Source organism: Bacillus paramycoides, from assembly GCF_038971285.1.
GTDB lineage: Bacteria > Bacillota > Bacilli > Bacillales > Bacillaceae_G > Bacillus_A.
Genome location: NZ_CP152427.1, coordinates 742,501 through 857,843, shown reverse-complemented (window position 1 = coordinate 857,843; position 115,343 = coordinate 742,501). Strand labels below are relative to the sequence as shown.

At 36.1% G+C, this 115,343-nt stretch carries 121 protein-coding genes, 20 tRNA genes, 2 rRNA genes, 3 pseudogenes and 5 riboswitches (2 of these 151 only partly in view); of the genes and pseudogenes, 42 read left to right on the top strand and 104 right to left on the bottom strand.

The features are described from left to right. On the bottom strand, positions 1 to 924 hold the beginning of the coding sequence (locus AAG068_RS04435) for an ABC transporter ATP-binding protein (RefSeq protein WP_342718302.1). 1,077 nt of this gene lie to the left of the window's left edge; only the first 924 of its 2,001 coding nucleotides appear in the window; its start codon is at positions 922 to 924; the stop codon falls past the left edge of the window. Continuing rightward, a complete protein-coding gene (locus tag AAG068_RS04430) occupies positions 921 to 2,681 on the bottom strand; it encodes an ABC transporter ATP-binding protein (RefSeq protein ID WP_342718301.1) in 1,761 nt (586 codons plus the stop codon). Before AAG068_RS04430 ends, AAG068_RS04435 begins: the two co-directional genes overlap by 4 nt. Before the next feature lie 592 nt (positions 2,682 to 3,273). Between AAG068_RS04430 and gapN the strand changes: the two genes are divergently transcribed. Next, positions 3,274 to 4,713: an NADP-dependent glyceraldehyde-3-phosphate dehydrogenase gene (gene gapN, locus AAG068_RS04425; protein WP_000213627.1), complete on the top strand. Its 1,440-nt coding sequence runs from the start codon at positions 3,274 to 3,276 to the stop codon at positions 4,711 to 4,713. A 226-nt stretch (positions 4,714 to 4,939) separates the two neighbouring features. On the opposite strand, the gene AAG068_RS04420 is transcribed toward gapN, so the two are convergent. Then, positions 4,940 to 6,031, bottom strand: coding sequence for a DUF3626 domain-containing protein (locus tag AAG068_RS04420; protein ID WP_342718300.1), 1,092 nt, complete (start codon positions 6,029 to 6,031; stop codon positions 4,940 to 4,942). Between the two features lie 265 nt (positions 6,032 to 6,296). Then, positions 6,297 to 6,484: riboswitch (Lysine riboswitch) on the top strand. Between the two features lie 147 nt (positions 6,485 to 6,631). Here AAG068_RS04420 and AAG068_RS04415 point away from each other — a divergent pair. The 5 genes from AAG068_RS04415 (at position 6,632) to AAG068_RS04395 (ending at position 12,488) form a co-directional block, all read left to right on the top strand. Beyond that, a complete protein-coding gene (locus AAG068_RS04415; RefSeq protein WP_342718299.1) occupies positions 6,632 to 8,056 on the top strand; it encodes an amino acid permease in 1,425 nt (474 codons plus the stop codon). Between the two features lie 60 nt (positions 8,057 to 8,116). Next, a complete protein-coding gene (locus AAG068_RS04410; protein ID WP_342718298.1) occupies positions 8,117 to 9,316 on the top strand; it encodes an ABC transporter permease in 1,200 nt (399 codons plus the stop codon). Between the two features lie 192 nt (positions 9,317 to 9,508). Next, positions 9,509 to 11,506 (top strand): catalase, encoded by a 1,998-nt coding sequence (locus AAG068_RS04405; RefSeq protein ID WP_342718297.1) that lies wholly within the window; start codon positions 9,509 to 9,511, stop codon positions 11,504 to 11,506. A gap of 23 nt (positions 11,507 to 11,529) precedes the next feature. Further along, positions 11,530 to 12,045: a type 1 glutamine amidotransferase domain-containing protein gene (locus tag AAG068_RS04400; RefSeq protein WP_342718296.1), complete on the top strand. Its 516-nt coding sequence runs from the start codon at positions 11,530 to 11,532 to the stop codon at positions 12,043 to 12,045. Between the two features lie 239 nt (positions 12,046 to 12,284). Beyond that, a complete protein-coding gene (locus AAG068_RS04395; RefSeq protein WP_342718295.1) occupies positions 12,285 to 12,488 on the top strand; it encodes a hypothetical protein in 204 nt (67 codons plus the stop codon). Between the two features lie 46 nt (positions 12,489 to 12,534). Here the strand turns inward: AAG068_RS04395 and AAG068_RS04390 are convergent, their stop codons facing one another. Then, positions 12,535 to 13,797, bottom strand: coding sequence for an MDR family MFS transporter (locus tag AAG068_RS04390; protein ID WP_342718294.1), 1,263 nt, complete (start codon positions 13,795 to 13,797; stop codon positions 12,535 to 12,537). Between the two features lie 105 nt (positions 13,798 to 13,902). Between AAG068_RS04390 and AAG068_RS04385 the strand changes: the two genes are divergently transcribed. Both AAG068_RS04385 and AAG068_RS04380 read left to right on the top strand, forming a co-directional pair. Continuing rightward, the gene (locus AAG068_RS04385) at positions 13,903 to 15,642 is read left to right on the top strand and encodes an SgrR family transcriptional regulator (protein WP_342718293.1); all 1,740 of its coding nucleotides are present in this window, start codon (positions 13,903 to 13,905) and stop codon (positions 15,640 to 15,642) included. A 31-nt stretch (positions 15,643 to 15,673) separates the two neighbouring features. Continuing rightward, positions 15,674 to 16,192, top strand: coding sequence for a general stress protein (locus tag AAG068_RS04380; protein ID WP_342718292.1), 519 nt, complete (start codon positions 15,674 to 15,676; stop codon positions 16,190 to 16,192). 49 nt (positions 16,193 to 16,241) lie between these two features. On the opposite strand, the gene AAG068_RS04375 is transcribed toward AAG068_RS04380, so the two are convergent. Both AAG068_RS04375 and AAG068_RS04370 read right to left on the bottom strand, forming a co-directional pair. Continuing rightward, positions 16,242 to 16,790, bottom strand: coding sequence for an NAD(P)H-dependent oxidoreductase (locus tag AAG068_RS04375; protein WP_342718291.1), 549 nt, complete (start codon positions 16,788 to 16,790; stop codon positions 16,242 to 16,244). A gap of 23 nt (positions 16,791 to 16,813) precedes the next feature. Continuing rightward, complete coding sequence (locus tag AAG068_RS04370; RefSeq protein ID WP_342718290.1) at positions 16,814 to 17,353, bottom strand: ester cyclase; 540 nt, start codon at positions 17,351 to 17,353, stop codon at positions 16,814 to 16,816. 169 nt (positions 17,354 to 17,522) lie between these two features. Here AAG068_RS04370 and AAG068_RS04365 point away from each other — a divergent pair, with 169 nt between their 5' ends. Further along, the gene (locus AAG068_RS04365) at positions 17,523 to 17,861 is read left to right on the top strand and encodes a winged helix-turn-helix transcriptional regulator (protein ID WP_001059468.1); all 339 of its coding nucleotides are present in this window, start codon (positions 17,523 to 17,525) and stop codon (positions 17,859 to 17,861) included. A gap of 185 nt (positions 17,862 to 18,046) precedes the next feature. On the opposite strand, the gene AAG068_RS04360 is transcribed toward AAG068_RS04365, so the two are convergent. The 6 genes from AAG068_RS04360 to AAG068_RS04335 all read right to left on the bottom strand — a co-directional run bounded on the left by AAG068_RS04360 (position 18,047) and on the right by AAG068_RS04335 (position 22,242). After that, positions 18,047 to 19,249, bottom strand: coding sequence for an MFS transporter (locus tag AAG068_RS04360; RefSeq protein WP_048526344.1), 1,203 nt, complete (start codon positions 19,247 to 19,249; stop codon positions 18,047 to 18,049). Positions 19,250 to 19,460: 211 nt separating this feature from the next. Continuing rightward, positions 19,461 to 20,039 (bottom strand): TetR family transcriptional regulator, encoded by a 579-nt coding sequence (locus AAG068_RS04355; RefSeq protein ID WP_342718289.1) that lies wholly within the window; start codon positions 20,037 to 20,039, stop codon positions 19,461 to 19,463. Positions 20,040 to 20,168: 129 nt separating this feature from the next. After that, entirely contained in the window at positions 20,169 to 20,483 is a 315-nt protein-coding gene (locus tag AAG068_RS04350) for a DMT family transporter (RefSeq protein ID WP_000539674.1), read from the bottom strand. Positions 20,484 to 20,485: 2 nt separating this feature from the next. Next, a complete protein-coding gene (locus AAG068_RS04345) occupies positions 20,486 to 20,830 on the bottom strand; it encodes a DMT family transporter (RefSeq protein WP_342718288.1) in 345 nt (114 codons plus the stop codon). A 333-nt stretch (positions 20,831 to 21,163) separates the two neighbouring features. Continuing rightward, positions 21,164 to 21,619, bottom strand: a complete 456-nt coding sequence (locus AAG068_RS04340) for an N-acetyltransferase (RefSeq protein WP_063263505.1) — start codon at positions 21,617 to 21,619, stop codon at positions 21,164 to 21,166. A 128-nt stretch (positions 21,620 to 21,747) separates the two neighbouring features. After that, complete coding sequence (locus AAG068_RS04335) at positions 21,748 to 22,242, bottom strand: Lrp/AsnC family transcriptional regulator (RefSeq protein ID WP_000446100.1); 495 nt, start codon at positions 22,240 to 22,242, stop codon at positions 21,748 to 21,750. Between the two features lie 204 nt (positions 22,243 to 22,446). Between AAG068_RS04335 and AAG068_RS04330 the strand changes: the two genes are divergently transcribed. Beyond that, positions 22,447 to 23,358 carry a DMT family transporter gene (locus AAG068_RS04330; protein WP_342718287.1) on the top strand — a complete coding sequence of 304 codons (912 nt, stop codon included), beginning with the start codon at positions 22,447 to 22,449 and terminating at the stop codon, positions 23,356 to 23,358. A gap of 34 nt (positions 23,359 to 23,392) precedes the next feature. Here the strand turns inward: AAG068_RS04330 and AAG068_RS04325 are convergent, their stop codons facing one another. From AAG068_RS04325 to AAG068_RS04285, 9 genes are all read right to left on the bottom strand, one after another. Further along, a complete protein-coding gene (locus AAG068_RS04325) occupies positions 23,393 to 23,878 on the bottom strand; it encodes a PRK06770 family protein (protein WP_075312079.1) in 486 nt (161 codons plus the stop codon). Further along, positions 23,878 to 24,279: a nuclear transport factor 2 family protein gene (locus AAG068_RS04320; protein WP_342718286.1), complete on the bottom strand. Its 402-nt coding sequence runs from the start codon at positions 24,277 to 24,279 to the stop codon at positions 23,878 to 23,880. Before AAG068_RS04320 ends, AAG068_RS04325 begins: the two co-directional genes overlap by 1 nt. 155 nt (positions 24,280 to 24,434) lie before the next feature. Continuing rightward, positions 24,435 to 24,839: a DoxX family protein gene (locus AAG068_RS04315; RefSeq protein ID WP_001077748.1), complete on the bottom strand. Its 405-nt coding sequence runs from the start codon at positions 24,837 to 24,839 to the stop codon at positions 24,435 to 24,437. Between the two features lie 160 nt (positions 24,840 to 24,999). Then, the gene (locus AAG068_RS04310) at positions 25,000 to 26,064 is read right to left on the bottom strand and encodes a DUF871 domain-containing protein (protein WP_342718285.1); all 1,065 of its coding nucleotides are present in this window, start codon (positions 26,062 to 26,064) and stop codon (positions 25,000 to 25,002) included. Between the two features lie 48 nt (positions 26,065 to 26,112). Further along, positions 26,113 to 27,477, bottom strand: a complete 1,365-nt coding sequence (locus AAG068_RS04305; RefSeq protein WP_342718284.1) for a PTS transporter subunit EIIC — start codon at positions 27,475 to 27,477, stop codon at positions 26,113 to 26,115. Between the two features lie 24 nt (positions 27,478 to 27,501). Further along, positions 27,502 to 28,386, bottom strand: coding sequence for an N-acetylmuramic acid 6-phosphate etherase (gene murQ, locus AAG068_RS04300; protein ID WP_342718283.1), 885 nt, complete (start codon positions 28,384 to 28,386; stop codon positions 27,502 to 27,504). A gap of 149 nt (positions 28,387 to 28,535) precedes the next feature. After that, positions 28,536 to 29,399 carry a MurR/RpiR family transcriptional regulator gene (locus AAG068_RS04295; RefSeq protein ID WP_000648163.1) on the bottom strand — a complete coding sequence of 288 codons (864 nt, stop codon included), beginning with the start codon at positions 29,397 to 29,399 and terminating at the stop codon, positions 28,536 to 28,538. Between the two features lie 29 nt (positions 29,400 to 29,428). Continuing rightward, a complete protein-coding gene (locus tag AAG068_RS04290; RefSeq protein ID WP_001223244.1) occupies positions 29,429 to 29,743 on the bottom strand; it encodes a hypothetical protein in 315 nt (104 codons plus the stop codon). A gap of 124 nt (positions 29,744 to 29,867) precedes the next feature. Next, entirely contained in the window at positions 29,868 to 31,040 is a 1,173-nt protein-coding gene (locus AAG068_RS04285) for a cation:proton antiporter (RefSeq protein ID WP_342718282.1), read from the bottom strand. Positions 31,041 to 31,272: 232 nt separating this feature from the next. On the opposite strand from AAG068_RS04285, the gene AAG068_RS04280 reads away from it, so the two are divergent. Beyond that, a complete protein-coding gene (locus AAG068_RS04280; protein WP_342718281.1) occupies positions 31,273 to 32,676 on the top strand; it encodes an amino acid permease in 1,404 nt (467 codons plus the stop codon). A gap of 29 nt (positions 32,677 to 32,705) precedes the next feature. Here AAG068_RS04280 and AAG068_RS04275 read toward each other — a convergent pair whose 3' ends face one another. From AAG068_RS04275 to AAG068_RS29875, 4 genes are all read right to left on the bottom strand, one after another. Next, positions 32,706 to 32,876: a hypothetical protein gene (locus tag AAG068_RS04275; protein ID WP_342718280.1), complete on the bottom strand. Its 171-nt coding sequence runs from the start codon at positions 32,874 to 32,876 to the stop codon at positions 32,706 to 32,708. A 13-nt stretch (positions 32,877 to 32,889) separates the two neighbouring features. Next, a complete protein-coding gene (locus tag AAG068_RS04270) occupies positions 32,890 to 33,090 on the bottom strand; it encodes a hypothetical protein (protein ID WP_237982143.1) in 201 nt (66 codons plus the stop codon). Positions 33,091 to 33,170: 80 nt separating this feature from the next. Next, the gene (locus AAG068_RS04265; RefSeq protein WP_342718279.1) at positions 33,171 to 35,633 is read right to left on the bottom strand and encodes an FN3 and LamG domain-containing metallophosphoesterase family protein; all 2,463 of its coding nucleotides are present in this window, start codon (positions 35,631 to 35,633) and stop codon (positions 33,171 to 33,173) included. Between the two features lie 258 nt (positions 35,634 to 35,891). Continuing rightward, entirely contained in the window at positions 35,892 to 36,140 is a 249-nt protein-coding gene (locus AAG068_RS29875) for a hypothetical protein (protein WP_428845997.1), read from the bottom strand. Between AAG068_RS29875 and AAG068_RS04260 the strand changes: the two genes are divergently transcribed. Beyond that, positions 36,025 to 36,408: an S-Ena type endospore appendage gene (locus AAG068_RS04260; RefSeq protein WP_428845996.1), complete on the top strand. Its 384-nt coding sequence runs from the start codon at positions 36,025 to 36,027 to the stop codon at positions 36,406 to 36,408. The two genes, AAG068_RS29875 and AAG068_RS04260, sit on opposite strands and share 116 nt — an antisense overlap. Before the next feature lie 57 nt (positions 36,409 to 36,465). Here the strand turns inward: AAG068_RS04260 and AAG068_RS04255 are convergent, their stop codons facing one another. The 4 genes from AAG068_RS04255 to AAG068_RS04240 form a co-directional block, all read right to left on the bottom strand. Beyond that, complete coding sequence (locus AAG068_RS04255; protein ID WP_342718277.1) at positions 36,466 to 36,810, bottom strand: DUF3992 domain-containing protein; 345 nt, start codon at positions 36,808 to 36,810, stop codon at positions 36,466 to 36,468. A gap of 20 nt (positions 36,811 to 36,830) precedes the next feature. Then, positions 36,831 to 37,199, bottom strand: a complete 369-nt coding sequence (locus AAG068_RS04250) for a DUF3992 domain-containing protein (protein ID WP_001277529.1) — start codon at positions 37,197 to 37,199, stop codon at positions 36,831 to 36,833. 98 nt (positions 37,200 to 37,297) lie between these two features. Beyond that, positions 37,298 to 37,903 (bottom strand): DedA family protein, encoded by a 606-nt coding sequence (locus tag AAG068_RS04245; RefSeq protein WP_000435019.1) that lies wholly within the window; start codon positions 37,901 to 37,903, stop codon positions 37,298 to 37,300. Positions 37,904 to 37,914: 11 nt separating this feature from the next. Next, entirely contained in the window at positions 37,915 to 38,196 is a 282-nt protein-coding gene (locus AAG068_RS04240; protein ID WP_098881375.1) for a YkvA family protein, read from the bottom strand. Between the two features lie 351 nt (positions 38,197 to 38,547). On the opposite strand from AAG068_RS04240, the gene AAG068_RS04235 reads away from it, so the two are divergent. Further along, entirely contained in the window at positions 38,548 to 39,360 is an 813-nt protein-coding gene (locus AAG068_RS04235) for a Ku protein (RefSeq protein ID WP_342718276.1), read from the top strand. An 18-nt stretch (positions 39,361 to 39,378) separates the two neighbouring features. Here AAG068_RS04235 and AAG068_RS04230 read toward each other — a convergent pair whose 3' ends face one another. Continuing rightward, positions 39,379 to 40,158, bottom strand: a complete 780-nt coding sequence (locus AAG068_RS04230) for a DUF2935 domain-containing protein (RefSeq protein ID WP_342718275.1) — start codon at positions 40,156 to 40,158, stop codon at positions 39,379 to 39,381. 14 nt (positions 40,159 to 40,172) lie between these two features. Next, positions 40,173 to 40,586, bottom strand: a complete 414-nt coding sequence (locus AAG068_RS04225) for a VOC family protein (protein WP_144575822.1) — start codon at positions 40,584 to 40,586, stop codon at positions 40,173 to 40,175. Positions 40,587 to 40,634: 48 nt separating this feature from the next. On the opposite strand from AAG068_RS04225, the gene AAG068_RS04220 reads away from it, so the two are divergent. The 4 genes from AAG068_RS04220 to brnQ2 all read left to right on the top strand — a co-directional run bounded on the left by AAG068_RS04220 (position 40,635) and on the right by brnQ2 (position 43,238). Continuing rightward, complete coding sequence (locus AAG068_RS04220; RefSeq protein WP_075312109.1) at positions 40,635 to 40,850, top strand: spore coat associated protein CotJA; 216 nt, start codon at positions 40,635 to 40,637, stop codon at positions 40,848 to 40,850. Positions 40,851 to 40,858: 8 nt separating this feature from the next. Next, on the top strand, positions 40,859 to 41,122 hold the full coding sequence (locus AAG068_RS04215; RefSeq protein ID WP_001076510.1) for a spore coat protein CotJB: 264 nt from the start codon (positions 40,859 to 40,861) through the stop codon (positions 41,120 to 41,122). A gap of 12 nt (positions 41,123 to 41,134) precedes the next feature. Further along, positions 41,135 to 41,704: a spore coat protein CotJC gene (cotJC, locus tag AAG068_RS04210; RefSeq protein WP_000265273.1), complete on the top strand. Its 570-nt coding sequence runs from the start codon at positions 41,135 to 41,137 to the stop codon at positions 41,702 to 41,704. Between the two features lie 217 nt (positions 41,705 to 41,921). After that, the gene (gene brnQ2 / locus AAG068_RS04205) at positions 41,922 to 43,238 is read left to right on the top strand and encodes a branched-chain amino acid transport system II carrier protein BrnQ2 (RefSeq protein WP_342718273.1); all 1,317 of its coding nucleotides are present in this window, start codon (positions 41,922 to 41,924) and stop codon (positions 43,236 to 43,238) included. A 38-nt stretch (positions 43,239 to 43,276) separates the two neighbouring features. Here the strand turns inward: brnQ2 and AAG068_RS04200 are convergent, their stop codons facing one another. The 3 genes from AAG068_RS04200 to AAG068_RS04190 all read right to left on the bottom strand — a co-directional run bounded on the left by AAG068_RS04200 (position 43,277) and on the right by AAG068_RS04190 (position 45,973). Next, positions 43,277 to 44,281: an ABC transporter permease gene (locus AAG068_RS04200; RefSeq protein WP_342718272.1), complete on the bottom strand. Its 1,005-nt coding sequence runs from the start codon at positions 44,279 to 44,281 to the stop codon at positions 43,277 to 43,279. Between the two features lies 1 nt (position 44,282). After that, positions 44,283 to 45,149 carry an ABC transporter permease subunit gene (locus tag AAG068_RS04195; RefSeq protein ID WP_342718271.1) on the bottom strand — a complete coding sequence of 289 codons (867 nt, stop codon included), beginning with the start codon at positions 45,147 to 45,149 and terminating at the stop codon, positions 44,283 to 44,285. 89 nt (positions 45,150 to 45,238) lie between these two features. Beyond that, positions 45,239 to 45,973, bottom strand: coding sequence for a TIGR02206 family membrane protein (locus AAG068_RS04190; protein WP_342718270.1), 735 nt, complete (start codon positions 45,971 to 45,973; stop codon positions 45,239 to 45,241). Between the two features lie 211 nt (positions 45,974 to 46,184). Here AAG068_RS04190 and AAG068_RS04185 point away from each other — a divergent pair, with 211 nt between their 5' ends. The 4 genes from AAG068_RS04185 (at position 46,185) to entC (ending at position 51,028) form a co-directional block, all read left to right on the top strand. Further along, on the top strand, positions 46,185 to 47,288 hold the full coding sequence (locus AAG068_RS04185; RefSeq protein WP_342718269.1) for an efflux RND transporter periplasmic adaptor subunit: 1,104 nt from the start codon (positions 46,185 to 46,187) through the stop codon (positions 47,286 to 47,288). Beyond that, positions 47,285 to 47,959: an ABC transporter ATP-binding protein gene (locus AAG068_RS04180; RefSeq protein WP_000609103.1), complete on the top strand. Its 675-nt coding sequence runs from the start codon at positions 47,285 to 47,287 to the stop codon at positions 47,957 to 47,959. Before AAG068_RS04185 ends, AAG068_RS04180 begins: the two co-directional genes overlap by 4 nt. 26 nt (positions 47,960 to 47,985) lie before the next feature. Next, positions 47,986 to 49,140: an ABC transporter permease gene (locus AAG068_RS04175; protein WP_428845995.1), complete on the top strand. Its 1,155-nt coding sequence runs from the start codon at positions 47,986 to 47,988 to the stop codon at positions 49,138 to 49,140. Positions 49,141 to 49,636: 496 nt separating this feature from the next. Next, on the top strand, positions 49,637 to 51,028 hold the full coding sequence (gene entC / locus AAG068_RS04170) for a cell wall-binding protein EntC (protein WP_342719706.1): 1,392 nt from the start codon (positions 49,637 to 49,639) through the stop codon (positions 51,026 to 51,028). 174 nt (positions 51,029 to 51,202) lie between these two features. Here entC and AAG068_RS04165 read toward each other — a convergent pair whose 3' ends face one another. The 7 genes from AAG068_RS04165 to AAG068_RS04135 form a co-directional block, all read right to left on the bottom strand. Further along, positions 51,203 to 52,288, bottom strand: coding sequence for a DUF871 domain-containing protein (locus tag AAG068_RS04165; protein ID WP_342718267.1), 1,086 nt, complete (start codon positions 52,286 to 52,288; stop codon positions 51,203 to 51,205). Then, complete coding sequence (locus AAG068_RS04160; RefSeq protein ID WP_342718266.1) at positions 52,278 to 52,556, bottom strand: hypothetical protein; 279 nt, start codon at positions 52,554 to 52,556, stop codon at positions 52,278 to 52,280. The genes AAG068_RS04165 and AAG068_RS04160 overlap by 11 nt, the downstream gene beginning before the upstream one ends. After that, positions 52,532 to 53,842, bottom strand: a complete 1,311-nt coding sequence (locus tag AAG068_RS04155; protein WP_001013061.1) for a PTS sugar transporter subunit IIC — start codon at positions 53,840 to 53,842, stop codon at positions 52,532 to 52,534. The genes AAG068_RS04160 and AAG068_RS04155 overlap by 25 nt, the downstream gene beginning before the upstream one ends. A gap of 82 nt (positions 53,843 to 53,924) precedes the next feature. After that, positions 53,925 to 54,230 (bottom strand): PTS sugar transporter subunit IIB, encoded by a 306-nt coding sequence (locus AAG068_RS04150; protein ID WP_000275651.1) that lies wholly within the window; start codon positions 54,228 to 54,230, stop codon positions 53,925 to 53,927. A gap of 1 nt (position 54,231) precedes the next feature. Further along, a complete protein-coding gene (locus tag AAG068_RS04145; protein WP_342718265.1) occupies positions 54,232 to 54,552 on the bottom strand; it encodes a PTS lactose/cellobiose transporter subunit IIA in 321 nt (106 codons plus the stop codon). A 111-nt stretch (positions 54,553 to 54,663) separates the two neighbouring features. Further along, positions 54,664 to 56,604, bottom strand: coding sequence for a BglG family transcription antiterminator (locus AAG068_RS04140; protein ID WP_342718264.1), 1,941 nt, complete (start codon positions 56,602 to 56,604; stop codon positions 54,664 to 54,666). 73 nt (positions 56,605 to 56,677) lie between these two features. Continuing rightward, complete coding sequence (locus AAG068_RS04135; protein ID WP_342718263.1) at positions 56,678 to 57,766, bottom strand: DUF871 domain-containing protein; 1,089 nt, start codon at positions 57,764 to 57,766, stop codon at positions 56,678 to 56,680. A gap of 318 nt (positions 57,767 to 58,084) precedes the next feature. Here AAG068_RS04135 and AAG068_RS04130 point away from each other — a divergent pair, with 318 nt between their 5' ends. Beyond that, a complete protein-coding gene (locus tag AAG068_RS04130) occupies positions 58,085 to 59,287 on the top strand; it encodes an MFS transporter (protein WP_342718262.1) in 1,203 nt (400 codons plus the stop codon). Between the two features lie 333 nt (positions 59,288 to 59,620). After that, positions 59,621 to 61,276 (top strand): Na/Pi cotransporter family protein, encoded by a 1,656-nt coding sequence (locus AAG068_RS04125; protein ID WP_342718261.1) that lies wholly within the window; start codon positions 59,621 to 59,623, stop codon positions 61,274 to 61,276. Positions 61,277 to 61,310: 34 nt separating this feature from the next. On the opposite strand, the gene AAG068_RS04120 is transcribed toward AAG068_RS04125, so the two are convergent. Beyond that, entirely contained in the window at positions 61,311 to 62,309 is a 999-nt protein-coding gene (locus tag AAG068_RS04120) for a YhdH/YhfP family quinone oxidoreductase (RefSeq protein WP_342718260.1), read from the bottom strand. Between the two features lie 314 nt (positions 62,310 to 62,623). Between AAG068_RS04120 and AAG068_RS04115 the strand changes: the two genes are divergently transcribed. Together AAG068_RS04115 and AAG068_RS04110 are read left to right on the top strand one after the other, a co-directional pair. Continuing rightward, a complete protein-coding gene (locus AAG068_RS04115; protein WP_342718259.1) occupies positions 62,624 to 63,832 on the top strand; it encodes an LCP family protein in 1,209 nt (402 codons plus the stop codon). A gap of 148 nt (positions 63,833 to 63,980) precedes the next feature. Next, positions 63,981 to 64,421 (top strand): YbjN domain-containing protein, encoded by a 441-nt coding sequence (locus AAG068_RS04110; RefSeq protein ID WP_101168581.1) that lies wholly within the window; start codon positions 63,981 to 63,983, stop codon positions 64,419 to 64,421. A gap of 33 nt (positions 64,422 to 64,454) precedes the next feature. On the opposite strand, the gene AAG068_RS04105 is transcribed toward AAG068_RS04110, so the two are convergent. The 13 genes and pseudogenes from AAG068_RS04105 to AAG068_RS04045 all read right to left on the bottom strand — a co-directional run bounded on the left by AAG068_RS04105 (position 64,455) and on the right by AAG068_RS04045 (position 74,726). Further along, a complete protein-coding gene (locus AAG068_RS04105; RefSeq protein ID WP_342718258.1) occupies positions 64,455 to 65,219 on the bottom strand; it encodes a sulfite exporter TauE/SafE family protein in 765 nt (254 codons plus the stop codon). Between the two features lie 33 nt (positions 65,220 to 65,252). Beyond that, positions 65,253 to 65,732 (bottom strand): DsrE/DsrF/DrsH-like family protein, encoded by a 480-nt coding sequence (locus AAG068_RS04100; RefSeq protein WP_000437728.1) that lies wholly within the window; start codon positions 65,730 to 65,732, stop codon positions 65,253 to 65,255. A gap of 72 nt (positions 65,733 to 65,804) precedes the next feature. Continuing rightward, on the bottom strand, positions 65,805 to 66,101 hold the full coding sequence (locus AAG068_RS04095; RefSeq protein WP_342718256.1) for a rhodanese-like domain-containing protein: 297 nt from the start codon (positions 66,099 to 66,101) through the stop codon (positions 65,805 to 65,807). A 14-nt stretch (positions 66,102 to 66,115) separates the two neighbouring features. Continuing rightward, on the bottom strand, positions 66,116 to 66,481 hold the full coding sequence (locus AAG068_RS04090; RefSeq protein ID WP_342718255.1) for a rhodanese-like domain-containing protein: 366 nt from the start codon (positions 66,479 to 66,481) through the stop codon (positions 66,116 to 66,118). 4 nt (positions 66,482 to 66,485) lie between these two features. Then, positions 66,486 to 66,845 carry a sulfurtransferase gene (locus AAG068_RS04085; protein WP_342718254.1) on the bottom strand — a complete coding sequence of 120 codons (360 nt, stop codon included), beginning with the start codon at positions 66,843 to 66,845 and terminating at the stop codon, positions 66,486 to 66,488. Between the two features lie 66 nt (positions 66,846 to 66,911). Beyond that, complete coding sequence (locus AAG068_RS04080) at positions 66,912 to 67,139, bottom strand: sulfurtransferase TusA family protein (RefSeq protein ID WP_342718253.1); 228 nt, start codon at positions 67,137 to 67,139, stop codon at positions 66,912 to 66,914. A 38-nt stretch (positions 67,140 to 67,177) separates the two neighbouring features. Next, positions 67,178 to 68,308 (bottom strand): annotated as a pseudogene (locus AAG068_RS04075) (MBL fold metallo-hydrolase). A 38-nt stretch (positions 68,309 to 68,346) separates the two neighbouring features. Further along, positions 68,347 to 68,907 (bottom strand): sulfurtransferase TusA family protein, encoded by a 561-nt coding sequence (locus AAG068_RS04070; protein WP_342718252.1) that lies wholly within the window; start codon positions 68,905 to 68,907, stop codon positions 68,347 to 68,349. Positions 68,908 to 68,995: 88 nt separating this feature from the next. Next, complete coding sequence (locus AAG068_RS04065; protein WP_000456206.1) at positions 68,996 to 69,259, bottom strand: metal-sensitive transcriptional regulator; 264 nt, start codon at positions 69,257 to 69,259, stop codon at positions 68,996 to 68,998. A gap of 185 nt (positions 69,260 to 69,444) precedes the next feature. Next, positions 69,445 to 71,109: a CoA-disulfide reductase gene (cdr, locus tag AAG068_RS04060; RefSeq protein ID WP_342718249.1), complete on the bottom strand. Its 1,665-nt coding sequence runs from the start codon at positions 71,107 to 71,109 to the stop codon at positions 69,445 to 69,447. Positions 71,110 to 71,248: 139 nt separating this feature from the next. After that, a pseudogene (locus AAG068_RS04055) lies at positions 71,249 to 72,527 on the bottom strand (neutral/alkaline non-lysosomal ceramidase N-terminal domain-containing protein). Positions 72,528 to 72,635: 108 nt separating this feature from the next. Further along, a complete protein-coding gene (gene spoVR, locus AAG068_RS04050; protein ID WP_342718248.1) occupies positions 72,636 to 74,051 on the bottom strand; it encodes a stage V sporulation protein SpoVR in 1,416 nt (471 codons plus the stop codon). 114 nt (positions 74,052 to 74,165) lie between these two features. Next, positions 74,166 to 74,726, bottom strand: a complete 561-nt coding sequence (locus AAG068_RS04045) for a nitroreductase family protein (protein WP_000214810.1) — start codon at positions 74,724 to 74,726, stop codon at positions 74,166 to 74,168. Between the two features lie 232 nt (positions 74,727 to 74,958). On the opposite strand from AAG068_RS04045, the gene AAG068_RS04040 reads away from it, so the two are divergent. From AAG068_RS04040 to scrK, 13 genes are all read left to right on the top strand, one after another. Further along, positions 74,959 to 75,555, top strand: coding sequence for a hypothetical protein (locus AAG068_RS04040; protein ID WP_342718247.1), 597 nt, complete (start codon positions 74,959 to 74,961; stop codon positions 75,553 to 75,555). Between the two features lie 124 nt (positions 75,556 to 75,679). After that, the gene (locus tag AAG068_RS04035) at positions 75,680 to 77,197 is read left to right on the top strand and encodes a spore germination protein (RefSeq protein WP_342718245.1); all 1,518 of its coding nucleotides are present in this window, start codon (positions 75,680 to 75,682) and stop codon (positions 77,195 to 77,197) included. Next, positions 77,194 to 78,276 carry a Ger(x)C family spore germination protein gene (locus AAG068_RS04030; protein ID WP_342718244.1) on the top strand — a complete coding sequence of 361 codons (1,083 nt, stop codon included), beginning with the start codon at positions 77,194 to 77,196 and terminating at the stop codon, positions 78,274 to 78,276. The genes AAG068_RS04035 and AAG068_RS04030 overlap by 4 nt, the downstream gene beginning before the upstream one ends. Positions 78,277 to 78,292: 16 nt before the next feature. Then, complete coding sequence (locus tag AAG068_RS04025) at positions 78,293 to 79,402, top strand: GerAB/ArcD/ProY family transporter (protein ID WP_342718243.1); 1,110 nt, start codon at positions 78,293 to 78,295, stop codon at positions 79,400 to 79,402. Between the two features lie 45 nt (positions 79,403 to 79,447). After that, the gene (locus AAG068_RS04020; RefSeq protein WP_000761019.1) at positions 79,448 to 79,957 is read left to right on the top strand and encodes a PCYCGC domain-containing protein; all 510 of its coding nucleotides are present in this window, start codon (positions 79,448 to 79,450) and stop codon (positions 79,955 to 79,957) included. Between the two features lie 121 nt (positions 79,958 to 80,078). Then, a complete protein-coding gene (locus AAG068_RS04015) occupies positions 80,079 to 80,327 on the top strand; it encodes a YhdB family protein (RefSeq protein WP_001195458.1) in 249 nt (82 codons plus the stop codon). 165 nt (positions 80,328 to 80,492) lie between these two features. Then, a complete protein-coding gene (locus AAG068_RS04010; RefSeq protein ID WP_000532258.1) occupies positions 80,493 to 80,912 on the top strand; it encodes a disulfide oxidoreductase in 420 nt (139 codons plus the stop codon). Positions 80,913 to 80,924: 12 nt separating this feature from the next. Beyond that, on the top strand, positions 80,925 to 81,344 hold the full coding sequence (locus tag AAG068_RS04005) for a thioredoxin family protein (protein ID WP_342718241.1): 420 nt from the start codon (positions 80,925 to 80,927) through the stop codon (positions 81,342 to 81,344). A 72-nt stretch (positions 81,345 to 81,416) separates the two neighbouring features. After that, the gene (locus tag AAG068_RS04000) at positions 81,417 to 81,632 is read left to right on the top strand and encodes a DUF1540 domain-containing protein (protein WP_196472426.1); all 216 of its coding nucleotides are present in this window, start codon (positions 81,417 to 81,419) and stop codon (positions 81,630 to 81,632) included. 117 nt (positions 81,633 to 81,749) lie between these two features. After that, positions 81,750 to 82,736 (top strand): LacI family DNA-binding transcriptional regulator, encoded by a 987-nt coding sequence (locus AAG068_RS03995; protein ID WP_166705038.1) that lies wholly within the window; start codon positions 81,750 to 81,752, stop codon positions 82,734 to 82,736. 129 nt (positions 82,737 to 82,865) lie between these two features. Continuing rightward, positions 82,866 to 84,245, top strand: a complete 1,380-nt coding sequence (locus AAG068_RS03990; RefSeq protein ID WP_342718240.1) for a sucrose-specific PTS transporter subunit IIBC — start codon at positions 82,866 to 82,868, stop codon at positions 84,243 to 84,245. Between the two features lie 14 nt (positions 84,246 to 84,259). Beyond that, positions 84,260 to 85,735, top strand: a complete 1,476-nt coding sequence (locus AAG068_RS03985) for a glycoside hydrolase family 32 protein (RefSeq protein ID WP_342718239.1) — start codon at positions 84,260 to 84,262, stop codon at positions 85,733 to 85,735. Beyond that, positions 85,732 to 86,673 carry a fructokinase gene (gene scrK / locus AAG068_RS03980; RefSeq protein ID WP_342718238.1) on the top strand — a complete coding sequence of 314 codons (942 nt, stop codon included), beginning with the start codon at positions 85,732 to 85,734 and terminating at the stop codon, positions 86,671 to 86,673. Before AAG068_RS03985 ends, scrK begins: the two co-directional genes overlap by 4 nt. Positions 86,674 to 86,685: 12 nt before the next feature. On the opposite strand, the gene AAG068_RS03975 is transcribed toward scrK, so the two are convergent. The 3 genes from AAG068_RS03975 to AAG068_RS03965 all read right to left on the bottom strand — a co-directional run bounded on the left by AAG068_RS03975 (position 86,686) and on the right by AAG068_RS03965 (position 88,737). After that, positions 86,686 to 86,937: a hypothetical protein gene (locus AAG068_RS03975; protein WP_342718237.1), complete on the bottom strand. Its 252-nt coding sequence runs from the start codon at positions 86,935 to 86,937 to the stop codon at positions 86,686 to 86,688. A gap of 103 nt (positions 86,938 to 87,040) precedes the next feature. Then, positions 87,041 to 87,802, bottom strand: coding sequence for a L,D-transpeptidase (locus AAG068_RS03970; protein WP_342718236.1), 762 nt, complete (start codon positions 87,800 to 87,802; stop codon positions 87,041 to 87,043). A gap of 68 nt (positions 87,803 to 87,870) precedes the next feature. After that, positions 87,871 to 88,737 (bottom strand): SDR family oxidoreductase, encoded by an 867-nt coding sequence (locus AAG068_RS03965; RefSeq protein ID WP_306188800.1) that lies wholly within the window; start codon positions 88,735 to 88,737, stop codon positions 87,871 to 87,873. A 203-nt stretch (positions 88,738 to 88,940) separates the two neighbouring features. On the opposite strand from AAG068_RS03965, the gene AAG068_RS03960 reads away from it, so the two are divergent. Continuing rightward, on the top strand, positions 88,941 to 90,242 hold the full coding sequence (locus AAG068_RS03960) for an NCS2 family permease (protein ID WP_342718235.1): 1,302 nt from the start codon (positions 88,941 to 88,943) through the stop codon (positions 90,240 to 90,242). A gap of 98 nt (positions 90,243 to 90,340) precedes the next feature. Here the strand turns inward: AAG068_RS03960 and AAG068_RS03955 are convergent, their stop codons facing one another. The 4 genes and pseudogenes from AAG068_RS03955 to AAG068_RS03940 form a co-directional block, all read right to left on the bottom strand. After that, entirely contained in the window at positions 90,341 to 90,544 is a 204-nt protein-coding gene (locus AAG068_RS03955) for a hypothetical protein (RefSeq protein WP_342718234.1), read from the bottom strand. A 32-nt stretch (positions 90,545 to 90,576) separates the two neighbouring features. Then, a pseudogene (locus AAG068_RS03950) lies at positions 90,577 to 90,654 on the bottom strand (ABC transporter ATP-binding protein); the annotation flags it as partial. Between the two features lie 110 nt (positions 90,655 to 90,764). Then, complete coding sequence (locus AAG068_RS03945) at positions 90,765 to 91,619, bottom strand: patatin-like phospholipase family protein (protein ID WP_098346418.1); 855 nt, start codon at positions 91,617 to 91,619, stop codon at positions 90,765 to 90,767. A gap of 128 nt (positions 91,620 to 91,747) precedes the next feature. Continuing rightward, entirely contained in the window at positions 91,748 to 92,209 is a 462-nt protein-coding gene (locus AAG068_RS03940; RefSeq protein ID WP_342718233.1) for a MarR family transcriptional regulator, read from the bottom strand. Positions 92,210 to 92,349: 140 nt separating this feature from the next. Between AAG068_RS03940 and AAG068_RS03935 the strand changes: the two genes are divergently transcribed. Then, a complete protein-coding gene (locus tag AAG068_RS03935) occupies positions 92,350 to 93,531 on the top strand; it encodes an MFS transporter (RefSeq protein WP_342718232.1) in 1,182 nt (393 codons plus the stop codon). Positions 93,532 to 93,553: 22 nt separating this feature from the next. Here AAG068_RS03935 and kdpDN read toward each other — a convergent pair whose 3' ends face one another. From kdpDN to tenA, 18 genes are all read right to left on the bottom strand, one after another. Then, positions 93,554 to 94,708, bottom strand: a complete 1,155-nt coding sequence (kdpDN, locus tag AAG068_RS03930; RefSeq protein ID WP_342718231.1) for a KdpD-like non-kinase potassium sensor — start codon at positions 94,706 to 94,708, stop codon at positions 93,554 to 93,556. A gap of 56 nt (positions 94,709 to 94,764) precedes the next feature. Further along, entirely contained in the window at positions 94,765 to 95,346 is a 582-nt protein-coding gene (kdpC, locus tag AAG068_RS03925) for a K(+)-transporting ATPase subunit C (RefSeq protein ID WP_342718230.1), read from the bottom strand. Between the two features lie 16 nt (positions 95,347 to 95,362). Next, positions 95,363 to 97,453 carry a potassium-transporting ATPase subunit KdpB gene (gene kdpB / locus AAG068_RS03920; protein WP_342718229.1) on the bottom strand — a complete coding sequence of 697 codons (2,091 nt, stop codon included), beginning with the start codon at positions 97,451 to 97,453 and terminating at the stop codon, positions 95,363 to 95,365. 13 nt (positions 97,454 to 97,466) lie between these two features. Then, on the bottom strand, positions 97,467 to 99,134 hold the full coding sequence (gene kdpA, locus AAG068_RS03915; protein WP_342718228.1) for a potassium-transporting ATPase subunit KdpA: 1,668 nt from the start codon (positions 99,132 to 99,134) through the stop codon (positions 97,467 to 97,469). Between the two features lie 19 nt (positions 99,135 to 99,153). Beyond that, positions 99,154 to 99,234, bottom strand: a complete 81-nt coding sequence (gene kdpF, locus AAG068_RS03910; protein WP_000972378.1) for a K(+)-transporting ATPase subunit F — start codon at positions 99,232 to 99,234, stop codon at positions 99,154 to 99,156. Then, positions 99,231 to 99,335 carry a SipW-dependent-type signal peptide-containing protein gene (locus AAG068_RS03905; RefSeq protein ID WP_000887889.1) on the bottom strand — a complete coding sequence of 35 codons (105 nt, stop codon included), beginning with the start codon at positions 99,333 to 99,335 and terminating at the stop codon, positions 99,231 to 99,233. Before AAG068_RS03905 ends, kdpF begins: the two co-directional genes overlap by 4 nt. 99 nt (positions 99,336 to 99,434) lie before the next feature. Next, a riboswitch (cyclic di-AMP (ydaO/yuaA leader) is annotated at positions 99,435 to 99,579 on the bottom strand. A gap of 261 nt (positions 99,580 to 99,840) precedes the next feature. Next, positions 99,841 to 100,071, bottom strand: a complete 231-nt coding sequence (locus tag AAG068_RS03900; protein ID WP_000866315.1) for a hypothetical protein — start codon at positions 100,069 to 100,071, stop codon at positions 99,841 to 99,843. A gap of 15 nt (positions 100,072 to 100,086) precedes the next feature. After that, complete coding sequence (locus AAG068_RS03895; RefSeq protein ID WP_342718225.1) at positions 100,087 to 100,473, bottom strand: hypothetical protein; 387 nt, start codon at positions 100,471 to 100,473, stop codon at positions 100,087 to 100,089. Positions 100,474 to 100,566: 93 nt separating this feature from the next. Beyond that, positions 100,567 to 100,714, bottom strand: a riboswitch (cyclic di-AMP (ydaO/yuaA leader). A 91-nt stretch (positions 100,715 to 100,805) separates the two neighbouring features. Beyond that, positions 100,806 to 101,621 carry a bifunctional hydroxymethylpyrimidine kinase/phosphomethylpyrimidine kinase gene (gene thiD / locus AAG068_RS03890; protein WP_342718224.1) on the bottom strand — a complete coding sequence of 272 codons (816 nt, stop codon included), beginning with the start codon at positions 101,619 to 101,621 and terminating at the stop codon, positions 100,806 to 100,808. Between the two features lie 6 nt (positions 101,622 to 101,627). Further along, positions 101,628 to 102,647, bottom strand: coding sequence for a thiazole biosynthesis adenylyltransferase ThiF (gene thiF / locus AAG068_RS03885; protein WP_342718223.1), 1,020 nt, complete (start codon positions 102,645 to 102,647; stop codon positions 101,628 to 101,630). Next, positions 102,640 to 103,410, bottom strand: coding sequence for a thiazole synthase (gene thiG / locus AAG068_RS03880; protein ID WP_342718222.1), 771 nt, complete (start codon positions 103,408 to 103,410; stop codon positions 102,640 to 102,642). Before thiG ends, thiF begins: the two co-directional genes overlap by 8 nt. 2 nt (positions 103,411 to 103,412) lie before the next feature. Beyond that, positions 103,413 to 103,616 (bottom strand): sulfur carrier protein ThiS, encoded by a 204-nt coding sequence (thiS, locus tag AAG068_RS03875; RefSeq protein WP_001049508.1) that lies wholly within the window; start codon positions 103,614 to 103,616, stop codon positions 103,413 to 103,415. Positions 103,617 to 103,631: 15 nt separating this feature from the next. Next, positions 103,632 to 104,741 carry a glycine oxidase ThiO gene (gene thiO / locus AAG068_RS03870; protein ID WP_342718221.1) on the bottom strand — a complete coding sequence of 370 codons (1,110 nt, stop codon included), beginning with the start codon at positions 104,739 to 104,741 and terminating at the stop codon, positions 103,632 to 103,634. Continuing rightward, entirely contained in the window at positions 104,734 to 105,354 is a 621-nt protein-coding gene (tenI, locus tag AAG068_RS03865) for a thiazole tautomerase TenI (RefSeq protein WP_342718220.1), read from the bottom strand. Before tenI ends, thiO begins: the two co-directional genes overlap by 8 nt. A 10-nt stretch (positions 105,355 to 105,364) precedes the next feature. After that, positions 105,365 to 106,366 carry an ABC transporter substrate-binding protein gene (locus AAG068_RS03860; RefSeq protein ID WP_000771335.1) on the bottom strand — a complete coding sequence of 334 codons (1,002 nt, stop codon included), beginning with the start codon at positions 106,364 to 106,366 and terminating at the stop codon, positions 105,365 to 105,367. Then, positions 106,363 to 107,115, bottom strand: coding sequence for an ABC transporter permease (locus tag AAG068_RS03855; RefSeq protein WP_342719704.1), 753 nt, complete (start codon positions 107,113 to 107,115; stop codon positions 106,363 to 106,365). Before AAG068_RS03855 ends, AAG068_RS03860 begins: the two co-directional genes overlap by 4 nt. Beyond that, on the bottom strand, positions 107,115 to 107,864 hold the full coding sequence (locus AAG068_RS03850; RefSeq protein ID WP_342718219.1) for an ABC transporter ATP-binding protein: 750 nt from the start codon (positions 107,862 to 107,864) through the stop codon (positions 107,115 to 107,117). Before AAG068_RS03850 ends, AAG068_RS03855 begins: the two co-directional genes overlap by 1 nt. Then, entirely contained in the window at positions 107,833 to 108,528 is a 696-nt protein-coding gene (gene tenA / locus AAG068_RS03845; protein WP_342718218.1) for a thiaminase II, read from the bottom strand. The genes AAG068_RS03850 and tenA overlap by 32 nt, the downstream gene beginning before the upstream one ends. Before the next feature lie 82 nt (positions 108,529 to 108,610). After that, positions 108,611 to 108,714, bottom strand: a riboswitch (TPP riboswitch). Between the two features lie 60 nt (positions 108,715 to 108,774). Next, positions 108,775 to 108,886, bottom strand: a riboswitch (TPP riboswitch). Between the two features lie 269 nt (positions 108,887 to 109,155). Between tenA and AAG068_RS03840 the strand changes: the two genes are divergently transcribed. Further along, on the top strand, positions 109,156 to 110,316 hold the full coding sequence (locus tag AAG068_RS03840) for an SH3 domain-containing protein (RefSeq protein ID WP_342718217.1): 1,161 nt from the start codon (positions 109,156 to 109,158) through the stop codon (positions 110,314 to 110,316). Positions 110,317 to 110,321: 5 nt separating this feature from the next. After that, positions 110,322 to 110,660: a hypothetical protein gene (locus AAG068_RS03835; protein WP_048526259.1), complete on the top strand. Its 339-nt coding sequence runs from the start codon at positions 110,322 to 110,324 to the stop codon at positions 110,658 to 110,660. 228 nt (positions 110,661 to 110,888) lie between these two features. On the opposite strand, the gene AAG068_RS03830 is transcribed toward AAG068_RS03835, so the two are convergent. From AAG068_RS03830 to AAG068_RS03715, 24 genes are all read right to left on the bottom strand, one after another. Beyond that, complete coding sequence (locus AAG068_RS03830; RefSeq protein ID WP_342718216.1) at positions 110,889 to 112,040, bottom strand: DUF3965 domain-containing protein; 1,152 nt, start codon at positions 112,038 to 112,040, stop codon at positions 110,889 to 110,891. A 294-nt stretch (positions 112,041 to 112,334) separates the two neighbouring features. Beyond that, positions 112,335 to 112,754, bottom strand: coding sequence for a CBS domain-containing protein (locus AAG068_RS03825; RefSeq protein ID WP_000199016.1), 420 nt, complete (start codon positions 112,752 to 112,754; stop codon positions 112,335 to 112,337). Positions 112,755 to 112,885: 131 nt separating this feature from the next. Beyond that, positions 112,886 to 112,957, bottom strand: a tRNA-Glu gene (locus AAG068_RS03820). 1 nt (position 112,958) lies between these two features. Then, positions 112,959 to 113,033, bottom strand: a tRNA-Asn gene (locus tag AAG068_RS03815). Between the two features lie 10 nt (positions 113,034 to 113,043). Further along, positions 113,044 to 113,120: transfer RNA gene (locus AAG068_RS03810), tRNA-Ile, on the bottom strand. Positions 113,121 to 113,130: 10 nt separating this feature from the next. Then, a tRNA-Trp gene (locus AAG068_RS03805) sits at positions 113,131 to 113,201 on the bottom strand. A 6-nt stretch (positions 113,202 to 113,207) separates the two neighbouring features. Then, positions 113,208 to 113,280 (bottom strand) — tRNA-Thr (locus AAG068_RS03800). 9 nt (positions 113,281 to 113,289) lie between these two features. Further along, a tRNA-Phe gene (locus AAG068_RS03795) sits at positions 113,290 to 113,365 on the bottom strand. A gap of 8 nt (positions 113,366 to 113,373) precedes the next feature. Continuing rightward, positions 113,374 to 113,449 (bottom strand) — tRNA-Asp (locus AAG068_RS03790). A 3-nt stretch (positions 113,450 to 113,452) separates the two neighbouring features. Further along, a tRNA-Met gene (locus tag AAG068_RS03785) sits at positions 113,453 to 113,529 on the bottom strand. A 27-nt stretch (positions 113,530 to 113,556) separates the two neighbouring features. Next, positions 113,557 to 113,649: transfer RNA gene (locus AAG068_RS03780), tRNA-Ser, on the bottom strand. Positions 113,650 to 113,703: 54 nt separating this feature from the next. Then, a tRNA-Ser gene (locus AAG068_RS03775) sits at positions 113,704 to 113,796 on the bottom strand. A 20-nt stretch (positions 113,797 to 113,816) separates the two neighbouring features. After that, a tRNA-Ala gene (locus AAG068_RS03770) sits at positions 113,817 to 113,889 on the bottom strand. Positions 113,890 to 113,905: 16 nt separating this feature from the next. Beyond that, positions 113,906 to 113,979, bottom strand: a tRNA-Pro gene (locus AAG068_RS03765). 10 nt (positions 113,980 to 113,989) lie between these two features. Continuing rightward, positions 113,990 to 114,063, bottom strand: a tRNA-Arg gene (locus tag AAG068_RS03760). Between the two features lie 3 nt (positions 114,064 to 114,066). Then, positions 114,067 to 114,155: transfer RNA gene (locus AAG068_RS03755), tRNA-Leu, on the bottom strand. Positions 114,156 to 114,171: 16 nt separating this feature from the next. Beyond that, positions 114,172 to 114,246 (bottom strand) — tRNA-Gly (locus AAG068_RS03750). 29 nt (positions 114,247 to 114,275) lie between these two features. After that, a tRNA-Leu gene (locus AAG068_RS03745) sits at positions 114,276 to 114,356 on the bottom strand. Between the two features lie 14 nt (positions 114,357 to 114,370). After that, positions 114,371 to 114,446 (bottom strand) — tRNA-Lys (locus AAG068_RS03740). A gap of 4 nt (positions 114,447 to 114,450) precedes the next feature. After that, positions 114,451 to 114,525: transfer RNA gene (locus AAG068_RS03735), tRNA-Gln, on the bottom strand. Between the two features lie 11 nt (positions 114,526 to 114,536). Continuing rightward, positions 114,537 to 114,620: transfer RNA gene (locus tag AAG068_RS03730), tRNA-Tyr, on the bottom strand. A gap of 8 nt (positions 114,621 to 114,628) precedes the next feature. After that, positions 114,629 to 114,704: transfer RNA gene (locus AAG068_RS03725), tRNA-Val, on the bottom strand. A gap of 5 nt (positions 114,705 to 114,709) precedes the next feature. Further along, positions 114,710 to 114,825, bottom strand: a 5S ribosomal RNA gene (gene rrf / locus AAG068_RS03720). A 103-nt stretch (positions 114,826 to 114,928) separates the two neighbouring features. Next, positions 114,929 to 115,343: ribosomal RNA gene (locus tag AAG068_RS03715) — 23S ribosomal RNA — on the bottom strand (it continues 2,508 nt past the right edge of the window).

Here is a 115,343-nt window from a genome sequence, read left to right as displayed (position 1 = left end):
ACGCTCTTGACGGAACGCTTGAATAATTGGCATCCCTTGAATGGATTCATTCACTGTTCCGTTAATATCAGATAAACGTGAACGCATTTTATGATTGTATACAGACGCATACTTTCTATAAAGAATTGCCCAAACGATTAATATCGGAATAATAAGTAAACATATCGTTGCCAATTTTACATCGAGTAAAAATAATGCCGCAAATATCCCGATAATATAAATGATACTAGAGACGAATGTCGCAAGTACCGTTACATATAAATCACGAATGGCTTCCGTATCATTCGTGACACGCGACACAATTTTCCCTGCTGGTAAATGATCGAAATAACGAATCGGCAACGTTTGAATATGAGAAAAGACATCTTCCCTCATAATTTGAATAATTTTGTTCGCTGCCTTCTGTAAGAAGAATTGCTTTCCGTATGCAAATAATGAAACGACTACTAATAAAGCGAAATAGCCACCACCAAGTAATAATAATCGGTTTATTTCTGGTTTATAAAACGCAAACACTTCTTCTTTCGTTAATGCTTTCGCTTTATACACTTGCACCGCCTTACCATTTTGAACAGTAATCATATTATCTTTTACAGAACGTGACCCTTCAGCATTCACTTTATTCGGTACAAAGTAATATTGAAAACCGACCTGCATCACGCGTACTTCTTTCCCTTTTTTCTCACCTTCCTGGAAGCGATCGCTTCGCTTATAAAAGGTGCCATTATACGAAACAGCCTCTTCACTCTTTTCTGTTTCATACCAAGGCTTCTCTATTCCAACGATATGATCATCAATCATCGTTTTCGCGACGAAAGGACCCGCAAGCTCTGCGATGACGAAAATAAATAACATTAGCATCGCTGCAAAAATTGTCCCTTTTACTTTCATCGCATATTGAAATAATCGTTTCGAAACGCTCATATTTTCACCCCACTATCGGCACTTTCACTTTCCCCTTGTTGTCTTTCAAACTGCTCAGCATACCAGCCTCCACTCTTAATAAGCTGATCATGCGTACCTTCTTCTATTACTTGCCCTTCATCCATAACGAGAATCCAATCTGCATGTTGAACTGCAGATAAACGGTGCGTCGTAATAATCGTCGTCTTTCCGCTTCTTTCTGTTCTTATATTGTCAATGATCGCTGCTTCTGTACGAGCATCAACAGCTGATAAAGAATCGTCCAAAATTAAAATTTCCGGATTTTGTATAACAGCTCGCGCAATCGAAATCCTTTGTTTTTGCCCTCCTGATAAAGAAACACCTTTCTCTCCAACGAGCGTTTCTAACCCTTCTGGTAAAAACTCTAAATCCTTTTTAAACGCCGCGATTTCAATCGCTTTCTCGAGTTCTTCTTCCGTCGCTTCCCTATTTCCGAATAAAATATTTTCTCTCGCTGTTTTTGAGAACAAAATATGTTCCTGAGGTACATATCCAATCCACCCGAGTACATTTTCATTCGTCATTTTATCTAGCGTCACATCAGAGACTGCAATATCCCCATCTCCAAGCGGATATTGGCGAAGAAGCTGACGGACAAGCGTCGTCTTTCCGCTTCCTGTTTTTCCGACAACCCCAAGCGTTTCCCCTTGTTTTAATGTAAACGAAACCTTTTTTAAATTTGTTTCAGTTGATGAAGGATATGAAAAGGTAACATCATCAAACTGAATATAATCCGGCTCTTGTACAAACTTTGGATTTTTCGGATCCTTTACATCTGGTTCATACGCTAACGTTTCATTTACACGGTCTAACGAAGCGTTTCCTCTTTGCATAACATTAATTAATTCGCCAATTGCAAACATCGGCCAAATCATCATCCCTAAATACACGTTAAATGAAACGAGTTCACCAAGTGTCACCTTTGATTGAAATACAAGATATGCGCCGTACACTAAACCAATTAAATAACTAAGGCCAACAAGCATTTTCACAGTTGGCTGGAATAGTGCATCAATTCTAGCTACCTTCATATTTTTTTCGTAGACGTCATCTCCTAAATGATGAAATCTCTCTTGATCTGCATTTTCTTGTACGTATGCACGAATCACACGTACACCAGCGATTGACTCAAGCACTTTATCGTTCATATCACCGAATGCATCTTGCGCAACTGTAAATCTTTCATGCAATTTCTTTCCATATATATTCATTGCATACGCCATAATCGGAAGCGGTATAAGTGCCGCAAATGTAAGCTCCCAACTAATTGTAAATCCCATCATAAAGACAATCGTAAGCATATATAAACTCGAATCCACGAGCGTTAATATACCGAAACCAGCTGTCATAGCGATTGCTTTTAAATCATTTGTCGCTCTCGCCATTAAATCACCAGTACGATTTTTTTGATAAAACGTCGGTGTCATTTTAAGTAAATGCCCCATAAATTTAGAGCGCATCGTCTTCTCCAGTACGAATGCTCCTCCAAACAACTGATGTTGCCAAACGAAAGTAAGACCATATCCAACGATCGTAACTCCTATTAAAATAAGAATAGACTGTATAATAGCTTCGTTCGATAACGTTCCTGTTTTTATATTATCTATCGTAACCCCTAACACTTTCGGGGGAATGACTTCAACTATATTTACAATTAAAAGAGCTCCAATGGCGATACTATATCTCTTCCAATGCTCTTTAAAAAACCATTTTAACTTTAGTAATACTGATAACAATGTAACCTCTCCCTTCTCGTTCTCGTTTCCCTCATATTTCTTTATCCGCTATCCAGACCCATCACATTTACATTTCGTAACCCATACAATCTCATCACATTTTTCCACCTTCCAATTTTTTTCGTAGTCGTAGAAAGGAAAACAAACAAAAAAAAGCATACCGCCGCTTGACGATATGCACAGAAATGCATAAAAGCGTACGTTACGATATACGCAACGTACGCTTTTTATAAGACAAAGATGCCCTATATATCCGTACGGGTTGCGTAATGATATGAATGTTTTCTGCCATTTAACAGAGCTAAGCCCATTACATTTACGATTACAATCATTACGCACACCCCCTTCATTTATTTTCCATTTATAATCTTACAACTTTATTGAGTATTCTGTCAATTATTTTTTTACAGACCGCATGAAAATATAAGCTACATCATTTTGAAATAAGGGAATGTTCTGTAAGAAAGGGCATACAAAATAAAAAAAGAATAAGAAATCGTTTTCACAAACATTTCATTTGAAAAATGTTATCAAACACCCTACAATCACCTTATACTCACTCTTACAAGTTGCTATTTTAGGAGGACTAATCATGACAACTAGCAATACGTACAAATTTTATTTAAATGGAGAATGGAGAGAAAGCTCTTCAGGAGAAACAATCGAAATTCCATCTCCATACTTACACGAAGTAATTGGACAAGTACAAGCAATTACTCGCGGAGAAGTAGATGAAGCAATTGCATCTGCAAAAGAAGCTCAAAAATCATGGGCAGAAGCTTCTCTACAAGATCGCGCAAAATATTTATATAAATGGGCTGATGAGCTTGTAAATATGCAAGATGAAATTGCCGATATCATTATGAAAGAAGTCGGTAAAGGATATAAAGATGCGAAGAAAGAAGTTGTTCGTACAGCTGACTTCATTCGTTACACGATCGAAGAAGCTTTACATATGCACGGAGAAAGCATGATGGGCGATAGCTTCCCGGGCGGTACAAAATCTAAACTTGCGATCATCCAACGCGCACCACTTGGTGTTGTATTAGCAATCGCACCGTTTAATTACCCAGTAAACTTATCTGCTGCAAAACTTGCACCAGCATTAATTATGGGTAACGCTGTTATTTTCAAACCAGCAACTCAAGGCGCAATTAGTGGTATTAAAATGGTTGAAGCACTTCATAAAGCTGGCCTTCCAAAAGGACTTGTAAACGTAGCGACAGGACGCGGTTCTGTAATTGGTGACTACTTAGTAGAACATGAAGGTATCAATATGGTATCGTTCACAGGTGGTACAAACACAGGTAAACATTTAGCGAAAAAAGCTTCAATGATTCCACTTGTATTAGAACTTGGTGGTAAAGACCCTGGTATCGTTCGTGAAGATGCTGACTTACAAGATGCTGCAAACCATATCGTAAGCGGTGCATTCTCTTACTCTGGTCAACGTTGTACAGCTATTAAACGTGTACTTGTACACGAAAACGTAGCAGACGAGCTTGTTGACTTATTAAAAGCGCAAGTAGCGGAACTATCAGTTGGATCTCCAGAGCAAGACAGCACAATCGTTCCATTAATCGACGACAAGTCTGCTGACTTCGTTCAAGGTTTAGTTGACGACGCTGTTGAAAAAGGTGCTACGATCGTTATCGGTAACAAACGTGAGCGTAACTTAATTTACCCAACATTAATCGACCACGTAACAGAAGAAATGAAAGTTGCTTGGGAAGAGCCATTCGGTCCAATCCTTCCAATCATCCGCGTTTCTTCAGATGAGCAAGCAATTGAAATTGCTAACAAATCAGAGTTCGGCTTACAAGCAAGTGTCTTCACAAAAGACATTAACAAAGCATTTGCAATTGCTAACAAAATCGAAACTGGTTCTGTTCAAATTAACGGACGCACAGAGCGCGGCCCTGACCACTTCCCATTCATCGGTGTAAAAGGTTCAGGTATGGGCGCACAAGGTATTCGTAAGAGCCTTGAGTCTATGACACGTGAAAAAGTAACCGTATTAAACTTAGTTTAATCTTATATGTAGAAGCTGATCTAGTTTTAGATCAGCTTCTTTTTATCCCACTTTAATGGGCAGTAAGACCCCCACCTCAAAATTCAGCGAAAGCAAAGAATTTAAGTGGGGGTCGGGCTGCCCATTAAAGTCCGATTGGTGAGGGCTGATAATCAGTGGGGATGAAGAATCCCCCCACTGATTAAAGTTTCACTTTATATACATGCTTCCCAAGACAATAGCGTGTTTATTTCAAATTCTGGTTTGGTTTTCCAAATCGAACTAAAACATGCCATAATAATTTTAATTCCTGAAGCACTTCTTCATACGTTCCGCGATCACTCCAGGATAGTGGATTCCTTTTCAAATCCACTACAGCAGAGCCAATTATATGTGCATCGATACAATTATTTCGTGCAATGCGTCTTGCCAGAGATGGCATTTTTGAACCTCTAAAATCTATCGGAACTTCATCCACCGGAAGTACAAAACCCATGTGCCAATACAAATCAATAGAATACTTCAGACAAATTTCTTCTAAAGTTCTACCTACATTCGTACCCTTAAATGAAGGATCTACAACAAGTGCTTCCACATCTTCTTTAAGAGAAATATCTCCATGAATCTGTGCTTCAATATAATGATTAAGATTACGAGCTGACTCTTTGTTTACGAAATCTATAAACGGCCTTTCCAAGTTAGCCAGTAAATGATGAATGAGTCTTGTTGGAGTCAAATTCCCTTCACCAATTGCAAAATCTCTTACGAATGTCTCTTCCAAAAGAGCAGCTAAAATCATATCAAACTCTTCATAAGTACCCTTTTCTTTTGGATCTTGATGTGAATCTAAATACGTATATGTAGAGCGATAAGAAACTTTTGGAGATAAGAGAAAATAACATGATCCAAAACGCGGGGCAGGCCCATCTGGATGTAACATTACATTTAGTGCTCCATATTTAGGCCGTTCATTATTCGTTACCCCTTCCAATTGATATGCACCTCCAAATATTCTCTTTTCCCAAAGGTCACGCTCACCACCCGGATAAGCAGATACACTCCCATTAGATAGCAATGTTTCAAACTGACTTTTATATATGCCTTGCTCAAACAGTGCTTCAGCAATATTTTTCATATTCGAATCTAATCTGTCTGGATGAAAGTGTAAAGCAATCCTCGCGTTTGATTTTAAATGAACGACAGCTTCTTCAAACATTTCATCTGTAATATTAGACATGTTCAGTATATGGTTAATTGTTGCTTTAGCCTCACGTTTTTCGTTCTCTGCATATTTTGAAATGTACTCTAAAGCAAATAATTGAGATCTTGATAATTCCATAATCAAACCTCTCCTTTCATTCTTGTGAAACAAAGCCTGTTTAAAAAATTGATGCTTCGGATTAAAATTTTCAGACAAAATCATTTGTGCTTCACTCTGTCGCTATTTCTTCTGCACAACGAATAAACGCTACAGCCCTTCCTAACTCCTTTTTAATCACAAACTCTTCTCTATAATCTGATTATTACTATATCCATTGACGTATAAAAATTCATTTGTTACTCTTAAAGACGTTAATTTAATATTTAAATCCTCATTCGTATCTCGGTGAGGTAGAGGTTGCAATCATTAAGAGTATCATTTCAGGAGATGTAGTGGCATTGATGAAGGAATGAGAAAGGAATGATTGCCGAAGTAAGCCCGTGTCCACCATGCACGCTTGCTGGGTCTGCATTTAATAAGTGCAGAACTGTCACAAACGAAACGTTTCGTTTGTGGAGAGCTATCGAGAGGTATGTCGTGGGTTTCTTATAAGATAGAAAGCATGTAGCGGCAAATTACGTGCTTTTTTTGTTTTGTTTGGAACTTCTCTTCCTGACTCAGGAAGACATACATATCTCCTCGCTTGATTTGGTTATACTAACTTTGGAGGTATTTTCTATGCAACAAAAAAAATGGGGCTTTTGGGTACTCACAGCTTTCGTTGTCGGTAACATGGTTGGCGCTGGTATTTTCATGGTGCCAAGTACGTTGGCACAAACAGCAAGCCCTCTCGGTGTCACTTTAGCTTGGTTAACAACAGGGTTTGGTGTTTTAATGCTAGCTCTTGTTTTCGGTAATTTAGCAATTCGTCGTCCTGATTTAACGACAGGACCACAAAGTCATGCATATGCTTTATTCTCATCACCAAAAAAGAAAAAAATGGCTGGTTTCAGTATGGTATGGGGATATTGGGTTGCAAACTGGGCAAGTAACGTTGCCATCATTACATCATTTGCGGGATATTTATCACTCTTCTTCCCAATTATGAAAGATACACGACTACTATTTTCAATCGGTTCTTTTAACGTAGAAGTCGGAAAACTAATTACATTTACGATTTGTTCCATCTTACTTTGGGGAACTCATATTATATTAACGAACGGTGTAAGCGGAGCTGGAAAGCTAAACTTCTTAGCAACAACAACGAAAGTAACTGGATTCCTTTTATTCATCGTCGTTACGTTATTTGCATTCGAAGCTTCTAAGTTTGGACAATGGTACACACCGATGATCGATAAATCAGGTGTATCACACGGCCTACTTTCACAAGTGAACTTAGCTGCTCTTACAACGCTTTGGGCATTTATCGGAATTGAATCAGCGGTTCTTCTATCAAACCGTGCTGTTTCTCCAAAAACGGTAAAACGTGCAACAGTTGCAGGCTTACTTATTACCGTTGCGATTTACTTAGGAATTACAATTTTAACAATGGGTGTACTTCATGTTGATATATTACAAGCTTCTGAACGTCCATTAGCAGATGCACTAAATGCTGCAATGGGGCATGGCGGCGGGAAACTGATGGCATTACTTGCTCTTACTTCCCTATTCGGTTCCATCTTAGGCTGGATTTTATTAAGCTCAGAAGTACCATATCAAGCAGCAAAAGAAGGTTTCTTCCCTTCCTTCTTCACGAAAACAAATAAAAAAGGAAGTCCAATTTATTCATTACGATTAACAAACATTATGTCGCAAGTGTTCTTATTCTCAACATTATCAGGAACAATTGCGGAAGCTTATACATTTGTTATTACCGTATCAACATTGGCCTACCTCATTCCATATCTCGTTTCACCAATCTTCCAGTTAAAACTAGTCGCTACTGGTGAAACGTATAAAAATGAAATGCGGGCAAGAATTACAGATGGTATAGTCGCAGTGATCGCACTTTGCTACGCACTATGGGTTATTAAAACGGGCGCAGCCGATATAAAAACATTCCTTCTCGGAATTGGTTTATTCGTAATCGGCTTTGCCTTCTATCCATTAATGAATCGTGATCAGAAAAAAAATAACGAAAAGAAAGACGGGCAAGTTGCATAACGCAATTTGCTCGTTTTTTCTTTTGTAAAACATATATAATAGAACAAAGAGGTGAAAAACATGTCAATCGAATCGCTATGGAGCAGTCGCTTCCAACAACATATGCAAAATATCATTACATACTTTGCACGTATGATTAACGGTTTACTATATAGCTTTATCTTTATTTCATGCGTTGGCGCATACTACTATGCTCAGTTTTTAAAAGCATCTCCTTCCAAAGGAATATCTTTACTACTTATCACGATTGTACTTACATTCATTATAACGAGATGCCCGATCCGTACATTCATTCAAAAACCTGATGCTGTCTATTTACTCGCATTAGAAGAGAAACTAACATCTTATTTTAAAAAATCTCTTCTATATAATTACATCATGCAGCTTTTCCCATTATTGTTCATGTTCCTTATTCTCGTTCCACTTGCCATGCAATCATTACAAGTAACAGTACCTTTCTTATGTACAATCTTTATCGTTTTAATGATTACGAAAGCTTGGAACATATACATACATTGGATGTGGCGTGATAATCATGAAAAAAGCATATGGTTCATTATTCGTATTACTTGTAACGCACTCATTATTTACATGTTGTTTTACTCGGCACATGTTCTCATATTAGGCGGATTGCTCTTACTACTTGCTTTCCTGCTTCTATATACGAAAAAGCAACCTACAAAACGAATTCCGTGGGATTACATAATTGAACAAGAAGAAAAAATGAACGTTCGTTTTTATCAATTTGCTAGCATTTTCACCGATGTTCCGCAACTGAATAAGCAAGTAAGTAAACGAAAATGGCTTACAAATTGGATTGAACCTTTATTACATAAAAAGCAAGCAACTTTCTTCTATTTACATACACTCGCATTTTTACGTGGGAATGATTATTTCGGTATATATATCCGCTTAGGATTAATTGGTGCCTTCGCCTTATATTTTATACCAAACATATACGCAAAAGGCGCTATCGCATATATCGTCCTATATATGATTTCTATGCAGCTCCGTTCTCTGTGGAAATATTTTTCGGGAAATATTATTGTAGCATTATATCCAATTGATACTGAGAAACGAATGAATCAATTTCTTCAATTAATCTTTATATTGCTAAGCATTCAACTCATTGTATTTTCAATTGTTATACTCATTGCTACAGTTCAATTTTTACATAGCCTTATCATTATGACTGTCGGGTTACTCTGGATCAAATTTATTATTGTACCAAAAACGAAGCAACGCGTTTCCTCGTTTTAACGAAAAGAATTATCTTAAAAGGCAAGGAGAAAATAAAATACCTCCTTGCCTTTTTTATTTTCCTTCCTTAAATAAGAATCACCGGCACAACCGATGTTTTATGATTTTCACATACAAAAATGATAATACATGTTTACGTCCTAATAAAAAGGGTATCTATTAAATTAACAGCGTAAAGGAGGGGCCTATATTGTGAATAAAAAAATGGAGCAATTGGAACACCACGTTACGGATAATCAACGCAAACATGCTTTAACAACAAACCAAGGAGTAAAAATAGCCGAGGATGAATTCTCTTTAAAGATGGGCTTAAGAGGCCCTACCTTAATGGAGGATTTCCACTTTCGCGAGAAAATGACCCACTTTGATCATGAACGAATTCCTGAAAGAATTGTTCATGCACGCGGAGTTGGAGCACATGGTCATTTTCAGCTTTATGAATCTTTAGAAGCATATACAAAAGCAGATTTCCTTACTAATCCTTCAAAAAAAACACCTGTATTTGTGCGCTTCTCAACCGTTCAAGGCTCTAAAGGATCCAATGACACAGTAAGAGATGTGCGCGGATTTGCCACAAAATTTTATACAGATGAAGGTAACTATGATTTAGTAGGTAATAATATGCCAGTATTCTTTATCCAAGATGCTATTAAATTCCCTGATTTTGTCCATGCAGTTAAACCAGAACCACATAATGATATTCCTCAGGGAGCTAGCGCTCATGATACATTTTGGGATTTTGTTGCCCATAATCCCGAGTCTACTCATATGGTTATGTGGCAGATGAGTGATCGCGCAATTCCGCGTAGTTTACGAATGATGGAAGGTTTTGGGGTTCATACATTTCGACTTATTAATAAAGAAGGAAAAGCCCACTTCGTAAAATTTCACTGGAAACCTACCCTCGGGGTTCATTCATTAGTATGGGATGAAGCTCAAAGGATTGCTGGGAAAAATCCTGATTTCCATCGTCAAGATTTATACGAAGCAATTGAAAAAGGCGATTATCCGGAATGGGAGCTTGGATTACAGTTAATTCCGGAAGAAGATGAGCATGCATTTGATTTTGATATTCTAGATCCAACGAAACTATGGCCGGAAGAAGAAGTTCCTGTAAAACTAGTTGGTAAAATGACACTGAACAAAAATGTTGATAACTTCTTTGCCGAAACGGAACAGGTAGCTTTTCACCCTGGCCATGTCGTACCAGGTATTGATTTTTCAAATGATTCTCTTCTGCAAGGAAGATTGTTCTCCTATACAGATACACAATTATCTCGTTTAGGAGGCCCTAATTTCCACCAAATCCCTATTAATCAGCCTGTATGTCCTTTTCATAATAATCAACGTGATGGCATGCATCAAATGCAGATTCATCGCGGTCAAACAAGCTATCATCCTAATGGCTTAAATAACAATCAACCAGCAACCGTCCAAGCCAAACAGGGCGGATATGAGCATTATCAAGAAAAGATTGATGGACATAAAATTAGGGGGCGCAGTAAAAGCTTCCTTAACTTTTATTCTCAGGCTAAACTTTTCTACAATAGTATGAATCCTATTGAAAAGCAGCACATAAAAGACGCATTTTGCTTTGAAGTTGGGAAGTGCAAATCAGACATGGTGAAGGCAAATGTAATTGCTCTTTTAAACCACGTCGATCGTCAATTAGCAAAGGAAGTCGCTAACATGATTGGAGCCCCTTTGCCTAAAGAAAATCACGAAATAAATTCGGATGCAAAATCACCTGCACTCAGCATGTCCAATACTATTTTTAAAGCTGATTCCAAAAATGTGGCAATTCTATTGAATGGTGACCCAAGCGTCTCCCTTCTATCCGAATGGATTCAAGCTTTTGCACAACACCGAATTAACTATAGCATCATAGATAATAAAATTCATCAGTTCAATGATTCCATTAAAGTAACGGATACTTATATAACAGCAGACTCTGCACTTTTTGATGCGGTATTAGTGTTTAGTAGCGAATCTGCCATTCACCCCCCTGTTTTAGAATTTGCAGAAACTACTTTTAAACACTTTAAACCGATAGCCTATGTCCTTAGTAACCCTCATGCTTTAGACCATAGTAAGGTGAAACTGGATGGAGCAGGAGTTTACAACTTAACAGACACTTCAATCGAATCATTTATAGAAGGCATTGCCCAAGGACGATTCTGGAACCGATAATATAATATAAGGAGCGGATTAGAATGAGTAAAAAAATTGCTACTTTAATAACGGATTATTTCGAGGACACAGAATACACAGAGCCAGCAGAAGCTTTTAAACAAAAAGGATATGAATTAACAACTATTGAAACGGAAAAAGGTAAAACGGTACACGGTAAACAAGGAAAAAGTGAAGTCGTAATTGATAAAGGTATCGATGATGTTTCTCCAGAAAACTTTGATGCCCTCTTCATACCAGGTGGATTTTCCCCAGATATACTTCGTGCAGATGAACGTTTCGTTCGCTTTAGCAAAGCATTTATGGATGCGGAAAAACCTGTTTTCGCTATTTGTCACGGACCTCAGCTACTCATCACTGCACAAACACTTGAAGGACGTGATGTCACTGGATATAAATCTATTGAAGTCGATTTAAAAAACGCCGGCGGAAACTTTCACGATAAAGAAGTAGTTGTATGCCAAAATCAGCTAGTAACAAGTAGACAACCGGAAGACATCCCAGCGTTTATTGAAGAATCGTTACGTATATTGAGATAGTTATTAGAGGTTAATCAAAGTAGCTATTTAACTACTCTGATTAACCTTTTTATTTGTATGAAAAACAAAAAAGAATCTTATTTTTAATGATCTTTTCATACACCCTCTTTTCTCTCCCCAAAACTTCTAATCACTTTTCATAGGCAGTTCTCATATAGTGAAAATGACTATACGATTCCTATCCATAAGTTAAATAATGATTTCGCACATATATAAATACAAAAGATGGGAGCTTATTTATGAATAACAATCCACCTTCAACGCCTCCTAATCCAACGGAAACGAATAATAATGAAGTAAGCTTACAAACGTTACGCCTCATTGGGCTTATTGTACTAATTAGTGGCTACATATTAGTCACTCTTTCTGAAGTAGGCACATTAAAAAATCTTTTGCTACAGCCGAATACCACTCCAAATTTAGCTGAAGTTGATCCATTCTAAAAATTATATAAAAAGCGAGTCCAGTTCGTTCGCTTTTTATATAGTTTTATCCAATCTGAGAAACATTCCCTTCATTCTGATACTTCTCTTTCCCTATCGCCTTCATAAATAATAAAATACTGCTCATACCAACGATAAAATATAGAGCGCTCATACCCCAAGATGCAAGAAATGAGCCTAGCATAACACCTAATGCCCCGTTCATTTTTGCCACTTGAAAGACCATTCCGTTAATCGCCATATATGAACCTCTCGCCTCATTTGGCACCATATCTGCCATAATAGATTGACGCACTGGCACATACATCATCTCGCCTATCGTTTGGAAAAGCCCTGCAATTAATAAAATCCATAAGCTATTGCTCGTTCCGAGTATTGTAAATCCAATTGTATAAATGAATAAGCCGACATATAAGATTTTCAAATCGTTGAAGCTTTTTAGCATTTTAATAAGAAGTGCTGAACATAACACAACTAAAATTGTATTCTCTGCTGAAATCCAGCTCAGCATACGAATACCTGTTAAATCAAACGTAAAACCATTCCCGAAGAAAAAGTGCACCGTTTCAAATTCCTTCTGCAAGCGTACTCCTAAATAATTATTAATTTGAAACTCTAACGATAACGTACATATACTTGCTGCACAAAAAATTAAAAACGCTCTATCTTTCATTACGACTTTATAACTATCCGCCATATCTTTTAATACATTTTTCTTCTCCACCGTTTTCCGTGCTACATACACTTCTTCCATATATACAGCCATCACATATAAAGTGATAACTGCAATCACTGTTAATCCGATAAACAATTGCAATCTATAGTTCTCAAATAATAATCCGCCAAATATCGCTCCAATCGCAATGGATAAATTAATTGCCCAATAGTTAATGCTGTACATCACTTTTCGATTTTCAGGTGTACTCACATCAATTAACATTGCCTCTGTCGCAGGGTTCATAAGTCCAGATCCTAAACTATTCACTAACATAAACACAAATGTTAGCCACGGTGAATCTACATAATCTGAATTAGCAACTCCCATACAAGCAATGGAAATGACTTGTATACTTTGACCGATAATCATTACTTTTTTACGACCAAGTCGATCTCCAACATATCCACCATATAAACCAATTACTAATGAAGCTATGACATTAATAAGTAGTAACGCACCAGCAATTGCACTACCTAATTTTATTGAAAAATAAATCGCCATAAATGGAAAAATCATCGTGGACACAGTACGTGTTAAAAACGAAGTTATAATCCTAATCTTTATATTTCGATGCATACTCCAAAAACCCATTGTTTCCCCCTCCTTATGCTTCCTTATTTTACTTTGAAAAAAAGGAAGAAAAAGGTTAGAATATTCTAAAGAGTTTCCCCTTTTACGATAGAAGGAAGTGTATATATGAAAATTATGGACTATTACATTCGACTAAGACTACATGCACAGGATCAACAACATATACGAAATAGCTTACAAGAATTAGCGGATGTTTTATATTGCAGTACAAAAAACGTAAAGATTTTATTAAAGAAAATGAGCGAGGAACAATTAATTCATTGGACTCCAGGGCGTGGCCGCGGGAATAAAACAGAAATCCTATTTATACATAATTTCGTAGAAGCGATTGAATGCTACACAGATGAACTGTTAGCGCAAGAAAAATTAAAGGATGTTTTTCTTCTTTTAAAAGAACCGCTCCCTCCTGCACTTCAAAAAAAGATAGAGAATAAACTACATCATCATTTTGGATACGAACCCTCAAATGATATGTATGACATATTAAAGATTCCTATATCGAGAAAAATCTTCCCATTAGATCCGGCCTTTGTAGCTGTGACAACGGAGAGCCATCTTACGAGTCAAATTTTTGACACGTTAGTCGTTTATAACGATGTTACTGAAAAAATGGAACCACACATTGCACATACGTGGGAATTAAGTGAAGACGGGCTTACGTGGACCTTTTATTTACGAAAGGATATATATTTTCATAACGAAACAGTTCTAACTTCTACAGATGTACAATTTTCATTTGAACGATTAAAGCAAGTTCACTCTCCTTTCGAATGGTTAACAGAAGAAATTATTCAAATTGAAACACCATCACCACTGCAAATTCGATTCCATTTAGCAAAACCAAATCTATTTTTCTTACACTATGTAAGTTCCATACAACTAGCAATTTTGCCACGTGATGCTAGTATTCAAAATCATCATTATATAGGTACTGGACCTTTCAAACTTGCTCATTACTCTGAAGATAATATCGTACTTGAAGCGTTCACCCATTATTTTAAAGAGCGCGCGTTATTAGATCGTATTGAATTTTGGGGTATTCCTGATCATGTACAAATAGATGCTGATTATGAACTACCAAATGAAGAGGAAAATGAAAGGCATAATATACAAATAGAAGAAATAGGTTGTATTTATGCTGGCTTCAACTTTACAAAACCTGGGCCTCATCACGACATTTACTTTCGAAAAGCTTGGAGAGAACTATATGATGTTGAAATGATACTTCGTAACATAGAAGGAAGACGAACAATTGCTGCATCAAGCTTTTTCCCTGAAAGAAGTCGCCAAGCTTCTAAAAGGTCTTACTCTTTAGAAAAAGCGAAAGAGTATTTAAAAAAGAGCACTTATAATGGAGAGACGATACATATTTACTTCTTCGCATTTAAAGATAGTGCAAATGATGCATATTTCCTAAAAGAACGATGTGAAAGTTTAGGTATACAAGTAGAGCTTCACCCATTTCTCGTTTCAGATTATATGGATCGTTCTATTGATCAACATGCCGATATTATTTTCATGGGAGAAGTATTTGCTGCCGATCATGAACTTGCATTCTTAAATGTATTTAAAAATAAAAGTTGCTTCGTAAACCGGTTCATGGACCCGCACTATGAAAAACAAATTAACTGTTTGTTAGATACATTTTTATTAGAAGAAAATAAAGAGAAACGCTATGAGCTCATGTATGAGATCGAAGAATTTTTACAAGCAGAACACATCATTTTATTTAACTATCACGTTTTAAAAAGAAAAACATACCCTTCTTCTTTAAAAAACGTAACGATTGATTCATTCGGTTGGGCAAATTTTGCGAAGTTGTGGATACAGCCATCCACGTATTAAATTATGTGGGCTTTTATAAAAGGAGAAAAACATGAAACGCACCTTAGAAAAAAGACTTTCCTATCTATACACAGGTGAATTATTTTCAGTCATTACTTTTATTTTCACAAGTTACTTACTTAATTATGCTTATCCTACGTTACATTTATATTCCCTGTATTCTTTTTGGGTCTCATTTCTTCTTTTAGAGTTTATCTTATTACAAGGAGTAATTTACTGGTACTTAAAGTGGAAACGACTAAAAAAAGAGAAAACATCTGTTACGCCCATTAGGATGATTCAATATTTAAAAATACTTAAAAAGATTAATATAGCATTCACTATCACGAGATTTATTACGTTTACTATTGATGTTGTAATTTTGTATCCCGACTTACCTTTAGGCGGGCTATCATTCACCCTATTTATTTATATTTTTGCATTACTTGAGTACATTAACTATTATCATACTCAGCTTTCATACGATAACATCTCTGAGATGAAACATTTACTCAAATCAAAAAAACTAAAGCAGTCCTGTATAAGTAAAGATTTTCAACGTATTTCATAAAAGAGAAGGTACTACCTCCTTAGTAGTACCTTCTTCACAATACAAACTATTATTGAATTACTTCATCTAAGTGATCTTTCAAGTTCAATAAATACTTCTCAATATCCGGATGCTTCACCACATCATAACAAGCAAAACTCTTTAACGGACTCATGCCAAGAAATTTTTGTACGCGATGTAAGTGGCTAAGCGCTGACTCTAAACTTTCCCCTTCAAAGAACTTCGTTTTATCTCCGAATGCTTTCTCAGGTGCGTTCCAAGTTGTAGAAAACATATACTCTTTCTCTTTTAATAAACCACCTGTTCCATATTCATCAGCACCCTTAAAGAACAAACCGTATTCATATACTTCATCCATATACGTTTTAAATAAGCCCGGTACACTAAACCAGTAAATCGGCGTTTGATAAATCACAACATCAGCCCATAAAAACTTCTCTTGTTCTTCTTTAATACTATAGCCATCTTGAAACGTTGTTGTTTTCACATGATACTTCTCACTTAATACCGTTACCATATAATCAACTAACGTTCTATTTAATCGTCCTTCTTTCGTACCGTATTTTTCATGTCCATTTATAATAAATATATTTTTCATCACTTTTCTCTCCCCTATATAATTTACTCTTCAGCTATTAACCCAAGTTGTTGTTTCAGCGTAAGATTATCTTCTAAATGCCAGTCTTCCATTATCTTTCCGTCTTTCACATGTAAAATATCAATGGCAAAAAAATTGATTTTCTTATCATTGTGCGTTCCTGTAAAAGAAAGACGAGCTGTTACTTTATCACCAACGACTAATAAATCTTCAATCTCGCAATGTATATTAGGAACAACTTTACGATAATTTTGCGCTGCAAACTTCAATCCTTCCGTGCCTTGTGGTCGCCCTTTCGGCAATGTATGATCGAAAAAATTTTCAGTAACAGTCTGCGGAATAAGCTCCTCTTTACCTGTATCCCAAAATGCATAAAAACGCTGCGCTGCATGAACCATTTCGGTCGCTTCCTTTTGACTTAGTGAGGGATCAATTGTCATTGCTTTTGGCTTTGGCATTTCTTTTAATAACTGGACTTCCGTTTTTTCTTCCACGCCGCATGCTACAAGTACAATACAAACAACAAACAAACTAAGAAATCTAAACAAATTTTTCACCCACATGAAAATCACCTCCTCTTCATCTAAACCCTTTGTATTTTGAATTGCTATTGTATATGCACTAACTTCCTTTATGGAAGTAGTGATATTTTTTTCATATAGTTACCAAAAGTATATTTTTGTGATACTATAAAGCAAATTCATTCAAAAAAATTTTATGGAGGCTAGTTCCATGAACAATATAGATCCAGTTGAATTAACGAAAGGTTTACCTGGCATACCTTGTCCCATCGCTAAAACCCTTGATGTAATTCGTACAAAATGGACGTTTTTAATCATTCGTGATCTTCTTATCGAAGGAACATTACGCTTTAGTGATTTACAAAAATCAATGGACGGAATTAGTCCGAAAACATTATCACTTCGACTAAAAGAATTAGAATCTCAAGGCATTATAACAAGAAAAGTATATCCAGAAGTTCCGCCTCGTGTAGAGTACACATTAACGGATAAAGGAAAGCAATTAGAGGGGATTTTCATTGAATTAAAACGGTTTGGATTAAGTTTATAAAGTGAAACTTTAATCAGTGGGGGTTTTCTTCATCCCCCACTGATTATTAGTTGAACCAATCGGACTTTTATGGGCAGTTGATCCCCCACCTAACTTCTTTGCTTTCACTGAATTTTGAGGTGGGGGTCTTACTGCCCATTAAAGCGGGATAAAACAAAAACCCCTTACCGACGTAAGGGGTTTTATTACTTCGCAAAACTTTCAGCTAGCTGTTTCTCTCTCCACATAAATGTAATGCCGAGACCAACTATTAAAACAACTCCTGAAAATGCATATGGATAATGAATATTCATATCAAATAATATTCCACCCATCGCTGGTCCTGCGATATTTCCTAAACTCGTATAAGTCGAGTTCATACCAGCAACGAATCCTTGCTCTTTTCCAGCTGCTTTTGATAAAAACGTCGTTAAAGCAGGACGAAGTAAATCAAATGCTAGGAAAATGAAGCACGTAACGAGAAGGACAATCCAATAATTAAAGACTACAGTTGAAACAAATGCTAACACTGCACCTACAATTAAACATATTTGAATTAACACTTTTTCACCGAATATATCAACCAATTTACCAAACATAAATACTTGCACAACTACCCCAAAGATTGAACTAATTGTAATAATTGCCGCAATATCTTTCGGTGTGAATCCAAATTTATGATCAGAGAACAGACTAAACACGGTTTCATACGCTGATAATCCGAATGCGAGTACAAATACGATAATAAATGCAATTGCATACATTGGATGTAATGATTTCTTTAAATCACCAATAAAACTCGATTCTTTCGTGTTAGCAGAAATCTCTGCAAGCTCTTCTTTCGTTAACGGCTCTTTTAAAATAAAGATCGAAATGACACATGCTATAAAGGCAATTGCTGCAGCTACAAAGAACGGCACACGTATACCGTATTCTGCAATAAATCCGCCAATTCCAGGCCCTATAATAAATCCAGTACTAATTGCCGCAGATAAATATCCCATTGCCTTTGGACGTTCTTGCATAGAGGTAATATCAGCAACATATGCCGTAACACCAGGCATAATAAACGCAGCACTAATTCCGCCTAACACTCGTGCTACATAAAGCATCCACACATCTTTTCCTAATCCAAAAAGAAGTTCTGAAACACCAAAAATAAATAAGCCAATGATGATCATTTTCTTCCTACCGTAAAGATCAACCCACCGGCCTGTAATAGGTGACGAAATGAGCTGAGCCATTGCAAACACTGCAACGAGATACCCCATCGTCTTCCCTGTTAAATGCATATCATTCATAAAGGATGGCATAACCGGAATAATTAATCCAATCCCTAAAAAAGCGATAAATATATTACTCAAAAGAATGACCAGTACCATCTTTTGTTCTTTTATCGGTTTCTTCACTTTTAACACCTCTTCCCGTAAGCTCCTCTCAAAAAATAATGCCCAAGAAGCTTTTTCTTTATCCTGCTATTTGTGGGCTAATCATGAGTAGAGATGCCTCCACTCATTAGAATTTCACTCTATCCTTCCACACATACATAAGTATTAGGTGAATGACTATCATTCATTTCCCCTCAAAAATGAACCTACCTTCTCAGACAGGTTCATCTTACTACTTCTTTATATGTAGTGCATGTGTTAAAAAATCTAGTACTTCTGCCTTTTGTAGCTCGACTTGCTCATCATCTTTATGATCATATAAATAAACTTGTTCCGCTGCTGATTCAACTAGAGCGATAAATAACTTCGCTGTTCGCTCTGCGTGAACTGAATCACGAATTTCACCGGCTTCTTTCGCCCCACTTAAAAATTCACTTAGCCACATATAAAGAGGCTCATACACAGCTTCCCATTCTTTTATATGTTCCGTAGATGCAAGACCTGCATACATTAAAGCTTGTATTTCACGATATTCAGCTATGAAATTAAACACCGCATCTATTACTTGCGTAACTTTACTTGAAAAAGGCGCATCGTTTTGCACTTTTTCTTTCACTGCAAGGATCATCTTCTCAACCATCACTTCTGCTATTGCAGGCATAACAGATAACTTAGAAGGAAAATATAAATAGAAAGTTCCTTGTGCAATGCCAGCCAATTTCACGATATCAGAAATCTTCGTTTTTTCAACGCCCTTTTCCTGAAACACTTCAATAGCTGCATAGACAATTTTCTCTTTTTTATTCATCATCTGAACCCTTTCACACGCGTATTGAATGACTGTCACTCATTTTATAAAATAACTAGCTGTACTGTCAATTATCGTGTACTTTTTATAATAAAAATCTCCTAACGACTTGTTAGGAGATACAGTATATCTTTACGAAAGAGCCTTTAATCCTGTCACGCCGCATACAATAAGAGCCACACTAATGATACGTGCTTTACTTTTCGACTCACCAAACAGGAACATGTTTAATAAAACGGCACCTGCTGTTCCAATACCAATCCAAACCGCATACGCGACACTGACTTGTAAGAATAAGAAAGATGTATACAAGAATGCGAAGGATGTAGCAAACCCGCCTATATAAAGTGCTCCATTTGCTAACGTTTTATCTTTACTATACATTTTTAGACCGATCACACCGACTATTTCACTAATTGCAGCACAAAATACGAAAAACCAACCCATTTTTAAACAGCTCCTTCCACAGTTTCTTCCTTATTATCAGCTAGCTTTAAACCGATAACGCCAGCTACAACCATTACGATAAAGAATAATTTCCCTACACTGAAACTTCCGCCGAAGAGGAATACATCCATTAAGAAAGTACCTACCGTACCAGCTCCGGCAAAAATGGCATATACAGTCCCTGTTGCAAGATGCTCACACGCTTTAGAAAGGAAGTGAAAATCAACAGCGATAACGCCTAAAATAATAATCCAATGCCACCAAGTATCGGCCGTATTAAAACCAAACACCCAAAAAATTTCAAAGATACATGTTAATATGACATATAACCAAGCTCTATTCTTCATACCTCTCACCTCTTATGACTGACTATCAGTCATTTTTGTTTTTAAAAAATATACTCCTTCATCACTACTATATAAACAACTATCATCCTCATTTACCATTTATATTTGTTCCGTTTCCAAGCAAATGACATCCTGCTACATAAAATGACTGAATGTCATTCATAAGTATTGTACATGAATATTTTAAAAACTGTCAATGCCCAAAATTTATTTCATCCGATTTGTATATTTCCTAATAATCTGTCAATACTGCTAGTAACATAATATTTTCTCCACTCCCCCTTGGAGAGATCCCTTGAATAGAGCAGTTAGCTTATGCTAGCTGCTCTTTTTTCACCCAACATACCGAATCATCGCTACTTCATCACAATAATCTACCTTTGGACAATGTCTACAATCAATCCATACCTTCTCTGGTAACGCCTCTCTATTCACAAAATCAAACCCGCACTTTTGAAAAAATTCCGTTTCATATGTTAAAGAAATGACTCTGCTCACTTTTATTTTCGCTGCCTCATTTATTACATGGTTCACTAGCATACGCCCAATTCCTTTTCCTGCATATGTATGCGACACGACTAATGACCGAACTTCTGCAAGATCCTCCCCTAACACATGTAAACCAGCAACTCCAACGATTTCTTCCCCTTCTTTCATAACATATAAACATTGTAAATATTGATAGAGAGATAAAAGAGAACGTGGTAAAACCACTCCCTCTTTTGCATAAGCTTCAATGAGACTATAAATTTCTTTCACATCACTCGTAACTGCATTAAAGATTTTCATATTCTATCCCCTTGCCCCCGATATTAATATTTATAAACCTAAATGAATTTTAATACATAATTTTATATAATAATACATCTCTACTTTCTCCTCGTCAATCACTTTATACAAACAGAAAACCAAGCAATCTAATCGATGCTTGGTTCCTCATTTCGTATCGGCAATACCGTCGAATATTTAATTTCACGAAGTGCTAAACTCGTCTGTATCCTTGTAATACCAAGCTTATTCAGCTTTCTAATAAACTGCTCCAGCTCTTTACGATCACGATTTGCAACCTTTAATAAATAATCATACTCTCCTGTTAAACAGTGACATTCTAACACTTCAGGCATCGCTTCTAATTCTTTTTCCAGCACATCAAGCTTATCTGATTGATGAATATTTGTACTCATAAAAATGAAGCATAACAAATCAAAACCCAGCTTTTCTTGATTTAAAATGGCGACCTGTTTATCAATGAACCCTTCTCCATCTAATCTTTTTATTCTCGCATGCATCGCAGCTGGTGATAAATTAACGCGTCGGGCAAGCTCTGCATTACTTACTTGTGACTCCTTCTGCAATATATCTAAAATTTGTACGTCCAAATCATCCAACACTTTAATAACTGACGACTCCATTACAATTCCCCCTTTTTATTACCGATGATTATTCGAAAAAACACCTTGTAATCTATATAAAACTGAATGTTTTTCCGTAAATATCATTTAAAACAAAATATCTTATCGACTTTTTTTAATTATACAAAAGAATATATTACATAATGAAGAAAAATGCTAAAATTATTTACAATTCACATTGATTACAACAAAGGGGATTTTAATATGCCTTATTTTTATGTCTTTTTACTATTACTAACGAGCTTATTATGGGGAGGAAATTTCGTCGTTGGAAAATCACTCGTTGATCACGCGTCTCCGATGACACTTACAAGTTTAAGATGGATGATTGCGATTGTTTGTTTATTACCAATGGTTTGGTTTAAAGAGAAGAAAATCATTCCACCTCGTGCTGCAATACTTCCGTTAATACTCATGGGGATTTCAGGGGTCACTCTTTTTAACATCTTTCAATTTTTAGCACTAGAAAAAACATCCGCAACGAATGTAGGGCTTATTTCTACATTAAATGCGATTTCAATAGCACTATTTTCAGTATTATTTCTAAAAGAAAAAATAAATTCTCTTCAAATTCTATCCATGATTCTTTCCTTCTTTGGAGTTATTCTTGTCCTATTAAAAGGTGACTTTGCACTTTTATTTTCACTACATTTTAATAGTGGAGATTTATGGATGATTACGGCAGTTTGTATTTGGGGAGTCTATTCTGTTTGTAGTAAATGGGCAACAAAAACAACGACACCACTTATGGCAACATTATACTCTGGTATTTTCGGCGTTATTTTATTACTGCCATTTAACATTGGAAGCTTCACTGTTACAAATATAAATACTTTTTTCATCACATCCCTTTTATATACAGGGCTTATTTCTACCGTTCTTTGTATGGTGTTTTGGAATATTGGCGTACAAAAATTAGGAGCTACGACATCCGGTATTTTTCTAAACTTCAATCCGATTTTCACAGCCATTTTAGCATTCCTTTTCCTCGGTGAAGAACTATCATGGATACAAATTGTAGGGACAATAATCGTTGTAACAGGATGTTATTTATTTTCTCATTTCAAAACGGTTGCTGTTCAGCCAACTAGAGCTTTCATGCGAAAACATTCTTAATGAAAAAACATCGTCATCTGAGTTGGCGATGTTTTTATTTATTCTTCATTTCTTTTATATACTGCTTTTCCTCTTCTGGTGATAAACGTTCTGTTGCCTTACCAGTATCTCCACCTTGAAGGCTCCATAAAAAGTTGTGCTCCTCAACAGTTTGAGAAAAATCTCCTTTTTCCCATCTATTTATAATAGAAAATAACTTCATTTTATATTGAAAACCTGTACTATTTTCAATATCTCTTTTCACATTAGAAATTTCCTTGTTTGTCATTTCTACAAATCCCCATTTTTCAGAGGATTTTACCTTTTGGTGTACCATTTTGTGCATAGTAGAAATAATTTCACCTTCACTAACTTGTGGAGATTCTTCTGCAACTTTCTTCTCTTTTTCGTTTGCCGCTTGCTGGGTTTGAATATTATTATTTTCTTTTTCCACATATGCAAGCAATTTCTTTCCGCCAACTATAGACGAGAAAATTACTATAATTGTAATGCATATACCTACGCCCCATTTAAAAAGCATTAACTCTTCATCGCTTCTCTAACAAGATGACTATCTACATATTGCTTAAACTTCACAATTTTTCCGTTCTCAAGTTGCCATACATGAACAAATTCTGCTTCAAATGATTTTCCCGTTTCTTTATAAACCCCTGAATAAACACCTTCAGCAATAATTACATCTTTTCCGTTTACTTCATGGTACATATTTACACTCGCTTTATAATCATCCCATTCTGATTCTAATCGGCTAAATACATTTTTCATTATTGCTTCTACACCTATATAAGTTCCCCCGTATGGGAATCCTGCTGCCTCTGTCCATTCTACTTTTTCAGAGAGGGCTTCTGCTAAATATTTTGCATTCGAAGAAGCTGATCCTTCATATGTACTTCGGATAATTTCTAAATTTGATTTAGGCATGTTACTTCCTCCCATTCTATTTATCTTTTACACAAGATGTAACCAACATCATTACATCTTGTGTAAAAAAATATTTAAATTGTTTTATTCTTAATCTAAATGTCGTAATCATTATAGTTACATTAATGATTCAAGTCAACAATTTATAAATAAGTTTACTTCGTTTTCATTACTTTCTCTTTTAAGAAACGATCTACATACCCTTCTGCTTTTACAACGAATAAATACGCACCCATTGCTAATAATGCAAGATCTAATTCATATCCTGGATTCTTTCCATCTCCTAATAAACCTGCTGCTCCATTTACCTTTACGATAGCTCCAGCTAAAATAAGAGCGAATAACAATCCTACATATCTTACGCCTAAACCGATAATTAATAATATACCACCAACTAATTCAACTGTTGCTACGCCGTATGCAAGACCACCTGGTAAACCGATGCTTGTAAACCATCCTGCTACGTTATCGATACCTGATTGAAACTTCGCTAAACCGTGCGCAAAGAATGTCACTCCTAACACGATACGAATAATTAAATTCCCAATATATTGGTTCATTTTGAACTCTCCTTTTTGTTTTGTTATGGTAAACTTTTATTTACAAGTCAAAACAATACGGTATTTTATTTCATTCGTCAAATACTTTTTTTAAGAAAACAAAAAACATTATCCCTTTTACGGATAATGTTTTCCTACAGAATAGTGCTAATTCAAGCTTTTACTCTATTGCACAAAAAAGTTGAAACATTTTTCCAGCGCCAACATACGGCAATAAAGACAAGTCCTCTTCTATAACCATCCCAACAACATTCACTTTCTCATCTACAGGCAAATCCTGTTTGGCAACTTGCATCTCTCCTGCATATCTACCGTACAATTCATTATCAATTGTAATGCTGCCTTTCTTTCTTGCAATTGTATGCATTGGCTGTAACACGACTTTATTTTCTTCTCGTGATTCTACAGAGCGAATGACATCACGGGCTGGATCTAGTCTATTTGTATGCACTTGTTCTACCATTTTTAACACTTCACTTTTCTCTATCAATGGTTCGTATCGCAGCGGAATAATTCCTCTACTCGCACTCGCTATCTCTTGTACACTTTCTACACTTCCGCTTATATCCCCGATTAACACCTTATCGACACCACAATCTTGTACAAGTTCTAAGTACGCTTCAAGCGGGCGTATATTGCGGTGCTTTTCTAACGTTGGTAAACCTTCACATAGCGGACCACGTTTTTCACCATCTCCCGGAATAAATGCCATCGTTTTTATTCCGCACTCATGTAAGTATGCGTTTTGTTTTTGTAAGAATGATTTTGCTAGTCCTGTTTCTGGGCGCGGGTAAAAATTATGCCACGCTTCTACATTCTCTACCTTTATATTTTCTATGACTAACTCTTTCCAAAATGAATCTGTAATCGTACTCGCATTTAAAGCTACTTTCATCTTGTGAGATACACGTGCGATTTCTTTCGGCTCGATGCCGTAGTCCATTCTTAAGCCTGTAATGCCCCAGTCCAATAGCTCCTCCACATTTTCATACGTCATCCCTAAATGGTGTAACGATTTTGGAGAAACATCGACCATTAATTCCATTTCGTTTTCAAGAGCCTGCTTCCCATGTATTTGAATCAACTCTTTATACGTACCGGGATCATCCTCTGGTATATGAAGTGATGTGAAAATAGATGAAAACCCGTTTTCCTGCGCTACTTTTAGCCACTCTTCTTGTTTTTTTACTCGTTCTTTTGCAAGATAAATTGACACTCCGATCATATGAATCTTCCTTTCTATGAATAGAAAAAGAGAAAGGAATCCCTTTCTCTATATGTTTTCTGCCATTTCTTCTTTAAATCCGAAGAAGTACGTAAAGATGAATCCGAACGTATATGCCACTACTAATCCAAGGAAATATAGTAAATATTTATTATCAGCAATTAACGGAATTAATGATAATCCTGATACACCGATTCCAAGCGCGGCTGTTTTCATAACTGCTTGGAATGCACCGCCAACTGCTGCTCCTAAACAAGCTGTAAGAAACGGTTTCCCAAGTGGTAATGTAACCCCGTATAATAACGGTTCGCCAATTCCTAAAAAGCCAACTGGTAATGCACCTTTAATTACATTACGAAGTCGTTTGTTTTTTGTTTTCACATAGATGGCGATCGCTGCTCCTACTTGCCCAGCTCCAGCCATTGCGAGTACTGGTAATAAAGGTGTTACGTGCGTTTGATTAATAAACTCCATATGAATTGGTGTTAAACCATGATGCAAACCGACCATAACGAGTGGTAAAAATGTTCCCGCAAGTACTGCTCCAGCAAACGCTCCACCAATACTTAAAATACCATTAATGCCGCTTGTAATTCCTTCAGATAAGAAACCTGCTACCGGCTGAATCGCTAACATCGTTACGATACTCACCACTAACACAGTAATAAGCGGCGTTATAATAATATCAACTGCATTTGGCACTGCTTTTCGAACTTGTCTTTCCACTACAACCATAAGCCATGCTGCAAAAATAACGGCAAACAACCCACCCCGTCCAGGTACGAGCGCTTCACCAAATAATTTTACGTTCGCCATCGCTGGGTTAAAAATTAAAATACCAGCAATTGCTCCAAGAACCGGTGTCCCGCCAAATTCTTTCGCTGTATTCCAGCCGACTAAAATTCCTAAGAATGTAAAGATACCCCCGCCAATAAGTAATAACATTTGTAGCCACGTTGCATTCGGATCAGCACCTGCGTTTTTCGCAAAGTTAGCGACCCCGTTTATAATACCTGACGCAACAAGACCAGGAATTAACGGAATGAAAATACTTCCTATTTTTCTTAAAAAGTTTTTCACTGGTGTATTATTTTTCTTCTTAATCTCTGACTTCATTTCTTGCCCAAGGTCTTCAAGGTGATGATCTGCCACCTCACCAATTCGCAGTCCTGTTAAACCTTCCATTTCAGCTGCTACTTTATTTACTGTCCCTGGCCCAACAACAACTTGAAGCGTCTCATCTTCAATAACGCCCATAACCCCTTCAACCTTTTTCAAAAGGTCCATATTCACTTTACTTTCATCATGAAGCGTTAATCGTAGCCTCGTCATACAATGAGCAATGCCGCGAATATTTTTTATTCCCCCAAGTTGCTCTGAAATGTCTCTGGCCATTCTCTCTTCTTTCTTCATAATAGAATCCCCCTCCCTATTATTTTAAAGTGCCTTCTTCACAAACCCTTTCGCTTCTTTTAACTTCTTCAGTGCTTCCCCGTACTCACACTGCAATAACACCATAACAATCGCAGCTTTCACATTACGTTCTGCTTTTTCATAATACTCCGCTGCTACTTCATAACTAACCCCTGTTGCTTCCACAATAATTCGTTTTGATCGTTCTACTAACTTTTCATTTGTGGATTGCACATCTACCATTAAGTTTTTATATACTTTCCCAACACCAATCATAGATGCTGTTGAAATCATATTGAGTACTAGTTTTTGCGCTGTACCAGCTTTCAAACGCGTTGAGCCTGTTAAAATTTCTGCGCCTGTTTCTACTTCCACGTTTAGTTTTGCATATTTACTTATTTCAGCATTCTTATTACAGGAGATACTAGCTGTACTCGCTCCTACGCTATTCGCATACTTCAAGCCGCCAATAACATAAGGAGTTCGACCACTTGCTGCAATTCCAATCACTGTATCTTTCTCATTTAATCCAATACTTTTTAAATCTTCTTCTGCTAACTCTTCGCGGTCTTCTGCACCTTCTACCGCTTTAGTAAACGCTTTCAATCCACCTGCTATAAATCCTTGCACCATTTTATCATCTGTGCCAAATGTCGGCGGACATTCCACTGCGTCCAAAATACCTAAACGGCCACTCGTACCAGCCCCAATATAAATTAATCGGCCCTCTTCTTCAAAAGACTGAATAACAGCCCCTACAACCTTTTCAATTTCTTCTATTTCATTTTCAACCGCTAACGCAACAGTTCGATCTTCTTCATTCATACTTTGCAACACTTCTTTTATGCTCATCTCATCTAAATTCATCGTCTTCTCATTACGATGTTCTGTCGATAAATTTTCTAACATATTACCACCTACTTTGAAATTTAATTTCATACTTTTATTATAACTTTAAGAAATTTAAAATCAATATTACTTTATTATTTTATGAAATTTAATTTCTTTTCATGACGAATTTATGTCGGTACGAAAAAAAGATGGGTTTCCCCACCTTCTCATTTCAGCTTCCGTAATCGCAATGCTTCTTCTCTTGTTTCCATAAATTGATCCAGCACTTTATTACCAATGCGATTAAAAGTAATCACATATAGAGCATCTATCATGTTCAATTGCGTCATTCTTGAAGCAATACTTGCAATACGATGATCTTGTTCTACATCTGGCATACAAAGACGAATATCCGCCTCTTTATATAACGGTGATGATTGATCAAGCTTTGTAATCGCAATAACTGTTGCACCTTGTCTCTTCGCATATTGCGCCATTTCAAGTACATCTTTCGTACGACCAGATGTTGAAATCGCCACAAATATATCGCCTTCTTTTAAATTCGTCACAAGCGGCAACATCATATGAAAATCAGACAGCATCATCGCTGTAAATCCAAGCCTTGTAAATTTATAAGCTCCGTCCATCGCCGGAGTAGCTGATCCGCCTACTCCGTAAAAGATAATTTTATCGGCATTTACAATACGATCTGCAGCTTTTTCAAGTTCTTTTTTATCTATCGCCGTCACGCTCGCCTCAATTGCAGCTTTATTCACATACGTAACTTTATTAAACAAGTCGTACGGGCCATCTTCCGTATTCATCACTGAAAAATCATTAATATTATAATCAGCAATCGTTAATTCACGAACGAGCGCGATTTTAAATGCTTTAAAGCTCCCAATCCCAATCGACTTACAAAAACGAACAACACTGGCCTCACTTGCACCCGCATTCGTTGACACTTCTTTCGTCGTTAAGTTTGGAACAATCTCTGCATTCTCCATTATGTACATGGCAACCTTCTTTTCAGCTGGTGAAAATTGATCCATATTACTTTCAATTTTAAATAGTAATGTTGAAGCTTTCACTATTTAACCTCCACTTCTTACGGTTGCGTTCACTGATTTTCTCTTGCTTCAAGAAGGTAAAAACCATCATCGCCAGGAGGATGAAACACATTTACAATGCGATTCCCTTTTTGATAAACAGTTCTTTCCCCTTCTGTCCACTTCTTTTCCCAACCGTTCATCCAAATCGCAACATCAGGTAAAAAAGCAGTATATTTCAGCTTCTGATCGTACTCACCATCTGCTTCTTCCGAGAAAATAGAAACCGGAAAATCTTTCACTTTTGATTCTTTCCATGCAGTAAATGGTATGCACAATAAAAGAAGTATAATTACACCTATAATCTTTCCCTTCGTAATCCTCAAACACATCCCTCTCCTTGTCATATCACATACATAGATTTTACCATAATTACAAACCTTTCATGCCACATGACTATTGCTTTTCCAATAAAAAAGAGCTTACCTACTTCAGATAAGCTCTTCCTCTTTACACGAAATATTTCTTTAAAAGCGGCGGCGTAATAATCGTCGTTAATATAACAACAATAACAATCGCTGTGAAATTTTCTTTCGCTAATAAATTTGCCGTAAGTCCATTCGCAGCGATGATAAGTGCTACTTCACCACGCGATACCATCCCTGCTCCGATACTAATAGAAGATTGAAGGTTGAACCCTGTTAGTCTTGCTCCTAAACCTGATCCGATCAGCTTTGTGAAAATCGCAATAAGCGTCATAATGATAATGAACCAAAGCTGGCTTCCGATACCTTGAAATGTAATTTCCATTCCGATACTTACGAAGAACACTGGCACAAATATCGCATACGCAATCGGTTCAATTTTATGTTCTACTTCGTGCTTATACTCTGTTTGAGAAATGGCAATTCCAGCTGCAAATGCTCCGATAATACCTGCAATCCCCATCATTTCACTGTAATACGAAAAAGAGAAACAAATAATAAGAGCTGCACTAATCAATGCCTCAGTTACACGAAGTGGCACAAGCATTTTCATAATCCACGGAACAACTTTCCATGCGATAAAAACTATGCTGACGAAAAAAATAATTTTCTTTACGATAACAAGTGTTATATTCACATCTTGCGTTCCTAAAAAACTCATAACAAACGCTAATAAAATAACGACGATAACATCATCAAATACGGCAGCACCTAAAATCGTTGTACTTTCTCTCGTATTCATTTTCCCTAAATCCCTTAGCGTTTGTACCGTAATACTAACTGATGTTGCGCAAAGTAATAAACCTAAGAAAATGGCATGAGATTGTATTAATCCAAACAACAATCCTGTTACATAACCACCGATGAAAGGAAAAATAATTCCACCAACCGCTACTGCAAATGATGATTTCAAATTCCGATTTAGCTCTTCTAAATCTGTTTCAAGTCCAGCCATAAACATAAGTAGTAAAACACCAATTTCACTCAGTTCATCGATTAATTCGGAACTATTTATAATACCAAGTACAGCTGGACCTATAATAATTCCAATAATTAATTTACCAAGTACAGAAGGCTGACCAAGTCTTACACTAATATCACCTGCTAATTTTGTACAAAGTAAAATGACGACAAGTTCAAAATAAAATAACATAACATCTTCTCCTACTTTAACTTTAATGAGTGGGTTTTTCTCCATCCAAAGTAGATTATTAACCCCCGTCCATTCCTGCGAGTAGTTTCCCCTATTCATCCGCATTTTATTTGTCACATTTTTATTTGACAAAATATTCTGAATTATAATAAAATGAATCCAGCAATTTTAAAAAAACACATACCATAACTGTACCTCCATTTACTTACATACCTTTTCTAGTGGACTCATACTATATTCGCAGTTATGGAAATGAAAAACGGGGGGAGAGTCCAAATTGAAGTCATTATTACGAAAAAAAGCGCTTAGTACTGAATCACCACGGCAGTTAAATAGAACATTAACTGCACTTGATTTAACGTTTTTAGGAATTGGCGCCGTAATTGGGACAGGAATCTTTGTATTAACAGGTATTGTTGCGGCGAAACATTCTGGTCCTGGTATTATGCTATCATTCCTTATTGCTGCATTTACTTGTGCTTGTGTAGCCTTTTGTTATGCTGAATTTGCTTCTTCTATTCCAGTCTCAGGAAGTGTTTATACTTACGCATATATGACAGTCGGAGAAGTCGTCGCCTTCATCGTCGGCTGGTGTTTAATGCTAGAATATTTACTTGCAGTCGCAGCAGTAGCTGTCGGTTGGTCTGGTTATTTACAATCTTTACTACAAGGGTTTAACGTTCATCTGCCCGCCATAATTGCCTCGGCCCCTGGCGTAGGAAAAGGTGGTCTTATCGATTTACCGGCTGTTTGTATTTTACTACTCATTACGGGGCTTTTAAGTTTTGGTATACGCGAAAGTGCACGCATTAATAATATTATGGTTCTTATCAAGCTAGCTGTTATTATCGCCTTTATCGTAGCAGGTGCAAAATATGTAAAGCCTGAAAATTGGACGCCGTTCATTCCATTCGGATACGACGGTATCATTACTGGATCTGCCACTGTATTCTTCGCCTTTTTAGGCTTTGATGCAATCGCAACCGCTGCAGAAGAAACGAAAAAACCACAGCGTGATTTGCCAATTGGCATTATCGGTTCCCTTCTTATTTGTACTGTTTTATACATGATTGTATCTTTCGTTTTAACAGGTATGGTTCCGTATACACAATTAGATGTTTCCGATCCAGTTGCGTTTGCCTTACATTTCGTTGGCGAAGATACAATTGCAGGACTACTCGCTGTTGGAGCGATGACTGGAATGACAACCGTTCTCTTAGTCGTTATGTATGGACAAGTTCGCGTTTCATATGCGATGAGCCGCGATGGCCTACTTCCAAAAGCATTAGCACGTGTAAATAAAAGAGTAAAAGTCCCTTTATTAAACACATGGATTACTGGTGTTGTTGCCGCTTTATTAGCAGGACTTTTAGACTTACATGTACTAGCTAATTTAGTGAATATCGGTACGTTAACAGCCTTTACATTCGTTTGCTGTGCGGTACTTATTTTACGAAAAACACACCCTGACTTAAAACGCGGATTCCGTACACCTTTCGTACCTGTATTACCAGTTGTCGCGATTCTTTGCTGTTTATATTTGATGGCTAATTTGTCTAAAACGACATGGATTAGCTTTATAGCTTGGCTTATAGTCGGCTTATGCTTCTATTTCTTCTACTCTAGAAAACATAGTCACTTAGCTACTGAAAAAGCAAACGATGAACAGAAAAAAGCATAACAAAATAGCTCGCCAATAAAAACGGCGAGCTATCTTTCTGTACTATTATATTTTTTCGTTAACGATTGTAAAATGAAAAATATGCCGATGCAAGCTGTAAACGATGCCCAATTTCCTATTGGCGTTCCGTATTTAATAATTCCAATACCTACAAGCATTAAGAAAATAATCACCTGATATATGAGCTTCCACTTTTGCATATATTCCCCCCTTTTACTTCGTTCCCTTCTTTTTCTTCCATGCATTTAAACTATCAAAGAAGAAGTTAATAAATAACGTGCCTAAACCCGCTAATAAAAACGTCATTAAAAATAGAACCCATATACTTTTCTCTTTTAAGAAATAATATCCTACAAGGAGCACAACCGCAATCCATACATATTCAAGAATTCTTTTTAGCTTTTTCTCTTCCAAATTATTCGCTCCTTCATTCTATGCTACTTTTAGTATAACAAAAAAGAAGCCTATCATGATAAGCTTCTTTCTCTTCTCTCTTATTTGTTTATGCTTTTTTCAACGAGTGAAATCGCATATTCCATCGTATGATTCATCGTTTCTACTTGTGTATCTTTTACTTTCGCATCTTTTATCACAGATTCTGCCACTGTAATTTTTTGACTCAATGATTTCACTGAACCGTCCGTTACATTTGCAGCTTGCGCTTTTTTCACTACTGCTTTTGCAGATTCAATATTCATTTGTAATTTTTCTTTCAGTGTTTTCGGTTGTTCTTCTGCCACTTTTGATTGTACAAATGTTACATTAGCTGTTTTTAATTCGTTATACGTTTGAACAACTTGTTCTCCAGTACTTCCTACATTTTCAAACACTTGCTTTGCAGCGTTATAGCTTTTCTCTAATGCTTGAAATGCTTCTTTTGAATATTGACCTGGCTTATCACCAAACTCATACGTACCAGCTAACACTTCTTTCACTTTCCCAAGCTCTTCATATAACGCGTTTACTTCTTCTAACTTTGTACGATTAGAAAACTCATTATACGCTGCTAATACTTCTGAAGAACTTAACGCTTTACTATATAATTTCGCAAGCGCAATTTGTCCATTTAACGGAATACCACCATTCCCGTTACTATCAGGGTCAGCACCAAGTGCAAATGGTACGTTCGGGTGATATACTTTCCCTGTAGCTGGTTGACTATTTACTTTTTTACCATCTACGTAAATTGCTACTTCACTGCCGTTATACGTTCCTGTTAAATGGTATGTTTTGTTGGCCGCTAATTGAACGCCAACACGCTTATAACTACCGCCAATATGAGCCCATAATTCTACATATCCACTTCCTGTAGATTCAAAGCCAATTCCGCCGCCCTCTGTATTTTGTAAAATACCTTGCCCGCGGATTTCATTCATTGAAAATACAGTTTCTAACGTAAACGTATTTGCTACTTTTTCTTTTTGTGCTGCTGAAAACGGAAGGTATCCAAATGTATTTGCTTTTCCATTTAGCTTCATAACATTCTTTTTCAATGCTTTATCATATTCAATAGTCACATTGCCCTTAACATCACCTTTTGTACCAAATGATGAATTGTCTTTAAATGTACCATCTGCAAAGTTTACATCAAAAACATCGGCCTTTGGTACTTTCACATTCGGATCAATATTATCTTTTTTCGTAGTGATCTCTGCTGTTAACGGCTGTACACTCTCATTGCCAAATGAATCGATCGCAACAACTTCAAGTGTATATGTTTTCCCACCATCTAAACCTGCAAGTGTAAATGTCAGCTCTTTCGGTACTGGGTCACGATAAAATTCTGAGAATGCTAACAATTTATTCTTTATTTCACCTGTTTGCTTACCTTTAGCTTGTACACGGTAAGAATGAACAAGAAGGTTGTCTAACGCTTGCTGGAATGTTACTGTTGCTGCATTTTCTGTTACATTTGATACTGATAACTTCGCATCTTTTGCAAAGTAAGGCTTTTCTTTATCACGATCTTCTACATGTGTAAATGTTTGTTTCTTTGATGGCAACTGAATTTTCCACGGTTCGCCTGTCCAAGAATTTGTATGGAAATCACGGCGATTAATCGTTACTTCTTTATCATCCACTTCTACTAATAAACCTTGACTTAATGTACTTGCTCCTGATGGGATATTCCCTTGTACTTTCCCACCTTCAACTTCCATATAACTTACAGAAGATGTACCAACTGATGTAAAGTCTTTTTGATGAATTGATCTTGGGTCATCTAACGGATAATGCGAATGCCCTGAAAACGTAATAACCTGTGGGTATTGTTTTAATACCTCATTAATTTTTGCACTATCTTGCGTTCCCCATTCTTGACTACCGTATACTGTATCTTTAATGTGCTGATGTAAAAATACGAAAATTGGTTTTTCTGGATCATCTTTTTGCGCTTTTGCCATCTCTTCTTTTAACCAATTAATTTGCTTGTCTGAATAATATCCATGAGTTGTCCCATTCTCTGGAGACATAACAAGGAAATGATACCCTTTTACCACTTTATGATAATAAATTGATTCCATGCCTGTCTTTTCTAAGAAACGCTTCTGCGCTCCCTCTACGGATAAACCGTTCCAATAATCATGATTACCAAGAGAGTTCATTCGTACTGCATCTTTATTTGCATTTTCATTATATACTTGCATGAAACGGTCATATTGCTGCAGTGACCCTGTATCTGTGAAATCACCTACGATAACAAACGCATCTTGCTTTGGTGCAAGCATATTGAACTGTTCAATCGCTCTTTTCCAGCGAAACGTATCATCCGTTCCACTATTTTTAATATGTACATCACTTACGACTGGAAAAACGATCTTCTTCTCACTTGGTGCCTTTTCTTGCTTCTTCTCTTCCGCTTTGACTGATGTACTCCACGGAAATGATACGAATGCTAATACAAAAACCATTAATAATCCAATAAGGCCTTTTACTTTTCGTAAAACAGTTCTTTCCACGTGAATCCTCCTCATAATAATTGATTCATTACAAGGGCTATTTTATCTAAAACATATTAATGCAGTTTAAATAACAAATGAATTTTATTAGATTTTTGTAAATATACAGTTAATTAGAAGTTAAGTCCAACATTCCTCGTACTATTGTATACAACCACCTTTTGTCTAAAAGAGTCTGGTCATTCTTTTCCTATGATGATTCACATATAATCTTTTCTATAACACTAATAAGTTAAGGTTTAAGCCTATTAGACAATCTTAATTTTTAACATTTCCTTCTTTTTTTAACACATCGGCCATGCTTCTACATTTAATAATAGTAAAAGACAACTTAAAAGGAGGGGTTGTATTGAAGAATAAAAAAAATATTGGCTGTTTCGCTCCTTTATCTATTATTTGCCCAAATCCCTGTCCACCGCCCTCTCCTTCAAATCCAAATTGCGAACTAGTAACAAATGAATTTGCAGGAAATTTCCTTATAACGAATAATATTATTTCCTCTGCCAAACATAAGTCACAACCAATGATACTGTGGCAAAGTGATGGAATACTACTTATATCAGGTACCGTCTCGGTTTACAATAGTACTAGCAGCACAGAAGCGGTTACAATTCAAATCGTTGGAGCAGTAACTAATATTTTCACTGTTTTTCCTGGTAATACGATATCTTACACAGGAAAAGACTTACAATCTGTCAGTATTATTAATATAGAAAGTAATCCTTCATTATATTTAGAAGGTAAGTACTGTTGCGAATTTACATGTCGCTTATAGAATACCAATTTCATCACTTCCTTAACAAAAAAAGCATACCATTTACGGTATGCTTTTTTATGAAATCGGATAACGTACAGTAATACAAAACTCTCCTTGATTAACAGTTGTGCCTGTCGTAGTAATTCGAACAGTTGTGAAATATCGTACAGTGAAAGTACCACTACTTTGCGGTTGAACAGTAACAGTATCAACTACCGTAGTGCCTACTAAAAAATCAACTGTAATTGGAGCCGCCCCTACATCATATTTCACGTAACCTGAACCATATACTTCTTGCGTAATATTATTCGTATATACAATCTGAGTACCAGCACCTGTAATAGACCAGTCTGTACATACTTGATCTTGCACAAGTGTTTTATTAGAACAACAAGACAAACTGGAACTTCTCATTCCCATTTTGATCCCCTCCTATTCTGCTATGAAAGTGGATAACGTGTTGTAATACAAAATTCTCCTTGATACGTTCCAGCAGGTGTTGCAGGTAACACGACTTGTATAATATCAAAACGACGATACGTAAACCCAATACTCGTCCCTGGATTTAATGTTTGTGTATCTATTACAGTACCAGCAGAATCAAGCGCCTCTACAGTAATTGGGCCTGGTCCAACATCATATTTAACAAAACCAGTACCAACTACGTTTTGGTTAATATTATTTGTATAAAGAACATTATCGATTGCTGTTGCAACTACAGTAGCAGACCACGGACTACACACTTTATCTTGTACATAATTTTTATCTGGACAACAAGTTAATGCTGCCCCTGAGCACTCACAAGACATAGTTGTTTCCCCTCTCTCTTTTTTATTCCCTATATGTGTATGTCCTTTAGAGTCTTTTGCCTGTACGATTCATCTATTTTCAAAAAATATTCAAATGACTAGATAGATTCCGTTCTGTTTCTTTTTTTCATAAATTTATAGATTAATATACCACCTACAACAATAACTACGACTAGTAATATCGGTAGCATATATTGTCCAACAACATCCGCCGCTTTTTCCCAATGCGGACCTAATTTCATTCCAAAATACACATATAAAGTCGTTAACGGGAACATTGCTACAAATGTATATATGCTAAATTTCCATATGTTCATTTTTGCCATGCCACATGGAACAGAGATAAGCGTTCGAACCCCAGGTACAAAGCGTCCAACAAATGCTACAACTGGTCCATATTTCTCAAAGAAATCATCTGCTTTTTGAATTTGTTCCTCTTTAATAAAGAAGTATTTTCCGTATTTTATTAATAGCGGACGACCACCGTAATAACCGAGTGCATATAGCGTTAATGGTCCTGTCGTTCCGCCAAGGGTCCCTGCTAATACAGCTAACCAGAAATTCATATCACCCTCGTATACCCAATACCCAACCATTGGCAACACTACTTCTGCTGGAATAAATTCAAACGTTAATGCTAACACAACTCCAAAATAAGAAAACTGCTTTAAAAACTCGATTATATCTAAAATAATTTGCTCCATATTTTTAACTCCTATCCTACGTTTACGTTATGCTTTTCTTGTAATTGAACTGGCGCCATTTTGACAATTCGGTTCAAAATGAATAATACAATTCCAATATCATCTAAAATACCGATAAACGGTAGGAAGTCTGGAATTAAATCAAGCGGCATCGCAACATACCCAACTAAAAAAACAACAGATATAATTTTCTTCTTTATTGAAACCTCTTTTGAAGTAAAAAAGTCAAATAGAAATGGAACGAAACGACGGACATGAAATACAACTCTTAATCTACTAATAAGTTTTTTCATTTTTATTTCTCCTCTCTTTGTATACGAAAAGGACCCTACCAAATATGGTAAGGGTCCTCAAAAAGACAGAAAGGGGCCTTTACCATTGCTGGTAAAGGTCTCACTAACAACGAAACGTTGCCAATAAAGCCGAGGGTTTCTCCCTGTAATGACGACTTTATTGTAATAAGTTACTCCCCTTTATACACAATTTTATACACTCACATTAAAATATTTCAGAGGGCTTGTCAATATATTTTATATTCCAATCCCTTCTGATTATCCTTCCATAAAAAACAAATACACGTATAGGAAATTTCTTACTATCTCATAATATACATAACCATTTTTGAACGAAGGGAGATGTTTCATTTGCATACCGTATGGAAAGGTGCACTTTCACTTGGACTATTAAATATAGGAATTAAACTATATAGTGCCGTAGAAGAAAGCGATATAAAATTTTTAAGTCTCCATAAAGAATGTTTAACACCTATTAAATATAAAAAATTTGCTCCTGATTGTACGGATGAAGAAATTGATGATACCGATATTGTAAAAGCCTATGAATATGCACCTCATAAATACATTATTATGGATGAAAAAGAATTAGCTGAGTTACAAAAAGCTCACGAACCACGATCCATTCGAATTATATCTTTTATCCAAAATAACGAAATCGATTCTGTTTTTTATGACCGTTCTTATTTTATAGGTCCTACCCCAGGGCATGAAAAATCATATTTATTATTAAAAGAAGCTCTTGAACGTACAAATAAACTTGGGCTTATTCATATTTCTATTAGAAAAAAACAACATTTAGCTATTATCCGTAACTTTGAAGATGGACTGATGTTACAAACCATTCACTATCCTAATGAAATTCGCGATATAACAAATATACCTAACTTACCAAGTAACGAAAATTATCCTATCCAAAAACAAGAACTCACCGCAGCAATTAATTTAATCCACCACCTTACAAATCCTTTTGAACAAGAAATGTATACAGATGAATATAAAGAAGCCCTTACCGAATTAATCGAGAATAAAATTGAACAACAAGAAAAAACTGAAACAATCTCTCCAGCTCCGAACATCATTAATATTATGGAGACATTACAGGCAAGCATTGAACAAGCAAAAATAAAAAGAGACAATAAAACAGAAAAAGAGGCCAAATAAAATTGACCTCTTTTTTCTTTAAAGCGGATTACATTTCGGCATTTCAAGTCCAGACGATTGAGCTAGTTTTAATAAGTAGTAACATTCCTCTCTTGCCATATGATCTGCCATTCTAGCTGATAATACACTTAATACTTCATTCGATAACTCGAGCTCTTCCACTTCATGTAAAAAATGCGAAAATAATTTCAATTCAAGTGAAACATCTTTTGTAAACTTCTTTAATGCTGGAAAATGATGAAGCTCCGTTCGTAAATATCCAGTCATCTCAACTGCCTTTAAGTAAAATTGTTCAAAATGCTTCGTAAATTCTTCGCTTTTCTCTTTCAATCTTTTTTCAACAAGATCTAGCCCACCAGAAATAGAACCCGCATGACCAGCCGCATCCGTTAACCAAACGAGATGATAATGCAATTCATGAAAAACAGGCGGAACTTCCCCTTTCTTCAAAAACTCTAAAACTGTTATATACTCTTCCACTTCGTTTACCATATGATTAATAAAAGTTGGCGTAAAATGAATCGTAATTTTCCCTTCCAACTGCTTCTGTATAATATTTAATTTAAACGCCCGAATTTCCTTAGCAGCTTGTTCAGCCTCTTTTGAGAATGCCATCAGATTTACATTCCGAACTTTATTTAACAAATTCGTAAATGTTTCAACAAAGTAAGTTGCTTTCTTTATATCCTCCTTTTCCTTCGGAGCTAATGCATCCAGTAAAAATTGTGCATGATCAGTAAGTATCTTTAGCCAAAATTGATGCTCAAACAACGCAATTTCTTCATAATTTCTCTCCACTAAATCCCCTCCGTCTATTCATCTTTCTCTATCACTTGAAGTTTATATCCATCCGGGTCTTGTACCACAATACTCTTCTCACTTTTGTTTTCTGTATATGCGATTTTATAAAATACTAACCTCTTCTTTACATTCTCTATGTTAGAAATTGAAAACGTTAGAACATCAACTGAGTCCGTAACACTCTTCTCACGCCCGCCCAAACTGCGATTCATCACAAAACTAATTCTCGTTGAATCGGTATCATACCAAACCCCTGTAATATCTAATTGCGGCCTTTCTGAACTAGGTGTTATCCCTAAAATCCCTTCATAAAAATACAGAGTTTCCTTTAAGTTCTTTACTTCCAATACAATGAATTGTTTCACAGTCTCCACATTCATTCCCCCCGTACCTATTACTTTTTTATATGTGTCATAAATGCTCATTATGTCTGAATACAATACGTAGTAATGAACATGTAAGGAGGTTTATTCGTGAATAAATATATAAGATCATTCGTGCCCTATCATAGTCCTCTCGATCCTTGTCCTCCTATTGGAAAAAAATATTATTCTACTCCTCCTAATTTATTTTTAGGCTTTCAACCGCCAAACTTACCACAATTCACACCAAAAGAAGCACTACAAAAAGGGACTTTATGGCCTGTTTTTTATGACTATTATGAAAATCCTTATAAAAAAGGGCGGTGACTACTGACGTGAATCAATCGCTACCAGAAGAATACTATCAGCTTTTACTGGAGCTTCAAGAACTGGACTTTGTACTAGTTGAACTCACTCTTTATTTAGATACACATCCAGATGACACCGCTGCGATTAATCAATTTAATGACTTTTCCTATAAACGGAGAGTATTAAAACAAAAGATGGAAGAAAAATACGGACCACTCCAACAGTTTGGAAACAGCTATTCGAATGCCCCTTGGGAATGGAGCAAAGGTCCTTGGCCATGGCAAATATAAAGGAGAGAAACTATGTGGATTTATGAAAAGAAATTACAATACCCCGTTAAAGTGGGAACTTGCAATCCAGCACTTGCAAAATTATTAATTGAGCAATACGGCGGTGCAGATGGCGAGCTAGCTGCTGCACTACGTTACTTAAATCAACGTTATACAATTCCTGATAAAGTCATTGGCCTACTTACTGATATTGGTACAGAAGAATTTGCTCACCTTGAAATGATTGCTACGATGGTTTATAAACTAACGAAAGATGCAACTCCTGAACAAATGAAAGCTGCTGGACTTGATCCTCATTACGCCGACCATGATAGCGCACTTCATTACCATAATGCGGCTGGTGTTCCATTTACTGCAACGTATATACAGGCTAAAGGTGATCCAATCGCCGATCTATACGAGGATATTGCGGCCGAAGAAAAAGCAAGAGCAACATATCAATGGCTCATTAATTTATCCGATGATCCAGATATAAATGATAGTCTACGCTTCTTACGTGAACGTGAAATCGTCCATTCACAACGTTTCCGAGAAGCAGTTGAAATTTTAAAAGAAGAACGTGATAAAAAAATATTTTTTTAAAACACGTATCCTAGCGATATGTGTTTTTTTACGTTTAAAATTAAATCCTTCTTATTAAACATACAAATAGTATATTTATTCGATTTAATGCATTATTTTTTAATTTTTTCAAAATTCCCTATTGCTTTCTAGTCATCAGACCTTTAAAATAGTAACAGTTACTCGACAAATTATTTGAATTTTCGACAAAAATACTCATTAGGAGGATTTTCTTTATATGCGTACAACTTTAAAGCCAGCGCAAATACTTTCGATTAGTTTATTACTATTCGCAGTTTTCTTCGGTGCTGGTAATATGATTTTCCCGCCCCTTCTCGGTCTTTCTTCCGGAGAAAATATGTGGGTCTCCATTACAGGATTTATTATTACAGACGTCGGTTTATCTTTACTAGCTATCGTCGCTGTTGCCCTTGCCGGTGGTAGTTTTAACACTTTAGCAAGCCGTGTTCATCCAAAATTTGCAGCAATATTCGCTATCATTATTTATCTTTCAATCGGCCCACTATTTGTTATTCCACGAACTGGATCTGTATCTTACGAAATTGGGATTGCACCGCTTTTCCCAGACGAATGGTACTCTATGTTAATCTTTAGTGCAATTTTCTTTACAGTCGTCTACTTCTTATCATTAAATCCATCAAAATTAGTAGATCATATCGGAAAAATATTAACGCCAATTTTACTTGGAATTATTGCAATTATGGCAACAAAAGCGATTCTTTCACCAGGAACGTTTGCAGAACCTGTTGGTGACTATAAAGAAATCCCATTTTTCAAAGGATTTCTTGAAGGATTTTTAACGTTAGATGCAATTGGAGCACTTGTATTATCAACGATTGTTGTAAATGCGATTCGCCAAAACGGTATACAAGAGAAGAAATCAATTGCGAAATATACAATTATTTGCGGTAGCATTGCAGCTCTATTTTTAACAATTGTTTATTTCTTACTCGGTTATATCGGTGCTTCAAACGGCAACTTAGGTCAATTCGAGAACGGTGGTCAACTATTAGCTACTGTTATGTACCAATTCTTTGGGACAAGTGGTAATGTTTTATTAAGTATCGCAATCATCTTCGCTTGTTTAACGACAGCAATCGGCGTTGTAAGTGCATTCGCCAACTATTTTGCAACAGTATTAACAAACGTTTCTTACAAAAAGCTCGTACTATACGTTTGTATTTTTAGCTTCGTGGTTTCAAACTTAGGTTTAAGTTTATTAATCAAAATTACATTACCTGTATTAATTATTTTGTATCCAATTACAATCATTTTAATTTTCGTATCATTTATTGATAAATATACGAAACGTAAACCTTCTGTCTACATTGGAGCAATGATCGCAGCATTCATTATTAGCTGTATTCATGCACTTGATAATGTGGAATTGATACCAAGTTTTATCGCTAATATCGTACACACTATTCCTTTTTATAACTTAGGAATTGGCTGGATTATACCAGCAATCATCGGTGGTATAATCGGTTACTATATTCCGCAAACAGAAGCTGAAGGCGAAGTTTCTACAAAATAAAGAAAAGAAGCAAGCATGAAATACATGCTTGCTTCTTTTCACATCGTATGTTTAAAAGTAAATAACTCTTCTTTTGACTGCACAGCAGATTGTTCCTCTTCTACAACGACCTTCTTTATCTCTCCTCCTAGCCTGACTTTCATCATCGCCTCTTCTATACTTTTTACAATCATATTTCCTGAAAAAATAGTAAGTCCAAAAAATGTAATGGGAACGAGCGGAATCCACGGATTCACTGTTAACGATCTAAAATAGACTCCAATTAAACCTGACCATTCATGTGTGTATGATTCTATTTCTTCTATCGGTCCTAAAAACTTAACCGTTCCGCCAAAGAATATTTCCAGTAATCCTAAGTGCAGTAAAATAGTAAGAGTTTGCGTAAACTGTTGAAAAAATACAAGTATAAACGTCATATAAAGATGCGGAAAAATATGTTTTATAACAATATGTCTCCTCGATCCACCTAATATGTACGCAGCTTCAATAAATTCTTCGGTTCTTAATTTACGTACTTCCTTCGCGACATACAGTGCAATAACTGGCATCACAAGCATTACAAGTAATAAAACTTGAAACGAAGCCCTTTCAAAAAAGGTTGTTGTTTCCTCTCCGCTCCCAAATGTATTTGCAAAATGAAGAAAAAAGTACGCAATCATAACTGTCGGAATAACTGTAAAACTATCAAAAAAAGCCTCGATTTTTGAAAAGCCTCTTTTTACATATGTTCCGAGTACGACACCGAAAAACACACCTATTACCATTCTAAGTGCCGCAATTAAAATAGATATACCAATCGTCCACTTTGCACCTTCAATGACTAATTGTAAAAGATCGTATCCTTTCCGGTCTGTCCCAAGTAAAAATTGGAATGAAGGTGAAAACGGTGGCACTTGTGGATTTTCATCCGCATCATATTGCAATGTAACTTGTCTAATATGTCCATCATTCCATATCGTATTTCCGATGCTCAAAAGAACTAATATGAGAAGAAACCCAATGCTTATCCAAAATCTTTTATCGCGTTTTATATACGTCCACATATTATAGCCTCTCCTTCATCGCACCTGGAATGAGGTAATGAAACAATTTAAACAAAATAAAAATCGGAATATAAATAAGTAGCACACTAACGATGAAAACCTCAATCCTAATACCTTCGTACGATTTCAAAAACATAAAAATACCACCCGTATTAAAAATCCATTCTATAATATATAGATTAGATAACATAAAAAAGATATTCGTTTTCGCGAAGAAAAGTGTACTAAGCAACACATTTCGTAAAACATGACGGTTTAAAATATGAAAACGATCCAGCCCTTTCGCCTTAGCAAAAAGTACATAATCTTTTTCTAACTCATTTTCAAAACGAAGCACTAACATTTTTACAAACAGAATCGTAGTCGGTATACTCAAACAAAATATTGGTAATCCTCTAATTGATTCGCCTCCAATTGACGCAATTTGAAAAGGTAAAAAACCTGTTTGTTTAAAAAACCATACAACTAAAATTTGTGATACTAAAATAAGAAGAATGTCTGGAATGGATTCTAGGAGGATAAGAAATGATTTAATGCGATGTTGTATACGCGGTGAACTACTCATAATGACATAAACAATACAAAATGCTACAAATAATGAAATGAAAAAAGCAGCCAAAAAAATTACAATTGTTTCTTTATAATGGACGAACAACTGCGGAAATAAAAATTTACCTCTCACATATTGCAAATTGGAAATATCCATTAAATTCACAAACACTTCTTTTAAACTTTGTATGTACTGTGATGCACGCAACTCAAATCCATAAAATAACTTCGGCAATGCCCCTAAACAAATAATACCTAAAATCGAAATAATAAATTGAACTGTCACTTCCATCCCATTCAGAAAAACTTTTTTGACCACGTTTTCCCTTCTCTCTTTATATAATTTACCCTCTAATTTTATTCTTAATTTTCTGAATTGTAAATATTCACACATAAAAAATCACTAGGTTATGACCCTAGTGATTCTTTATGCGCATGCCCTTCTCTTTTCGCAAATGGCATATATAAAATAAAACATCCGATAAGCGCAGCTATTTCTAATGAAATAATATAGTAAGGATGCGGCCCTAACATATCGAGTAATGAAGCTGTTTCTGGCTTACGAGCTAAAAACATATAATTACCACCTGTTTTGTAGTTCACAAACGAAACAATGGGAATCAATATGTTTAAAAATATCATTGTGCGTTTAATAGATTGTAATGTAGGACGATACCCTTCTACCCAGGTCATAAAGAGTGGTGCCCAAATGAGTAATATATGCGCGATAAAATATTCAATGAAACGAAAATGCGGAAAAGCATATTGCAAGTTCGGCGTTAACATAGCTTGTGATGCACCAATAATTCCCGTAAAAAATACGATCTCATATATGCGGTAACTTTTCGTTACAATCATAATCGATGCTAACAATAAACTAATCGTACATAACTCAAATGGTAATGAAGTGCCCAGTTCAAAAATCCCCGCTCTCCATTCCCACATATGAAGTCCAATCTCACTCCCAATAAATAAAAATGCAATCGCATATCGAACCGTTATATTCCACTCATTTTGACGCAATAAATCTTGATATTGATATAGAAAAAATATCCCCACCAACATAATAAATAATATAAGGACGTGTTGCCTTGAGTATGGAATAAATGGTTTTAATGGATGCGCACTAAAATAAGCTTCCATCTTGCCTCCTCCTCTCTTTCATACAATATTATTGTAAGAAAAAAACGACGAGTCAATTCATTTGCTTACACTAGGACAAGCTCTACCTTACATTTATATATACGTACCTTACAAAACTGTAAGGTTATTGTAAGCTAAAACGATTTGTCAGATTCTTTACCTCTTCTATACTGAATGTAGATACTAAAACGAACGAAAAGGTGATAAATAGATGAAGAAGAAAAATAAAGTGTTAATTACTAGTGTAGTAGCAATCGGTATTGCAGCTGGATCATATTTTGCATTTGCTGGCGGCGGCTCAGAAGTGGCAATGGCATATAGCGGATATAAAGTAACAGAAAAACAAATTGAAAACGCACAAAAATTTGGCGGTGAAGTCATTCCAAACGGAATCGAAACAATTTCATTTGATCCAACAAAAGGTACGTATGAATTAGCTGTAAAAAAAGGTGATGAAGTGAAAAAAGGTCAGCTCCTTTTTAAATATAATGACCCTACTGCGAAACAAGGTGTAACAGAAGCAGAAATGCAAAAGAAAATCGCACAAAAAGAAGTAACATTGTTCCAAAAGCAAATTGATGCAGCGAAACAAAAATTACAAAAAGATAAAAATGCAGGCCTTCCTGCTGAAGCATTAAAAGCATCAGAAATTGAAGTACAGCAATTAGAATCACAACTTGAAATGAAGAAGTTTGAAGTTGAAAAAGCTGATGAGATGATTAAAGCAGCAAAAGAGAAATTAAACACACTTTCTGTAACGAGCCCTACTGATGGCGTAATTGATGACATCGTAAAAACTGCTGATGAAAAAACAGGTATGAGCGGCATTACACTTCGTCACGCTGGTCCATTTAAAGTAAAAGGTCAACTTTCTGAATATGAGCTTGCTAGTATGAAAGTTGGGCAAGAAGTAACTGTTTCCTCAAAAACGGTCGCTGGTAAGACTTGGACAGGAAAAGTAACAGAAATCGGTTCTACACCATTAAAGAGCATGGATGAAAACAAAACAGTTTCTAACTATCAATTCACTGTCACATTAGATAATAGTGAAGAATTACAAAACGGCTTCCACGTATACGTAACAAGTAAATCTGGCGAAGCAACTGGGACAATTGTTCCGAAAAGCAGCATCGTGAAAAAAGGTGACAAAAATGTTGTCTTCATTGTAAAAGACGGTAAAGCGAAAGAACAAGCAGTTACTGTTGAATTCGAGACTGATAGCGAAGCAAAAGTTTCTGGAGTGAAAAAAGGAGAACAAATTATCTCTAAACCTGAAAAAGACTTAAAAGATGGTATGGAGGTTGTCGTTGAATGATTAACTTAAAAGGCATCACGAAATCTTTTCAAAATGGTGCAGAATCCGTTCAAATATTGCACGGCATTGACGTAACACTGAACCAGGGAGAATTTACTTCTATTATGGGACCATCTGGTTCTGGTAAATCAACATTAATGAACATTATCGGTTGCTTAGATAAACCAACGACAGGTACGTACGAACTAGCTGGTCAAAACATTTCAAACATGTCTGAAACAGAACTTGCACGCGTTCGTAATAAAGAGATTGGATTCGTATTCCAAAACTTCATGTTATTACCGAGACTTACAGCACTTCAAAATGTAGAGCTCCCTCTTATTTACGCTGGAGTTGATAAAAAAGAAAGACGTGAGCGCTCATTAGCCGCTTTAACAAAAGTAGGTTTAGCTGATCGTGCTACTCATCTGCCAAACGAATTATCAGGTGGACAAAAACAGCGTGTCGCAGTTGCACGTGCAATCGTAAATAATCCAAAGTTCATTTTAGCCGATGAACCGACGGGGGCACTTGATACGAAAACGAGTACACAAATTATGGACCTCTTTTACGAATTAAACAAACAAGGCTCAACAATCATTATGATTACCCACGATCGTGAAATTGGGGAAGCTGCAGCACGTCAAATTGTAATTCGTGACGGAAATATCGTCCAAGATTGGAGAGGTTAATTTTGAACACGAGTGAAAATATACGCATGGCCCTTTCCTCTATCTTTGCCCATAAAATGCGTTCCATCTTAACGATGCTAGGAATTATCATCGGTATTAGTGCCATTATTACTATCATTTCAATGGGTGATGGTACGAATGCAAAGTTTAAGGAAGAACTAGGCCAAGGAAAAGATAATGAAATAACCATTTACTACAACAATCCTGACTATGGAACAGATAATGCCAAAATCACACCCGATATGCTAAACCGTCTGCAAACTGTACCAGGCGTTAAAGATGTGTATCCAGACGTAAGTATGAAAGTAAAAGCATCTGCCGGTTCAAAAGATGTAAATCTTGATTTAAAAGGTGGAACAGGCGCCTTTATGACAGATTCGAAAATAAAATTAGTTCACGGTCGTGAATTAAATGACAGTGAATTAAACCAAGCAATCCCTGCTGTTATATTAAATGAAGAAGCTTTCAACAAATTATTTAGTAATGGTTGGGAATCAAATCAATATACAGATATAAAAGGAAAGCCGTATAAAATAGTCGGTGTATACGAAACGAAAAATGACTTTGGAATGCCTATGCCTGAAGGTTATACATCACTTGAAAACGCGCCTGTCATTTCAGGAGTAAATGAATACGACTCTGTAAGATTAACAATGACCTCTCCAACAGAACGTAAAAGTGTAGAAAAACAAGCCGTTTCTGTTTTAAACGAAATGAAAGTTCCTAAATTTGAGCACAAATTCGAAGCACAAGACTTAGGTGAATTTACGAAGCAATTAGACGAATCTATCGGTATGATGAAAATGGTATTCGGTGGTATTGCCGCTATCTCCTTACTTGTTGGTGGTATCGGTGTAATGAACATCATGCTTGTATCTGTAACAGAACGTACACGTGAAATTGGTATTCGTAAAGCACTTGGTGCAACGCGTGGTAAAGTATTAACACAATTCTTAATTGAATCTTGTATTTTAACAGGACTAGGTGGTTTCATCGGATTCATGCTCGGTATCTTCTTCGCTTGGATCGTCTCCATCTTTGCCGGATGGCCACTCGTTGTCTCAAAAGAACTTGGACTTCTTGCAGTAGGTATCTCTATGTTGATTGGTATTATATTCGGTCTACTACCAGCTAACAAAGCTGCCAAACTGGATCCAATTGAATGTTTACGATATGAATAAACAAAAACGTAGGAATTTACACTCCTACGTTTTTTATTTATCGTGCTTTAATGGGCAGTAAGCCCCCCACTGATTAAAGTTTCACTTTATCTATTAAATCGTGTTTCTTCTATTATATATGTTTCACGTTTTACATACCTTTAACTATTTCAAAGTACTAAAGCTACTATAGAATCCTATTATTGCAAAAATAATATGTGAAAGACTAAAATCAAGGCGTAATTTTTTCCATACCTCGACTTATTTTGTAACAATTGTAGCGATATTTCATTAAATTTCACCCCATTTCTATTTCTCCACAACTAAAATAGTTATTTTTACATAACTACTTTCCTGTTTCAATAGAAAAAAACATCGTTTTTGTAATTATTAAGAAATAATTACGTAACACTAAAGAAACAATATTAACCTATTAGAAATTGAAATACTCCCCTTTTTATGTATTAGATGCTCTAACCTCCCCTATAAACTAAAAGAAAGCGCTTTTAGGATATTACTGGAATTATTACAGAATATTAATGACCCGTTACGAAACCTTTGTAATTTTATGTTTTTCGCAAATAAGAAAATAATGGTTGCTATAATGAGGTCAACGAAAACAAATGCAATGGAGGCTATTATGAAAAAATTTATGGGTATAGCAACAGCAGCGGTTTTTGGTCTTGGGATTTTCACAACATCTGCTAAAGCAGAAACAATCGTAACGACTGATGTACTAAATGTACGAGAAAACCCAACTACTGAATCAAAAGTTGTAGGAAAATTATTAGATGGCTATAAAGTTAACGTTTTACATACAGAAAACGGATGGTCAAAAGTGAAATTAAACAGCGGTAAAGAAGCTTTCATTAGCGCTGACTATACAAAAGACACTTACTACGTAACAGCAAACGTATTAAACGTACGTGCTGGTGCAAACACAGACTCAGAAATTCTTGGTAAATTAAAACAAGATGATGTAATTGAAACAACACACCAAGTTGAAAATGATTGGATCCAATTTGAATATAACGGAAAAACAGCTTATGTTCATGTTCCTTATTTAACAGGTAAAGCTCCAGTTAAAGTTCAACCAGCAGTTAAAGTTGAAAAAGCAACGAAAGTTCAAAATACAGCTAAAGCAGTGGAAGCAACTAAAGCTCGTGAAGTAGCTGAAACGCAAGCTAAAGCTAAGGCGGAGGAAGCAACTAAAGCTCGTGAAGTAGCTGAAGCTCAAGCAGCAGCTAAAGCCGAGGAGGCAGCTAAAGCTCGTGAAGCAGCTAAAGCTCAAGCAGAAGCTAAGGCTCAGGCAGCAGCTGAAGCTCAAGCAGAAGCTAAGGCTCAAGAAGCAGCTAAAGCTCGTGAAGCAGCTAAAGCTCAAGAGGCAGCTGAAGCTCAAGCAGCGGCTAAAGCTCAAGAGGCAGCTAAAGCTCGTGAAGCAGCTAAAGCTCGTGAAGCAGCTAAGGCTCAAGAAGCGGCTGAAGCTCGTGAAGCAGCTAAAGCTCAAGAAGCAGCTGAAGCTCGTGAAGCAGCTAAAGCTCAAAAACCTGCTACACAACAACCTGTTGCAAAAGAAACTGAAACAAGTGCACCATCATCTTCTCGTGAACTACGTGTTGTAGCAACAGCTTACACAGCAGATCCACTTGAAAATGGTTATAAAGCAGGCGACCAAGTAAAATCAGCTTTAGGTCACAACTTAACAGCTAATCCAAATATGAAACTTATTGCAGTTGACCCAAGTGTCATTCCATTAGGTTCAAAAGTATGGGTTGAAGGTTACGGAGTAGCAATCGCTGGTGATACTGGTGGAGCTATTAAAGGAAATAAAATCGACGTTTTAATGCCTGATAAAGGTACATCAAGTAACTGGGGACGTAAAACAGTTACAGTTAAAGTATTAAACTAATTACCATAGAAAAAAGAGTCAGTCTCATTGTCGAGGCTGACTCTTTTTTTATGATTCTCACATTCTATCTTTCTCTCCCGTCCAAATTAAATCTATCTCTTTGCATTCTATATACGATAGATTACTATTTCAACAGAAAAAAGAGGATGCCATAGCATCCTCTCCTGCCCTTCCCTATTCCACGCAAGTAAACTGCGTCCAAGCTCCTACATAATCTAGTAAGAATAACTCTTCTTCTGCAATTGTACCGACAATATTTTTACGTTCATCTATCGGCATTTCTTTTAGAATGATTTGTAGTTCACCTTTATACTTACCAAACGAGTTGTTACCAATTACAACTTGGCCTCTTTCCTGTAGTACACTTTCGCGCACTGGGAAGTCATAGTCTTTGTATTTTTTACGTACTTCTGTAGAACGTACCATATATTCTGTTATGTCACCGCGTCTTACATGTAATTCTTGCAGCGTGGCTCTCTTTTCTACTTCAGTCGCTTCATCTACAAAGTGTACCTTTAGCTGTAACATGTAACGATTTAAGTTTCCTAGTTTCTCTAACTCTTCTTCACTCGCATAAGCATTTCCGATAATAACGTCATCAATAAGCCCTGTCGCCCATAAATGTTTCGCTTGTACTTCAATTGGTAAGTTACGATGCTCTTCTAACGTACATAGTCCGTCATTAATATCCCATGGACCGATGTTAGCTGCATGTGACGTAATAAACGCTGCCGTGCGAATACCGTGTTTTTTAAAACGTTCACTACAGCGAATGAAATAATCATACGGAAGACCAGTAAATTTTTGCGGATAAAAGTTATGACAACCAATTAAAGCTGATTTATTCGCCTGATGCGAAAGAATATTTTCTAAGTATGCAATATCATTACTTACGTTCAGTTCAATTTTTAAGCCGTACGGGTTATTTGTCATTTTCGCTTCTGTTAATCCGTCAAAACCTAAATCTAAACGAATACCATCTGCACCTAACTCTGCAAAGAATGACAGATCACTATAGCCAATACCAAGTTGATCAAATACCGCCGGAGCTACATCTAAAATAACTTCCATATTATGATCTTTTGCATGATTAATAATTTCTTTAAATTCAGCTACAATTTCTTCTTTCGGACGATTTACAGATAATAGACATGTGAATATTCTTGAAAAACCGTGGCGTGCCGCTGCCGAAATGTATGCCATATCTTGTTCTTTCGTTGAATGCTCTGGATAAAGTGAAATTCCTAATTTACGCTCCATGCTTTTGCATCTCCTTCACACGTTGTATTAATGCCATGCTCGTAAATCTATATTTTGCAGATAAACATGTTGCACATAAAATCGTTGGTACAATAATTACGTATGGTGATTGTAATCCTAACATTACATAAGCACCCATTGAACAACCGATAAATAAAATTGATACGAGTAGTAAAACTAATAAAGATTTAATTTGTACCCATTTTGAATAATGCGCAATACATTGCCCCGCTACGAATGTAATTAAGATGATAATTGCTCCGAGCATTTTTCTTTCTCCTCTCCTGCTACTTGTTGTTTCTCATACATTTTGAAGAACGGATAGTAAATAACGAATGAGATAACAAAGTTAACAAGTACAAGTACACCAGCCATAATTGTCCAGTCCGTACTAATAACCGCTGCAATTGGTGCTAACATCGTAAATGGCAATTTCGCCATCATCAGTGGAATCATCCCTGAAACAACTGCGAAATATGATACTGTCGTTGTCACTAACGGTGTAATAACGAATGGAATAATTAAGATTGGGTTCATTACAATTGGTGCCCCGAAAATAATCGGTTCGTTAATATTGAATAAGCCTGGCACAAATGATAATCTACCTAACTCTTTTAGGAACTTAGATTTAGAGAACATAAACATAATAACTAAAGCTAACGTTGAGCCTGATCCACCGATCCATACGAACCATTGAATAAATTGCTCTGTAAATAAGTTTGGTAATTGATGTGCATTTCCTGTAGCTGTGAATACTTCCATATTTTCAAGAATTGCTGAATCCCACATCGGACGAATGATTGGTCCTAAAATCGCAGGGCCATGTATACCGAATGACCAGAAGAACACGATTAAGAATACTGTTAATAAACCGCCGAATAAATTATTTCCTACTAATACTGATTTTAGTGGTGCGATTAAATATGTGATTGTTGTATTTACATCAAATTTTAAACCGTAACGAATACCCCAGAATAAAAGAATAACGACTAAAGTTGGAATTAATGCTGCAAACGAATTTGAAACTGCTGGTGGTACACTATCTGGTAATTTAATCGAGATATTATGCTTAATCATAAAATGATAAATTTCTACTGCAATTAAGGCTGTAACAATTGCTCCGAATAAAGATGTTGCACTTAATGTTCCTACTGAAATATATCTACCTGCATCAATAACACCTGGTACAGCTTTCGTAATTTGAATTGGTTCAACTGATGCTAGTAAAAAGGCGAGTACAGATAACAACCCTGCACTTAACTGATTGAGCTGATAAAAGTTGGCGAGTGAAGCTCCTACCCCAAATGCTGCGTATAGCGCCATTAAACCTACTGTAAATCGGAATGGAATATCTAAAATATGACGAAACGGTGCAATCCACTCCATATATGCATCAATTGGTAAATTTAAAAAGATAACGAAAAATGATCCGACAATCGTTAACGGCAATGTAGAAATAACTCCGTTTCGAATTGCTAATAAATGTCGTTGTCCTGCAATCTTTTGCGTTGTTGGCATAATCTTTTGTTCCATAAAACTCATAAAACCATTCATCAATACCCCTCCTCTTTTTCCTTACTATGAAAGAATGAAATAAAGTTATAACATTATAATGTTTATATTTAAAAAAATATAATTATGCTAAAACTAATTGTTCTGCTTGTTTCAATACTTTCAAACCGTCACACATGCCATAATCTCGTTGCTCTATAATTGCAACCGGTATATCGTATGACTTCGCAAGAAACTGTACCGCTGGAAACAAATACTTCACCTGTGGTCCGATTAAAACAACATCAGCATTTTTTATCTCCAGTTTCACAAGTTCTGAATCAACTGCTTTAATTTTATAATTCTTCCCTTGTTTCATTGCCTCTTCTTGCATTTTTCTTACAACCATACTCGTTGACATGCCTGCTGCGCAACATAATAAAATGTACATTTTATACTGTCACTTTCTCTTCTATTCGTTTATGAAGAGTGATAAATTCTTCAGCAAGTTCTTTCACTGTAATTGCATTCATTAAATGATCTTGTGCATGCACTAACAGTAAACTGATTTCTGCATGATTTCCTCTTGCTTCTTCTTGAATTAAGTCTGTTTGAATACGATGAGCTGCTGAAATTTCTTCACTAGCAAGTGTCATCTTTTTACTCGCATTCTCAAAATCTCCTTGTCTTGCAAAAGCAATTGCTTCAAGTGACGCGCTTCTCGCGTTGCCACCATGTAAAATTAACGCAAATGGAGTTTGCATATCAGTCATTTTAAATTCCCCCAAGCTATCTTTTTTCTATATGGTTATCTTATTATGAAAACGCATACAATTAAACATAAAAAACTTCCGTTGTGTAACGGAAGTTTTTATATACTTCTCTTATAACGATAATAATATCTCTTGAAAATCTTCAACCACTTCAGCCTGAGCTAATTTCTCTATCGTATTTTGATTAGACATCATATCATATAAAAAATCATAAAGCTTTTGTAAATCTTCATTATTATTGCGCTTTACACTAAATAAAATAATAACTTGTACTTTCTTATCTCCCCAGTCAACCGCTTTATTAAGTGTACAAAACATCAAAAATGTTTTCTCACTTAATAACTGCATCGGATGTGGAATCGCAACTAAATTCCCGACCGCTGTAGGAGATGTACTCTCTCTTTCCATAACAGATTCATAAAAGTTTTCTGGTACATAGTTTTTCTCAGCAGCTTTCTCACATAAAAATCGAATAACCTCTTCCTTCGTAGAAGCGCTATGATTTAAGAAAATCAAATCTTCCTTCATATATTGCTGCACACTAGTATTCACATTCGTAAATAACTGCTGACCGATTGACTTAATCTCTTTATCATCAAATATTGAGTTTACTTTTATAACAGGTACAGGCAAACCACTTGGTATATGAATCGTACTAATAATACAATCTATCTTTTCTTTATAAAGATCTTCTACTTTCAATTGATAATAGCCTGTAATCCCTACAATCTCTAATTTATCTCGGAACTGTGATAGAATTTTATATTTCAATAGCTGGGCGCTTCCTTGACCAGTCGCACAAACTAATAAACATCTTTTCTTTTGATTCTGTTCTTGTAAACGACTCATCGCTCCGCCAAAGTGAATCGCAATATAACCAATTTCACTTTCCGGAATCGATTCTCCCGTATATTCACCAATTATATCTCCAACGAGAACCGCAATTTCAAAAGCATACGGATAATTCTTTTTCACTTCTGCCAATAGAGGATTTCTCGTATTTAACTTATACTTCAAACGGTTTAATAATGTTTTTAAATGAACACCAAATCCAAATAATAATTCTTCATCATAATAAAAAATAAGATTCCGTTCTTCCGCTACTTTAAAGAGAATATGTTGCATAAATGCATATAGATCTTTCCCTAATAATTCTTCCACATTTTCATAACGATCTTTCGCTGTAACAGCAGTACTTAATAAATGCATCGTTACATATAAAACTTCTTCTTCGGGAAATGAAAGATGCAACGCTTTCTCTAAATCCCCTAAAATCTCTTTCGCAATTGTATATTCTTTCTTTATGATAAGTTCAGCTTGCTCTACATTTAGTCCTTTCATATAATGTTGATCTTCACAACGCTTTAATGCAATTGCAATATGAATGACTAAATTATCAATTTCTATATCAGATAAATATATCGTTCCTCCTTCAATATACTTTAATATAATTGAACGAATGAGTGATATATGAGGTAGCGATAAATATGTCTCCGTCTGCTCAAATTGCTCATGAAATGGAGTATGGTCATAACGTGGTAAACCATATTGTGATAAACAAGAACGAATTTGAAACTCCTCTCCCACAATACGTATACCATAATACGGTCTCTTTTCAATTTGTAATTTATAGCGACCACATATATCTGTAACATCTTTCATAATTAAATTTACAGTCGATTTACTTACATAAATCTCCTCTGCTAACTGTGAAAGCTTCACATACCCATCTGTCGTTAAAATACGTTGCAGAATGTACGCTATCCTTTCTTCATAAGAAGTTGGGATCTTTTCCGTCTGTTTTTGAAATAGATTCACGCAAAATTCTTCAAACTTCTTCGTTTGTATAATTTCTAGTTCGTATCCAGTCCCTCTTTGCGATTCAATTTTCGCTCCGTTTTCTTCCAATATATCATTCAATAACTTTATATCTTTTTGAATCGTCTTCGTTGATACATGTAAACGGCTCGCTAAAAAAGCTCGATTTAACATCGATTTCTCTTCTAAAAACTCCTCTAAAATAGAAACTAATCGCTGATGCACTTTTGTCATAGCTCTTCCTCTCGCACTTAGATAAAAAGGAAAAAACTGCTGAGGTCAGTAGTTTTTTCCTTTTTCATTTTATCTATTTCTTTAATGTAAATCCGAATTTATCCCATGCTTGTAAATAATCTAATAAGAAAATTTCTTCTTCCACAATTCGGCCAACTACATTTGTTTTTCCTGTGTTCACCATATCTTTTAAAGCAATTTGCAATTCACCTTTATATTGACCGTACTGTTCATTATCAATTAAAAGATCCCCGCGCTTAATTTCGCGTGTATTATGCGGTTTGAACTCTTCTTTCTTATATTTCACACGACTTTGTGTCGAACGAATCATATATTCAGATACATCTCCGCGATAAAAATGCGGTTCCTCTAATACAATAATTTTTTCTAATTCTGTTGTCGTATCATATAACTCTATATCAAAAGTTTGTTTTTCTTTATTTAATGCACCTAGTGCCTCTAATTCTTTTTCTGATGCATACGCATTCGCAATAATGACATCATCAATTAATTCTGTCGCAAATAAATGCTTCGCCTGTGTTGTCATCGGTAATTCACGATGCTGCTCTAACGTACATAATCCTTCTGTTACTGGCCAAGGCCCATATGTTGCATCAAATGATGAAATAAAAGCAGCCGTTCTCATACCGTAATCTTTAAATTGTTTCGAGCATGTAACAAAATGATCATATGATAATCCTGAATAACGATGCGGATAAAAATTATGGCAACCAATTAAATTTTCACGATTTGGTCTATGGCTCATAATGTTATCAACATATTTCGTACCGTTACTCATATTAATTTCAATTTTTAAGCCGTATGGATTGTAAGTCATAATCGATTCTTCTAAACCAGAGAATCCAACATCTAAACGAATACCGTACGCTCCTAACTCATGGAAGAACGATAAATCATTATATGAAATACCTAATTGTGTAAAGACAGACGGACTAATATCAACTAATACTTGGAACCCTAATGCATTTGCATGCGAGATCGTTTCTTTAAACTCTTCTATAATTTTCTCTTTCTCTCCATCTACAGACAATAAGCATGTGAATACACGTGTAAATCCGTATTTACTTGCTAATGTTAAATATTCCTTATCTTTCTCTACCGTTGAATGTTCTGGATAAATAGAAATACCTAATCGTCTCATATGTACACGCCTCTTTCTTCATTGTTTTGTAAACCTTTTCAAATATATGTAGTGAAAAAGTATATATCCCCTTCTCATTCACTACGTTTTGAATCCGCTTTCTTTAAAGAAAAAACAATTTCTATCATTCATAACAACTACAAGTCTATACATCTATACTTTACAACTTTTTTTCATAGTTGTGTAGCTTTTACACAAATTTGTCAGTTTTTTCACCGCAAAAATTGTTATACGTTTTCAAGGCACCTTCCTTGACTGTTACATTGACCAATACATATACTCGAAAGAACAGAGAAATTTTATATAGGGGATGAATATATGGGAGAGGCAATACTCGTAAAACGAGAACCGTTATGGACGAAAGAGTTTGTTGCTTTAATTCTAGCAAACTTATGTATGTTTTTAGGGTTTCAAATGTTAATTCCTACTTTACCTGTTTATGTGAAAGAAATTGGCGGCACAAGTTCTAATATCGGATTTGTTGTCGGTATGTTTACCGTAGCAGCACTTTTTGTTAGACCACTAACGGGAAACGCCTTGCAAAAATTCAACAAAAAAATCATTTTAATGATCGGTACTGCTATTTGTTTACTCGCTATGGGTAGTTATCTTTTCACTTCAACCGTCTTCCTATTACTTGCCGTTCGAATTTTACACGGAGCTGGTTTTGGTATTACAACGACTACATACGGAACTGTCGTTTCAGATTTAATTCCACAAGCTAGACGCGGTGAAGGCATGGGATATTTCGGTCTTTCTGGAACAATTGCAATGGCGCTTGGTCCGCTTATTGGACTTTGGCTTATGCAAACATATAACTTCACAATTCTTTTTTTATGTGCACTTTCCTGTACAGTAGTTTCATTAATATTAACGAAACTACTTCAAATCAAAAAATCGCCGCAACCACCAAAGCAAACATCTGGTACCTTCCTCGATGGATTTATCGAGCGCAAAGCTTTACTTCCTTCATTATTAATATTATGTATTACATTAATGTACGGAGGAATCGGGAGCTTTATTACATTATTCGCTACCGAAGTCGGAATTGCTGATATTAGCCTCTTCTTCTTATTTAATGCACTGGCAATCGCTGTCACTCGTCCGTTTTCTGGAAAGTTATACGATGCGAAAGGTCATACATTCGTTATCATTCCAGGAGTTATTATTACGTTTGTAGGTATTATTTTATTGTCGTATACAACTACCATTCCGAGTTTAATTATTGCAGCAGCATGCTACGGAAGTGGTTTTGGAGCGATCCAACCTGCACTGCAAGCATGGATGATTGACCGAGTAGCACCGCACCGACGAGGCGTCGCAACCGCTACATTCTTCTCCGCATTCGACCTTGGAATTGGTGCTGGCGCAATTATATTTGGATTCATTGCACATTTTACAAACTACGCAACTGTATATCGCTATTCCTCTCTACTCCTTATTGCTTTCCTGTTCATTTACATCACAAGTGTAAGGAAACAAAAGCATGGAGATAAAAACAGAGAAAAAGCTGCTGGATAATTTTCAGTGGCTTTTTTTATCGTATTTTTGATGTTATAAAACTACATGCATTTCCCTACATATTTTTTTACCTTTCATCAAAAAATATACGATGAACTCGCAGACGCTTTCCTGGATATTCAACTGAAAAACACTATTCTAAAGAGTGTGATTTCTTTACAAAATTAAGATTTATATAAGCTGAAAACCAATAAAATACAGTTATTTCTTTAAGTAATTGTAAACTTTTCTTCACTTTGTAAATTTAGTGTAAATTTTACTGACAAACCGTTTACAGTGTCTCAAGGTTTAGTTAATAATGACAGCGTACATGAAATTTAAGGAGTGGAATGCGTGGAATATAATGTTCAAGAAATGATCTTCCAGTTCATTGGTGGATTAGGTATTTTCTTATTTGGGATTAAATACATGGGCGATGGACTGCAACAAGCAGCTGGAGATCGTCTTCGCGATATTTTAGATCGCTTTACAACAAACCCACTTATGGGTGTACTAGCAGGTATGCTAGTTACTGTATTAATTCAATCAAGTTCAGGAACAACAGCTTTAACAGTCGGACTTGTAAGTGCCGGATTTATGACATTAAGACAAGCAATCGGCGTTATTATGGGTGCGAACATCGGAACGACAGTTACTGCTTTTATTATCGGAATTAAAATCGGAGAATACGCTCTCCCAGTTATGGCAGTTGGAGCGATTTTATTATTCTTCTTTAAAAATAAAAAAGTACATTCTGTAGGTCAAGTTGTATTCGGTTTTGGTATGTTATTCTTCGGTTTAGAATTAATGAGCGCAGGTATGAAACCACTTCGTTCTTTAGAATCATTCCAAGAGTTAATGATTAGCATGAGTGACAATCCAATTTTAGGTATCATTGTCGGTACAGTCTTCACTTTAATTGTACAAAGCTCAAGCGCAACTATCGGTATTTTACAAGAACTATTCGGTCAAGGTGCTATTGATTTACAAGCTTCTCTTCCTGTATTGTTCGGTGATAACATCGGTACAACAATTACAGCTGTATTAGCAGCAATTGGTACTTCAATTGCCGCAAGACGTGCAGCATTAGTTCACGTTATCTTTAATATTATCGGTACCATTATCTTTACAATTTTATTAGTGCCATTTACAAGTTTAATTCAATATTTCCAAACGTCATTAAACTTAAATCCAGAAATGACAATTGCATTCGCACATGGAACATTTAACGTAACGAATACAATTATTCAGTTCCCATTCATCGCTGTATTAGCATGGATTGTAACAAAAATCATTCGTGGTGAAGATTCATCTATTAACTTCAAACCGCAACATTTAAATCCAATCTTTATTGAGCAATCTCCAGCTATCGCTTTAACTGAAGCTCAAAAAGAGATTGTGCGTATGGCTAAATTTTCATTACACGGATTAAAAGAAGCGAATCAATATTTAAATACACAAGATAAAAAGCACGAAAACATGGCTACTCAATTAGAAGGAGCTATTAACAATTTAGATAAAAAAATTACCGAGTATTTAGTTTTACTATCAGAAAAGCCGCTCTCACCTTCTGATTCTGAAAAACATTCCGTTTTAGCTGGTGTTGTTGGAGATATTGAACGTGTCGGTGATCATGTAGAAAACCTAGTAGAACTTGTAGATTTCCAAATTTCAAACCGTGTTTCACTATCAGATGAAGCACTAGCTGAACTAAATGAAATGCTTGAATTGACGATTTCAACATTACAAGACGCAGTTGAAGCTTTAACAAACTTCGATACTGAACTAGCACAAACGGTTATTGCAAAAGAACGTAAAATCGACCAAATGGAACGTGTTCTCCGTAAACGTCACGTATTACGTCTGAACGAACGTAGCTGTTCAGGTGATGCAAGTATCATCTTCGTTGATATGGTAAGTAACTTAGAGCGTATCGGTGATCACGCTGTAAATATTGCTGATGGTGTTTTAGGTGAACAAGGTAAAGTCAATTTAAAACAATCATTATAATAGAAAAGAGACGCTAATATAAGCGTCTCTTTTCTTATTTCATATTTACAACAGTTCTTCCCTTTAACTTTCCATGCAATATAAGTGTAAACTTCTCCTCTAATTCTTCTAATGTACATTCTTCTGTATAAGTTTGTAACTCTTCATTTCTCCATTCATTTGCTAAGAGCGTCCACACATCACTTCTCACATCTACTGGGCATTGCACAGAATCTATCCCTAAAAGGCTTATGCCTCGCAAAATAAACGGATATACTGTTGTTTGTAATTCCTGGCCTGCCACATTACCGCATGTCGTTACACAACCACCATACTTCACTGTTTTTAAAGCTGTTTCTAACATATTTCCACCTACAGTATCGATAACTCCGGTGTATATCCCTTTTAACATCGGTCTTCCTGATTCATCATTCAATTCCGCGCGATGAATCACTTTTTTCGCTCCTAGACGTAGTAGCATCTGTTCCTCTTCCATTTTCCCTGTCGCTCCTACTACGTTAAATCCTAACTTACTTAAAATACTTACAGCCACACTCCCTACGCCGCCTGTAGCACCCGTTACTAAAACATCTCCCATACTAGGGGTTATACCTGCTCTCATAAGCTTATATACTGATAAAGCCGCTGTAAAACCTGCTGTCCCATACATCATACTTTCCTTTAATGACATTCCCTCTGGTAAAGGGACAATCCAAGATGCCGGCACGCGAATATATTCTCCGAAACCACCAGAAGTATTCATCCCTAAGTCATATCCCGTTACAATGACTTGATCTCCTATCTTAATAGTAGCATCTTCACTACTCACAACTTCCCCTGCTGCATCAATGCCTGGCGTATGAGGATATGTTCTCGTAACACCTTTATTACCAGTAGCTGAGAGCGCATCTTTATAATTTAATGAAGAATAATGAACCTGTATTAATACGTCCCCCTCAGGTAAACTACTTACTTCTCTCTCGACAACGTTTCTTACAAACTGCTTATTTTCTGTTTCGTTCACAACGATTGCTCGGAATGATGTATGATTCATTATGTCCTCTCCTTTATCCGTCAAATTCTTCTTTATTATATAGAAGAAACAAGTAAACCTAATCATTTCTTCTTGGCTATATTTCAACAAATCTTACTTCTCTATTACTTTCTCATAATACATATTTTCATTTCTACTAAAAAACCTTATACTTATTCTACATCTGAAAAATAAAATATATAAAATCTGACTTTTTATAAATAAATTGAATTTTTACGAAATGTAAATGATTTGTAATGTTTTTTTTCGCTAAATTTCATTATAATAAGTGGATATGAGTGTCGTATTTCAATCCAAATGAAGGAGTACAGGAAATGGAGCAAAACCCATCTTTGCAAGAAAATACACGCAGTAAACCGAAAAAAAGTAAGAAAAAAATAAAAATTATTATAAGCGTTATACTATTCTTTTTAATAGTAGGTGGCGGTTATACTTGGTTTTTAGTAAATAAAGCATCTTCTGCTGTTCGAAATGCCGCACATGATTTAGCGCGCGGTGATAAATCTGATTTACGTGATAAAGCTGTAAAACCTATTACAAACAATGTCTCTGTCTTAGTAATGGGTGTTGATGAAAGCGATGTCCGAGGAAAAGAATATGGTGAAGCTATTAGAACAGATGCGCTGTTGCTTGCAACGTTTAATAAAGATAGCAAAACTGTAAAACTATTAAGTATTCCACGAGATACATATACTTATATTCCTGTGGAAAAGAAAAAAGATAAAATTACACACGCTCATGCATACGGTTCTACTAAAAATGGAAAAGATGGTGGACCACAAGCAAGTATTGACGCAGTTGAAAAATTACTAAATGTTCCTGTTGATTACTTTGTAAAGTTTAACTTCAAATCATTTATGAAAATTGTCGATGATTTAGGTGGTATTGAAGTCGATGTACCAGTTGAATTTACTGAACAAGATAGTAATGATAATGCTGATGCGATTCACCTGAAGAAAGGTGTTCAAAAGCTAAATAGTGAAGAAGCTCTTGCTCTTGCTAGAACGCGCCACATCGATAGTGATGCAATGCGTGGACAGCGTCAACAGCTCGTTATTGAAGCAATTTTACACAAACTAACAAGTGTTGGCTCTGTAACAAAAGTTGGTAACATCATTGATGATATTAACGGGCAATTCGTTACAAACTTAACATTTGATGATATGCTTTCATTCTATAAGTACGGATCGGATTCAGAAATCGAGAAATTACAAATTCAAGGTGACGACTGCTATATGGAAAAAGGTGACGATACATGTCGCAAATCCGCTGGTGGCGGCCGAACGTATTACTACAATCCAGATAAAAAAGAATTAGCAAAAGTTACAAACGATCTTCGTGCTCATCTTGGATTACCTGCATATACAAAAACAGACTCTGATTCGAAGAAAACAAATACAGAGAAAACAAAAGAATCTAAATCTGAAAATTCAAGTGAACGCGAATCAAGTAACAATGAATCTAAAAATAAGAATAAAAATAGCAGTGAAGACACAGAAACATCGTCTAATGACAATGAATAAAAAAGAAGCAGTTCTCTATGGAGGTAGAGTACTGCTTCTTTTTATTGCTTCACAATTAAAAATCAGAACTTTCTAACTATCTTTTTTAATATTTTTAAATTATAATAAATAGTAGCAATCTATTCCAATTATCAGGGGGCTCATACATATGAAAGCTGCAGTAAAACATAACATCTCAGATTTTAAAGACTACTTAAAGTCAAACGATATATTTATGGAAGAAAATATAGATGAAAATGATGGTTCTGTTCATTTTTCAGTAGGATTAGAAACAGAAGCTGGTGCAAAAATTCAACTTATCGCCGCTTTCCAAAACGAACATCCTACTGTAGATATATACTGCTTCAATGTTGCTCACGTACCGGATGCAACAGCAACAAATGACATTTTGCACGTTATCAATGAATTAAACACATCTTACCGATTTGCAAAATTCACATTAAACAAGCAAAATGCAATTGATATTTCAACATCTCTTGCATTCTCAGAACCAAACTTTAATCCAGCACTTGTATTTGAACATACGAGAATGCTATATAAATTAGCAAATGACGAATATAAAAATTTAATGAAAGTTATTTGGGCATAAATAAAAGGATGGGCTGCAAGCAGCACCATCCTTTTATTTCGATACCATATCAATCCACATCTTAATAGCTGTACCTACAATCAAAATCGATAACATATATTGCAGTGCTTTTTGATTGATCTTTTTCCCAACTCGCGCTCCAAGCGGCGCAGCAAAGATACTTGCAATCGCAATAATAAGAGCTGGAATTACAACTACTTGCCCAGTTATTACTTTTCCAGTCGTAATCCCTACTGAGGAAATAAACGTAATAGCGATAGATGTTGCTATTGTTGTACGTATCGGCAATTTTAAAATAACTAGCATAATCGGAACTAAAAGGAACGAACCTCCAGCACCTATAATACCTGATGCGCCTCCTACAATAAATGCTAACAAACTTGCTAACCATTTATTATATTTCACTTCATCACCATTATTTCGTTTCGGTACGAACATCATAATAGCAGCTATTGTTGCTAACGCTGCATAAACAACATTGACCGTATGTTCCGCTAATACGTTAGCACCAAAACTCCCTATGAAACTTCCTATTAATATACTAGCCCCCATATATACAACTAGCGTTTTATCCATATCATTACTTTTCCGATAGGCCCATGCCCCTGCAAAAGTTGCAAAGAATACTTGCACCGCTGTAATACCACTCACTTCATGTGATGTATAGCCAGTAAATCCTAGCAATACCGGAATGTATAAGATCATCGGATAATTAATGATTGCACCGCCAATTCCAACCATTCCTGATATAAACGATCCTATAAATCCAATTATAAAAAGTAATACGACTAAGCTCATCTTACATCCCCTCCCTTCTAGAAAGAAGATGAATTAAATGAATAAGTTTACATTCCCATCCGAAGCATCTGCTAAATAAGCTCCTACTCCTGCAAACTCTACCCCTTCCATAATCTCTTCCTCTTTTAACCCTAATAAATCTACTGTCATTTGACAAGCGACAAGTTTAATCCCTTGTTCTTTGGCCAAATCGATTAAATCTGGTAAAGGCATCGCATTATGTTTTTTCATAATACCTTTAATCATCTTTGGTCCCATACCGGCAAAATTCATTTTCGATAATCCCATCTTGTCAGCACCACGCGGCATCATCTTTCCAAATACTTTTTCGATGAAAGTTTTCTTTACCTTCACATGCTCATCTTTCCTTAAAGCATTTAATCCCCAAAAAGTATGAAAAATAGTTACCTCTTGATCATACGCCGCTGCACCATTTGCAATAATATAAGCAGCCATTGCTTTATCATAATCTCCGCTAAATAAAACGATTGTTGTTTTCTTCTGTTGTTCCATATTGTTCTCCCTCCGATTACCTACAGGGGTATTTTTCCGTTTATAAAAAGTCTCAAATCATTTATCTCTGTACTATACGACTTTACCTTCCCATGCTAACATACCACCTACCATATTAATTGCTTGAAAACCGTAGCTCTCTAAAAATTGAACTGCTCGTGCACTTCTTCCGCCAGAACGACAAACGATAATATACTCTTTCTTTTTATCCAACTCATGCATACGAAACTCCAATAGTCCTAGTGGAATATTACACGCTTCTGGAATTTTCCCTTCGGCTACTTCTTCTACTTCACGTACGTCCACGATATTTACTTCTTCTTTACGTAACAATTTTTCTCCCAATTCTTTTACTGTCATTTCTTTCATTTTAAATTTCCTCCTCACAAACCATTCATACCGCCTGAAACATTGATAACGTGCTGAAATCCTACTTTCTTTAATACCTTTGCTGCTTGCTTACTTCTCATCCCGCTCTGACAAATAACAATTACTTCCTTATTTTTATCTAACTGATTTGCTTTACTCGCTAACTCATTTAACGGGATATTTTGAAACCCTTTCATATGATTCCCTCTATACTCACCTACTGTACGGACATCGATAAATTGTTTATTCTTTTGCCCCATCATACGTTTTAAATCTTTCCCTGAAATATTTTTTATTCCTCTAACTGGTAAGAAGCGAGAAATAATAAACCACGATACAAGTACAATTAAGATTACATTCAATATTGTCTTTACATCCATAAAACTACTTAAACTCCTTCTGTGCTTTTTTCCCGTCCAAATATATACTATAGCTTTGAATATGGAACCCTTTCTTTCTAAAAAAACGAACACTTAAATTCCGATCCACTTTATTATGAACAATAAGATGCAAAGGCTTATTTGGTATTTCATGATAATACCGTTTTAAATACGCATACGGTATACACATAATTCTAGAAGTGTTATCACTGTGACTCTCTGTATAATTACGTACATCTACAACAACACTTTCCATTTCCCTTACTTGTTCTAACGAAATATATACAACATTTAAAACCGGAATGTAACGTTTTACTAAACTTCCTAGCATCAATACTATTAGAGATATAACTATATAAGACATATATGATTATCCTCTTTACTTTCAATAATAAGCAGAGGATGTAATCTTCCACTTATTATTGAAATGCTATGCTTTCTTGATCCAGAACTTTAATTCACCAGATTCTTCCGTGTGTTTTACCACCTCATGACCGCCTTTTTGTGACCATGCTGGAATATCTTTAATTGCACCTTTATCTGTTAAGTGTACTTCTAACACTTCTCCTGATTGTAATGCTTCCATTGCCTTCTTTGTTTTTACAATTGGCATTGGACATGCTAATCCTTTTACATCTAATACTTCTTTCACTTTCATCTTGTATACCTCCTATTTTTATTTCATTTGAAGCCGAATTAATTATGAACAGCACAACGGTTTGGACCAATTTCCATTTCACGCTCTTCTTCTTGACTTGGATTTAATCGCCCCATATTTGTTTGACGAATTTCTTGATATGCATTCGGTTGAGGTGGTAAATTCTCTGTTACAACTTTACGAAACTCTCCCTCATCCTCAATATTTAATCCTGCATTATACGCAAACAAATCTTTTAATTTAGCACTAACAATACCACTCTCGTCCATTTCACTTATTTTTGAATAATGAGCCGGTAACACAACTAAGTTTTGAGATAGTTCTTTATATCGGCTATACAAAGTAGTACGTAAATCACTTACCCAATCTTCAGCTTTCCCAGCAAGGTCTGGACGCCCAATTGAATCTACAAATAAAATATCGCCTGATAATAAATAGGAATCATCTACAATAAATGACGTACTTCCAATCGTATGCCCCGGTGAGTATAATGCGTCAATTTCAATTTTAGTACCCCCCACCGTAATGACAGATCCTTCAACAAGCGGTTTATATGAGAACACAACTTCCTCTGCATCTTTTGGCGGCAACCAATACGTACCACCTACTTTTTCCGCTAACTTACGTCCGCCAGAAATATGGTCTGCATGTAAATGTGTATCCATTACATTCGTAATCGTAACGCCATGCTCTTTCGCAAACTCTTCGTACGCTTCAACTGTTCTTACTGCATCAATAACTGCTACTTCACCGTTTGAAATAACCATATATGATAAGCAACCTTTTCCAAGACGGTTAAACTGATACATACTTCCGCCATCTTTTAAATCTCCCACTTTTATAGGCTTTACATATTCACTCCAAGCCTTCATACCACCAGATTAATAATAAATATTTTCTAATCCAGCCTCTGTTAATTGCTCTGCCACAAATATAGAAGACCCTTCTTTTGCACATACTACTAAAACATCTTTATCTTTAGGTAGTTCACTGACAATATGATCTACACCCTCTAATAAATCAAAGTACGGCACATTCATTGAAGTAACTTCTTTTCCTTCAATTTTCCAACCTTCATATTCCGCCTCATTACGAACATCTAAAATAAACAACTCTCCGAATAAAACTTTCTCTGCAACATCTTTTGCTTGTAATGCTTTAATATTCATCTAATTACCCCCATAGGTATATTTTCGTTTAAAATATTTTATTTTTCCACATTCCCTTTCCACTCTAACATGCCTGGAATGACATTTTTCACATTTGCATAACCTTTCTCTTTCAACATGTGACAAGCTACATCACTACGGTTACCAGTTCGGTAAACAACATAAATTTGCTTCGTCTGATCTAACGCTGCACTGTCTAATTCGCCTAACGGCATGGAAACAGCCGATGGAATATGACCAAAAGCGAATTCCGCCGCTTCACGAACATCTACTACAATACACTCTTCACCACTTAATAATATCTCTTCCAATTCCGAATTCGTAATTGTATGAGGATATTTCACTATTTCATTCATTTCATGCTCATTTGCTTTTCTAACGTAATGCATCAATACATCACTTTCTTGTTTCGTACCGATATATTGATGACCTACTTTACTCGCCCAACTTTGTATATCTACAGTAGACCCTTTATCTGTTGCCTGAACCTCAATCACTTGCCCTGACGTCAATCCTTCCATCGCCTTCTTCGTCTTTACAATTGGCATCGGACAAGCCAAACCTTTACAATCTAGATTCATATCTACTTTTATACTCATAGTCGATTCCTCCATAATTTATATACATATACCTGTAGGGGTATATTAAAATGTTTTTGAAAATCTGTCAACAATTATGTCTGACAGATTATCGGCTTTTTACAAGTAATTGAACAGCTTCTTTAATTAACTCTTCATTTGAACCATTACCGCTTTCAAACTGCTCACGCAAACATTGCTCTAAATTTGTCCCAACAACAAGTCCAATTGTACGATCTAGTGCAGAACGAGATGCCGTTAACTGTGTAATAACCTCTCGACAATCTTTTCCTTCTTCCATCATACGAAGTACACCACGAACTTGCCCTTCAATACGTTTCAATCTATTTTTCATATCTTGATTATATTCCATTCTATAATCACCTCATTACCATTATGTCACTATTTATAGCTTATGACAATATATCATACCCTATATGGTATTTTGCAAACCCCTATTTTTAATATTTATCTTATATGTTCACAAAACAAGAAATGAAACCTTACTATATAGGCTTTCATCTTCCACTAAATTTTGAAGTGGAAGATGAAAAAATATTAATATACAACACGTTCTGGTACTACTGTTCCGTATAATTTAAAGCCACCATCTACGTTCTTTACCTTATATCCTTTTTCCATTAACATGCGCGCTGCAACATACCCTCTCATACCAAGTTGACAAGTAATATATATTTCTTTATCTACCGGCACTTCATCCAAACGATCACGTAACTCATCTAACGGAATATTAATAGAACTTTTAATCATTCCTTGCTTGAGTTCATTCGGCTCTCGAACATCAATAAGATATCCACCATTTTCAACAATACGATCTATTTCATGCCATTGTACTGTGTCCACGAAACCATCTACTATATTACTTGCTGCATACCCCACCATGTTTACTGGGTCTTTTGCAGAAGAATATGGCGGGGCATATGATAATTCTAAATCCGGCAAATCGATTACAGTTAAGTTTACCTTCATTGCCGTTGCGATAACATCAATACGTTTATCTACACCGTCACGCCCTAACGCCTGTGCCCCATACATTTTTCCGCTTTCTTTATTAAAAATTAATTTTATTAGCACTGGCGTAGCATTCGGATAATATCCCGCATGCGAATTCGCCTGTACATGTACTACCTCATAGGGTATATTTAATCGTTTTAATATTTTCTCATTTACGCCCGTCGCAGCAACTGTTAAATCAAAAACTTTAGCTACAGAAGTTCCCATCGTACCTTTATATAAAGAATCTGTATGGCCATGAATAATATCTGCTAACATGCGACCTTGACGATTAGCTGGCCACGCTAAAGGAATCATTGTCTCTGTTTCTGTAACAAAATCTTTGACTTCAATCACATCACCAATTGCATATATGTGCGGGTCCGACGTTTGAAAACTCTCATCTACCTTTATCGTTCCTCTAACTCCTAGTGCTAACCCTGCATCCTTCGCTAAACTACTCTCTGGTTGCACCCCAATTGCTAAAATAATCATATCTGTCTTTATGATTGAACCACTTTTTAAACGTACAACAGTCCCGTGCTCTTCTAATGCATCTACACCATCTTCTAAAACAAGCTCAACATTGTGCTTTTTCATATGCTCATGCACATATGCTGCCATTTCATAATCAATTGGTGGCATTACTTGATTTGCCATCTCTACAAGAGTAACATCAATTCCTCGTTCTCTTAAGTTTTCAACCATTTCAACTCCAATAAATCCACCACCAACAACCGTCGCATGACGTGGTTTCTTCTCATCAATATACGCTTTAATACGATCTGTATCAGGTACATTTCGTAACGTAAACATCGCCTTCGCTTCTTCAATACCTGGAATAGGTGGAACGATTGGTTTTGCCCCTGGTGAAAGAATTAAAATATCATATTCCTCGTTATATGTTTCATTTGTAGTTACATTTTTTATCGTAATTGTTTTCTCTTCTTTATTAATCTTTACTACTTCACTCAATACACGTATATCTAAATTAAAACGCTTTGACATCCTTTCAACAGTTTGTACTAATAACTTTTGTCTTTCTGTAATAACACCACCAATGTAGTATGGTAAGCCACAATTTGCAAATGAAATATACTCACCACGCTCCACCATAATAATTTCATCTTCTTCACTTAAACGACGAAGCCTTGCAGCTACTGATGCCCCGCCTGCCACTCCACCTACTACAACAATTTTTCTAGACATATTTCAAACCTCCATCTTATTTATTTTCTCAATGTATCAAAAATATAAAACGAATACCCATATGGGTATATAATATAGTGTGCAAAAAGCATTTTCAATATATATGTCTTTTGTTCACAAATTCGAAACAAAAAAGAACTTAGATATTTCCAAGTTCCTTTTCGTATAGTTCTATAACTTTCTGTACGATTACATCTGCTGTATTTTCCTCCGGTGGCATCAATAAATTCGTAACAGGCCCATATACAACAGGGTTTAATTCCACTTCATACCCACCATATGCATGCTCTTCCTTTGTCGGTAAATAACCAATATATCCATTCGTATATCCACCCAAAAAAGCTATTTCATTTTGAAGACGTTCTTTCATTTCTAAAGCAGTTTCTGAAAAAGGTTCCATCGGTATACCCAAAAACATACCATCATTAACTTGAAACAGTTGAACTTCTAAATCAATACGTAACTGCCGAATACCTTGCTTATATTTCTCTAAAACGATAGTAAGCCATTCCATCCGTATTCACACCCCACTGCTTCTCCGCTAATTGAGCCATGCTTCGTATCTCATTTATTTCAGGAATATCTTTCAACTTCATTTGCATCGTACTCGAAATTGTTCTTACATTTACAATTGGGCTATATGTAACTGTTGGCAACATCGTTAACACATGCCCACTAAGCGTATAAGCCATTTGTTTTAAAGCTTCCCTTGAACCGCGATACTTTGCATTTACATTACCAGTAGCACCTTGCACAATAATAACAGGACAGTTTACGATTTTCTCAAGAATCTCTCTCGTCATTCCAGGATAATCTGCTGATAATACATCACTATCACCTTTTAAAACATTCGGATGGGCCGTACAAAATACTACAATCCCAGATAACTCTTTCGTTTCGGCATCTCTTATTGCTAACATCCCAATTCGTTTATCTACAACACCCTCTATATTTGTTCCCATCTTCGCTCTTCCATCAGATGTTCGCTCTCTTCGGTTGACCCCAATATCACCTGTCGTAATACCCCAGCCAACTTCACATCGCTTCAAGTTGTTATTCGCAGTAACAGCACCTTGCACCACATTATTTACTAAAATTGTTTTATACGACCTTACTAAATGTTGCTCACCAACAGTTTCCGAACCAGAGTGTGTATGTGTATAAACAACTGTTATTCGCTCAAATGGCACATGAAACCTACTAGCTACTCGCTCACGAATCATATTCGTATCTTCTACTAACATTCCAATATTATCAATACTTATAAACACAGTTTTCATTTCATCTTTTTCAAATACAAAAACTGTCCCATAAATACGCTCTTCAATATTATTTATTCCTGTCTCTCTATGGTATCCGACGAAATCAATACCGACAGGCGGCGTAATATCTACCTTGCATACCCCTATTTTGCTCATTTGAATCGCTCCACTTCTCTATGTAACTCCCCTTTTTCAAGAATAGCATATTTTACCTTATTCCAAATAAAAAAGAACAGACATAGCATTCTATGTCCGTTCTTTCCTTCACACATACTTCCGATGCACCATCTTCCCATCATAAGAAAACACAACGCCCTTACTCTCCACAATCGACTCCATATGCACCGTTCTTCCCCATAATTGATGAAGGTATGGCAATACTTTTTCTAAGTATTTTAAATCGAGCTCGATCCCTTCGTAACTATGTTTAATGTACAATTCTCCGTTCTTTAAGTAGTCCCCGTCTTCTACTACTAAGTACGGGAAGCCACCATTTGTACGCATATTTACGAGTTGATCACGTACATGCTCCCACTCTTTATCTATTACTTTATATTCTTTTCCTTGGCGCTGGAATAAGTACATATCTTCTCTCATTACGAGATCTTTATTTAAGTAGTTTCTTAAGAACGATACATCCCATTCGATTTCGCGTACTTCAAACATTTTGTCGCGACCAGATCCTGGTTTAACGCCTCTTCGTTTCATTTCTTCTGTCGGGTTGTTGTAGCGTTCTTCAATATCTTCAAACATTTTAATACCGAGGTAGTATGGATTAATGCTCGTTTTTGATGGCTGAACGACACCTGCATTTAATTTTGCAAATTCGATGGCTTCATCAGATGTTAAGTCCATTTCACGAAGTATACGTTGATGCCAATATGATGCCCAGCCTTCATTCATAATCTTCGTTTCAAGCTGCGGCCAGAAATACAGCATTTCCTCACGCATCATCGTTAATATATCTCGCTGCCACTCTTCTAGCTCGCGGCTATATTCTTCAATAAAGAGGAGTAAGTCTTTTTCTGGTTGCGGCGGAATTTTCTTCTTTTTATGCATATTAGGTCGTTCTCTCTTTTTGTTTCGATCATCTAAATTCCATAAATCATCGTACTGTGATATCTTTTTCTTTTCCACATCCTCTTCTAAATCTTCAATACTCCACGCAAGTTTCGGACGCATAAGCGACGGATCAATATGCTCTTGAATAGCAAGTACGGCATCCAAAAATGTTTCTACTTCTGCCTTTCCGTACTTATGCTCATACGCTTTCACCCGTTCAGCTGTCGCTGACATACTTTCTACCATATCTCGCTTCGTATTTGAAAAACGAATATTATTTTTAAAGAAATCACAATGTGCTAAAACGTGCGCTACAATTAATTTATTTTGAATTAACGAGTTTGTATCTAATAAAAAGGCATAACATGGATCAGAGTTAATAACGAGTTCGTATATTTTACTAAGACCTAAATCATATTGTAATTTCATTCTGAAAAACTGTTTTCCAAAACTCCAATGTGAAAATCTCGTAGGCATCCCATATGCACCAAATGTATAAATAATTTCCGCTGGACATATTTCATAACGCATCGGATAAAAATCAAGCCCAAATCCAGTCGCAATTTCCGTAATTTCCGCAATCGCATATTGCAGTGCTTTATCGTCACTTGCTCTCATTATTTTCCCTCCTTACACTTTCCCTTAAGAAAGTGTATGATTGAGAACAAGCTTTCATGAGGATTGATTGCATAATAAAAAGACATCCTCATAAAAACGAGAATGTCTCATCTATTAACCTTCAATAATCTCCATCTTCTCCGTAATCGGCGTACGAGCTTTTCCTTCTGGTGCTTTATCGAAATAGCCAAGGTGAAGAATTCCAACGATGCGTTGACCTCTTGTTAAACCAAGTCCTTCTATAAATAATGGATTGTAGTTTAATCCACCTGATTTCCAAACACAACCTAATCCACGTTCCCAAGCAAGAAGTTGGAAGTTTTGCATAAATGCGCATGTTGCAGCGTAATCTTCGTCACGTTGAATTTGACGAGGATCTTCATTTATATACACAACGATTTGTGCAGGTGTGCTTAAGAAACGATCTGATAAAATTTTACCGCGTTTCGCTCTTTCTTCTTCTGTGAAAGAGTTTAATACTGCGTCCACTAATTTCTGACGTCCTTCTCCAATGTATAATTTACAATTCCATGGTTCACGGTGTTTATGATTCGGTGCCCATGTTGCGTCGTTTAATAGTTCAATTAATAACTCTTTATCTACTGCTTTATCTGTAAATGTACGAACAGAACGTCTTTCTTTAATCACATTTGCGATGGAAGTATATGTAGTCATATTTTTCTCTCCCTTATTTTTATCTATATGTATACGTTTATCATTGATATTGATTTTCAATTTCGATTATACCTTAGTTTTTTACTATTAATCAATGTTTTATGTTGGAAAACTTTTAAAAATGTCATTTCATACTGTGAATAAAAAAACTTGATTTGTTCACAAGTATTTCACATTTTATGGAAATGATATGTGTACAGTTTTCCACATTATCCATCTAGGAGGAATTTATATGTACAAAAAAATCGCAGTAAGTATGACTATGGCAGCATTATTATGTGGGATATCTACCTTCCCCGCTTCCGCTACCACGCCAAAAAAAGTAACATTCCATCATCATAAACCAATTTCAGAAGAAGAAATGCAGTCGCTCGAAAAACTCGGCTATAACAAACATGAAATTTGGAAAGCTGCTCACATTGCAAGAATGAGTAAAAAAGAAATTAAAGACGTTTTAGCTTACTATAAACAAAATAAATCTTGGGAGAAAACAGCAGAGCATTTCGGTGTAGATCCAAGTAAATTGAAAAAGCATCATATGAATAAAGAAACAAAAAAAGCACTACTGCAGGAATTAGCAAATATGCAAAAATCTACACCAGACAGACTAAAACAAAAGATGAAAGAATACAATATCGGATTACGTCAGCTCACAGTATTAACAATCATCTCTCAAAAAAGTAATACTCCTCTTGACGATGTACTAAAAATGAAAAAAGACGGAATGGATATGAAACAGATTGCCGAAAAATTAAATGTAAAAAAAGAAGATATACGAGCTGAAATGATTAAATTAGTCAAGTCTATGAAAGAAAAGAAAACAAATTAATACGCCAAAAGGAAGAGTTATTCACTACTCTTCCTTTTCTTTATGAACTTTCAATTTTCAAGTATAAATTCCCGTCTTTCCCAAAAACTAACACAAGTAAATGATATATGTTAGGGGTGAGAAAATGTTCGGTTTATCATCTAAGAAATCCAAAAAGACTAGTACAAAAACAATTTGTTCTATTCCAGAATTTATAAAAACCATGAAAGAATCTAGCGATTTTGTCTCTTATAACGTACTTGAAGATGAAACATTATGCTTGTTTTATTATAAATCTGTCGTGGAAGCACTTATTATTAAACAGTTTATTTTAACTCCTATGAAAAAGGAATCAGAACATATTCAAAATATCTCTGACCTATGTAATATTGTCTCCATTGAAGATATTATTACCTCTCCCTCTATTGATGATATTCGTGAGAAATTATTAGGTGGATATATTTTAGTACGCTTAAAAAGCAATTCGAATCCCGATCAATATGCTTTAATTCGTGCCGAAAGTACTGTTTTAGGAACACGATTATATAACGATACAGAAAATGAGTATAGCGTAATTGGACCTAAAATCGGTTTCGTTGAAAACCTTGATACAAATATACACTTATTACGCCGAAATATTGTAACGGAGCAACTCATTTTTAAAGACGTTACCGTCGGATCTATGTCAAAAACGAAAGTAGCAGTTGCTTATATAGAAGGCGTTACAAATGAACAATTTATCAACACTGCAATACAACGGCTAGAAGACATTGACTTTGATGTCCCATTTGATGCAACTATGATTGAGCAATTTATTAGTGATAATAGCAATTCACCATTCCCTGTTCTATTACCTACAGAACGATTAGACCGAGCAGTATTTGCTTTAATTAACGGGGAAGTTTTAATTTTAACAGATGGCTCTCCATATGCTTTATCAGGACCGACAACGTTACTAGATTTTTTCATTTCACCAGAAGATTATTATTTACCGTGGATGATTGGATCGTTCTTTCGCGTTATTCGTTTTTTCGGAGCCATGTTTTCTCTTTTTTCATCCGCTATTTATACAGCGGCTTTAACGTATCACTATCAAATGATTCCTGCTGACTTACTAGGACCTATTATTTTCTCGAGAGCGAACGTACCTTTCCCACCTATTCTAGAAGCACTCTTTTTAGAAATTACAATCGAATTGCTTCGTGAAGCAGGAGCACGTTTGCCGACAAAAGTCGGCCAAACAATTGGTATTGTTGGAGGGATTGTAATTGGGCAAGCATCTGTTGAAGCCGCTTTAACAAGTACGATTTTATTAATTGCAGTTGCTTTATCCGCTCTTGCATCTTTCACAACGCCGACTGTAAAAATGTCTTCTACTATTCGGTTGTTACGATTTCCGCTTATTCTTTTAGCTGGTGCATTTGGTGGATTAGGTCTTATCGTCGGGTTTGTGTTTATTTTAGCTCATTTAATTAAATTAAAATCACTTGGATCACCTTATTTATTACCTTTATATCCATTTCGTGGTTTAGGTACAGCGGAAGGTTTTCTCCGTTTACCGTTTAGCCAAACTGCACAAAGGCCTTCTTTCCTTAGACCAAAATCTAAATGGCGCTATAATCCAAACAAAGCGAAGCAAAAACGTGATGGTGATAATGAATGAAAAAACTCTTATTGCTCCTTATTATAATCTTTTTTGTTCTACAAACTGGCTGTACACAAACGTATGTAGTGGATACGCAGCGTATTATTCATGTTGCTGGATTTGACATTACAAAAAATAAAAGATTCCAAGGAACGATCTTATTTCCAGAGTATACACATGGTGTAAAGTCTAAGCCAGAAACTCAATCAACATCTGCTCGCTCACTTGAAACAATCGCTTCACGATTAAATGCGAAATCCCCTCACAATGTTGTTGTAGGTCAAATGCGTGTCGTTCTATTTGGAAAAGATTTAGGAGAACAAGGAATGGGGGAGATTATTACTAACTTACAACGTGATCCAAATATCGGGCGTGATGTACAACTAGCAATTGTAGATGGATCAGCTGAAGAACTTTTAAATTATGGCAAACAAAATGGGTCATTATATATTGCTGATTTACTCGAGCAAAATATAAGAAATGAGAACATTCCACAAACTGAATTAAATGTTTTTTTATATAATTACTACTCTTCGGTATGTGATGCCTATGTCCCTTATATTAAAATGGGCGATAATCATTCTGTTGCTGTCAAAGGGCTTGCTTTTTTAAGAGGTGATAAAGTTGTTATGTATACAGATAAAAGACATTCTGTTTTAGCAAAACTACTAATTAATCCTACAAAAAATGGACGCTACGAAGCAGCGATAAAAAAGAATAAACATAAAGGTATGGTGGTCATACAAAACTTAGCCGGGAAAAGTAAGTATGAGATTGATCAAACTGGTGACATACCAAAAGTAAAAATCCATTTAAAATTAAATGGATTGATTAAAAATTCTCCTAATTGGATTGATTTAAGAAAGAAAACAAATATCACTTATATAAAAAAACAAATTGAACGAAATGTTGAAAAAGACTGCGAAGAGTTAATAAAACAATTTCAAGAAAAGAGAATTGATCCTTTAGGAGTACGCGATGAAATTAGAAGCCATACGAGAAAATGGAATATAAAACAAATCCGAAATATGTATCCAAATGTAGCTGTGGATATAAATTTAGATATTAACATTGTACAATCTGGAATCGGTGAATAGTGAGGTGAAATAAACAATGCATACATTAAATAAAACAAAAACTGTCTCTCCATATTTTGCATTTGTTTTATTACATTCTCTTCAAATCGGAATAGGAATTTTAGGGTATCAACGTGTAATTTTAAAAAATGCTGGTTATGATGCTTGGATTTCTCTAATCATAGCAGGCATTGCAACTCATATTGTACTATTTTGCATGCTAAAAATGTTAGAAAAAGATGGAGATTTAATTAGCATTCATACAACGAGCTTTGGAAAATGGATCGGTTCTATATTTTCCATCATTTTCACCCTATATTGCTTATTATTTTGCCTTACTGTTCTTCGTACATATATGGAAGTAATACAAGTTTGGATTTTTCCTACCATTAAGTTATGGAAACTAACCTTTATGTTTTTATTAGTGACTTGCTATATTATAAAGGGTGGATTTCGCTCTGTAACCGGAATATGTTTTTGGGGAGTCGTTCTTCCTATTTTCGTTGTATTCTTTTTAATTTATCCAATGAAATACGCACATTTCAGTAATATTTTACCAGTTTTTACACACTCACCTTTTGACATGCTTATATCTGCAAAACACTCTGCGTTAGAGTTTCTTGGTTTTGAGACTATCTTAATCTTTTATCCATTTATTGAAAAAGGAAAATCCTTAAAAAGATGGGCTCATGCAGGTATTGCTTTTAGTACATTAATTTATGTAGTTTTAGCCATCGTATCTTTTATGTATTATAGCGAAGGGCAATTAAATCATACGATTTGGCCTACTTTAACAATGTTAAAAATTATTAAAGTCCCTTTCATTCAACGGTTTGAATATATTATTATTTTCGTTTGGTTTTTAATTATTTTGCCAAATCTTTGTTTAACCATTTGGTCATCATGTCAAACGATGAAGCGTTCATTCCATATTCCTTTTAAATTCACATTACCATTTTTTACTTTCATGGTCTTTACAGCTTCCTTATTTTTCACAAATCGTGAAAGTATCAATACATTAAATACAGTACTATCTCAAGCAGGCTTATATATTGTATACGCTTATATCCCAATTTTATTTCTATTTCATTCACTGCGATGGCGCTTCAAAAATCCGTCGAAAAAATCTTCGACCGATACACCATAATCTCTGATACAATTTGAGTAATACATTTGTAAAGGGGACAAGCGTATGAAAAAATATGTATTTTCTTTACTTGCAGTACTAAGTTTAATTCTTGCTGGTTGCGGAGCTACTAGTACAAACGAAAAAAAATCATCTGAATCAAAAGAAGAGCATGACCACGCATCACACACTCAGCAAGCTGACATTCAAGAAAAAACAAAAGGGGTCGACACACTTCCTACCTTCCTAGACAAGCTTGATCCACAAATGAAAGATATCTACACTGTCGCTGGACAAAACGCAGAGCTATTAGATTGGATTCCATGTTACTGTGGTTGCGGTGAGAGTGTGGGACATAAAAATAATAAAAACTGCTTTATTCGTGAAATTAAAAAGAATGGTGAAGTTGTTTGGGACTCCCATGCAACAACTTGTGTCAATTGCCTAGAAATTGCAGTTGAATCTGCTTCCATGAAACAAAAAGGAAAATCAACACTCGAAATTCGTAACTATATCGACAATAAATATAAAGAAGGCTATGGCAAACCAACACCTACGCCAATGCCAAAAGCTTAAAAAACGAGGAAATTCCTCGTTTTTTCTTTTCATTCGCTTTTTTTCTTAACAAATTCTTTCAAGTGTATTTCTCCTTGCTTGTCACACACTATATATAACTCCTCAGTAAGGAGGGTACACAGTGCAAACATATAACGACTATGATAAAGCTCTCTATTACACGTATTGCTGTAATTGGGATAAATTACTCGTTCTTATGGTTCAAACGAACGATCAATTATTTTCTAAGCGTATTGAACATTTTTTACACGCTTATCAATACAGTAAAGAACTGCCAGAAGTTGATAAACAATTGCAGCTCCTATTCCAATATATTGACCACGCATCCCAAAAGTCACATATAGAAGAAGTAGAGCAAATTCAAATGTAAAATATAGCGCTATTCTCTTTCGGAGAATGGCGCTTTTTTAAAATATTTATATCAATAAAAGTTTCCCCTTATAAAACTTTTATTGATAAACATATTTTTTCTTTCTTTTCTGTACTACTTCATACTATAATTTAGTATGTAACTATTATAAGAGAGGTATAAAATATGGGACGAGAAAAAAAGCAAGAATATGCTTTATTTACCGCGTGGGGAGCTTCTTTTATTGCTACACTAGGAAGTCTGTACTTTTCCGAAATCATGAAATTTGAACCTTGTGTCCTTTGTTGGTATCAACGTATTTTCATGTATCCATTCGTTTTATGGCTCGGTATCGCTGTAGTAAAAAAAGATTATCGCATCGCAAGTTATTCTTTACCAATCGCAAGTATTGGTGCTTGTATTTCTTTATATCACTATGCAATTCAAAAAGTCGCAGCATTTTCAGCTGCAGGGGCTGCTTGCGGCCGTGTACCATGTACGGGAGAATACATAAACTGGTTCGGCTTTGTGACAATCCCGTTTTTAGCACTTATCGGCTTTATTACAATCGCTGTTTGTAGCTTTATTGTCATTAAAAACAAATAAGGAGATGAAAGAATGAAAAAAATGCTTATATTTGGCGGTATTATTATCGTCTTATTTGCGGCAATCTTTACTGTAACACAAATGGAAAAGAAAAATGCATCGACAAATGAAAAAGATTACTACTCAAATAAAATTTCTCTTGAAGATCTCAATAAAAATATAGAAGATAAAAAAGAACAAACGATTTACTTTTATCAAACCTCTTGCGTTCATTGCCAAAAGATCTCTCCTATTGTCGTACCTTTAGCGAAAGATTTAAATGTTGATATGAAAGTAATTGATATTGAAAATTTAAACGAGCCTTGGGATAAGTATGATATTAAAGGCACACCTACAATTATTCATTTTAAAGATGGTAAAGAAGTAAGCCGTATTAGCGGAGAACAGTCAAAAGAAAAGTTCAAAGAATGGTTTGAACAAACGAAAAAATAACGAGAAAAGGAAACTCCTTCTACACATGAAATGGGCATAAAGTCCCAAACTAATGTATAAGGAGGGGGTTTTATGCCAGAAGTAAGATGCTCTGTTTCCAATTGCTCATTTTGGGGACAAGGTAACTTTTGTCAAGCCAGTGCGATTATCGTTCAGCCAGATGCAGATGAAACGGGTCAAACTGAAAATGAATCGTATACAAATGCAGTTTTAACAAACGAGACGCTAGAAAGTTCTGTAGCAACAAGTGTAGAAACTTGTTGTCATACATTTAAGCCAAGATTTTAACACATATTCCACCTCATATACGTGAGGTGGTTTTTTCTTTTCCCCTTTTTGTTTACGTCCTCTCCAATTCTCCCTATAATAAAATTAATATTTTTATGAATATGAAGGTGAAATAATATGACTAAAACTATTGCAGATATCGCCAAATTGGCTGGAGTTGCAAAAAGCACAGTTTCTCGTTACTTAAACGGTGGATACGTAAGTGATAAAACAAAACTTAAAATTGAAAGTATTATTCAGGAAACAAATTTCTCTCCCAATACATTTGCTCAAAGCTTAAAAGCAAAAACAACAAATTTAATTGGGGTTATTATCCCCCGATTAGACTCCTTCGCTACAATGAAAACTCTTATTGGGATTGATAATACGTTACAGGAAAATAATTATCAAATGCTTGTAGCAAATGCAAATCAAACAATTGAAACTGAAATACAAGCAATGGAAAACTTTATAAAACAAAGGGTAGCTGGCATTATTTTATTAACAAAAACTTTAACAAATAAGCATCAACAAATTATTGCTAATTCAAATATCCCTATTTTATTCGTTGGGCAAGAATATAAAGATCAATATTGCCTCGTTCATGATGATTATGATGCAGCTTATGAGTTAGGAGCATACGTATTATCACAAGGGCATAGAAATATCGCCTATCTAGGAGTAGAAAGAGATGATATTTCTGTTGGTATAAATCGAAAAAACGGTTTTCAAAAAGCCATTGAAAATTTAGAACCAACTTGCAATGTTTGTTATTACGAAACATCTTTCCAAATAGAAGATGCCATGAAACAAGTACAACATATTTTAAGTAATAACCGTCCAACGCTTATCGTATGTGCTACTGATAACATCGCACTTGGGGCAATGAAAGTCATTCACTCCCATTCTCTTTCTGTACCAAATGATATTTCTGTAACAGGATTTGGGGGATATGATATTTCAGAAATGGTACATCCTAGCTTAACGACAATTGCATTTGACTATGAGTATGCTGGAAAGCTTGCTGCCACTTCTCTTTCACAGCTTGTCGAAAATAAAACTATACCAAAAATATTACACTCTCGTTATACATTAAAAATCCAAGAAAGCGTTGACAAAATTTAAAGGCACTCTATAATAAAAATAAAACCGGTTCCACATTAAAAAAACAGGATTCTTCACATCAATTCCCTGTTTTTTATTTTAATCGTTCACGGAACCGGTTCCATAAAAATATAGTAAGGGGGAATTTTTATGAATATGAGACAAATTGCAACACAAGTATTACAAAACATCGGTGGAAAGGAAAACATTGTTCGCGCTACACATTGTGCTACTCGCCTTCGTCTTGTACTAAAAGATGAAACAAAAATAAACGCTTCCGAAATCGAAAACATCGATGAAGTGAAAGGTGCTTTTGCAACGACTGAACAATACCAGATTATTTTTGGAACTGGCATAGTAAACAAAGTATATGATGAGTTTTCTAAACTAATCGGAATAGCTGAACTGGATTCTACAACATCAAATGATATATCTAAGAAAAAAATGAACCCCATCGCTCGCTTAGCAAAGACATTATCTAATATTTTCGTTCCAATTATTCCAGCTATCGTCGCAAGCGGTTTACTTATGGGATTACTCGGAATGTTGAAAGCGTTTAAATTAGTTCCTGGTGATCACTCACTTATCCAATTACTTGATATGTTCTCAAGTGCAGCTTTCATTATTTTACCTATTTTAATTGGGGTTAGTGCCGCTAAAGAATTTGGTGGAAATATTTTCTTAGGTGCAGTTGTTGGTGGTATATTAACTCACCCAAGCTTAACGAATCCTTGGACTCTTTCAAATGCAAAACCAACTGTTTTACATTTTCTTGGTATGAATATTGATATGATTGGCTATCAAGGCACTGTTTTACCAATTCTGTTATGCGTATATGTCATGAGTACAATTGAAAAAGAACTTCGAAAACGCGTTCCGAACTCTTTAGATTTATTAGTTACACCATTCTTAACGATTATTATAACTGGCTTTTTATCACTTATTATTATTGGACCAATTGGATATAAAATCGGTGACGGCATTACGTACCTTTTAAATACAATTTATCAATTTGCAGGACCAGTAGCTGGTCTTATATTCGGTGGTCTATATTCAACAATTGTTCTTACTGGCTTACATCATAGCTTCCATGCTATTGAAGCAGGCTTACTCGCAAATAAAGATATCGGTGTCAATTTCTTACTCCCTATTTGGTCAATGGCGAACGTTGCTCAAGGTGGGGCTACTTTAGCAGTTTATTTCAAAACAAAAAACAAAAAAACGAAAGAAATTGCAATTCCAGCAGCAGCTTCAGCATTTTTAGGAATTACAGAACCAGCTATTTTTGGGGTCAATTTAAAACTTGGTAAACCATTTATTGCAGCAGCTATTGGTGGGGCAATTGGTGGCGCTTACGTTGTTTGGATGCAAGTAGCGGCTAATGCATATGGTTTAACAGGTATTCCAATGCTTACAATTGTTGCACCTCTTGGCATAATGAATATGATTCACTATATAATTGGATTCGCTATTGCAATTATCACTGCTTTTGTTGCCACATTCATTTTATATAAAGAAAGTAAACAATAGCGAGGGGAAAACCTATGTCAAAATATAAAACAATATTGCAATCTGATAAAGACGAATTACATTCTTTATATGAAATTGCAAATCAAGATTCATGGAAACCAATTTATCATATCCATCCATCTTTTGGACTAATGAATGATCCTAACGGCGTATCATACTACAATGATGAATATCATGTTTTTTATCAGTGGTATCCATTTGGCCCCATCCACGGAATGAAGCATTGGGGGCATGTGAAATCAAAAGATCTTATTAACTGGGAGCGTATGCCTGTAGCTATCATACCTACTGAAAGCTATGAATCGCACGGTGCATATTCTGGGAGCGCTATCGTAAAAGACGGACTTCTTCACTTACTGTATACAGGAAATATAAAAAAATCTGATAATTCCCGTGATGCAAAACAATGTATGGTAATAATGGATTCTCAATATAAGATGACGAAATATAGTAATAATCCTATTATTGATGTGATACCTGACGGATATACAAAGCATGTGCGTGATCCAAAAGTATGGAAACATAACGATATATACTATATGTTACTCGGTGCACAACGCAAAAATAAAACTGGAACTCTTTTACTATATAAGTCACAAGACCTATACAATTGGAATTTCCAAGGTGAAATTACAACAAACTTAAAAGAATTTGGATTCATGTGGGAATGCCCCGATTACTTCCAATTATCGGGGAAAGATGTACTTCTCTTTTCACCTCAAGGAATTGAAAAAGAAGAAGAAAATTTTCAAAATGTATACAATGTTGTTTATGCTATAGGACATTTCGATATTGAAAATTTACATTTCCATGTTGATTCATATTACGAGGTTGATAAAGGATTCGATTTTTATGCCCCTCAAACTCTAAAAGACTCTACTAGTCGCCGCCTATTGTTTGCTTGGGCAGGATCGAGTGAAATCGCATATCCTTCTGATGATTATATGTGGGCTCATTGTTTAACGCTTCCACGTGAATTAACATTAAAGGACAACATATTAAAACAAAAACCAGTTTCAGAACTAGCAAAACTACGAACAACAAAAAAAGAAATTTCAGGAGATATAAAAGCTGGATTAAATATATTATCAACACTTGATCATAAAGATTCTTATGAATTAATTGTCACTCTCAAAACAGAGAATGCAAACCTATTCGGACTTTCTCTTTTCCATAATGAAGAGGAATGTTTTCCAATTACATTTAATCGGAAAGAAGGTACTGTTTCTATAGACAGGAGCAACTTCTGCCATCAATTTGGCGGAGAATATGGTTATGAACGCTATAAAAAAATTAATATTCAGGATACGATAGAACTACAAATATTTGTAGATACAAGCATCGTGGAAATTTTCTTATACGATGGTTCAACAGTCTTTACATCTCGAGTTTTTCCTCGAAAAGACTTGAAACATCATATAGCAATCTTTTCAGATGCAAAACTAAACTTTATCATTACACAATATAAGCTGAAAAGAGGGATTGTATGAGAAATGTCTTTTGTATCGGTGAACTATTAATTGATTTCGTTTGCCGAAATACCAATGTTTCTTTAGTAAACGGTTCAGATTTCGAGAAAAAGGCTGGTGGAGCACCTGCTAACGTTGCTGCTGCTATTACAAAATTAGGTGGACACGCTACATTTATGGGACAAGTAGGAAACGATCCATTTGGTGAATTTCTTGAACAAACTTTACAACATGCACATGTGGACACTTCCATGCTCATCAAGGATAAACAAACCACACTTGCATTCGTATCTATCGACCAAAATGGTGAGCGCGATTTTACCTTTATGCGTGGCGCAGACGGTGAATATCATTTCAATAGCATTGATTTATCAAAAATAAAAACGAATGATTTAATCCATTTTGGTTCAGCGACAGCTTTATTGTCCAGCCCGTTAAAAGACACGTATTTTCAACTTCTACAGCATGCAAGAGAAAGTGGCCAGTTTATTTCTTTTGATCCAAATTACCGAAATGCGCTCATTACAAATACCGAACAATTTATTCAAGATTGCTTAACTTTTATAAAACATGCTCATTTTGTAAAAGTAAGTCAAGAAGAAGCGATTATGCTTTCTAAAGAAAGTGATTCACAACAATCTGCACTCAAATTATTAAATCACGGTGCGAAAGCCGTAGCTATTACACTCGGAAAAGACGGTACTCTTCTTGCAACAAAGGATAAGCAAACGATTGTACCTTCTATCTCTATTCAACAAGTTGATACTACTGGTGCTGGTGATGCTTTCGTTGGAGCGATGTTATACCAAATTGCTAAAAGTGAACAAATGTTTCCTCATAATTTTGAAGATTTAACAACGTTTATCTCCTTTGCAAATAAAGTAGGTGCTCTCACATGTACAAATTACGGAGCCATTTCCTCTCTTCCATCATTAACAGATGTAAAAGCATACGAATAATCGTATGCTTTTTTACATCCCCCTCCAAAAATCATGCATCATAAAAAAGTACAAAATAACGAGAATAGCTGTCCCGCATAGGGTAATGCGCCGATATATACTCTTCTCACCTTCTCTTGCTTTCACAAATGCCAAAATAAATCCGAAGAACAATATTAAATCAACATACGGAACATAAAAAGAAAAAACGAGAAATGCATACAAATACACGATAAATAAACAGGTCGTTACTAAGAAAACTTTAAAAGCAAATTCACTTTTCATAATGTAACCGCCCCCTATCTGTACTGTATTATATTCAGCAAAATCCAATAGTTGCAGTTAAACTCAAAGTAGAAATAAGCTACCGTCTATAATACGGTAGCCATTACGGAACATTATATTTCCTTTTATATATATTACTTAAAACCGAAGAAGGAATTTGCTCATAACGAATTTTTTCTCCTGTTTCATCCACAATATACAAATTGTTTCCTATATAATATATTCCATCTTTTCGTTTTGAATACACTGGATATCTTTCATTCGGCAATACCGTTTTCACCTTCGTTAACTGCCCATTTGGTTCTTGCCAATATATATCGGCACGGTCTACTAACGTAAGCACGCCAATTTGCTCTTCCTCTACTTTACGACCATTCCAGCTCACAACTCGGTAACCAAGCTTATTCGCTTCATATTCAGGGCTCGTATGAAAACGGGAAATGATTACTTTTGTTTGTAATTGGACTCGGTCATATAGCCACTGTATATCTCTGTCATGCATACGGATACAACCATTTGATTCCCTACTTCCAATTGTCCATTCCCGATTTGTCCCGTGAATCGCATATTCATTTTTATCTAGTCCAAGCCATCTCGTACCAAGAGGGTTATTCGGTGCACCACCAGCTATTTTTTTTCGATGGTATTCTTTATTTTTATATTTAGTTATAATACAAAAATTACCTTCAGGCGTAGGGGTACGATCTCTTCCAGTTGTTACGGGGAATGTTTTTGTATAATTTCCATTTTCAAAAAAAGATAATTGGTTTGTCGTAAGGTTCACTAATATTAGATGATCTGTATCAGCAAAGGCACTAACCGGTAGGATGAAAAATAATAGTATGACGAAACATAATTTTCTCATCTATCTCTCTCCCCTAGCGCTCACTATAATAAGTGGAATTAACTTTACTTTGCTCTTATAAATGAAAACTATCCATTTACAATAACGCCTCCATTTACATGTATCATCTGCCCAGTAACATAGGATGAATCGCCAGACGCTAAGTATACGTATGCTGGCGCTAATTCATACGGTTGACCAGGCCTTTGCATCGGAACATTGCTTCCAAACTGAGCAACCTTCTTCTCATCAAAGCTTGATGGAATAAGTGGTGTCCAAATTGGCCCGGGCGCAACACCATTTACACGAATCCCTTTTTGCACTAACGATTGGGAAAGTGACCTTGTAAAAGCAACGATTGCTCCTTTCGTTGCCGAGTAATCAATTAAAGTTTCATTTCCTTCATACGCAACGATAGACGCCGTATTTATAATGACATCCCCTTGCTTTAAATGAGAAAGTGCTGCTTTCGTAACGTGAAAATAAGAAAAAATATTAATACGAAAAGTCTTTTCTAGCTGTTCTGCTGTAATATATTCTAACCCTTGCTGCGGATATTGCTGCGCGACATTATTTACTAAAACATGTAAACTACCTAGTTGCTTGACGGTCTCTTCTACAATATCTTTACAATGCTGTTCATCACTTAAATCACCTGGTAACAACACACACTTTACACCTTCTTGTTCTACACGTTGCTTCGTCTCATTTGCATCTCCATCTTCATCTAAATACGCAATCGCAATATTCGCTCCCTCTTTCGCAAAAGCGATGGAAACAGCTCGTCCAATCCCGCTATCCCCTCCTGTAATTAATACATTCTTTCCTTTTAACTTTTCGCTTCCTTTATAGTTTGGATCTTCAAACTGGGGAAGTGGATTCATTAATGATTCAACACCGGGCTGTTTATTTTGATGTTGGGCAGGCATTGTTACAAAGTTTTTTTGCTGCGGCATATCTTCTTTCAACTCCTTTTCCTTATAATATGCGCACAATAAAAACTGAAATTCACACATCGATTTACGATTAATATTCGAATTTAAGAAACAAAATATGAATTGTTGTAAACTTTTTATGCAAAACTATTGCAAAATAGTTAAAAAACGAATATTATATATAACTGTTGTGAAAATTATTCGTAAACAGAAAGGATGTTTATATGTTTAACCTTTCAAAACATAAAACTTCTATTAAAACTGAAATTATGGCAGGTATTATTACCTTCTTAACAATGGCATATATCATTGTCGTAAACCCTGTCATCCTTGGGGATGCAGGAGTTCCATTTGAACAAGCATTTACAGCAACCATTATCGCTGCTGTTGTCGGAACATTATTTATGGCGATCTTTACAAACTTACCAATCGCAATTGCACCAGGTATGGGATTAAATGCTTACTTCTCTTACTCTGTTGTAAAAGCTCATGAAGGCATGACTTTCGCAATTGCATTCTCTGCTGTATTCGTAGCAGGTATGATTTTAATTTTGTTATCATTCACATCTTTCCGTACAAAATTAATGGAAGCAATTCCTGAAAACTTAAAACATGCAATTACTGCTGGTATCGGTCTTTTCATCGCCTTTATCGGTTTACGTTTAACAGGTATCGTTACAAAAAATGAAGCAAACTTAGTTGGACTTGGTGATCTTCACTCTGCTCCAGTACTACTAGCATTAGCTGGACTTGGAATTACAATTATCCTTATGTCTTTAAATGTAAATGGTGCGCTATTTATCGGGATGCTATTAACTGGTATTATCGCTTTCTTCACAGGACAATTAACATTCTCAAACGGTGTTACATCAATGCCTGGATTACCAGAAGGAATTATCGTTTCAAATCCAATTACTGCTGTATCTGATGTAATTAACTACGGATTATACGGTGTTGTATTTTCATTCTTCCTTGTTACATTATTCGATACAACAGGTACATTACTTGGTGTAGCTCAACAAGGTGGATTTATGAAAGACGGAAAATTTCCAAAAGCTGGACGAGCTCTTCTATCTGACTCATTCTCAGCAACAATCGGTTCTATGTTCGGAACAACACCATCAACAGCTTACATTGAATCATCTGCTGGTGTTGCAGCTGGTGGTCGTACTGGTTTAACAACTGTTACAGTAGCTGTTCTATTCGCACTAGCAGCATTCTTCGGACCATTAGTAAGTGCCGTTTCTGGTGTATCAGCTATTACTGCACCATCATTAATTATCGTTGGTAGTCTTATGATGGGATCAGTTCGCCACATCGATTGGGACGCATTTGATGAAGCATTCCCAGCATTCTTAGTAATCTTAAGCATGCCACTTACATCAAGTATCGCAACAGGTATCGCACTTGGATTTATTTCATACCCACTTATGAAAGTGGCAAAAGGTAAATTCCGTGCTGTTCACCCACTTGTGTATGTATTTGGAATCTTGTTCGCTTATCAATTGATTTTCTTACCACATTAAAATCCCTCATAAAAAGGGATTTTTTATTTATAAAAGGAAAGTAGAGCATCTAATTTCGATGCTCTACTTTCCTTTTATAACAATCATACGAATTACTTTTAACAATTCTCATTTACTTGTAATTCTTTACTATACTTTTGAATGAACACTGACGAAATAACCATTACCATCCCTACACTCAACCCAATAAGCTGATCTAGTAGCATTTTATCATGAATGAACCAGCGCAATAAAAATACGCCACAAAAAATAAACATCATAGTAAATCCAGTATGCCTAAGACCTTTATATACATTTTCCATATGTATCACCTCTTCACATACTTTTATCCATATTATACCACACATCCATCGAGCAAACGTATTGTCCTCTGGCAGTATGCAGCTACCTTTTGATCGTGTGTTACAACTAGCGTTTTACAAACTCTTTAAACACTTAAACATTCATACATTTTTAAAAAGTAACGGATAGGCAAGCAATACAAAAAAGACTGCAGAGAAATTCTTCTCCGCAGCCTTCTACTTATTTTTGTAAAAACGTCTGTAAATTTGCAAACTGTCTCTTTGCATCTTCATAGCCTTGCTCATATAGATTTTGTAGTTTTGCTGTATCTTTTTCCATACGATCTACTTGAAGCGGCACTTCTGGGCGAATAACAAATAAATTCCCAGCTTGTTCTTCTTTTTCAATGTAGTGCAGTGTTTCATTATATACTTCATAACGATTCAACATCGTCTTCACAAGGTTCGGATATTTTTTATATGCTTTCGCTGCCACCCATCCAAACTTTGACTTTTTCTTCGCATAACCATGATTTCTCGTTAAAATCACGACTGATTTTTTAAATCCATCTTCCTGTGCTTTACGAACTGGAATTGGATCCGAAATCCCGCCATCTAATAATTGCTTACCACGGTAATTTACTACAGGTGCAATGAAAGGTAATGAACTAGATGCTTGTAATAAATTTAGTGCATCATCATTCGTTCCTTCTTTTTCAAAGTAAACAGACTGTCCTGTTTCACAATCTGTCGTTCCTACAAGGAAACGCTCTGGGCTATTAAAGTATGTTTCAAAGTCAAACGGTACATGCTTTTCTGGAATCTCATGAAAAATGAACTCCATATCAAATAGCTGCCGTTTTTTCCATAAATTTTTATACGATAAATATTGTGGGTGTGATGCATAATCAATATTCACTGTTTTATTTCTATTTCTTTGTCTGGAAAGATACGACGCTGCATGACAAGCACCAGCTGATACACCGATTACATATGGAAAATATAAATCTTGTTCCATAAAATATTCTAATATCCCGCCCGTGTACACACCACGCATACCGCCGCCTTCTAATACTAATCCCGTATTTTCAAGCATGTTATTCTCTCCTCTTTATATATTGACTCTTTAATTATTCACCATGTTAAGTATCTGTTTCTATTATATATGAGTTCTTTTAGAAATTATATTCAAAAGACTTGAAATAAAGGAGTTTTTTCTTCCAATTATATTTCCAAATGATTGGAGACATCCTTTATAAACTTTTGAATAAAATCTTGTTCTTCTTTCGTATATCGATCTAAAAGTAACAGCCACTTTTCTTCAGCTTGTTGATGCAATTTATCATGAGCTTTATATATTTCATTTCCGCTTTCCGTTAAGCGGAAGAATATTTCTTTTTGATTATCTAACATTTGCATCTTCTCAACGAATTGCTTTTGAAACAACTTTGTACAAATTTTAGAGATTGCGCCCTTCGTCATACCCATTTCTGTCGTAATAGCAGTTACATTCATCAGACCATTTTCTCCAATACACTCGATAACATGTAATTCAGATAAAGACATACCACTTATACCTGTCTCACGAAAAAATTTCTCATTTTGTTCTTTCAAATGTTCTTCTTTTTTATGTAAAAGTGTACGAATGTCCGAAAGTATTTCCATTTGTTTCGTTGTATGTTCCAATCCGTTCGCCCCCTAAGTTTCCGAAGAAACAATTTAACTATATACCATTTTAAAATCATTTTTTTATATTTACAAGTGAGAAAAACATGTTAAAATAAATTTAGTTTCCAAGGAAACTAAATTACAAGGAGGTTAATATGATGAAAAAATCCAAACTACATTTCATTTTATACGTTGTCTGTATGAGTGCCTTACTCGGTTCCTTCTCTCAAAATATTTACACACCTATCTTGCCTATGATTCAAGCTTCTTTTCACACTTCTCTTTATCTAGTAAATTTAACAGTTTCACTTTTCACATTCACTCTTGCAATTATGCAGCTCATCTATGGACCTTTCATTGATACAAAAGGGAGAAAATCTGTCCTTATTCCTAGTTTGATCATTAGTACAATCGGTTCAATCGGATGCGCTTTTTCGGCGAACGTTTATTTATTTCTATTTTTCAGGACAGTTCAAGCTATAGGAATAGCGGCTATACCTGTAGTCGCAGCAACGATTATTGGCGATTTATTTGAAGGAAAAGAACGAGGAGAAGCAATGAGCCTTTATCAAATGTTACTTGCTCTTGCACCTGCGATTGGCCCCCTCATTGGTGGTTATCTCGGCAGTATAAACGGCCATGTATCCGTATTTCTCTTTTTATCTATACTTGGCATTCTCTTATTAACGATAAACATTTCACTACTTCCAGAAACAAAACCAACTGTAAGTCAGCAACCGCAATCAAAAAAGAATCACTGGTTTATCTTAAAAAATAAAACTGGATTTTCTATTACTCTTATTGGCTTTATTCAATTTTGTATTTACTTTTGCTTCCTCGTTTTTTTACCGAGCATTTTAACAAATTTATTTCACTTAACTGCAAGTGAAATTGGTCTTATGTTTGTACCGATGTCCCTTTCTATTATGTTAGGAAGTTATTGCTTCAAGCTTTTGCAAAAGCGCCTCACAATAAAGCAAGTTTTATTCATTACTAGTTTCTTCAATATTATATGTGTCACTTTGTTCTCCTTCACATATAGCATCAATATCCCATTCATTATTATCGTTACATCTTTATACGGTTTTAGTATGGGACTTTCTATGCCAACACACACTACTTTATTAACAGAAGAATTCGTACAAGAACGCGCAACTGCTATCGGTATGTACAACTTCATCCGCTATCTCGGTATGGGCACAGGACCACTTGTAGGTGGATTTCTTGTATTTAATCAAAATTACTTTTGGATTTTCTTCATAGGTGCAATTATGTTTCTACTCATAATCTTATATGCGATGAAAATGCTACGCTTCCCTGCCACACAAAAAGCAAAATAGAGACCTGCAGATGGTCTCTATTCTAAACTCTTTGATCCGCAACAATATGAATATCAATATACTTCGTTTGCCTCATAATTTCATTTACAATCGAACCTTTTCTAATTTCTTCCCATCTTGTTCTCGCCGATTGTCCAAGTAAAATTTGCGTTACTTGCAGTCTTTTCGCCACTTCAATAATAACATCCGCTGGCTTTCTTCCTTTGGCCTCTTCTAAAACAAAACTCGCATTAAATTGATTCGTTAGCGACTTCCACTCTTCAATTGTTTGCTTTTTTCCTGCTGAAAGAGAATCTATACTTTCCCTTTCAACATTTAATACATACAATTCAGCGTTTAGCCGATCTGCCATACGCCATCCCCGTCTTATTAATTTCTCCGCTGTTGAACTGTATTGTACACAAACGAGAATTTTTTCTTTCACGCCAATCGGCTCTATCACTGTTTGGCTAATTTTCTCGTCCATATCATCGGCAACTTCTCGAAGTGATAATTCTCTGAGTGCCCCTAAATTATTAAGTGTAAAGAAATTTTGTAAGCTTTGCCGAATTTTTTCCTCTTTATATATTTTCCCGTCTATTAATCTCTTCCTTAATACTTCCGGCGTTGCATCGACGAGCTGAATTTCATTTGCTTTTTGTAAAATAAAATCCGGAATACGTTCTCTTACTTTTACATTCGTAATTTGAGCTACAATATCATGAACACTTTCTAAATGTTGAATATTAAACGCTGATAATACGGATATACCGGCATCTAACAATTCCTGTACATCCATATAACGTTTCTTATTTTTAGATCCAGGAATATTACTATGCGCGAGTTCATCCACAACAACAACTTGAGGTGCACGTTTTATAATTCCTTCCACATCGAGTTCATAAAATACTTTCCCTTTATACTGGATTTCTTTTAAAGGCACTTGTTCTAAATCAGCAATTGCGTGTTCCGTCTCTTTTCTCCCGTGCGTTTCAATTAAACCAATTACAATATCCGTACCATCCTTTTTCATCTCTCTAGCATCATAGAGCATTTTATAACTTTTCCCTACTCCTGGGGCTGCTCCTACATATAGCTTTAACTTCCCGCGATTTTGCTGCCGGATATATTCTAAATATTCCTCTGGCGTTCGCCTTTGAAAAGTTGGTTTATAGTCATCCGCATACAAAACACTCACAACCTTTCTTTCGAAACAACGCTACCTCAATCCGTTAGATTGAGGTAGCACTGTTACTATTTCAGTAATTTCTGTAATTCTAAATTTAACTTTAAGACGTTCACGCGGTTCTCTCCAAATAAGCCAAGTGCCGCACCTTCCGTTTGATCTTTAATCAACTGATTTAACGTTTCTTTCGAAATATTCGTTAATTTAGAGATGCGATCCACCTGTACAGAAGCGGCCTGTGGGCTAATGTCAGGATCAAGCCCTGAACCTGAATTCGTCACTAAATCAATTGGTACTTCTGTCACTGGAACAGCCCGGTTTAGTTTCTTCCATTCCTCAATACTTTTCTCTACTCGTTTCTCTAAATCTGGATTAGACGGTGCATAGTTATTTGAACCAGACGCTTCCGCTTTATATTCAATACTAGAAACACGCCCATGAAAATAACGTGGGTCTGTGAAATTTTGACCGATTAATTTAGAACCAATCACTTCATTTTTATCATTATATATTAGACTTCCATCCGCATTATCCTTCATTACCGCTTGTGCAATACCAGTTACAATAAGTGGGTATACAAGGCCACACAACACTAAAAATGTAAAAGTAATCCGGATGATTGGTGATAGTATACTTTGTTTCTTCGCCATCTTTTTCCCCTCTTCCTTATATAAACAAGCCGACAATTATATCAATTACTTTAATTCCAATGAACGGTACAATCACTCCGCCAAGTCCATAAATAAGTAAGTTTCGGCCAAGTAGTGCATTCGAACTCATCGGTTTATATGCGATACCTTTCATCGCTAACGGAATGAGTAATGGAATAATAACTGCATTAAATATTAATGCTGATAAAATTGCTGACAGTGGTGATGTTAGTTTCATAATGTTCAATGCTTCCATTTGCGGAATCGCAAGTGTAAACATTGCTGGAATGATTGCAAAATATTTCGCGATATCATTTGCAATACTAAACGTCGTTAACGCACCGCGCGTCATTAATAATTGCTTACCGATTCCTACAACCTCAATAATTTTTGTCGGGTTCGAATCTAAATCAATCATATTCGCTGCTTCTTTCGCAGCTGTCGTCCCACTATTCATTGCTAATCCAACATCAGCCTGTGCTAGTGCCGGAGCATCATTTGTACCATCACCTGTCATGGCTACAAGTTTCCCTTTATCTTGCTCTGCTTTAATAACTGCAATTTTATCTTCTGGCTTACACTCAGCGACAAATTCATCTACTCCAGCTTCTTTTGCAATGGTTGCTGCTGTTAATGGATTATCACCCGTACACATAACCGTTTTAATCCCCAATTGACGCAATTGTTCAAAACGTTCACGCATACCAGGTTTTACTGTATCTTTTAAATAGATTAAACCGTAAATACGATTATCCACTGCAACTACAAGTGGTGTCCCGCCCTCTTTTGAAATGAGGTCTGCTTTTTGATTTACATCTTTCGGAATCGTTCCGCCTTGTGATTGAACCCATTCAATTACGCTACCTACAGCACCTTTTCTCACTTTCGTTCCATCTTGTAAATCAACACCACTCATTCTCGTTTCTGCTTTAAATGGAACAAACTCACCTTGTTCTGCAAATGCTCTATCATATGATAGAGATTTCGTTTTTACATATTCGATAACAGATCGGCCTTCTGGTGTTTCATCTAAAACAGAACTAATCGCAGCCCATTTTCCTACTTGCTCAATCGTTTCATTCCCTACAGGAAACAGTGTATGTGCCATCCGGTTCCCGAAAGTAATCGTACCTGTTTTATCTAAAATAATAGTATTAATATCACCCGCAGCTTCTACTGCTTTACCTGACATCGCTAACACATTAAACTTTGTCACCCTGTCCATCCCAGCAATACCAATTGCTGATAATAACCCACCAATTGTCGTTGGAATTAAACAAACTAACAACGCAACAAGTACAGCTGTATCGATTTGAAATCCTAAATAGTTTGTAAAAATTGGTAACGTCACAACAACGATTAAGAAAATAAGAGTTAAGCTCGTTAATACCGTATTTAAAGCAATCTCATTTGGCGTTTTTTGACGAGCAGCGCCTTCTACTAACGAAATCATTTTATCAATAAATGATTCACCAGGATTACTCGTAATAACAATCGTAATCTCATCACTGACGACCATCGTACCACCTGTTACGGAACAAAAATCACCACCCGCTTCTTTTATAACAGGGGCGGATTCCCCTGTTATCGCAGATTCATCAACAGACGCTAACCCTTTTATAACTTCCCCATCACTTGGAATCATTTCTCCTTGTTTTACAATAACAACGTCACCTTTTCTCAAATCAGTTGCTGAAACTTGAACAATATCTCCATTTTCTTTTACAACATTTGCGAACAAATCTTTCTTCGATTGTTTTAAAGAATCAGCTTGCGCTTTCCCCCGCCCTTCCGCTAACGCTTCTGCAAAGTTAGCAAATAAAACTGTAAATAAGAGAATGAGAGAAACTGTTATATTAAACCATCCTGGTACACTACTAGAATGACTTGGAAGAAACGATAAAATGAACGTAATGACAAACCCAATTTCTACAACGAACATAATCGGATTCTTTATCATAACTTTCGGATTCAATTTCGCAAAGGATTGTTTCATCGCATGTTTCACGATATCACGATCCATCGTTTTCGCTTGTCTAACCTCATCTTCTACCGCATGTATGTGTGACTCATTTACTCTTTTTTCTTTTACTACTACCGGTCTCATCATTTACCCTCCATTACTTCAATGTAAGAAATTCTGCAATTGGGCCGAGTACTAACATCGGGAAGAATGTTAATGCACCGACAATTACAATTGTTCCGATGAAAATGCCGCCAAATAAACTATTATCCGTACGGAACGTTCCGACTGTTTCTGGCACAACCGTCTTTTCTTTCAAAGAAGCTGCAACAGCTAGCATCGTAATTAAACTGAAATAGCGCCCTAAAAACATAACTAAACCAGTTGTAATATTCCAAAACGGTGTATTATCCGCTAATCCTTCAAATCCAGATCCATTATTCGCAGCTGACGAGGTGTATTCATATACCACTTGCGTTAAACCGTGGAAACCGGAATGAGAAATAGCATCTGTTCCTAAATTTGTTGAAAGAGCTAATGCTGAAAATCCTAAAATAAGCAGTGGATGAAATAGTATTGTTACCGCAATTAATTTCATTTCCTTACCTTCAATTTTCTTACCTAAAAACTCTGGTGTCCGTCCAACCATCAATCCAGATATAAAGACTGCGATAATCGCATACATAATGATGTTCACAAAGCCTGCTCCAACGCCGCCGTATACTGTATTTAACATCATATTTACGAGTGGTACTAACCCGCCAATTGGTGTTAACGTATCATGCATCGTATTCACAGCACCTGTTTCGGCAGCTGTCGTTACTGTCGCGTAGAGTGAAGAAAATACCGTTCCAAATCGCACTTCTTTTCCTTCTGTACTTCCTTGTACATGTTCGATACCCATTCCATTTAACGCTGGATTCCCATGTAATTCAGATGTCGTAATCGTTATAAACCCTAGTAAAAACACCATGAATAGTGAAACGAAAAGGATACGTCCTTGCTTTTTATTGCCTACCATTCGTCCGTACGTAAACGGAAGTGCTGTTGGCAATAACATCATAAGCATCATTTGCAAAATATTACTCATTTGCCCTGGATTTTCAAAAGGGTGCGTAGAGTTTGCTCCGAAAAATCCACCGCCGTTATTTCCGAGTTCCTTAATTGCTACGAATGATGCAACAGGTCCGCGTAAAATACTTTGTTTCGCGCCATCAATCGTTTGTGCGGTAACTGCACCGTCTAACGTTTGTGGTACACCAAGTGCGACAAAGACTAGTGCTGCAATACATGCGATAGGAAGAAATACTCTCGTTAATGCTCTCGTAAAATCAACGAAAAAGTTACCAAGTTCTTTTCCAGCAAGCCCTCTTATAAATGCCATAACGAGTGCTAACGTCGTTGCCGGTGCTGCAAACATTAAAAATGTAATTCCAATTAATTGTGATAAATAAGATAAACCATTTTCACCGCTATAATGCTGTAAATTTGTATCCGCCATAAAACTAATTGCTGTATTAAAAGCGAGCGTAGGCTCCATTCCTTCAATGTGTGCTGGATTTAATGGCAATACTCCTTGCAGTCTGAAAATGAAGTATACGACAACAATCATAAATCCATTTAATAAAACTAATGATAGTGCGTATTGTTTCCACGTTTGATTGTATTCTTTCACACCCGTAATTTTAAAAATAAGTTTTTCAAAAGGCCCGAATACTTTATCTAGCTTTTTACTCCCTTGAAAGGCTTTCTCTAAATAAATTCCCGTTGGCTTTGCCACAAGAATAAACAACAGCATTGTAATAACAACTGCGACCCAGATCATAATGAATGACTCCCCCTAATTAAAACTTTTCCGGATTTAATAATGCATACACTAAGTACACCGTAATTGCTGCAACAATAACCGATAAGGCAATCATCATGATTGCTTCCCTTCTTTCACAACTTTATCTGACCAACTTGCAAGACTTGCCATCGATGCGACTAACACAACAAAAATTCCAATCATTACAACATCTAACATAGCTATCCCCCATTCTTTTTTGTAAAAATTTACCATTAAAATATTAAAAAAGAACACTGAGCTCTACTCAGTGTTCAAAAAATGAACAACAAAAAGTAAACCTCCTCTCTAAACGCTTACGAGGTTAGCTGTCGGATTCGGGCCTAAAGAGTAGCCCTACTTTCAAACTGAAAGATTCACCCCAAGTGACGATGCACAAAATTGGTTCCCCCGCTCCATTTCTGGAACTCAGCGATTTTAGGTTTTTTTGGAAATTTTATGAATGATTTATGAGAGTAAATATACTCCTCTATATTTCACTTGTAAAGAGGCAAATTACTGAAAATAAGAAAATATCATTCTATTTAAACGCTTACATTAAGTATTATTAATATCCTTTCATCTATTTTCTCGTATTTTCTTTCTTTTTCATAGAAATGATCTTTTAAATACGAAATAAAAAGAGCGAATGACATGAAGTGCATAGCTTGTTGCACTTCGCATTCGCTCTTTTTTCACTCACTATTTATTCCCCCCGTAAAAAAGCACGTAAATTTCTCCCACGAATATAAACTTGTGACAATTCTGCATGTAATTGCTCATATTCGATAACATCTGTTTTTAAATATAAAGCGTCTTTCGATGGCAATATGATATAGGGCCTTGGAAAAATAGGATCGAGCACCACCAATTCTTGAACTCGCTCTACCGATACCGCCCAACGATTCGCTATATCTCCTAGTAACAACACTTTCATCTTCTTTCCCCCACCCTATTCAAAAAATAAAAAAGAAATATTATCACAATTCGTAAACACGACAAATGTAGCTCCAATTGTTTCATAGAGCCTCGCTGGATATCGTTTATTCCTTGTAACAACAGTAATAGGTGCTTGAAAAGAAAAGCGAATATGTTCTGTAAAGAAGCTAACGATTGGAAGCTCATCACCTAGTAAAATCACCTTCTTAATACACTCACAAATACTAGTAAAATCCTGCTCCTGACTACAACTATACGTCCAATCAAACCCATAATTCCTAACTTCAGCCGCTATCTCTTCATTTGCTGTAAAAATAATTAACTCATGTTGAAATGCTACTAAATCTATTAGACTATTTACCTTACTTTCTTCTCCAACACAAATAAGTGTTAATTCCATGTACCTCATCCTCCTTAGCATAAAAGAAATCAAACATAGATTGATATTCCCCTATACTAATCAGATTGATGAAGTGATGTATCCATCATGGCACCGTCCTCTCTCAAGACGCTTACGAAGTTAGCTGTCGGATTCGGACTTTGAGAGTAGCCCTACTTTCAAAATTGAAAGATTCACCCCTAGTGACACTGCACAAATTGGTTCCTCCGCTCCATATAATTGGACTCAGCGTATTACAAAAAATATATTCTGGCTGATATATTACTCCTGTATTTGGAAAAAGTAAACAGAAAAAAAGTCAGTTACAAAACTGACTTTTCTACTATTCATGCTTATGCTTTATTCAATTTGTATGCAAAATGATTCGTCGGTCCATGACCACTACCAATATTCAATGGCTCTTCAATTGCTATACTAATAAATCGTTTTGCCTCTTGAACTGCCTCTTCCATCGAGTATCCTTTCGCAAGGCCAGCTGTAACTGCTGACGCAAATGTACACCCGCTTCCGTGTGTTTGCTTTGAAGGAATTCGCTCACTTCTAAATTCAATAAACTTTTCTCCATCAAAGAGTAAATCAATTACTTCATTACCTTGATATTCTGCATGTCCGCCCTTCATAAGTACATATTTCGCACCTAATTCATGCAGTACTTTTGCAGCTTCTTTACTATCTTCAACGTTATGAATTTCCAGCCCAGTTAACACTTCTGCTTCTGGAACATTCGGCGTGATAACAGTTGCTACTGGTAATAAATATTCTTTTAATGCTTGTACTGCTTCTTGTTGTAATAATGATGCACCGCCCTTAGCAATCATAACAGGGTCTAGTACAATATTATTCCAGCCAAACTTATTAATATATTCTGCTACAATTTGAATAATTTCGCTGTTAAATAACATTCCTAGTTTCACAGCATCTGGTGTTAAATCCGTACCAATTGAATTCAACTGTTCCGTAATACCTTCTAACGAAACTGGATATACCCCTTGAACGCCAAGCGTGTTTTGAGCAGTAATTGCCGTAATAGCCGTCATCCCATACACACCAAGCTCTTGGAATGTTTTTAAATCTGCTTGAATGCCGGCACCGCCGCCACTATCAGATCCTGCAATTGTTAAAGCTTTATTTACTTTCATCCCACTCATCCTTTTCTATCCAAAATAGCGATGATAAATTGTTTTTGCTTCGCTTATATCCTTCGTTCCATGTACAAGTACACGACCATCTTTAAAAGCAACTAATTTCTTTTCTTCCACAGAAAATGATAATAAATATGGATTTACATTTAAATCATGCACACGATCATTCAGCAGTTCTTTGTATCGTTCAAAATCTATTTCCTCTTTATGAGGTGGTCTAATTTGAACTGTATTTCTCCCGCATAACACTGCTGTTTTCGATGTATTATCTTTATTTAAATACGGATACAATGCATTCTCTCCACACGAAGGACAATTGTGCTTACGAAGCTTTTGCACATTCATACATGAATATTCATTCTTCCATACATCAAACGATACAAGTCCATCTCGAAGCGATTCGTAATCTTCTACTAACAGTTTAAGAGCTTCCGTTACTTGATGAGAAACGACGAGAGATACAGCAGGTGATATAATTCCCGCTGTATCACATGTCGCCCCGCCAAGCGGAATCGATTGTAATAAACAAGATAAACATGGCGTTTTACTAGGAAGAATTGTGTAAGAAAGGCCGTAACTCCCTACACATGCTCCGTAAATCCATGGAATAGAATGTTTTTGCGCTATATCATTTACAATGAAACGCGTTTCGAAATTATCAGTTGCATCAATAATTACATTAACGTTTGTAACGAGTTCTTCTAATTCCTCAGCCGTTACGTCTTGAACGAGAGCTTCTACTCTTACTTCACGATTAATCTCTTCTAGACGTTTCTTTGCCGCTACAGCCTTCGGAAGATTATTTTCCACATCACTCTCTGCGTACAATTGCTGCCTTTGTAAATTACTCCAATCGACATAATCCCGGTCAACAATCGTTACTGTGCCTACACCAGCTCTTACAAACATCTCTGCATTTGCACTACCTAATGCACCTGCACCGATAATAAGTACATGTTTTTCTCTTATTTTTCGTTGCCCGTCTTCTCCAATTGGAGAAAATAATTCTTGGCGAGAATATCGATTATTCAACTACACTCATTCCTTCTAAAGGACTACTTGCTGTTGCACAACGTTTACGTGCAATACGACCTGCCTCAAATCCTAAACGTCCTGCTTCAATACCTAATTTCATTGCCTGCGCCATTTTAATAGGATCTTTTGCTCCTGACACAGCAGTATTTAATAACACACCATCCGCTCCTAATTCCATCGCAAATGCTGCATCAGCTGGGCTACCGATACCAGCATCAACGATAACTGGTACTGTCGCTTGTTCAATAATGAAGCTTAAATTTAACGGATTTACAATACCAAGCCCTGAACCGATTGGGGATGCTCCTGGCATAATTGCATGCACACCTAGTTCTTGTAATTTACGTGCTAATACAACATCATCAGATGTATACGGAAGTACGATAAACCCTTCTTCTAGTAACATTTCAGATGCCTTTAACGTTTCTACTGGATCAGATAATAACGTTCTATCATCACCAATAACTTCTACTTTAATCATGTCGCAAAGCCCTGAAGCTTTTGCTAATTTTGCAATACGAACAGCTTCTTCAGCATTTTTTGCTCCGGCTGTATTTGGTAATAACTTATATTTTTTCACATCAAGTTTCTCTAATAAATTAGGCTGCTTTGCATCGAATATATCCATACGGCGTACTGCGAACGTTAAAACCTCAGCCTCAGATACATCAATTGCCTTTTGCTGTACATCAAAATCAGGGAATTTTCCTGTTCCTAATAAAAGTCTAGAATGAAATGAAAATGGTCCAATGTTTAACATAATCAACCGCCTCCTACGAAAGTTACAATCTCAATTTGGTCTCCATCAAAAACAGATGTATCTGTATGATCATCTTTTTGTAAAATATCTTTATTACGCTCTACTACAACAATTCTGTTTTCCAACTCTAAATGTGTAAGTAGCTCAGCTACTGTTTTTACACTCTCTGGCACTTCAATTTGATTACCATTAATTTTTAAATTCAAACTTCCATCCCCTTTCTAAACTGTTTTAGAAAGCAATAAATCTAGCAAGTGATTCTCCTGCTTTCCTTCTATTAAATCCGCCATATACTGACCAGAAACAGGGCTTAATAAAATACCGTTTCGATAATGGCCCGTACAAGCATATAAACCTTTTATTTCTTCATGCTCTCCCATATAAGGAGCTTCATGATTCGATTGTGGTCTTAATCCTGCCCATGCACTTTCCCATTCCGCTTCTTTTAAAGCTGGCAATATTGTATACGCACGCTCTAATATAGAAGTAATACTTTCTGGTTGCACCGTTTTATGAAACGTATGGGGCTTCATCGTTGCTCCAATTACGTAACGTCCGCCGCGCTTTGGTGCAATGTAAAATCTTTCTTGAAAAATAGGCGCCTTTAAAAGTGGTTTTCTACTTCTTACCGCTACTACTTCTCCTTTAACTGGATATGTACCCCATTCGCGGTGAAAATAACCTAGTAACTTCGTACTCCATGAGCCACCCGCGATAACCACTTTCTCACAAGTGATACTACCTTCGCTTGTCACAATTCCAGTCACTTTATTATTTTCAATACGAATATCAAACACTTCTGTCTGTTCATATATATCAGCGCCCGAAAATGATGCGGAATGTGCGAATGCTTTTGTAAGCTCTGGTGCAATAACATGACCATCTTTTGGATAATATACAGCCCCTATAATTGACTCAGATAGATACGGCTCTTTCTCTCGTAAACGATCTCCCGTTAAAAAGTAAGAATCTTCACCTGTTTTCTGCTGCCAATCCATAATGTGAAGAATTCTTTCCTTCTCATCTTCATTTTGAGCAATTCGATAAATGCCTTTCTCTTCATACCCAATATCGATTCCTGTTTTTTCACGTAAAACTTCTGCAAGTTGTGGAAATATAGCACGGCTTTCTCTAGCAAGTTCAAATAGCGGATCATATTCATCCCATTCTGCCTGAACCCCAAGTAAACCAGCAGCTGCTTTCGAGGCTTCAGATGCAATTCTTTGCTTCTCTACAATCGCTACTTTATATCCTCTTTCTGCTAGAAAATGTGCAACTGAACTACCAATTACACCACCGCCAATTATCGCTACATCATACTTCTTACACATGTTTTTCCGCCCACTTTCTTATTGATTCCTTATAAGATTTCGCTTTGCTATACGGGTTACTACTACTTATAATCCCAGACATAACAGCAATCCCACTGACGCCGTTAGTAAGAACATCTACAGTGTTTTCCGGATTGATTCCTCCAATCGCTGTAATCGGTATGGATAAACACTTTGCAATGTCTGAAATTTCTTCAAGCCCTCTCGCTGGCACACCTTTTTTACAATCTGTCGGAAATACATGACCATAGACAAGTGAATCCGCTCCATTCTTAAATGCATCAATCGCCTCTTCTAAAGAATGCACAGAATAACCGACATGCAAATAAGAAAACTTTTCTTTCACTGACCTTACATCTGCGCTTCGATATCCTAGCTGCACGCGCGGAATGTTTAATAAAATAGCAATATCAATTCGATCATTTATCACTATTTTCGATGCAGGAAAGCCTTTCTTCAAAAGACTTTCCACACCTTCATACAATTCCTTCGTACTTTTCTCACGCTCACGAATATGCAAATAATCAATTTCACTTTCAATTTGCATCGCTACATTCACTAACTCTTCGAATGACATGTGACCATTTGAGATTACATGAAGCTCATTTCTCATATTCATTCGCCTACTTTAAAATGTTTTCGAATAACTCATCGGCTGGAACGATTTCTTTCGTCATTCCTTTATCTTTCAGCCATTTATTTTGTTTCTCCCATGATTCTTTTGAATCTGATAAGAATGGCTCATCTTTCGTTTCCATCTTCTCTAATAAAATTTTCATACTTTCTTTTTCAACTTCTGGTACAAGCGGGAAGTTTTCTTTTTCTTGATGATTTAATAAAATATTTAATGCTTCATCTGGATTTTTCTTCATGAAATCATAGCCCTTTTTCGTGCCACGTAAGAAAGCTTGCAACGCTTCTTTATCTTTCTTCAACGTTTTATCACCTGTTACAAATACAAGCTCATGATAATTCGGTACACCATAATCTGCTGGATTAAAGTATGCTGGCTCATGACCTTCATGACGCATAACAGGTACTTCATGGTTAATGTATGCCCCTGTTACCGCATCCACTTTTTTCGTAATTAATGCTGGTACTAAATCAAAGCCAACATCAACTACTTTCACTGTATCTGGATTACCACCAGCCTCTTTTACCATCGTTTTTAAATACATCTCACTTAAAGGTGTTCCAGAATATCCAACTGTTTTCCCCTCTAAATCTTTTGGTGATTGAATGCCTGCTGACTTCAGTGATACGACATGATTTAATGGTGAACGTACGACAGCTCCAATTGATTTCACTGGAATTTGTTCGTTTGCTTTTGCCATGACAACATCTGGCTGATAATATAAGCCAACCGTTACTTTTCCTGCAGCTGCTAACGTTAATGGATCAGTCGGATTAGAAGGGAATTTAATATTCACCTTTACCCCTTCTTCTTTAAAGTAGCCTTTTTCAATTGCTGCATAAATAAAGCTGTGTACCGCATTTGGGTACCAATCAAGCATGACCGTTATTTCCTTTTCTTTTTTACTCTTATCTGATGCTGAATTACTAGAACATCCAGCAATCATTGCAACTAATAATGTAAACACAAAGATGCGTTTTAATAATTTCATGAATGCTTCCTCCAACTAATGAATTTCTTTTCTAATATCGAAATAAGTATGACGAAGAAAATAGCTAGTAATGATAACAATACAATGGGTGCAAATACACCTGCTCCGTCTAACTGCGTCATCATTCTTTTACTGAAATATCCTAACCCAGCTTGTGCACCGAGCCATTCGCCAATTGCTGCCCCAATTACACTAAGCGGAACTGCAATTTTTAAAGCTGAGAAAAAATAAGGAAGAGCAGACGGCAATTTTAATTTAAGAAAAACATCTTTTTTCGTTGCCCCGTACGTAACTAAAAGCTCTTCCCATTCTTTTTTCGTACTGCGTAGTCCATCATACGTATTGACCGCAATTGGGAAAAACGTAATTAAAACCGTAACAACGACCTTACTCCAAATCGTATATCCAAACCACAAAACGAAGAGCGGAGCAAGCGCTGTAATAGGAATCGTTTGTGAAGCCACTAATAATGGATAAAATGCTCTCTCCATCCAATTACTCGCGTTCATTAACATCGCTAGCCCTACTCCAAGTACGATAGAAATAGCCACCCCTATTAAAACGACATATAATGTTGCCGGCAAATGAACCGTAAATAATATATCTTTTAGTTTCCATATCTTCATTACAATTGCAGACGGTGACGGTAAAATGTACATTTCATCTACAATTCTTGCACCAATTTCCCACATGAAAAGTAAAATACTAGAAAGTGTAAGCGCAGGTAATAACTCCTTCAACCGGTTCATCATACAAGTACCTGCCTTTGTAACATACTAAGAAGCTCATCTTTAAGCGCTAACACTTCAGGCTTATATAAATCTTTTCTTGTCCGATTATGATCAAGCGGTACAATCCTCTCGGTTAAAGTAGTTATCGGTTGCTGCTCTACTACTAAAATTCGATTAGAAAGAAACAATGCTTCTTCCACATCATGAGTGATAAATAAAATTGTTTTTTTCCACTCTTTCCATTGTTCAAACAGCCATTCTTGCAAAGATGCCTTCGTTAAAGCATCCAACGCGCTAAACGGTTCATCTAACAGCAATATCTCCCCGCCTGTTAATAAAGTTCGAATAAAGGATACACGTTGTCTCATACCACCAGATAAATCTTTCGGATATTTTGTCTCATACCCTTGTAAGCCAAATTTATGTAGCAGTTCCTTCGCCTTTATTTGTGCTTCTTTCTTCTGTACACCTTGGCACTCTAACGGCAGGGCAGCATTCTCAATAATCGTTCTCCACGGCAGGAGCATATCTTTTTGGGGCATATACCCTACAGGATGGCTCTTTGTTTCTGTCAGCTCTATCTGTCCCGTACTTGCTTCTTCTAAACCTGTAATAAGGCGAAATAAAGTACTTTTCCCGCATCCACTCGGTCCGATAATACTTACAAACTCTTTATCTTGTATAGAAGCATTTAATTCATTGATGATTGGCTTCTCATCATAATGAAAAGAAACATTATGAAGCTGTAGTATGTTCTTGCTCCTCAAATCCCCACATCTCCTTATGGTAGGACATATCCCAGAATAAATATTCAAATCGACTGGAATATAGGAAAATCTCCTCTAATCGATCTAGCTCTTTTTCAGACTTTCCAACTGCCATTTCATTTAATAAATCTATTAACCAAACACAAAGGTTGCCATATTCTTCAGAACTATAGCCTTGAATCCACTCACCAAAGAACTCATGATCTCTTGCTCCAGGAATATCATTTAAACGCTTTCCAATTTCCCAGTAGCTCCACATACATGGAAGAAGTGCTGCTATTAATTCCGCAAGTGTGCCATTTTGAGATACAGACATCATGTAATTTGTATAAGCTAAATTTTTAGCAGATGGCTTTGCAGACTCTATCTCCTCTATAGAAATTCCAAGTCTTTTCGCATATTGTTTATGAATTGTCATTTCTCCATTTAATATCCCATCAATTTGTTCAGCAAATTTCCCCATTACTTGTGGATTCGTTGCCTTTACAACACCGATGGCATATAGCTTTGCATAATCTAACAAATATAAATAATCTTGAATAATGTAATATTGAAACTTATCTTTTTCTAACGTGCCATCTCCCATACCTACAACAAATGGATGATTATGACTCATCTCCCAAACTGGTTGTACAGTTTCTAACAATCTATCGCAAAATTTCATTTCCCTATCCCCTTCCGGTATGTGTATATAAATAAAAAACCACTTCTAAATAAGAAGTGGTTACAGCAAATAAAATTATAATTTATTCGTTGTTCCACTTCCCTTCGCTAGTATTACCTAGATCAGGTGTTATAAGGGTTAAGGATTATTCCTCTCTCAGCACAACAAGCACCCCTAGTGGTTTCAATATGAAATTTTTAAACAAAAAAGCCCCGTTTCTATACGCAAAGAAACGGGGACTTATTATTAGTGTCCGAATTGCTTCCCTACGCTAGCATAATCTAGATCAGGTAATAAAAAGGATCAAAGGCTTACGGCCTACTCTCAGCTGGCAACACCAGCTCTCCTAGCAAACTATGAAATTAACACTGTCAGTATAACACCGTAATAAGACATCATCAACTGTTTTAATTTTCTCAATTGTCAACAAAATAACGAAACCATATAATACTTATATTCTATATTAGAAATCATTATCCTAATTAATTGGGTAAAAATGAATCATTATCCTCAAAAAATTTATTTTTATATTGATTTCATATTACATTTATGTGAATAAACCCACTATATTATATCTTTATACTATAATAAAATTACAACTATACAACTAGAGGAGGTCTCTATTATATGAATATGAAAGCTACTGCTTTAACAGCAACTACTGTCGCAATTGCTTCTTTACTTCCTTCTATGGGAGAAACAAATGTACAAACAGCCAATGCTGAACAATTATCTAATGTGAAAACTGGATATGTAAAAGTTGATCAAGTAGCCTTACATACAAAAGATAACGCAAATAGCTCATCAATTGATACAATTCGCTTTAATACGAAAGTGAACATACTTGAAACAACTAATGGTTGGTATAAAGTGTCTGTTAATAATAAAGTAGGTTACGTACAAAAAGATTCTATTCTACTAAAAAACAAACTTCAATCTAATAATCAATATATCGTTAATGCCAATGCATTAAACGTTCGTTCTGAACCTAATTTAGAATCTTCAATTTTAGATGTATTACCAAATGGGAAATTCGTTACCATTGAAGAAGAACAAGGCGAGTGGTATAAAATTTTACATAATGGCAAAACAGGTTATGTACAAAAAGCATTCGTTTCTAATGGTTCACAGGCTTTAGTGAAAGGCCTCACAGTTCAAAATAATACGAAATACACAGTTGCAACACCTAAACTTAATGTACGTAGCAACGCTAGTACAAGTAGTGCACTGCTTGGTTCATTACAAAATGGTACACAATTACAAGTAGTAGAAACTGTAGGAACTTGGTATAAAATTCGTTTTGGTACAGGGTACGGATATGTCGCAAAACATTATGTGGTGCAAAACCAAACGCAATCACAAGCTCAAACGGCTCAACCTACTTCCATTCCAGCAGTTTTCAAATTCCCTACACAAGGAAAAATTAGCTCAACCTTTGATATGCGCTGGGAACAAATGCATTATGGTATAGATATTGCAGCTCCAGGTAACGTCTCTATCCAAGCGGCGGCGGCAGGTAAAGTTGTGAAATCATATTATTCAGCTAGCTATGGCAATGTTGTGTTCATCGCCCATCAAATAAACGGGAAATTATATACAACAGTCTATGCTCACATGAAAGATCGCACTGTACAAGCTGGTGATCAAGTACAAGCTGGACAATTAGTAGGTCATATGGGAAACACAGGTCATTCATACGGGCAACATCTTCATTTTGAATTACACAATGGAGAATGGAATTTTGAAAAAACAAATGCAGTAAACCCACTGCCATATTTAGTTAGGTAAATTGTATGCCACGCAATATCAATATACCTCTCTTAATTGAATACTTAGCCTTTTTAGGTTTAATCTGTTGTTTAATCATTTACAATACAAATACTGTATTTCTGTCTATTATCATTGCTTTTGTTGCTTTAGAAATTATGATGGAATCTTTTCAAGTTCAACTAAAACAAAAAATTGCCCATATTTATAATGCCATCTTTCTATTAAGTGCCCTAATAGCAAATATTATTAGTAATGGTTTTTATTTATCTACCGTATTTCCTGTATTTTTTATGGCTGTTTTATTATTCATAGCTAGATACATTCATGTTCCTAATAACAAAAAACACGAACAAGAAGCTTAGAAAGAGGAGACACTGTGTATCAATCTTTCAAAGATAATCCGCTAAAATATATATTGAATTTATACAAAAAAACAAATACTTTTTTTGGTATACAAGGAAGCTATACGGCACAATTTCTCCTTTATGGAATGTTATTTCTCGTCTTAATTACATTCTCCTTACTTTTCTATATAAATTAAAAAGGATCTCACAATTGAGATCCTTTTTAATTTATATAGAAAATGCTCTTTATCCGCAAGCATATTTTTCATAAATAAAGCTAAGATTATATTTTTTCTCTAAGCTCATTCTTTGTTCATCATCACACCAATAGAACAGAATATCATGAATCGTTGCATAACGCTTATTTTTAAGAAATAGTTTAAAGAATGATGGTAAACAATCATGTAATTGTATAAATATATAATTGCGTAATATTTCTTCTTTATATTCAATGCCCTTACAAATATACAATAATTCTTCACAATAATACGCATGTTGTGGAACTTGAATCATTTCGAAAAATGGCACATATGATAATAGTTTTCCGATGAAATGATCATATCGATCCATTATTCCTATCGTCATGTGCTCCATCATATCTTTCATTACATATAGATAATCATCTACATGAGTAGTCTTGAGTGGGTCTAATCGATCTGAAATTTGAGAAAGTACAGCTCTTTGACAAGCTAACACCGCTTGACTAGGTCCATAGTATGATAGGAAGTCTGTACACTTACGATATTTTCGTAATAAGTCATGTGTATATAAGTCATATACAAAAGTATTACAATACATTGCTAGACTCATCATATCACTATTTAATTGCTCTTTTGATAGAGATTTAGCTCTCTTACACATATAAAAGAATGTAAATTCTAATACTTCTTTATGGGATAATAGATGTTTACAGTCCATTATACATTTCTCATTAAATTTAACTCTATCCCAAATTTCTACATCTTCATCAGTTAATTCACCAATACGATATTTAATAATTAAATAGTTTAAAGCAACCGCTTGTGTCAAAAGATCCCACGTTTCATATTCCAATGAAGTGTGAACAAACTCAGCTAGGCCTTGATTTACCATAAAAGTATTCGCTTCTTCATACCAGCCAATCTCTTGGCATAAACGAAGAATACGTACTAAAGTTGGAATTTCATCTTTATGAAACTGTGGTAAATTTTTTGCTTTATCCATTCCATATACGATAAATGCCGCTAAATTTTCTTCTTTATAAAATTCTTTTTCTTTCCACACTAATATAGTTCTTTCTTTCCCTTCACCTTTTGGATGACAAGGTACAAGTAAAGAAAATAATTCAGCGAAATTATTTGGTTCTATATATGTATCTGTAACCAAATTCCAATTTGGATCGCGCTGTATAACCCTCATATAATTCCCCTTCCCTTTTGTCTACATAGGAAATATTAATCCATTATTAAATCATTAATAATAAATATTGTTATATTCGAAATCCCTCATAATACTTATATCTATCAGTATATCATTTTTTCTCTTATTTAAAATTAGGAATGACAAATTTAAATAAACTGTCGAAATTGCTAACTGTATACTTATTATATAATGGCTCAGATACATCATGCTAACATATTAGCTTAACCCTATATACTAGAATAATGTATCTGATTTTTATACGTAACTTATTCCACTAATTAAAGTCTCACTTCATTCCGTATGCTCTGATATTTCACTTAAAGCAAATCCCGCTTGATCATCTGCCGATTCTTTTATAGCTAAATCTCCTAGTGCTAACATCCCAACGAGTTGACCACTCTCAACTACTGGCAATCGTCTAATTTGATACTGTGCCATTAACTCTGTAGCCTTTTCAATAGGATCATCTGGAGAAACTGAAACAATGTTTGTTGTCATTACATTTGTAATTTTATTAGATCCAGGATGTTTTTCAGCAATTCCTCGAACAACTAAATCTCGATCCGTAACAAGACCAACAACTTGTTCATTTTCAACAACTGGGATCAATCCAATCGATTCTTCTTTCATCTTTACAGCGGCTTCATATACATTGTCTAACGGTGTACACTGTACAATATGAGTGCTCATCAAGTCTCTCACTCGTGTCATTTGTATCTCCTCCTTTTTATACATACCATAGCTTTTCCTAAATCCCTTTATTTATTTCAGGAAAATCAGTTGATAAAGGAGAATGAACGCACAATAAAAAAGAGTCAGCAATATGCTGACTCTTTTTTTTATGACCCGTACGGGATTCGAACCCGTGTTACCGCCGTGAAAGGGCGGTGTCTTAACCACTTGACCAACGGGCCATGGCTCCGCAGGTAGGACTCGAACCTACGACCGATCGGTTAACAGCCGATAGCTCTACCACTGAGCTACTGCGGAATAATATATATGGTGGGCCTAAATGGACTCGAACCATCGACCTCACGCTTATCAGGCGTGCGCTCTAACCAGCTGAGCTATAGGCCCATATACTTTACAGGGGCAGTAGGAATCGAACCCACACTGGAGGTTTTGGAGACCTCAGTTCTACCTTTAAACTATGCCCCTAAAGGATGCCGACTAGAGGACTTGAACCCCCAACCTACTGATTACAAGTCAGTTGCTCTACCAATTGAGCTAAGTCGGCATAAAAAAATGGTGGCTCGGGACGGAATCGAACCGCCGACACGAGGATTTTCAGTCCTCTGCTCTACCGACTGAGCTACCGAGCCAACATAAATGGCGGTCCCGACCGGGGTCGAACCGGCGATCTCCTGCGTGACAGGCAGGCATGTTAACCACTACACCACGGGACCATTTGGTTGCGGGGACAGGATTTGAACCTGCGACCTTCGGGTTATGAGCCCGACGAGCTACCGTGCTGCTCCACCCCGCGATGATAAAATATTTACTTTAGAAAAAATGGAGGAGGTAGAGGGATTCGAACCCCCGCGCGACTCTCGCCGCCTGTCGGTTTTCAAGACCGATCCCTTCAGCCGAACTTGGGTATACCTCCATGAAGGAAAAAGAAATATTATATTATTTATGTCTAAACCATTTAAAAAGAAAATGGAGGAGGTAGAGGGATTCGAACCCCCGCGCGATTCTCACCGCCTGTCGGTTTTCAAGACCGATCCCTTCAGCCGAACTTGGGTATACCTCCGAGACATATAATAAATAAAGTGGAGCCTAGCGGGATCGAACCGCTGACCTCCTGCGTGCAAGGCAGGCGCTCTCCCAGCTGAGCTAAGGCCCCATGTTTTTTGGGAAAATCGGGAAGACAGGATTTGAACCTGCGACCCCCTGGTCCCAAACCAGGTGCTCTACCAAGCTGAGCCACTTCCCGTTAATAAAAGCGCGCCCGAGAGGAGTCGAACCCCTAACCTCTTGATCCGTAGTCAAACGCTCTATCCAATTGAGCTACGGGCGCATATGGTGCCGAGGGCGGGGGTCGAACCCGCACGGTGGTCACCCACCGCAGGATTTTAAGTCCTGTGCGTCTGCCTGTTCCGCCACCCCGGCATGTCATATTGGAAATTGGAGCGGAAGACGGGATTCGAACCCGCGACCCCAACCTTGGCAAGGTTGTATTCTACCACTGAACTACTTCCGCAAGACATGTATGAGTTATTTTATTAAAAGTGCGGGTGAAGGGAGTCGAACCCCCACGCCAAAGGCGCTAGATCCTAAGTCTAGTGCGTCTGCCAATTCCGCCACACCCGCATATTTTGTTAAAATGGTGAGCCATGAAGGACTCGAACCTTCGACCCTCTGATTAAAAGTCAGATGCTCTACCAACTGAGCTAATGGCTCTTAATGGCTGGGCTAGCTGGATTCGAACCAGCGCATGACGGAGTCAAAGTCCGTTGCCTTACCGCTTGGCTATAGCCCATTAATTAAGAATGGTGGAGGGGGGCAGATTCGAACTGCCGAACCCGAAGGAGCGGATTTACAGTCCGCCGCGTTTAGCCACTTCGCTACCCCTCCAACATATATGGTGGAGGATGACGGGATCGAACCGCCGACCCCCTGCTTGTAAGGCAGGTGCTCTCCCAGCTGAGCTAATCCTCCATTTTGCCTGGCAACGTCCTACTCTCACAGGGACAAGGTCCCAACTACCATCGGCGCTAGAGAGCTTAACTTCCGTGTTCGGTATGGGAACGGGTGTGACCTCTCTGCCATCATTACCAGACTGTATTCATTTAAGACAAGAATCATTATAACTTATTTAACTTTGAAAGTCAACAAGTTTTTTTGTATTCTTTCAAAACTAGATAACATTTGCTTCATATTATATGGTTAAGTCCTCGATCTATTAGTATTCGTCAGCTCCACATGTCACCATGCTTCCACCTCGAACCTATCAACCTGATCATCTTTCAGGGATCTTACTAGCTTACGCTATGGGAAATCTCATCTTGAGGGGGGCTTCATGCTTAGATGCTTTCAGCACTTATCCCTTCCGCACATAGCTACCCAGCTATGCCCTTGGCAGAACAACTGGTACACCAGCGGTGCGTCCATCCCGGTCCTCTCGTACTAAGGACAGCTCCTCTCAAATTTCCTACGCCCACGACGGATAGGGACCGAACTGTCTCACGACGTTCTGAACCCAGCTCGCGTACCGCTTTAATGGGCGAACAGCCCAACCCTTGGGACCGACTACAGCCCCAGGATGCGATGAGCCGACATCGAGGTGCCAAACCTCCC

Bases quoted from the DNA above. Each gene is read 5' to 3' on its own strand.
- gapN (WP_000213627.1), top strand. From the start codon at position 3,274: ATGACAACTAGCAATACGTACAAATTTTATTTAAATGGAGAATGGAGA.
- AAG068_RS04420 (WP_342718300.1), bottom strand. From the start codon at position 6,031: ATGGAATTATCAAGATCTCAATTATTTGCTTTAGAGTACATTTCAAAA.
- AAG068_RS04415 (WP_342718299.1), top strand. From the start codon at position 6,632: ATGCAACAAAAAAAATGGGGCTTTTGGGTACTCACAGCTTTCGTTGTC.
- AAG068_RS04410 (WP_342718298.1), top strand. From the start codon at position 8,117: ATGTCAATCGAATCGCTATGGAGCAGTCGCTTCCAACAACATATGCAA.
- AAG068_RS04400 (WP_342718296.1), top strand. From the start codon at position 11,530: ATGAGTAAAAAAATTGCTACTTTAATAACGGATTATTTCGAGGACACA.
- AAG068_RS04395 (WP_342718295.1), top strand. From the start codon at position 12,285: ATGAATAACAATCCACCTTCAACGCCTCCTAATCCAACGGAAACGAAT.
- AAG068_RS04390 (WP_342718294.1), bottom strand. From the start codon at position 13,797: ATGGGTTTTTGGAGTATGCATCGAAATATAAAGATTAGGATTATAACT.
- AAG068_RS04385 (WP_342718293.1), top strand. From the start codon at position 13,903: ATGAAAATTATGGACTATTACATTCGACTAAGACTACATGCACAGGAT.
- AAG068_RS04380 (WP_342718292.1), top strand. From the start codon at position 15,674: ATGAAACGCACCTTAGAAAAAAGACTTTCCTATCTATACACAGGTGAA.
- AAG068_RS04375 (WP_342718291.1), bottom strand. From the start codon at position 16,790: ATGAAAAATATATTTATTATAAATGGACATGAAAAATACGGTACGAAA.
- AAG068_RS04370 (WP_342718290.1), bottom strand. From the start codon at position 17,353: ATGTGGGTGAAAAATTTGTTTAGATTTCTTAGTTTGTTTGTTGTTTGT.
- AAG068_RS04365 (WP_001059468.1), top strand. From the start codon at position 17,523: ATGAACAATATAGATCCAGTTGAATTAACGAAAGGTTTACCTGGCATA.
- AAG068_RS04355 (WP_342718289.1), bottom strand. From the start codon at position 20,039: ATGATGAATAAAAAAGAGAAAATTGTCTATGCAGCTATTGAAGTGTTT.
- AAG068_RS04350 (WP_000539674.1), bottom strand. From the start codon at position 20,483: ATGGGTTGGTTTTTCGTATTTTGTGCTGCAATTAGTGAAATAGTCGGT.
- AAG068_RS04345 (WP_342718288.1), bottom strand. From the start codon at position 20,830: ATGAAGAATAGAGCTTGGTTATATGTCATATTAACATGTATCTTTGAA.
- AAG068_RS04340 (WP_063263505.1), bottom strand. From the start codon at position 21,619: ATGAAAATCTTTAATGCAGTTACGAGTGATGTGAAAGAAATTTATAGT.
- AAG068_RS04335 (WP_000446100.1), bottom strand. From the start codon at position 22,242: ATGGAGTCGTCAGTTATTAAAGTGTTGGATGATTTGGACGTACAAATT.
- AAG068_RS04330 (WP_342718287.1), top strand. From the start codon at position 22,447: ATGCCTTATTTTTATGTCTTTTTACTATTACTAACGAGCTTATTATGG.
- AAG068_RS04325 (WP_075312079.1), bottom strand. From the start codon at position 23,878: ATGCTTTTTAAATGGGGCGTAGGTATATGCATTACAATTATAGTAATT.
- AAG068_RS04320 (WP_342718286.1), bottom strand. From the start codon at position 24,279: ATGCCTAAATCAAATTTAGAAATTATCCGAAGTACATATGAAGGATCA.
- AAG068_RS04315 (WP_001077748.1), bottom strand. From the start codon at position 24,839: ATGAACCAATATATTGGGAATTTAATTATTCGTATCGTGTTAGGAGTG.
- AAG068_RS04310 (WP_342718285.1), bottom strand. From the start codon at position 26,064: ATGATCGGAGTGTCAATTTATCTTGCAAAAGAACGAGTAAAAAAACAA.
- AAG068_RS04305 (WP_342718284.1), bottom strand. From the start codon at position 27,477: ATGAAGAAAGAAGAGAGAATGGCCAGAGACATTTCAGAGCAACTTGGG.
- murQ (WP_342718283.1), bottom strand. From the start codon at position 28,386: ATGTTAGAAAATTTATCGACAGAACATCGTAATGAGAAGACGATGAAT.
- AAG068_RS04285 (WP_342718282.1), bottom strand. From the start codon at position 31,040: ATGGAGAAAAACCCACTCATTAAAGTTAAAGTAGGAGAAGATGTTATG.
- AAG068_RS04275 (WP_342718280.1), bottom strand. From the start codon at position 32,876: ATGCAAAAGTGGAAGCTCATATATCAGGTGATTATTTTCTTAATGCTT.
- AAG068_RS04255 (WP_342718277.1), bottom strand. From the start codon at position 36,810: ATGGGAATGAGAAGTTCCAGTTTGTCTTGTTGTTCTAATAAAACACTT.
- AAG068_RS04250 (WP_001277529.1), bottom strand. From the start codon at position 37,199: ATGTCTTGTGAGTGCTCAGGGGCAGCATTAACTTGTTGTCCAGATAAA.
- AAG068_RS04245 (WP_000435019.1), bottom strand. From the start codon at position 37,903: ATGGAGCAAATTATTTTAGATATAATCGAGTTTTTAAAGCAGTTTTCT.
- AAG068_RS04240 (WP_098881375.1), bottom strand. From the start codon at position 38,196: ATGAAAAAACTTATTAGTAGATTAAGAGTTGTATTTCATGTCCGTCGT.
- AAG068_RS04225 (WP_144575822.1), bottom strand. From the start codon at position 40,586: ATGAGCATTTATGACACATATAAAAAAGTAATAGGTACGGGGGGAATG.
- cotJC (WP_000265273.1), top strand. From the start codon at position 41,135: ATGTGGATTTATGAAAAGAAATTACAATACCCCGTTAAAGTGGGAACT.
- brnQ2 (WP_342718273.1), top strand. From the start codon at position 41,922: ATGCGTACAACTTTAAAGCCAGCGCAAATACTTTCGATTAGTTTATTA.
- AAG068_RS04200 (WP_342718272.1), bottom strand. From the start codon at position 44,281: ATGTGGACGTATATAAAACGCGATAAAAGATTTTGGATAAGCATTGGG.
- AAG068_RS04190 (WP_342718270.1), bottom strand. From the start codon at position 45,973: ATGGAAGCTTATTTTAGTGCGCATCCATTAAAACCATTTATTCCATAC.
- AAG068_RS04185 (WP_342718269.1), top strand. From the start codon at position 46,185: ATGAAGAAGAAAAATAAAGTGTTAATTACTAGTGTAGTAGCAATCGGT.
- AAG068_RS04180 (WP_000609103.1), top strand. From the start codon at position 47,285: ATGATTAACTTAAAAGGCATCACGAAATCTTTTCAAAATGGTGCAGAA.
- AAG068_RS04175 (WP_428845995.1), top strand. From the start codon at position 47,986: ATGGCCCTTTCCTCTATCTTTGCCCATAAAATGCGTTCCATCTTAACG.
- AAG068_RS04165 (WP_342718267.1), bottom strand. From the start codon at position 52,288: ATGGAGCGTAAATTAGGAATTTCACTTTATCCAGAGCATTCAACGAAA.
- AAG068_RS04160 (WP_342718266.1), bottom strand. From the start codon at position 52,556: ATGCTCGGAGCAATTATCATCTTAATTACATTCGTAGCGGGGCAATGT.
- AAG068_RS04155 (WP_001013061.1), bottom strand. From the start codon at position 53,842: ATGAATGGTTTTATGAGTTTTATGGAACAAAAGATTATGCCAACAACG.
- AAG068_RS04150 (WP_000275651.1), bottom strand. From the start codon at position 54,230: ATGTACATTTTATTATGTTGCGCAGCAGGCATGTCAACGAGTATGGTT.
- AAG068_RS04145 (WP_342718265.1), bottom strand. From the start codon at position 54,552: ATGACTGATATGCAAACTCCATTTGCGTTAATTTTACATGGTGGCAAC.
- AAG068_RS04140 (WP_342718264.1), bottom strand. From the start codon at position 56,604: ATGACAAAAGTGCATCAGCGATTAGTTTCTATTTTAGAGGAGTTTTTA.
- AAG068_RS04135 (WP_342718263.1), bottom strand. From the start codon at position 57,766: ATGAGACGATTAGGTATTTCTATTTATCCAGAACATTCAACGGTAGAG.
- AAG068_RS04130 (WP_342718262.1), top strand. From the start codon at position 58,085: ATGGGAGAGGCAATACTCGTAAAACGAGAACCGTTATGGACGAAAGAG.
- AAG068_RS04120 (WP_342718260.1), bottom strand. From the start codon at position 62,309: ATGAATCATACATCATTCCGAGCAATCGTTGTGAACGAAACAGAAAAT.
- AAG068_RS04115 (WP_342718259.1), top strand. From the start codon at position 62,624: ATGGAGCAAAACCCATCTTTGCAAGAAAATACACGCAGTAAACCGAAA.
- AAG068_RS04110 (WP_101168581.1), top strand. From the start codon at position 63,981: ATGAAAGCTGCAGTAAAACATAACATCTCAGATTTTAAAGACTACTTA.
- AAG068_RS04105 (WP_342718258.1), bottom strand. From the start codon at position 65,219: ATGAGCTTAGTCGTATTACTTTTTATAATTGGATTTATAGGATCGTTT.
- AAG068_RS04100 (WP_000437728.1), bottom strand. From the start codon at position 65,732: ATGGAACAACAGAAGAAAACAACAATCGTTTTATTTAGCGGAGATTAT.
- AAG068_RS04095 (WP_342718256.1), bottom strand. From the start codon at position 66,101: ATGAAAGAAATGACAGTAAAAGAATTGGGAGAAAAATTGTTACGTAAA.
- AAG068_RS04090 (WP_342718255.1), bottom strand. From the start codon at position 66,481: ATGGATGTAAAGACAATATTGAATGTAATCTTAATTGTACTTGTATCG.
- AAG068_RS04085 (WP_342718254.1), bottom strand. From the start codon at position 66,845: ATGTCTTATATAGTTATATCTCTAATAGTATTGATGCTAGGAAGTTTA.
- AAG068_RS04080 (WP_342718253.1), bottom strand. From the start codon at position 67,139: ATGAAAGTGAAAGAAGTATTAGATGTAAAAGGATTAGCATGTCCAATG.
- AAG068_RS04070 (WP_342718252.1), bottom strand. From the start codon at position 68,907: ATGAGTATAAAAGTAGATATGAATCTAGATTGTAAAGGTTTGGCTTGT.
- AAG068_RS04065 (WP_000456206.1), bottom strand. From the start codon at position 69,259: ATGGAATATAATCAAGATATGAAAAATAGATTGAAACGTATTGAAGGG.
- cdr (WP_342718249.1), bottom strand. From the start codon at position 71,109: ATGTCTAGAAAAATTGTTGTAGTAGGTGGAGTGGCAGGCGGGGCATCA.
- spoVR (WP_342718248.1), bottom strand. From the start codon at position 74,051: ATGAGAGCAAGTGACGATAAAGCACTGCAATATGCGATTGCGGAAATT.
- AAG068_RS04045 (WP_000214810.1), bottom strand. From the start codon at position 74,726: ATGACTACATATACTTCCATCGCAAATGTGATTAAAGAAAGACGTTCT.
- AAG068_RS04040 (WP_342718247.1), top strand. From the start codon at position 74,959: ATGTACAAAAAAATCGCAGTAAGTATGACTATGGCAGCATTATTATGT.
- AAG068_RS04035 (WP_342718245.1), top strand. From the start codon at position 75,680: ATGTTCGGTTTATCATCTAAGAAATCCAAAAAGACTAGTACAAAAACA.
- AAG068_RS04030 (WP_342718244.1), top strand. From the start codon at position 77,194: ATGAAAAAACTCTTATTGCTCCTTATTATAATCTTTTTTGTTCTACAA.
- AAG068_RS04025 (WP_342718243.1), top strand. From the start codon at position 78,293: ATGCATACATTAAATAAAACAAAAACTGTCTCTCCATATTTTGCATTT.
- AAG068_RS04020 (WP_000761019.1), top strand. From the start codon at position 79,448: ATGAAAAAATATGTATTTTCTTTACTTGCAGTACTAAGTTTAATTCTT.
- AAG068_RS04010 (WP_000532258.1), top strand. From the start codon at position 80,493: ATGGGACGAGAAAAAAAGCAAGAATATGCTTTATTTACCGCGTGGGGA.
- AAG068_RS04005 (WP_342718241.1), top strand. From the start codon at position 80,925: ATGAAAAAAATGCTTATATTTGGCGGTATTATTATCGTCTTATTTGCG.
- AAG068_RS04000 (WP_196472426.1), top strand. From the start codon at position 81,417: ATGCCAGAAGTAAGATGCTCTGTTTCCAATTGCTCATTTTGGGGACAA.
- AAG068_RS03995 (WP_166705038.1), top strand. From the start codon at position 81,750: ATGACTAAAACTATTGCAGATATCGCCAAATTGGCTGGAGTTGCAAAA.
- AAG068_RS03990 (WP_342718240.1), top strand. From the start codon at position 82,866: ATGAATATGAGACAAATTGCAACACAAGTATTACAAAACATCGGTGGA.
- AAG068_RS03985 (WP_342718239.1), top strand. From the start codon at position 84,260: ATGTCAAAATATAAAACAATATTGCAATCTGATAAAGACGAATTACAT.
- scrK (WP_342718238.1), top strand. From the start codon at position 85,732: ATGAGAAATGTCTTTTGTATCGGTGAACTATTAATTGATTTCGTTTGC.
- AAG068_RS03975 (WP_342718237.1), bottom strand. From the start codon at position 86,937: ATGAAAAGTGAATTTGCTTTTAAAGTTTTCTTAGTAACGACCTGTTTA.
- AAG068_RS03970 (WP_342718236.1), bottom strand. From the start codon at position 87,802: ATGAGAAAATTATGTTTCGTCATACTATTATTTTTCATCCTACCGGTT.
- AAG068_RS03965 (WP_306188800.1), bottom strand. From the start codon at position 88,737: ATGCCGCAGCAAAAAAACTTTGTAACAATGCCTGCCCAACATCAAAAT.
- AAG068_RS03960 (WP_342718235.1), top strand. From the start codon at position 88,941: ATGTTTAACCTTTCAAAACATAAAACTTCTATTAAAACTGAAATTATG.
- AAG068_RS03955 (WP_342718234.1), bottom strand. From the start codon at position 90,544: ATGGAAAATGTATATAAAGGTCTTAGGCATACTGGATTTACTATGATG.
- AAG068_RS03945 (WP_098346418.1), bottom strand. From the start codon at position 91,619: ATGCTTGAAAATACGGGATTAGTATTAGAAGGCGGCGGTATGCGTGGT.
- AAG068_RS03935 (WP_342718232.1), top strand. From the start codon at position 92,350: ATGAAAAAATCCAAACTACATTTCATTTTATACGTTGTCTGTATGAGT.
- kdpC (WP_342718230.1), bottom strand. From the start codon at position 95,346: ATGGCGAAGAAACAAAGTATACTATCACCAATCATCCGGATTACTTTT.
- kdpB (WP_342718229.1), bottom strand. From the start codon at position 97,453: ATGAGACCGGTAGTAGTAAAAGAAAAAAGAGTAAATGAGTCACACATA.
- kdpA (WP_342718228.1), bottom strand. From the start codon at position 99,134: ATGATCTGGGTCGCAGTTGTTATTACAATGCTGTTGTTTATTCTTGTG.
- kdpF (WP_000972378.1), bottom strand. From the start codon at position 99,234: ATGATGATTGCCTTATCGGTTATTGTTGCAGCAATTACGGTGTACTTA.
- AAG068_RS03905 (WP_000887889.1), bottom strand. From the start codon at position 99,335: ATGTTAGATGTTGTAATGATTGGAATTTTTGTTGTGTTAGTCGCATCG.
- AAG068_RS03900 (WP_000866315.1), bottom strand. From the start codon at position 100,071: ATGAAAGTGTTGTTACTAGGAGATATAGCGAATCGTTGGGCGGTATCG.
- AAG068_RS03895 (WP_342718225.1), bottom strand. From the start codon at position 100,473: ATGGAATTAACACTTATTTGTGTTGGAGAAGAAAGTAAGGTAAATAGT.
- thiD (WP_342718224.1), bottom strand. From the start codon at position 101,621: ATGAGTGGGATGAAAGTAAATAAAGCTTTAACAATTGCAGGATCTGAT.
- thiG (WP_342718222.1), bottom strand. From the start codon at position 103,410: ATGTTAAACATTGGACCATTTTCATTTCATTCTAGACTTTTATTAGGA.
- thiO (WP_342718221.1), bottom strand. From the start codon at position 104,741: ATGTGTAAGAAGTATGATGTAGCGATAATTGGCGGTGGTGTAATTGGT.
- tenI (WP_342718220.1), bottom strand. From the start codon at position 105,354: ATGAGAAATGAGCTTCATGTAATCTCAAATGGTCACATGTCATTCGAA.
- AAG068_RS03860 (WP_000771335.1), bottom strand. From the start codon at position 106,366: ATGAAATTATTAAAACGCATCTTTGTGTTTACATTATTAGTTGCAATG.
- AAG068_RS03855 (WP_342719704.1), bottom strand. From the start codon at position 107,115: ATGAACCGGTTGAAGGAGTTATTACCTGCGCTTACACTTTCTAGTATT.
- tenA (WP_342718218.1), bottom strand. From the start codon at position 108,528: ATGAAATTTTGCGATAGATTGTTAGAAACTGTACAACCAGTTTGGGAG.
- AAG068_RS03840 (WP_342718217.1), top strand. From the start codon at position 109,156: ATGAATATGAAAGCTACTGCTTTAACAGCAACTACTGTCGCAATTGCT.
- AAG068_RS03835 (WP_048526259.1), top strand. From the start codon at position 110,322: ATGCCACGCAATATCAATATACCTCTCTTAATTGAATACTTAGCCTTT.
- AAG068_RS03830 (WP_342718216.1), bottom strand. From the start codon at position 112,040: ATGAGGGTTATACAGCGCGATCCAAATTGGAATTTGGTTACAGATACA.
- AAG068_RS03825 (WP_000199016.1), bottom strand. From the start codon at position 112,754: ATGACACGAGTGAGAGACTTGATGAGCACTCATATTGTACAGTGTACA.